Below are 115,343 nucleotides of genomic sequence, written 5' to 3'. Positions count from 1 at the left end.
AAAACGCGAGCCGGCCGCCGCACGGCCTGGCGACGCCGATCCTGCCCGGCACGGGGATGAACCGCGGGCCGCCGCTCCGGCATGGCCGCTCAAGGCCACACCCGCGACCTTCCGAACATCCCCCGGACGGGTGGCAGTCGCTCTCGCTCTCCCCGCTTTTCCCCGCAACATCTCCACCGATCCGGCCCGGGCGTGGAAGACCTGGCATTGCGCGTTCCACCGCGTGCCCGACCTGCCAGAGACCCTGCTCACCGGCCGCGCACGCGACTATCCTCGTGGCGTGGGCACCGACAAGCGCGACGCGGTGTCCGCGAGAACGCCTGTGCTACAAATGAAGCTGCGGCTTTTTGTGGCCGCCGTTCGGTCGGTTGTTGGGGAAACAGCAGCCTCACTAGGTAGTTCTCATATCGTCACGCACCGACCGCAGCACATCGCCTGGCATCACAGGGAGCCGGGTGTTCGCCGTCACCCGCCGGGAACGTTGTCCGCTCACAGCGGGTGAGCGCGCTGGCGGACCTTGACTGCCCCGTTCTGCGCCGCGTTGCACGGCTCGACAAGGAGCGGTCATGACCGATGCCATAGCCGACCCCGCGGTCCGGCCCGTCCCGTCGCAAAGGGGCGGCCGTACCCTGTCGGAGCTGGAACGGCTGGCCCTGCTCGCGGACACCACAGCCCAGCTCATCTCCAACAACGACGTGGACGAGGCGCTGCACCGTGTGGTCGCCCTGGTGCTGCCGCGTCTCGCGGACTGGGCCGTCATCGACCTGATCACGGAAAGTGATGATGTGTCGCGGTATCTGGTGGTCCATTCCGATACCGAAGGCCTCACAGTGCGTGAAGACCTGCAGGGACCGATGCCTCCGGTCTCCGACGCTTCGCCCATGCCCCTGTCCAGAGCCCTGCGCGGAGTCGCCTCCAATCTCGCCGGCCCGCAGACCTACGAAGTCGAACCGGACAGCGGTATCGCCGTCGAGCAGCGCAAGCTGTTCCGCGTGACGGGGATCAAGACCGCGGTGATCGCCCCGATCCGAGGGCCGTGGGAGGTACTGGGCGCGATCACGCTCGGCCGCTCCGAGGACGGTGTGGCCTTCACCACGCACGACCTGGCCCTGCTGGAGGACATCGCCCGGCGCATCGGCCTGGCGCTGGAGAACGCCCGCCACTACCAGCGCCAGCGCCAGGTCGCCGAGACCATGCAGCGTTATCTGCTGCCCCAGCTGCCGTGTCTGCCGGGTGTCGGCATGACCGCCCGCTACCTCTCCGCCCCGGACGCCTCCTACGTCGGTGGCGACTGGTACGACGCGTTCCACCTTCCCGGCGGTGACACCGCACTCGTCATCGGTGACGTGGTCGGTCACGACCTCGAAGCGGCGGCCGGCATGGCGCAGCTGCGCAACATGATCCGCGCGTTCACCTGGTCGCAGGACCGGCCGACGCACGGCATCGTCGAGCATCTCAACGAAGCCATGATGGAGATCACCGACGTCCGCATGGCGACCGTGATCCTGGCCCGGCTGGCGGTCGACGCGGCCGGCGCCTGGCAGCTGCGGTGGACCAGCGCCGGCCACCCGCCGCCGCTGCTCGTCGGTCGTGACGGCCTGACGCGCTACCTCACCGAGGCCAACGGGCTCCTCCTCGGCATGCCTTCGCCCCGATCACGTGCCGAGGCCCGCGTCACTCTCCCCGCGGCTTCGACACTCGTCTTCTACACGGACGGTCTGATCGAATCCCGCAGACAGCCACTGGACGAGGGGATGGAGAACCTGCGCCGGCACGCCGCCTCTCTGGCCCACCGCGACCTGGACTCCTTCGCCGACCAGCTGCTCCACCGCGCCCGGCCCCACGACAACGACGACGACGTCGCCCTGCTGGCCATCCGCCTCCCGGATGCCACCGGCGGCCGAGCCTCCTGAAGCCGGCACCAAGGGCGGTTCACGCGTGGTCGGCGCCCGTGGTCGCGGTGGGAAACGAGGTCGCCGCGCACGCGGTTGAGGTGATGTCACCGACGTACTTGGTATTCGCCTGGTCCGCGTGAAGCCGCGGCCGGTCAGGTCCGGGAACCGCGCCGCGCCGGGTCGGAGACGGCGGGAACACCGCCCTGCCTGTCACGAACCGGGCACTCCAGACGCAACGGGGGAGTGGTGGTCCCCAGCCGCCGCACGGCGTACGGGTGAGCCGCGACCATCAGGACCCGTTCGGCTGCCGGTGCCAAGTCGGCACTTCCCGGCCCGCCGAGGCGGGTCCGCTCAGCCGCGCTCCGCGGCCCTGGCCGCGTCCTCCTCGGTCTGGGCCTGCCCGGTGGCGAGAGTGCCGCCCGCGCTCTCCAAGTGGGCCCGCACGAACCACTGGAACTGTTCCAGGTCGCGCAACTGCTCGATGAGCAGGTCCTCGGTGGCGGTGTCGATGTCGCCCGCTTCCTTGATCGCGGCGCGGACGGCTTCGATCACTCCGGTGTAGACGAGGTCGAGCGCGCCCAGATGGGCGATCGCGTCGGCGCGGCCGATGGAGTAGTCGTCCCAGGTGCGCTCGTCGACCAGGGCGCCTGGTGTCCCCGGCGCGACGCCGCCGAGCGCGGCGATGCGTTCCGCCACGTCGTCGGCCATGTCCCGGACCCGGTCCACCTGCGGGTCGATCATCTCGTGCACGGCGATGAAGTGCGGCCCGACCACGTTCCAGTGCACGTGCTTGAGCGTCAGGTGCAGATCGTTGAGGGCGTGCAGGCGGAGCCGGAGCAGTCCGATCAGCCTGCCTGCCGCCTCGCGCTCGATGCCGGGCACCGTGTACTTCGGGGTCAGATCCTGCGCCATGGTTCACCTCGGTTCTCGGCGGAATATGGGGGCTTGCCCCACCACGGCTTCCCTGGTTCGCCCAGTTCAGACATGGGAGAGGAAGGCGCCGATCCGGTTCCGCGGCCACTGCGGCCGCCCGGGCCCGCGTCCCCGCGCATCGCGTGTTCCACGGGTCACGGCAGGAGGCGAGGCGACAGGCACCGTCGCTCGCGGGCCCCGGGGCGGTGCGTCCGCCGGCGTCGGTGGTGGTTTCGCGGGCAGAGGGGTAGTGGCGCGTGGTCAGAAGCTGTTCGAGTACGCATTCGGCGACGGTGCGGCCCGGTGGAGGGCCGGCATGGGGGGGGATACCGCATGGACGATTCGGATCAGGCGGCCGGACACGGGCCGCGGCCGCCGGCGAGAGACGGCGACGTGTTCACCGCCGACCACGAGGTGGGCCCGGACCTGCTCGAGGTGGACTGGGCGGCCACCCCGCTCGGCCCGCCTCGGGACTGGCCGCAGAGCCTGCAGACGGCCGTCAGCATTCTGCTGTCCTCCCGGTTCCCCATGTGGATGGCCTGGGGCGAGCAGCTGACCTTCTTCTGCAACGCCGCGTACCGGCGTGACACGCTCGGCCGCAAGTACCCATGGGCCCTGGGACGGCCCGCGAACGAGGTGTGGGCCGAGATCTGGGACGACATCGGCCCGCGCATCGAAGCGGTGCTCACCACCGGCGAGGCCACCTGGGACGAGGGCCTCCTGCTGTTCCTGGAGCGTTCCGGGTACAGCGAGGAGACGTACCACACCTTCTCCTACAGCCCGTTGCGCGACGACGCCGGCGCCGTCGTGGGCATGCTGTGCGTGGTCAGCGAGGACACCGACCGGGTGATCGGCGAGCGGCGCATGGCCACGTTGCGCGATCTGGGCTCGGACCCGAGCGTGATCCGCACCGAGGAGGAGGTGCTGGCCTTCGCAGACCGGCAACTGGACCGCAACCGGAAGGATCTGCCCTTCACCCTCACGTATCTCTTCGACGGATCCACCGCACGGCTGGCCGGCTCGACCGGCATCCCCGTCGCCCATCCGGCCGCGCCGGCCGTCCTCCGGATCGAGGACCCCGACAGCGCGTGGCCCGTCGCGGCGCCGGCCGCAGGGGAGACGGCCCTGGTGCCCCTCGCGAGCGACGCCCTCGCTGATCTGCCTGCCGGTGACTGGCCCGAACCACCCGTCGAGGCACTCGTGGTCCCCCTGCTGCAGCAGGGCAGCGTGCCCTACGGCTTCCTGGTGGCCGCCCTGAACCGGTACCGCGTACTGGACGAGGGCTACCGCGGGTTCGTCGAGCTGACCGCCGGGCACATCGCCTCCGGCATCGGCAGCGCCCGAAGCTACGAGGCGCAGCAGCGGCGGGCCGAGGAACTGGCCGAACTGGACCGGGCCAAGACCGTCTTCTTCTCCAACATCAGCCACGAGTTCCGGACCCCGCTGACCCTGATCATGGGACCCATCGAGGAACTGCGGACCCGGCTCGCCGGCGCCGAGGAGCACGTACGGCGGGAACTCGACCTCGTCCACCGCAACGGACTGCGCCTGGGGAAGCTGGTCAACACGCTGCTGGACTTCTCCCGGATCGAGGCCGGCCGCATGCAGGCCCGCTACGAACCGGTGGACCTGGCCGTGGTCACCGCGGAGTTGGCCAGCGTCTTCCGCTCGGCGATGGAGAGGGCCGGGCTCGCCTTCGACGTGGACTGCCCGCCCCTGGCGGAGCCGGTGTACGTCGATCGCGGCATGTGGGAGAAGGTGGTGCTCAATCTGCTGAGCAACGCGCTGAAGTTCACCTTCACCGGTTCGGTCCGTGTCGGCGTGCACCGGGACGGCACGGACGCCGTGGTCACCGTCACCGACACCGGTATCGGAGTCCCGGAGCCGGAGACGCCCCGGCTGTTCGAACGTTTCCACCGCATCGAGAACGCCCGCTCCCGCTCGAACGAGGGCAGCGGCATCGGGCTGGCCCTGGTGCGGGAGCTCGTCGGTCTGCACGGCGGGACCATCACGGCCGCCAGCCGAGAGGGGGAAGGCACCACCTTCACCGTCCGGTTGCCGTTCGGGAACGCCCATCTGCCCCCGGAGGCAGTGGTGTCCGAAGCGGCCGGCTCGTCGGCCCCGGTCACCGCCGACCCCTACGTCCAGGAGGCGCTGCGCTGGCTGCCGGAAAACGGCACCGGCACCGCGGACGGCAGCTCGGGAGTGCGGTCCGAGGCGGACGCCGTCGCGACCGGCTCCGGACCCGCGGCGGGCGCCCGGGTGCTGGTGGCGGACGACAACGCCGACATGCGCGAGTACCTCGCCCGCGTGCTCGGCCAGGCGGGTTACGAGGTCACCACCGTCACCGACGGGGTGGAAGCACTGCGCGCCGTCCGCCGGGACCTGCACGACCTTGTGGTCAGTGACGTGATGATGCCCCGGCTGGACGGGCTTGAGCTGGTGGCGAGGCTGCGCGGCGACACCCGTACCGCCTCGGTGCCGGTGCTGCTGTTGTCGGCCCGGGCAGGACAGGAGGCGTCGATCGAGGGGTTGCGGGCGGGCGCCGACGACTACCTGGTCAAGCCCTTCGCCGTCGCGGAACTTCTGGCCAGGGTGCGCGCGATCATTGAACTGGCCCGGCTGCGCGGCCATCACGTCCGGTGGCGGACAGCGCTCGTCGACTCCCTCCAGGAGGCGTTCTTCGTCTGCGACGAGTCCGGCGCCGTCGTGGAGATCAACACCGCCTTCACCGACATCCTCGGCTACGGCCCCGAGGAGTTGCCGTACACGTCGCCGCAGCCGTGGTGGCCGGACGCCGCCACCGGCCCCGAGGCGCACCGTCAGGTCGGTGACGCCTTCGCCGGTCTGCTGCGACGGGACCAGGGCTCCCATACCGTTCCCGTCACCCATCGCGACGGGCACCGCCTGTGGGTGGCCGTCACCTTCAACAAGGCCCAGGACCCCGACACCGGGCGCCGGGTCACCGTCGGCACCTTCCGTGACGTCACCGCGGAGCACTACGCGGTCCGGCGCGAGACGGCACTGGCCGCGCTGGGCACGACGCTCTCCCAGGCCGCCAGTCTGCCCGAGGCGCTGTCGGGTGCCCTCGTCGAACTCAGGACCCTGTGGCGCGCGCGGAGCGTGGTGGCCGCCCTGTTCGAACGCGGCGACGTACCGGCGGTCACGGCCGCGGAGGAGGACCTGAGGTGGGCGGACCTGCCCGCCGAGCGCCGGGACGCACTCGTGGCGTTGCGCCGCCAGACACCGTTGACGCCGGTCGCCGGGGACAGCGGTGCCGGGATCCTGTTGGAGCACCCCGACGGTCCCCTGGCCCTGTGGATCGATCTGGGCGAACACCGGCCCTTCACCCCCGAGGACCGGTTCCTGCTCTCGCTGCTGGCCGGACACCTCACCCAGGGACTGGTACGGGCGCACCAGATCGACCAGCAGCGCCGGACGGCGATCGCACTGCAACGCGCCATCCTGGGACCGGCCCGGCTCCCCGCCGGTTTCGCCGTGCGCTACGAGCCCGCGACCCGCCCGCTGGAGGTGGGGGGCGACTGGTACGACACCGTGGCGCTGGCTGACGGGCGGATCGGCATCGTCGTCGGCGACTGCGTCGGGCGGGGCCTGGAGGCGGCCAGCGTCATGGGGCAGTTGCGCAGCGCGTGCCGCGCGCTGATGCTGCAGGACCCCAGCCCGTCCCGGACGCTGATGGCCCTCGACCAGTTCGCCGCGAGTGTTCCAGGGGCCCTGTGCACCACCGTCTTCTGCGGTGTCCTCGATCCGGGCACGGGCGAGCTGACGTACTCCAGCGCCGGCCACCCGCCGGGCATCCTCGCACACCCGGACGGCGCCACCCGCCTGCTGGACGAAGGGCGTTCCCTGCCCCTGGCCGTGCGGCCGGGCAGAAGGCGTCCGGAGGCGGCGTGCACCCTGCCCGCGCGGGCCACGCTGCTGCTGTACACGGACGGACTCGTGGAACGCCGCGGTCGCCCGCTCAGCGCCGGGATCGACCAGGCCGGCGAAGCCGTGCAGAACGGTCGCGCCATGCCCGTCGACGACCTCGCCACCGAGGTGATGTCACGGCTCGCACCGGCCGGCGGTTACGACGACGACGTGGCGCTGCTGCTCTACCGTCATCCGACGCCGCTGGAGATGTCCTTCCCCGCTGAGTCGGCTCAACTGGCACCGGTCCGCAAGGCGTTGCGCAACTGGCTCGCGCGGTGCGATCTTCCTGCGAACACCGTGCAGAACGTCCTGGTCGCCGCGGGGGAGGCGTGCGCCAACGCCGTCGAGCACGGTCATCGGCACAACCCCGGTGAAGCCGTGCGGCTGCGCGCCGAAGCGCGCGCGGACGATTTGTGGCTGACGGTCGCCGACAGCGGCCTGTGGAAGGTCCCCGAACCCGAGGAGAACACCCACCGCGGCCGCGGCGTCGCCCTCATGCGCGCCATGATGCAGCACGTCACCATCACCCCCGGTCCGTCCGGCACCACCGTCGACATGCAGTTGAGGATCGATCGATGACCACTCCGCTCACCGTGACCCCCGGTCGGCGCCCGGACGGCACTCCCTGTCTCACCATCAGCGGCGAGATCGACATGAGCAACGCCGGCTCCCTGGACGACGCCCTCGTCGGCAAGCCGGGTCCCCTCGTCCTCGACCTGACCGCGGTGGAGTACCTCGACAGCGCCGGACTGAGCGTGCTCTTCGCCCACGCCGAGCGGCTGGAACTCGTCGTCACTCCCTTGCTGGAGCCGGTACTCACCGTCTCCGGCCTCGCCGATCTGGCCACGGTGCACCGTCCCGGCCCCGACGACTGAGGAGCGGGAGGGTGCACGGCGAGGTCTCCGACCGCGCCGGCCGCGTGACGACCGGTCCCGCGAGCCCCTGTCGCGTCCCGGAGCCGGACGACCGCCAGGCGGCGACAGATGGGCAGCCCACGGTCACCGCGGCGAAGCACGGCCCGTCGGTGAACCTCGCACATGTGCGCAGGCGTCGGACGCCCGCCGCGCCGTTCTACTTCCTGGGGGGCTTGACGGCGATGTCGAGGTAGAAGGCGTCGATGCTGCGGACGGCCGCCTCGAACTCCTCGAGGTTGACGGGCTTGGTGACGTAGGCGTTGGCGTGGTGATGGTAGGCGCCGGTGACGTCGTCGGGGGCGGCGGACGTGGTCAGGACGACGACCGGGATGGTGCGAAGTTCGGCGTCCTCCTTGACCACGGCCAGGAACTCGCGCCCGTTCATGCGCGGCATGTTCAGGTCGAGCACGATGAGGTCGGGGCGTGCGTTGTCCGGGTTGCGCAGGTAGTCGAGCGCCTCGATGCCGTCGGAGACCTGGGTGAGGTTGCGGGTACCGCGTTCGGTGAGGGCGTCCTGGATGAGCATCGCGTCGGCGATGTCGTCCTCGACCAGCAGGACGTCGTAGGGGCGGGTTGCGGCGGCAGCCATGATTCAGGTGCTCCGGTGTGGGGGGTGATGGATCGGGTTGGTTGTGCCGTTGGTGAGCAGACCGGGCCAGCGGCGCCTTGCTCCCTGCCGGCTCATGCTGACCGCCTGGCCGATCTCGGGGTATCCGGCTCCGCTCGCGGCGGCGGCATGCGCGGCCTGGTCCTCCAGGTGCCGGACTGCCTGCTTGACGTCGGTGAGGACCCGCAGGCGCAGCAGGGCGTGTCTGCGGGACTCGTCGGCCCTGTCGGTGAGTTCCGTCGGCGGGAGGGCGGTCTCCAGTGCAAGGCGCCGGGTGACCTCGTCCACCAGCCGGGCCACGAGCGCGGCCGTATCCTCGCCCGGGCGGCGGGGAGCGGGAGACGGATCAGGCATGGCGTCACTCTACTGCCCGGCACACCGCCGGACAACATACGTTGTCGACGCGCGGGTACAGTGTGCTTGCCGCCCACTGTTGCACGGCGGCAAGAAACGCCGTTCGAGGGAGAGAAGCCACAACGATGACAAGCAAGCCGTCGGATTCCCCGGGCGCGTTCGCCGGTTGGACGACCCGTCGCTGGCTGCGCGCGGGGGTGACCGGCGCGTTCGTCGTCCTGGCGGTGCTGGGGTCCCTGGGCGGCTGGGCCATGTGGCGCACGTCGCAGATCACGGCTTCGCTGGTCGACCGGCGCACCCCGGCACTGGTCGCCGCCATCCGTCTCGAATCGGCTCTGGTCAACCAGGAGACCGGCATCCGCGGCTACGGCGTGTCAGGCCAACGGGACTTCCTTCAGCCCTACACCCAGGGCGTGACCGACGAACAGACGGCACTCAAGCTCCTGCGGCCCCTGCTCAGCGGCGACAGTCAGGCGCTCGCGGACCTGGCCGAGGTCGAGGGGCACGCCGACGCCTGGCAGCAGCACATAGGCGGGCCCGTCGCGGCGGCTCCCCCCGCGGAGGCAGCGAAGATCGCCGAGGCGCGGGCCGACGAGGGCAAGGCGGACTTCGACGCACTGCGGCGGGCGTTGGAGCGCCAGCAGGCTCGGCTGCAGCAGGAGCGGGTGGCGGCGACGCGCGAGCTGCGGGACGCGGTGAACCTGCGGAACTGGATGTTCTCCGTCATCAGCCTGGTCATCCTCCTGGTCGCGGTGCTCGTCTTCGAGGCCCTGCGCCGGGGTGTCACCGGCCCGCTCGGGCAGCTGGGCTCGGCCGCGCGCGAGGTCGCGCAGGGCCGTTTCGACCGCTCCCTCGTCGGCACCGGCCCCGCCGACCTGCGCCGACTGGCTGCCGACCTGGACTCCATGCGCCTGCGGCTGGTGGAGGAGCTGCGCTTCAGCGAAGGGGCGCGCAGGCTGCTGGACGAGCAGGCCGAGGACCTGAAGCGGTCGAACACCGAGCTGGAGCAGTTCGCCTACGTCGCCTCCCACGACCTGCAGGAGCCCCTGCGCAAGGTGTCCAGCTTCACCCAGCTGCTGCAACGCCGCTACGGCGGACAACTGGACGAGAAGGCCGACCAGTACATCGCCTTCGCCGTCGACGGTGCCAACCGCATGCAGACCCTCATCAACGACCTGCTGGCCTTCTCCCGGGTCGGCCGCGTCCACAACGAGCACCAGACCGTGGACCTGGAGGACGTGTTCGCCAGGGCGCTGGACGACCTCAGTGTGAGCGTCGAGGAGGCCGGTGTGGCCGTCTCCCACGACGCCCTGCCCACCGTCGTCGGCGACCGGACCCAGCTGGGCATGCTGTGGCAGAACCTGCTGTCCAACGCGGTCAAGTTCCGCAGCCCCGACCGGCCGCCGCGGATCCACGTCGGCGCCGTGTGCGACGAGGGGGTGTGGGAGTTCACGGTCACCGACAACGGCATCGGCATCGCGCCGGAGTTCCGGGAGAAGGTCTTCGTCCTCTTCCAGCGGCTGCACACCAAGGACACCTACCCGGGTACCGGAATCGGCCTCGCGATGTGCAAGAAGATCGTGGAGTTCCACGGCGGCACGATCAGGATCGACCCGGACTACCGGCTCGGTACCCGCGTCGTCCTCACCCTCCCCGCTCTCGCGGCCGCGACGGCTGCCCCGGACAGAGAGACACAGCCGTGACCGCTCCAGCCGCAGGCCAGGACGAGCAGTACGCCCTGCTTCTGGTGGAGGACGACGACGGGGACGCCCTCCTGGTCGAGGAACTCCTGCACGACACCGACCTGCCGCACTCCCTGACACGGTGCCGCACGGCCGCCGACGCGCGCCGGGCGCTGGAATCGGGCCCCGTCGACTGCGTCCTGCTCGATCTCCACCTGCCGGACGCCGCGGGGGTGGAGACGGTGCACGCGATCCAGTCGGACACTCACGCCGCCATCATCGTGCTGACCGGACTGGACGAGGCCCGCGCGGGCGTCGACGCCCTCGCCGCCGGCGCCCAGGACTACCTGGTCAAGGGCAACGTCGAAGCGGAACTGATGCAGCGGGCCGTCCGTTACGCCGTCCAGCGCAAGCAGGCCGAACGGGCCAACGCCGCCCTGCAGATCGGCCGCCTGCGCGCGGAGGAGAACGCGCGCCTGGAACGCGGGCTGCTGCCCGAACCGCTGCTGTCCACCACCGCCGTCACCGCCTCCAGCCGCTACTACCCCGGTCGGGCCCAGGCGTTGCTGGGCGGCGACTTCCTCGATGTCGTCCAGACCGACGACGGCCAGGTTCACGCCATCGTCGGCGACGTCAGCGGCCACGGTCCCGACGCCGCCGCCCTCGGTGTCTGCCTCCGCATCGCCTGGCGCGCACTCATCCTCGGCGGCCACCGCGACCAGGACCTGCTCCGCCTGCTGGAACAGATACACATCGCCGAGCGCGTGGGCAGCGACCTGTTCACCACCTGCGCCCTGATCACCCTGGACCCGGCGGCCGCCACGCTCACCCTGCACCTGGCCGGGCATCACGAACCCCTCGTCACCACCCCTGACGGCACCCGGCAGGTCAGGGCCGCCCACGGCATCGCACTCGGCATCGCACCCGGACTCGGCCACTGGCCCGGTACCACACTGGACCTGCCCGCCGAAGGCGCGCTCATCGCCTACACCGACGGTCTCATCGAGGGTTTCGCCGACGCCACCGGCACCAGGCTCGGCGTGGACGGCCTGCTGCGCATCATCGACACCCTGCGCGCGCCGGATCCCGGTACCCACCTCGACGAACTCATCGCCCGCACCCGGGCGCTCAACGCGGACCGCCACACCGACGACCTCGCCGTGCTCCGCTTGGACTGGAAGACAGGGGTGTCCGGCCGTACCGCCAGTGTCGGGCGCACCCGGTCGTCGTCATGACCCGGCTGGTCGGCTCGGTCCCCGGCCGCGCGGAGCCGACGGCAGCCGCGACGGACGCGATCCCCGGGGGTTGAGAAGAGTACGGTCACGGACGCCGAAGTGATGCGAACGGGCGCGGGACCCGACCCGATCCGGCGTTGCCGGCCGCGCGAGCTCTCAGGAACCCTGCTTGTCGCTGGTGGCTGTGCCGGGAGTGATGGTGATGGCGGTGTGCAGTCCCAGTCGGGTCAGCAGGGAGTACAGGTGCTCGTTGACCTCCGACAGCGTCAGTGAGCCGCCCACGGCATCCAGGCGCTGGTACCAGACGACGATCGCGCTGATGCCGGTGGAGTCCAGGTAGAGGGTGCCGGAGCAGTCCAGCGTCAGGTGCCGGCAGCCTTCGTCGATCATGCGGTCGCCCACCGCCCGCAGGCCGGGCGTGCTGTGGAGATCCACGTCCTCCGGCAGCTGTGCGACGACTCGGTCACCGGCCCGCTCGGTAACATGCAGCACCGCCGTCACCTCCGGTTTGCTCGGTGGAATGTCGGCCGCCGAACCTGTCGGCGGCGTTTCGTGGTCCGTCCACCAGGCTAGCGGTCCCCGCGCCGGGCGAACTGCGCTGCCGCCTGGACTGCTTGCAACCGCGGGCGCATTGCGGGACTGTTGCCTCAAGACATCTGTTTCCCAGGACAGGAAGGTGGTGAGGTGCGCGCCGTGCGTGCCTCCGTTTGTGACTGCTTCCCCCGGTATCTCCGCCCGTCCGCCCGATGCCGGCCGCCTGGTCGGTGCGACGTGGACTGAGGCCCCCTATCCCGTTCTGATCGTCGACAGGCACGGCGGCATCGTCGAGATCAATGCGTCCGCCCGGGCCCTTCTGCCCGCAGCGGCGAGCGGCGACCCGTTGCGCGAGCACGTCCCGGCCTGGCTCGCCGGTGCTCACCAGCGTGTTGCCTGCGGGCCGCGCGACAGCTCGGCCGGCCCGCTGAGCGGACCGATCAACGGGCGCCACTACGAAGCGCATCCCACCGCTGCCGACGCCGGACAGGTGGTGTGGTGGCTGGTCGACGACACCGACCGCCGCCTCGCCGAGACCGCGCTGAGCGAAGCGCGGACGCGGACGGAGATCCTCTCGGACGTCTCCAGCACACTGCTGTCCACCCTGAACGTGTCCCGCTGCATGGAGGTGGCCGCGTCCCTGGCCGCGGAACACCTCGCCGACGCCGCCGTCCTCGTCGCTCCGTCGCAGGGGCGGCGGTATCCGTTGACCTACGCCAACCGGGGCGGCCCCGTCAGCCAGGTCGCGCGGCAGGTCGATGTGGCCGGTGTGCCGGGGCTGGCGGAGGCGCTCCAGGGCTTCCCGCCCGTGCCGGCCCGCTGGATCGACCCCGCCGACCTGCCCGACTGGGTGCTCCCGGACGGCTTCGCCGGACCGGTCGGGTCCGTGATCGTCGCTCCGCTCCCCGGCCACGGCGTGCCCGCCGGAGCCCTGGTGCTGCTGCGCTCCAGCGTCGAGCAGTGCTTCACCGACGGGGAGGAGGTCTTCGCGCGCCTCTTCGCCGCCCGTGCCGGCGCGGCCCTGTCCGCCGCCCGCCTCTACGCTGAACAGGCCACCGTGACCGCCACCCTGATGCGTGAACTGCTGCCGCCTCGGCTGAGCAGGGTGCACGGGGTGGACTACGCCGGCGGCTACCGTGCCGCGAAGGACCACGAGCGGGTCGGCGGGGACTTCTACGACGTCCACCCGGGCCCCGACCCCTCCCAGGACACCTTTGTCGTCCTGGGCGACGTCGCGGGCAAGGGGCTGGACGCGGCGGTGCTCACCGGCAAGATCCGGAACACGCTGCACGCGCTGCTGCCGCTCAGCGACGACCATCAGCGGGTGCTCAATCTGCTCAACGGGGCCCTGCTCACCTCCCACCACACCCGCTTCGCCACCCTGGTGCTCGCCTCCGTCCGCCGCCGCGGCACCCGAGCCCTGGTCCGGCTGACCAGCGCCGGACATCTGCCCCCGCTGATCGTTCGCGCCGACGGCACGGTGGAGGAGGCGGCCACGCACGGCACCCTGGTCGGTGCCCTGCCGACGGTCACGGCCGACACGGTGGAGACGACGCTGGCGCCGGGAGAGACATGCCTGCTCTACACCGACGGCATCACCGAAGCGCGCGGCGGCCCGCTGGGCGACGAGTTCTTCGGCGAGCACCGCTTGCGGCGGGCGCTGTCCGAGTGCGCGGGTCTGCCGGCGGAAGCGGTTGTGGAACGGGTGCAGATGCTGGCCTCCCAGTGGGTCGGCGGAGGCCGTCACGACGACATGGCCGCTGTCGCCGTCAGCGTCCCCAGAACAGGTCCGTTGACCGTCCTCAACGGAACGGGCGGGCGAGGCGGCGGGAGGAACACGTGAGCCCCTCGGACGCGACGGCAGAGCTGTCCGACCGGCTGTGGCAGGCTGTCGTCGACGGCGACGAACACCGCGCCGCCGGCCTCGTCCACCAGGCGGCGGCCGACGGCGTGGACGAGGAGAGGCTGCTGCTGGACGTGATCGCGCCCGTCCAGGAGAAGGTCGGTCTCGAGTGGGCCGCCGATCGCATCACCGTGGCTCAGGAGCACGCCGCCACCGCCATCAACGAGCGGATCGTCGCCTCGCTCGCACACCGTCGCCCGACGCGCGAACCCCGCAAGGGCCGGGTGACAGTCAGCTGCATCGACGGTGAATGGCATGCCTTCCCCGCCCGGCTCGTCACCGAGGTCCTGGTCCTGCGCGGCTGGCAGGTCGACTACCTCGGCGCCCAGACCCCCACGCCGCATCTGGTGGCGCACCTGCACCACACCGACCCCGGCGCCGTCCTGCTGTCCGGCTCCGTCCCCACCCACCTGCCGGCCGCTCACGCTGCCATCACCGCCTGTCAGGCCATAGGCGTCCCCGTCCTCGCCGGCGGCCGCGCCTTCGGCCGCGACGGCCGTCACGCCCGGGCGCTGGGCGCCGACCAGTGGGCGGCCGACGCCCGCGGGGCGGCCGCCGTGCTCCAAGCGGGCATCGAGCGGCCCGGGCCGGCCACGATCCGTCAAGTGGCGGACGATCTGCCGCACTTGGCCGACCAGGAATACACGATGGTCGTCCTGTCCCGCCCGCGGCTCGTCAAGCAGACCCTGGCCGACCTCGAAAGCCGCTTCCCGGCCATGCGCGCATACACCGACGCGCAGCGCGAGCGCACGGCCGAGGACGTCGCTCACATCATCGACTTCCTGGCCACCGCCCTCTACGTCGACGACCCCGACGTCTTCACCGAGTTTCTCGGTTGGACGGCCGACGTCCTCGAAGCCAGGCACGTGCCTGCCCACTCCGTGGTGGCCGGCCTCGACGCCCTTGCCGAGCAGCTGCGCGAGTTCCCCCGCACCGTCGGCTTGCTCCACTCGGGCAGAGTCGCCCTGCGCGGCGGTCCCATCCACCCTGTCCCCGACCCCGACATCCACGCATGACCGATATGTCTTCACCTGAATTCAGCGTCACCGTCTTCCGCGAGTCCACCACCCTGACCGTGTGGGTGGGCGGCGAGCTCGACTACGACACGAGCGACGGCCTGGTCGACATGGTGGTCCGGCACCTCACGGCCGAGTCCGTCCGGCTCAGCGACGTACGCCTGGACTTCCGTGATCTGACCTGGATCGACTCCACGGGCCTGTCCGCCCTGCTGATGATCCACCGCCGGACCGCCGCCGTCGGCGCGACTCTGCACCTGGACCGTCGGCCGGACTTCCTGGACCGCATGCTCCACCTCACCAACGTGCTGAACCACCTCACCGCGCCGACCAGCCGCGCGGACCCGCACGAGCATCAGGAGGGCGACGGTTACACCGGCGCGGGCGCCACCTGACCGGCACGCTCATGGCCGGCGAGCGTCATCGCCGTCCTCGTGTCCGACGCTGAGGTCGGTCCGGGCGCGATCAGTCCTCTGATCGGTGCAGGCTCAGGTGGGCGACGACCTGTTTGCCGGTTCCCGGGTCGACGGTGTACAGCCGGTCGCAGAGCCGTGTGATCAGGCGGAGGCCGTGTCCGCCGACGCGCCCGGGGTCGGGCGACTGCAGACGCGGCGGGTCAGGGGAGCTGTCGCGCACCGCTATCCGCAGTTCGGCTCCGTCGGGCGCGACCTCCAGAAGGAGAGCGCCGGGGCCGGGTGCGTGACGGACGGCGTTGGTGACCAGCTCGCTGACGACGAGCTGGGCGTCCTGGCTCGACCGCTGGTCGGGGCGGTGCCCTGCCTGGGCCAGCAGCGCGCGTACGGCGTGCCGGGCATCTGCGATCAGGCCTTCGGTGCCGCCCCAGACTGCGCTGTACCGCCACTGCGCCGGGGGGACCGGGCGGTCCGACGACTCCTTGCTGAGCGGGGTGACCATAACCGTGATCCCGTGGTTGTGCCTTGCCTGTTCATTGCTTCCTGTGGTTGGCGCGTCAGGTCGCCTACCCGCTGGCGTCTCCTTCATGAACGCGGGCCTCAGCCGGTGAGGGAGGAGCCCGTGTCAGCGATCGTGAAGTAGCTGATCGCCCCGCTGAGGGTCAGCAGCCGGCTGACCGTCGCGGGAAGGGGGCCGAGGAGAACGAGTTGCCGGCCGCCGGACTCGTGTCGGCGCCTGGCGTCCAGAAGAGCGTTGAGGAGCATGCTGTCGGCGAAGGTGACCTGGGTCAGGTCGATCGCGGTGGTGGGCAGTGCGGCTCGGTCGGCCGCATCCCAGGCCGTCGCGAACTCCTCCGTGTCATCGTGGTCCGTCTCACCGCGCACCGTGATCACGAAGACCTGCTCATGGCGGGTGAGGTGCACCTTCTGCTCGGGGGCTGCATGCATGGACGACATCCTCACACCGTCGGGCGAGAGCTCACCAGCCACGTCGGCGGCAGGCCGGCAGTAAGTCTTGTCACACCTCAGGGGCGGTCGGCGTGCGGGTGACGGGTCCGGCGGCGTTCGGCTCCCAAGTCGGCGAAGTAGGCGACCAGGTCCGGGTTGTCGACCGCGGAGGGTTGGAGGACCTGCTCGGCGGGCGCGCCCTGGAGCAGGCGCTTGACCGGGACCTCGAGTTTCTTGCCGGTTCTGGTGTGCGGGACGGCGGGTACGGCGAGGATCTCGTCGGGTACGTGGCGGGGCGAGGCGCCGGTGCGGACGGCGTCGCGGATCTTCTCGCGCAGGGTGTCGTCCAGCCTGACACCGGGCGCGACGAACAGTGGCATCCAGTAGCCGCCGTCGGGTTCCTCCGCGCCGATGACGAGGGCTTCGGTGATCTCGGGGAGGCGTTCGACGATGTCGTGGATGTCGGCGCTGCCCAGGCGTACGCCGTTGCGGTTGAGGGTGGCGTCGGAGCGGCCGTGCACGATCACCGAGCCGTGGGAGGTGAGGGTGACCCAGTCGCCGTGCCGCCACACGCCCGGGTAGGCGGTGAAGTAGGCGTCGCGGTAGCGGCTGCCGTCGGGGTCGTTCCAGAAGCGCAGCGGCATGGAGGGCATCGGGCGGGTGACGACCAGTTCGCCGACCTGATCGACGACCGGTCGTCCCGCGCCGTCGTACGCCGCCAGTGCCACGCCGAGGTTGGGCGCGGACAGCTCGCCTGCCCAGACGGGGGTGGTGGGGGCGCTGCCGGCGAAGGCGGAGACCACGTCGGTCCCGCCGCTGGTGGAAGCGAGCTGGACGCCCTCGCCGACGTGGTCGCGGACCCACGGGTAGGCGGAGGCGGGCAGGGTGGAGCCGGTGCAGCCGATGGCGCGGACGGCCGAGAGGTCGTGCACGACGGGTTCGATGCCCAGCTTGGCCATGGCCAGCAGGTACTGGGGACTGGTGCCGAAGACGGTGACCTGGTGCCGGGCCGCCAGCTCCCACAGGACGTCCGGGCGTGCGGCCGGCGCGGGGCTGCCGTCGTAGGTGCAGGTGGTGGCGCCGGTCAACAGGGTGGAGACGACCAGGTTCCACATCATCCAGTGCGTGGTGGTGTACCACAGCAGGCGGTCGCCGGGGCCGAGGTCCGAGTGCAGGCCGAGGGTCTTGAGGTGTTCGAGCAGGACGCCGCCGTGGCCGTGGACGATCCCTTTGGGCAGTCCGGTGGTGCCGGAGGAGAACACGATCCACAGCGGGTGGTCGAACGGCACCGGCGTGATCCCGAGGTGCTCGGTGCGGCCGGCCGCGTCCTCCCAGGCAACCGTCGGTCCCGCGGCCCGGGGCGCGGACCACGCAAGGCCCAGGTGGTTCACGAGAACCGTGGCCTTCAGGGTCGGGAGGGCGTCGGCCAGTTCGAGAGCGGCTGTACGGCGGTCGTGGCGGGTGCCGTTGAAGAGGTACCCGTCCGCCGTGATGAGCACCGCGGGTTCGAGCTGGGCGAAGCGGTCGGCGGCGGCCTTGGGTGCGTAGTCCTGGCCGCACACCGACCACACGGCGCCCAGACCGGCCGTGGCGAGGAAGGCGATGACGGCGTGGGGGGTGTTGGGCAGATAGCCGACCACCCTGTCGCCCGGTCCGACGCCCAGGTCGCGCAGGGTGGCCGCGACCGAGGCGACCTGGGCGCGCAGCTGCCGGCCCGTGATCTCGTAGCCGGCTCCGGTCTCGTCCAGTGCGGTGATCGCGGGGGCGTCCGGGTGCAGGTTGCGCAGTGCGTGGTGGGCGTAGTTGAGGGTGGCGCCGGAGAACCAGCGGGCGCCGGGCATGGTCTCCTCGGTGAGCACCCGCTCGTACGGAGTGGTGGCGTCGATGTCGAAGTACTCCCAGACCGCGGCCCAGAACCCTTCCAGGTCGGTGACGGACCAGTGGTGCAGGGCCTGGTAGTCGGTGGGGTCCTGGATCGTTTCGGCGCCCTGGTGCCGGGCGGCCCAGCGGGCGAAGTCCGCGATGCGGCTGCCGGCGGCCACTTGCGGGTCGGGCGGAAGGAAGGGCGCCGGGACGGGGGTGGAGTGCGGGGTGGTCATGGTGTGGTGTTCCTCGTCAGGGTGCGGGCGGGGCTTCGGCGGGGCGGCGGGCCGTGTGCAGCAAGGGAGCCCAGGCGGTGGCGTCGGTGAAGTCGCCGGTGCCGGTGGGGACGGTGTCCATCACGACGCGGTCGGGGCGCAGCAGGGCGGCGTCGGCCCGGCCGCGTGCCAGCCAGGCGGCCAGGGTGCCGTCGTCGTCCAGGTCGTCGACATGGATCACGGATGCGCCCAGGGCCGCGGCCACGCCCGTCATGTGTGCCGTGGGCGGCACGCCGGTCAGCAGCGCGAAGGAGTGCCCGAGGATGTCGTCGAGGCGCTCTCGCGTGCCGCCGTACCGCACCCAGGGCTGCGGACAGAAGGTACCGGCCAGCGAACGGCCGGACAGCCGTGGACGGCGTCGTACCAGCGGGTTCGCGGTCAGTGCGGGGCTGAGGTCGCGGCTCACCGCCGCGGTCACGCCGGGGATGCGGCAGGCCGCGCCCACCACGGCCCGGCGGATGGCCGCACCGCGGTCCTGTCCGCCGGTCATGGCCCAGCCGACGGCGACCGCCAAACGGATCACACGGCGGGCGTGTGGCTTGCGCTCTCGCTGGTAGGTGTCCAGCAGCCGGTCGTCCGCACCGTGTCGAAGGACGCGGGCGAGTTTCCAGGTGAGGTTGTGGGCGTCGCGCAGGCCCGCGCACAGGCCCTGCCCGATGAAGGGCGGGGTGAGGTGTGCGGCGTCGCCCAGCAGGAAGACGCGTCCTCGGTGCCACCGGTCGGCGAGGCGGGCCCGGAAGGTGTACCGCGCCTGCCGGATCACCTCGAAGTCGCCGCCCCCGCGGGCAGCGGAGGGCAGGTCGACCCAGGGGGCGACCAGCTCGCGCACCTGCTCCAGCGCTTCCGGGCCGTCCAGGGACGCGTCCTCGGCCAGCCGGAACTCCCAGCGGTAGCGGTCTTCGCCGACTCGCATGAAGGTGGCCGGGCGGGTGGGGCAGCAGATCTGCTCGGCGCCTTCCCAGGTGCGCACCGGGAGGCTGGTGCGCGCGTCGATGACCCGCCAGCTCTCCTCGAAGTGCAGGTCCTCCCATACGGCGCCGATGGCGTCGCGGGTGAGGCTGCCCGCGCCGTCGCAGCCGAGGACCGCGTCGGCCCACAGATGTTCCTCCTCGTCGCTGCCCTCGCGGCGGAAGGTCACCCGCACCGGACCCGCGACAGTGGGCGAGGCGTCGCCGCCCTGGGTGACGGACACCACCTCCACCCCGCCCCACAGCTCGCACTCGGGGCGGCGGGCCAGGGCTTCGCGCAGCAGCCGTTCAAGTTCCGGTTGGTCGAACATGCTGGTCTGCGGGAAGCCGTGGTGGCCGTCCAGGGACCGCGGGAACTCGGCGATCACACGCCGCCGGGCGTCCAGCAGCCGCAACCCGGGCGCCGGCCGGGCGAGGGCGGCGAACTCCTCGTGGACCCCGACGCTCTGCAGGATCCGGCGAACCTCGTCGTCCACGACCACGGCACGCGGCAAGGGGTAGACGTCCCGGTGGCGTTCGAGGAGCAGGCTGCGCACCCCGTACCGGGCGAGCAGGAGCGCGGCCGTGACTCCCACGGGTCCCGCGCCGATGATGACCACCGGCCTCGGCGATGCGGCGCTCACGTCGCGTCCGCCACGGTCGTCCGCTGCTCGCCCAGGTCGATCCGCCCGCCGGGGGTGGCGATCGTGGCGGTGACGAGGTCACCGTCGCGCAGGTAACGGGGGTTCTTGGCCTGGCCCTTGAAGAACGCCTTCCACTTCAGTGCGGGCGGCAGCAGGGCGGCGATCTTCTCGACGGGCTTGGGCGGGGCCTTCAGGGCGGTGCCGCCGGGGGTTCCGGTGAGCAGCAGGTCGCCCGGGTCGAGGGTCTGGAAGCGGGCGAGCAGGGTGAGTGCCTGCGCCGGTCGGACGATCATGTCGGCGAGGGTGCGGTCCTGGCGCGGCACCCCGTTGACCGACAGCCGCAGCCGCAGGTTCGGCAGGTGGGCGAAGTCCTCCGGCTCCAGCAGGGCCAGGTAGGGGCCGGTCGGGGTGAAGGTCGGGTAGGACTTGCTCTCGTAGAACTGGGTCTTGGTCAGCTGGACGTCGCGGGCGCTGACGTCGTTGGTCAGGACGAGGCCGGCGACGTAGCGGGAGAGGTCCTGCTCTTCGACGACGGTGCCCACGGGCAGCGGCGCGCCCATGACGAGGCCGAGTTCCACCTCGTAGTCGAGGAAGTTCACGTGCGCGGGGCGGACGATCGGCTCGTGCGGACCGCTGACCGAGCCGGACGCCTTGCGGAAGAAGGTGGGCGGGATGTCGCCGGTGAAGCCCGAATCCTTCGCGTGGCTGCGGTAGTTGACCATCTGGGCCACCACCCGGCAGGGGGTGGTGACCGGGGGCAGTGCCACCAGGTCGGCGACGGGCGTGCCGCTGTCGTCGCCGGTGGCGGCGTCGCGGACCGCGTCGCGGTCGGCGATCAGTTCGGCGGTGGTGACCGCCTTGGTCTCGATGCGGACGGCGCGCTCGCCCCGGACGGCCCACCAGCCGTCGGGGGTGTGCAGAACGTTGGTGCTCATGAGCTCATCGCTTTCATCAGGCCCAGCAGGCGTGCGGGGTCGAGTTCGTTGTCGCCGCGCAGGGCCGTCATGACCTCGCGGAGCTTGGCGGGGGAGGGGCTCGCGCCCAGGAAGTCGCGGGTGACCGGCGGCCCCCACTGCGCGAGGCCGCTCGCCGACATCGGCGCCCAGCCGGGTTCGAGGTCGCGGCAGAACAGGTCGCCGTCGGCGAAGTGCTCCAGCATGAAGCGGTCGGGGTCGCGCCAGTAGTCGAAGAGCTGGCTGCCCTGGATGTGCCGGCCGATGCCCCAGCTGCGCCGGTAGCCGCGCTCGGCCAGGTACTCGCCGCCGGCGGCGATCGCGTCCAGGTCGGTGACCTGGTAGGCGGAGTGGACGTACCCGGTGCCGGGCCCCAGATGCAGGGCGAGGGTGTGGTGGTCCACGGGCCTGCTGCCCTGGTCGCAGCGGATGAACGCCATGGTCGGCCCGCGCCCGCGCTGCCCGTCCAGGAACAGGAAGTCGGACACGATCATCCCGAGGGTGTCCAGGTACCAGTCCAGGGCCCGCGTGAACACCCGTGTCTCCAGCACCACGTGCCCGAGCCGCTGAATACGCGACGGCTCGCGGGGCGGCCGCTGGGTGGCGTTCGTACGGCGGCCCTCGGTGCCGGTGTTGAGGATCAGCGGCTGCTGCCCCGGCAGGGCGGGCAGCTGTTCGGTGCCGTGCACGACCCGGACCGGGAAGCCGGAGGGATCGAGCAGGGTGACCGCCTGTCCGCCGCCGGGTGCGTCGGCGTCCCGGACGTCGCAGCCCGTCGCGCGGGCGAGCCGGTCGAGATCGGCGCGTTCCGCCGCGCGGAACGCCGGCCCGAGGAAGCGGGACGCCGGCCCGCGGCGGATGACCATGCAGGGGGAACCGGCGAACGTGCCGCGCAGCCACAGTTCCCGCTCGGTGCGGGCGGCGACGGCGAATCCGAAGTCGCGAGCGAACACCTCGGCCCGGTCGAGGTCCGGCTTCTCGAACTCCAGCCAGGCCAGGTCCGCCACCTTGACGACGGGGTTCCGCGCGCGTCCGGGGTGCTCACCGCGCAGGCCGCCCAGCTCGCTGTGGAGATCTCGGTGGGGCGTCTGGAGATCGGCCCTGTCAACAGGGGTGTGGGACATGGTGTCCTCCAAGCAACATTGCCGTAATGAGGAAATCATCAACTTTGCGGACTCTCATCGTCAATAGAGTCAGGCCAAAGAAGTGATGGAATCATCAGTCATGCGGCAGTCATCGGTACGGTGGTTAGACTCGTCGTATGCCGACGTCAGCCCCGCCCAGGAACCGCTTCGAACGGCGCCGCGCCGAGACCCGTCAGGCGCTGATCCGCGCGGCCCGGCAGATCCTCGCGGAGACCGGGGACACCAGCGCCAGCATCCAGGCCATCGCCGAGCGCGCGGACGTCGGCTTCGGCTCGTTCTACAACCACTTCGAGTCCAAGACGGAGCTGTTCGACGCCGCGGTGGCAGACGCGCTGGACGAGTTCGGCCAGGCGATCGACGAGCTCGCGCAAGGCATCGACGACCCCGCCGAGCTCGTCGCCGCGGGTTTCCGGCTCGCCGCCCGGATGGCCGACTCCCACCCCGAGCTCATGCGGATCCTGCGCGATCGCGGCCTGGCCCACATCCACTCCGAGCGTGGCCTGTCCCCGCGAGCGCTCCGTGATCTGGAACGCGGCATCGCCTCGGGCCGCTTCACCGGTACCGACCCGACCACGGCGCTGTCCGCGCTGGGCGGGACCCTGCTGTCCCTGGTGGCGCTGCGGCTGGCCCGCCCCGACCTGGACGGTGACGAGGCCGCCTCCGACCTGGCCGCGATGGTCCTGCGCATGCTGGGCCTCCCCCCGGACGAGGCGCACGAGGTCACCCGGCGCCCGCTGCCCGACATCGTCTGAGCGCGGACCCGGTCCACGGCCCCGGCAGCGCTCCGGTCACGGAATCACCGCAGCACGGCAGCCACGTGCTCGTGCAACTCCATGGCCGAGGACGCCGTGTTGCGGCGTGGTCAGGAGCTGTGGCGCGACAGGAAGCCGGTGAGGTAGCTCATCGTCTTCGCGATGGACCAGGGCTTCGAGGCGCTGTCGGGTGCGGAGGCGCTCGGCGAGGTGCTCGGCGCGGCGCTCGGTGACGTGCCGATGAGGCCCGCGACGCTGAGGTCTCCGTGGCCGGCTCCGGTGAGCACCTCGCGTTCGGCGTCCACGCCCTTCTTCCTGAGGGCTCTGAAGAGGTTCAGGGTCTGGCTGCGGGGGGCCAGGGCTCGGCCGTGCCGTGCATCAGGAGGAAGGGCGGCGTCGCGGAGGTGATGTGGGTGGCAGGGTCGGTCGCGGCGGGCAGCCGGTTGGTGTGCTGCGCGACGGACCTCGTGGTTCCGGGGCCGTAGACCCACTGCGCGATGGAGTTGCCCGCAGCGTAGTTGAAGTCCTTGGAGGCCTGAACGTGGTCGGCGGCCGGCCGGGAGAGGTCGGCGGGGCCGAACTCGCCCACGACTCCCTGCCCGCGGTCATCTCGTGTCCATGCATCGTGCCTTCTCCCGCAGCAACTCGCCGAGGTCGAGGTGGGCGAGCGCCTTCTCCAACGGCCGGCAGTCGGTGGCCGGGTCGTCGAGGCGGCGCGGAAGTGCTGTTCGGCATCGTCGGTGTCGGTCGGCAGGGCGGTGGCCCGGCCCGCATCAGCGGGCGGCACGGGCCCTGCGCCGGGACGCCCTCGCGCGGGCCGTGCTGCGGGATCCGCCCGTCCTGCCGTTGGGCGAGCCGACCGCGGGACTCGACCGGGCCACCGCCCGCCGCGTCCTGGGCGCCGTCCGCAGGGCCGTTCCCGCCACCGCTTTCGTGATCGCACTGCCCGACCGCGACCACGACCTCCTACTCTTTCCGGTTGACGGCCGGAACGAACTGTCGGCCCGAGTGACGATGGAGCGCGTATGACCGACGAGGCGATGGGTGACGAGGTCTACCAGCCGGACGGTTCGGAGGTGCAGGACGACGCCGGTCTGCTGGACGCCTCGGACACCCTGGACTACCGGGCCGGCGAGGAGGCCCTGGACGAGGGCTACTCGCCGCCGGAGCGGCCCTGGGCCGTGGAGCACACGGGCGTGACCGCGGCGGAGGGACTGCGCGGGGAGACCCTGGACGAGCGCCTCGCCGAGGAGGTGCCGGACGTGGGCGTCCCGGACGGCGACGACCTCGGCGACGCCTGGGACACCGACGGCGAACTCCTCGACGACGAGGTGGGCGACGACCGCGCCGGACGGCTCCTCGCACCCGACGAGGGCGCGCACGAGGTCACCGACTCCGACCTGTTCGCCTCCGACCGGGGTCTGGACGGCGCCGGGGCGTCGGCGGAGGAGGCCGCGATGCACGTGATCCCCGACTCCGAGGACTTCTGAGACGACCTGCACGTGGGCGCGGGGACGGGGTTCCGTCCCCGCGCCCACGTCGTTTCCGGGACGTGCCGCGACGTGTCGACCGCGGCGCCGTCGTGACCGGTCGCGCAGTTCCCCACGCCCCTTCGGGGCGCTGACCGCTCAGCGACGCAACAGGTACTCGTGCTGCCCGGACAGGACCAGTTCGCCCCGCTGGTCGTGCACGGTGGCGGCGGTGATGACGACCCCGTGCCGTCGCCGGCGGGTTCGAGGGCGGTGACGGTCAGCGCGGGACGGAGGGCGTCGCACGGGGGCGCGGCGGCCGTGCCGCCGGGCCCACGCGGCAGGGTCCGGCTGGGTGCGCGGAACACCTCGCCGACCTCCGGGGCGTCGAAGATCCGGGTGGGGACGACGAGGAACCGCTCGGCGTCGAACGCGGCCGCCCCGGAAGGTGCCTGGGAGAGCTCAGGGGACGTCCTCGATCGGGTCGGGTCAGTGGGACGACGGAGGCGGCAGGAACTCCGCGAAGCCGCACGGCCTCGACCGTAGGCACCCACCGCCCGGCCGGATGCCTCGTGGCGCGCGGCGTCGCGCCGCACAGCGCCAGGGTGAGCGGCGGCCGGCCGGCCCGCGGTGGGGCCGAGGGGCCGGGTCAGGTGATGTGGCGCAGCAGCGCCGCGACGGCCGCCGGGGGCTCTCCCGGCGGCCGTACCACCATCACCTTCCAGCTCGGCGCGTGCCGGGCGAACCGGTAGGTCGTCAGGTCCGGGAAGCGGTGGGCGATGGTCGGCGGCATGATGCAGACGCCGAGGTCGGCCCGGACCAGTTCGGAGGCGGCCACGATGTCGTTGACCTCGAAGGTCGTGGCGCGTTCGACGCCGGCCGCCCGGAACGCGCGGTCGGCCGCGTCCCGGATCGCCCAGCCGGGGGTGAACTCCACCTGCGGCAGCTCGGCGATGTCGGCCAGGTGGACCGTGCCCTCGGCCGTGAGGCTCCGGCGCGGCGAGGCCACCAGGACCATCTCCTCGCGGGCCAGCAGCCTGGTCACCAGACCGCGCTGCTGCTGGCGGTCCAGCGCCACCACCGCCAGGTCCACCGTGCCCTCGCGCAGCGCCTGCCGGATGTCGGTGACCGCCTCCTGCCGCAACTGCACCAGCACGCGCGGGTGTTCCTCCCGCAGCGCGGCCAGCGCGTGGTGCAGGTTCGCCCACACGCCCTGCATCGTGCCGACCGTCACCCGGCCGCGCAGCTCGCCCTTCGCCGCGTCGACCGCCTCGCGGGCCAGCTCGGCGGCGCGCAGGGCCTGCCGGGCCGCCGGGACGAACGCCTCGCCGGCCGGGGTGAGCCCGACCCGGTGCGTGGTCCGGGTGAACAGCGGGGTGCCGAGTTCACGTTCCAGGGCGCGGACCGTGCCGGAGACGGCGGACTGGACCACGTTCAGCCGCCGCGCGGCCGCTGTGAACCCGCCCGCGTCCGCCACGGCGACCACGACTTCCATCTGCCGCAGGTCCATGATCCGCTCCCGGTGGCACGGCGCCCGCCTCGGTACGGCGGCGATCTCCGCCGCATCCTAGGCAGGCGTCCGCCGCTCCCGGGCTCTCTCCGGCGCGGACCAGGGGAGGGCGTGCCGTGGAAGCGGCCCTCGGCGCTCTACGCCGGGCGCTTCGCGCCGGTCCGGCGCTCGGTGAGCCAGTACAGCAGGCCCAGCACCGGCAGGACGGCCCCGAACACGCTGACCGCGCTCCAGCCGCCGGACCGGTAGGCGATCGAGCCGAGCTGGGAGCCGAGGGCGCCGCCGATGAAGAAGATCGCGATGAAGGCACTGTTCAGGCGTGCCCGGGCGAGGGGATCGAGTTGGTAGACGGTGTGCTGGCCGAGGATCAGGCTGGTCTGCACGGCCATGTCGAGGGCGACGGCCGCGAGCCCGATCAGGACGACGCTGTGCTGGCCGAACCCGGCGATCGCGAAGGCCACCGTGGCGAGGCCGAACGCGGCACCGGTCATCCGCCGGGTCAGCCCGCGGTCGGCCCAGCGCCCGGCGAACGGGGCGACGGCCGCACCGGCCGCGCCGACCAGCGCGAACACCCCGACCCCGACGGCCGAGTAGCGGAAGCCGGGCCCGGTCAGGAGGTAGGAGACGGTGGTCCAGAAGGCGCTGAAGGCACCGAACATCGCGGCCTGGTAGAGGCCCCGGCGCACCAGCGCCGGGTGCGTGCGCACCATCGCCGCCGTGGAGCGCAGCACGCGGTGGTACGCCACGCAGGTGGTCGGCGCCTGCTTGGGCAGGGCCAGCCGCAGGGCCACGCCCAGCAGGGCCATCAGGACGGCCGAGCCGAGATAGACGACGCGCCAGCCGGCCACACTGGAGACCAGGCTGCTGAGCGTCCGCGACAGCAGGATGCCGGTGAGCAGGCCGCTCATCACCCGGCCCACCACCCGGCCCCGGGCGTGGTCGGGCGCCAGGCTCGCGGCGAACGGGACGAGGATCTGGGCCACCACGGAGGTGGCCCCGCTGACCAGCGAGGCGACGAGCAGCATCGGGAACCCGGTCGCGAGACCGGCCGCCACCAGGGCGAGCGTGGTGACCGTCAGGAGCGCGGTGATCAGGCTCCGCTTCTCCAGCCGGTCGCCGAGCGGCACCAGGAAGATCATGCCGATCACGTAGCCGACCTGGGTGAGCGTGATCAGCAGACCCGCGGTGGCCTCGCTGATGTGGAAGACCCCGCGCAGCTCGGACAGCAGGGGCTGGGCGTAGTACAGGTTCGCGACCGTCATGCCGGAGGCGACGGCGAACAGCGCGATCAGCCAGCCGGGCACCCCGTGGGCGGCGTCGGCGGCCTCCCGGTGCGGAGAGCGTATTTCGGACGACGACATCTGGGACACGGGACCTTTCCTCGCAGGAGGTGTGCTCTCGGTATGCGTAAGCGCTCCGGCACCCGTCATGCTTCCCCCTTCACGGCGATGGTTCGGGATGTCTGTCATCTTGGTCGGAGATGGCCTGCCCGTGTCCACAGGGCTCTGCCGCCGTCCAGCTTCGCCACGAGGAGGTCGCGGCGTTCGCGGCCGGCGCCGCGGCCCGGCCCACCGGCCGCCTCACCGCCTGCGCCGGCTCCGGCGGCCCCGGCGACCTGGCGATGGCCCGGCGCGCGGACGCGCAGGTCACCGAGGTGAAGGCGGGCCACCTGTCCCTCGTCACCCGCCCCGACGCGGTCACCCGCCCCATCGAGGAGGCGGCAGGATCGGCCGGCCGACCCCTGGGGCAAACGGCGCACCCCGCACGGGTGACGCCGAGCGGGCCGCGCACCGGTGCCCACCGGGCGCGGTCCGTCCGCGTGTAGGTACATGTCATGCGGACAGCGGCGAAGAACGTACGAGCTCGAATGCGATCCCCCTGGACCTGGACGGCCCTCGCCGCGGTGACGGGCGTGTGCGGTGCGCTGCCGTTCCTCCTCGCCGGCGGCGACGACCCCCGCCCGCTCTCCGCGGACGAGGCCCGGCGCATGGCCCTCACCCCGCTCCGCGCGTACCGGGACAGCCCGGCCGAGGTGACGGTACGGGCTCCGCTGCCCGGGGGTACGGCCGTGGTCCGCGCGGTGGTCGACGAGCACCGGCACCGTGCGGTGGGCTGGTTCGACACCGGGGACGCGGCGGAGCGGCGGCTGCTGGCGTGGGACGGCGCCGGGCTGGAGGTCGCCCACCCCAAGGCGGACGGCAGCGCGGGCCCGCCGGCGCGACCGGCGTCGACGGCGGAGGCGGTACGGGATGCCGCGCGGCTACGGCCGACGGCGTGGATCCGCCGCCGCTACGGGCCGGCCTCGCTGGACACGGCCCTGCGGCTGACGCTGTCGCTGGCCGCCGCCCGCCCGGACGACGCGCACCGGATCGCCCGCTCGGGCCGTCGCCACCTGGGCACCGACCGGATCGACGGCCGCCGCTACGACGTCTTCTCCGCCGGCGACGCCCCGCTGAGGTACTGGATCGACAGGGCGGGACGACTCCGCAGGGTCAGGGAGGACCTGGACGACGACCGCACGATCGTGGTCGACGTGACGCGGGCGCGGGTACGGACGGCGGTGCCGGAGGGCCCGTGGGCGAAGAGCTGAGCTGGGGCCGGGGGACGGGGACGCTCACCGGCGCTCGCAGGGTGCCACCGCGCCCACCCGTGCCGCCCCGGCGGGACGACTGCCCGCGGCCGATGCTTTCAGGGGCGCGGGAACCGCGCGCTCAGCCCCCACCGGGCCGCACCCGGACGACTCGGTGAACCGGCGCGCACCACCTGTGAGTTGAGCGCACCCGCTGTGCATCGCCGTACCACTCCCCGACAGGTCGTCGCCGGCTGCGAGGATGATGCGCCATGACGGCAGGACGGTGCGCACGCACGACGCGGTCCGCGGTGTTCGCGGCCGTCTGCGTGCTGCTCGCCGCCCTGGGCCACGTCCTGATGTCCGGCAGCCGGGTACCCGCCTGGGCGCTGGCCGCCGCCCTGGCGCTCACCGGCACCCTCGGCTGGGCCCTGTCGGGTCGCGAACGCGGGCTGCCGCTGGTCGTGTCCGCCGCAGTCGGCACCCAGACGGCCCAGCACCAGCTCGTCGGGCTGCCGTACGCGGAGGCCGCCGAGGTCGGCGGCTGCCCCGTCGGCACGGTCCGCTCCCGGGTGGCCAGGACCCGCGAGGCGCTCCGGGATCAGCTGGCCTGAGGCCCCTCGGCCGGTTCGCCGAACGCCTGCAGGATGCGCTCGGCGGCCAGCGTCGCCGTCAACGTGCCCTCTCTGACCTGCTGTTCGAGGCCGGGGGCGGCCGCCCGGACCGCCGGGTGGGCGGTCAGCCGGCCGAGCAGGTCGTCCCGGACCATCGACCAGGTCCAGCCGACCTGCTGCTCACGCCGCTTCCCGGCGAGCCGCCCGGTGGAGTCCAGCAGCGCCCGGTGTTGTTCCAGCCGTTCCCAGACCAGTTCCAGGCCGGTCGACTCCCGCGCGCTGCAGCTGAGCACCGGGGGAGTCCAGAAGGCGTCCTTGCCGTGCATGAGGCGCAGCGCGCCCGCCAGTTCCCGGGCCGCGGACCGGGCGTCGCGCTCGTGCGGGCCGTCCGCCTTGTTGACGGCGATCACGTCGGCCAGCTCCAGGACGCCCTTCTTGATGCCCTGGAGCTGGTCACCGGTACGGGCCAGGCTGAGCAGCAGGAAGGAGTCGACCATGTCGGCGACCGCGGTCTCCGACTGGCCGACGCCGACGGTCTCGACCAGGATCACGTCGTACCCGGCGGCCTCCATGATCACCATCGACTCGCGGGTCGCCTTCGCGACCCCGCCGAGGGTGCCCGCGCTGGGGGAGGGGCGGACGAAGGCGTTCGGGTCGACGGCGAGGCGTTCCATGCGCGTCTTGTCGCCGAGAATCGAGCCGCCGGTGCGCGTGGACGAAGGGTCCACGGCCAGGACCGCGACCCGGTGGCCCAGCCCCGTCAGCAGGGTGCCGAACGCGTCGATGAACGTCGACTTGCCCACGCCCGGCACCCCGCTGACGCCGATCCGCCGGGCCCGGCCGCTGTGCGGGAGCAGCTCGGTGAGCACCTCCTGTGCCGGCGCCCGGTGCTGTGGCCGGGTGGACTCGACGAGCGTGATGGCGCGGGCGATCACCGCGCGCCGCCCGTCGAGCACACCCTTCACATAGGCGTCGACATCGATCACAGGTCGTGCCCGAGTTCCGCCGACAGCCGCTTCACCAGGTCGTAGGCCGCGTCGGGGATCACCGTCCCGGGCGGGAACACGGCCGTGGCACCCATCTCCAGGAGGGTCGGCACGTCCTGCGGCGGGATGACACCGCCGACCACGATCATGATGTCCGCCCGGCCCTCCTCGGCGAGCTGCTCGCGCAGGGCCGGCACGAGGGTGAGGTGGCCGGCCGCCAGCGAGGAGACGCCGACCACGTGGACGTCCGCCTCCACCGCCTGGCGGGCGACCTCCTCCGGGGTCTGGAACAGCGGGCCGACGTCGACGTCGAAGCCGAGGTCGGCGAAGGCGGTCGCGATCACCTTCTGGCCGCGGTCGTGACCGTCCTGGCCCATCTTGGCGACCAGGATGCGCGGGCGGCGCCCCTCGGCCTCGTCGAACGCGTCGACCAGGGCCCGGGTGCGGTCCACGTTCGGGGACTCGCCTGCTTCGTTGCGGTACACACCGGAGATCGTACGGATCTGGCTCGCGTGCCGGCCGTACACCTTCTCCAGGGCGTCCGAGATCTCGCCGACGGTCGCCTTGGAGCGGGCCGCGTGCACCGCCAGTTCCAGCAGGTTGCCGTCGCCGTCCGCGGCCCGGGTCAGCGCGTCGAGCGCGTCCTGGCAGGCCGTCTCGTCCCGCTCCGCGCGCAGCCGCCGCAGCTTCTCGATCTGCTGGGCGCGCACCGAGGAGTTGTCGACCTTGAGGACCTCGATCTGCTCGTCGCTGTCCACCCGGTACTTGTTGACGCCGATCACCGGCTGCCGCCCGGAGTCGATCCGCGCCTGGGTGCGGGCCGCCGCCTCCTCGATACGCAGCTTGGGAATGCCGGCGTCGATCGCCTTGGCCATGCCGCCCGCCGCCTCGACCTCCTGGATGTGCGCCCAGGCCTTGCGGGCGAGGTCGTACGTCAGCCGTTCCACGTAGGCGCTGCCGCCCCACGGGTCGATGACCCGGGTGGTGCCCGACTCCTGCTGGATGAGCAGCTGGGTGTTGCGGGCGATCCGTGCCGAGAAGTCGGTGGGGAGCGCGAGCGCCTCGTCGAGGGCGTTGGTGTGCAGGGACTGGGTGTGGCCCTGGGTCGCCGCCATCGCCTCGACACAGGTGCGGGTGACGTTGTTGAAGACGTCCTGCGCCGTCAGCGACCAGCCCGAGGTCTGCGAATGGGTGCGCAGGGAAAGGGACTTGGTGTTCTGCGGCTCGAACTGCGCGACCAGCTTCGCCCACAGGAGCCGGGCCGCCCGCAGCTTGGCGATCTCCATGAAGAAGTTCATGCCGATCGCCCAGAAGAAGGACAGCCGGGGCGCGAACGCGTCGACGTCCAGGCCGGCTTCGCGGCCCGCGCGGATGTACTCGACGCCGTCCGCGAGCGTGTACGCCAGCTCCAGGTCGGCCGTGGCACCGGCCTCCTGGATGTGGTACCCGGAGATGGAGATCGAGTTGTAGCGCGGCATCCGCTGCGAGGTGTACGCGAAGATGTCGGAGATGATCCGCATCGACGGCTTCGGCGGATAGATGTAGGTGTTGCGGACCATGAACTCCTTGAGGATGTCGTTCTGGATGGTCCCGGCCAGCTTCTCGGGCGGTACGCCCTGTTCCTCCGCCGCCACGATGTAGAGGGCGAGCACGGGGAGCACCGCGCCGTTCATCGTCATCGACACGGTCATCTTGTCCAGCGGGATGCCGTCGAACAGCTGGCGCATGTCGTAGATCGAGTCGATGGCCACGCCCGCCATGCCGACGTCACCGGTCACCCGCGGGTGGTCGCTGTCGTAGCCCCGGTGCGTGGGCAGGTCGAAGGCGACCGACAGGCCCTTCTGGCCGGCCGCCAGGTTGCGCCGGTAGAACGCGTTGGACTCCTCGGCGGTGGAGAAGCCCGCGTACTGGCGGATGGTCCAGGGCTGGTTGACGTACATCGTCGGGTACGGGCCGCGCAGGTACGGCGCGATGCCCGGGTAGGTCCCGAGGAAGTCGAGGCCCTCCAGGTCACGGCCGGTGTAGAGCGGCTTGACCCCGATGCCCTCGGGGGTCTCCCACAGCGGCAGGTCACCGCCGGCCGCCAGCCATTCGCCGGGGCTGCCGTCGGTGACGGGGGTCCCCAGTTCGATGCCGGAGAAGTCGGGGATTCCCATCAGGACACTCCCATGCGGTCGAGGGTCTCGGACAGCACGGCCACGGCGTCGCAGCCCGCGAAGACGCAGGAGTCGACACCGGCGAACTCGCCGCGGCCCGCGAGGACCACGTGCCGGGCACCGGCCGCCTTCAGCGACGCGGCGGCCTGCGCGGCCTGTTCGGCGTAGAGGGCGTCGCTGGAGCAGAGCACCGCCTCGGTGGCGCCGCTCTCCTCGAAGCTGCCCTCGGTGACGGGTTCGATGCCGCCGGCCTGGAAGAGGTTGGCGGCGAAGCCGGCGCGCGCGGTGTACGCGGCGGCCGGACCGAGCGTGGCCAGGTAGATCCGGGGGCGGCTGCCGGTCGCCGCGAGATGGGCGTCCGAGCGGGCGCGCAGTTCCTCGTACGCCTCGTCGCGGCGGACCCGGGGGAGGCCGCCCGACGGCGGCTCGGGTGCCGGTTCGCGCACGACCGGCTTCTCGGCGAGGAACGGGAACTCGCTGACGCCGGTGACGGGTTCACGGCGCTTGGCGAGCTTCTTGGAGCGCTCGGCCCAGGTGGTCGCGAGGTCGGTGCGCAGGCGGCCGGAGCGCAGCACGGCCGCCTGGCCGCCGTCCCGCTCGATGGTCCGGAAGAACTCCCAGGCCGCGTGGGCGAGTTCGTCGGTGAGCTTCTCGACGTACCAGGAGCCGCCCGCCGGGTCGACGACCCGGGCCAGGTGGGACTCCTCGATGAGGATCGTCGAGGTGTTGCGGGCGATCCGGCGGGCGAACGCGTCGGGCAGGCCGATCGCGTGGTCGAACGGCAGCACGGTGACGGAGTCGGCGCCGCCCACCCCCGCGGCCAGCGTCGCGACCGTCGTACGGAGCATGTTCACCCACGGGTCGCGGCGGCTCATCATCACCGGCGAGGTGACCGCGTGCTGCACCTGCGCGCCCGCGCCGGCCGCCCCGCTGACCTCGGCGACCCGCGCCCACAGCCGGCGGGCCGCGCGCAGCTTGGCGATGGTCAGGAACTGGTCGGCGGTCGCCGCGTACCGGAACTCCAGCTGCCCGAGGGCCTGTTCGATGCCGAGGCCGGCCTCGGTCAGCTCGCGCAGGCAGGCCACGCCGGTGGCCAGCGAGGCGCCCAGTTCCTGCGCGGCCGAGCCGCCCGCCTCGTGGTACGGCAGCGCGTCCACGGTCAGCGCGCGCAGGCCCGGGAACTCCGCGGCGCAGCGCTTCGCCAGTTCGGCGGCGGGCGCGAAGGGCAGCGCGGTGCCGGTGCGCGCCTCGTACCCCAGCGGGTCGGCGCCCAGGTTGCCGCGGACCGCCTTGGGGTCGACGCCCTTCTCGTCGTACAGCCGGAACAGCTCGGCCGCCGCCGCCTCGGTGTCCTGGCCGGCGTCCAGGACCACCGGGGCGAGGTCCAGGTAGACGCCGTCGAGGGCGCGGGCGAGGCCGGACACGGGGATGCCGCCCCGGCCCGCGACCAGCCAGAGCGAGGTGACGCCGTTCTCCAGGTCGGCCAGGAGGGCGCCGTCGGGAGCCGCCGTGTGCCGCTGCCGTACATCCCAGCCGTCCGCGACGCCGCCCTGAGGACGGCCGCCGCGCACGTACGGCGCGAAGCCGGGCAGACCGGGGTCGGGTGCGGAGTCGCGCGCGGTGTACAGGGGACGGGTGCGCAGCCCGTCCTCCAGCGTCGTGGACAGGGCGTCCTCGGCTGCCTCGCCCGAGACTTCCCTGCCGGACTTGCGCAGCACACCCTCGACCAGGCGTTGCCACTGCTCTTGCGTCGCGTCAGGGAACTCGGCGGCCAGTGAGAGCCCGTCGTCAGGCAGGACCGTCATGCTCGGATGCTAGGGCAGAGCGCCAAAAGTGCACGGGTGGCAGGGCTGTGACCTTGCCCTCTCCGTGGTTGTGACCTGCGCCTCCCGGGGGTGAAGTGGCCGGATTTCCACGGTCAGGGCGTGTCGCCGGCGAGCTCCGGGATCAGCGCGCACAGCGCCTTGCGCTGCTCCGGACCGATGACGTGCCCGACCGCCTGGCCGACCGTCTCGGCGAGGGCGGCGGAGGCGTCCCGGATCTGGCGGCGGGCCTTGTCGGTGAGGGCGACCTCGATGCCCCGCTTGTCCCCGCAGGCGGCCTTGCGGGTGACCAGACCGGCGTGCTGGAGGCAGGCGATCTGGTAGGTGAGGCGGGTCTTCGGGCGGCCCAGGAGCTCGGCGATCCGGGTCATCCGCAGCCCCTCGCCCGGTACCTCGGCCAGCAGGCACAGGATCAGGAACTCGTCGTGCGAGACGTCCAGGGTCTCCTTCACGACCGAGCGCAGCCGCTGCTCCACGGCACCGGTCGCGGCCAGCAGCAGCATCCAGGCGCGCAGTTCGGCCGGGAGCAGCCCGCCGCCCGCGGGGGACGGGCATTCGGGCAGCTCTGCGGGGTGTTCCTGGGCGGCGGCCATGGCGTCGAGTCTACCTGTTGTCCAAATTTGGATATTGGGCTAGCGTGCAGCCGTCCCTGTAGTCATCCAAATTTGAACCATCAATGAATCGGAGTACGGCCATGACCGTCACCGTGGAAACCGGCCTCTGGCAGCTCGACCCGACCGCCTCCACCGTCGCCGTCCGGCACAAGACCTTCTGGGGCCTGGTCGCCGTCAAGGGCACCTTCGCGGGCGTCACCGGCCGGGGCGAGGTCACCGCCGACGGCACCGCCACCGGAACCGTGACGATCGGCGCGGCCTCCCTGGACACCGGGAACAAGAAGCGCGACGAGCACCTGCGCTCGGCCGACTTCTTCGACGCCGGCAACCACCCGGAGATCACCTTCGCGGTGCGCAGCGCCCGGCACACCGGTGACGAGGTCCAGGTCGACGGGCAGCTGACCGTCCGGGGCGTCAGCAGGCCGCAGAAGGCCACCGCGAAGCTGGTCTCGGCGGACGCCGACGGGCTCACGCTGGAGGCCGAGTTCCAGGTGGTGCGCGAGGAGTTCGGCATCACCTTCAACCAGATGCGCATGATGGGCGGCCCGACGACGGTGACCGCCACCCTGCGCTTCACCCGCACGGCGGCCTGAAGCGCAGGGTGAGGGGCGCTGGGGGCACCGCCGGCCGAAGGCGCTTCCGGCGGAGCGCCCCGGCATCCGGCAGAGCGCTCAGCGGGCCGTCCTGCGGAGCTTGACGTCCTTGCTGGACAGCGTCTGCGGGTCCGCGGTGAAGGCGCGCAGCCGGATCCGCGTGCTCGGCTTGGCGGGGATGCCGAACCGGCCGTTCGACGGCTTGATCTCGACACTCGCCGTGCCGTGCCCGGGGATCGTCGCCGGACCCCGCACCAGCAGCCAGTACTTGCTCATGCCCTGGCCGGTGGTGAGCGTGTAGTGCGGGGTGAGCGGGACGCTCCCCGTGTTGACCACCTTGAGCGTCATCGCCCTGACCACCTCGGCCTGGTGCCCGGTGCGCCGCAGAGCGGTGATCTCCATCCGCAGCGGCGGCCGCCCGGACGCCGCGAGCGCCGCGCTCACCAGAGCCGGGGTCAGCAGCAGGACGACCGTCGCGATCAGGGCGGGGCGGCGGCGGGGCCCGGACAGCAGGGCCGGGCGCGGCTGCCAGGCGTGCTCGAACTCCGAGAGCGGGACGGTCACGGCCGCCGCCAGCCACAGCGGGGTCATCATCAGGTAGTAGCCGTCCTGGGAGCGGGTCGCCAGGAAGAACGCGAGCCAGGGCAGCACGGTCGCCGCCGGGCCCAGACGCCGCACGAAGAACACGAACAGGGCCAGCAGGGCCGCCGCCAGGAGCATGCTCGCGTGCGAGTACCAGTCGATGCGGTCGCTGCCGTCCGTGTAGTAGAGCGTGATGTCCACCAGGCCCTGGCCGTGCACCACGGCACCCTGGGTGAGCGGCAGCGCGATCCCGCCCAGCCAGCGGCCGGGCTCGGAGGCGATGAAGTACGCGCTGATCAGCAGCCACACCGTGACGGCCACGCCGGTGACCCGCAGCACCACCAGGGCGGCGGCCCGGCCGCCCAGTTCCCCGCGCCGCACGGCGTAGACGCCGGCCAGCAGGAACGGTGTGACGAACCACGGCAGCTGCTGGGCCGCGCACGCGGCCCCCAGGCACGCGGCCCGCGCGATCCCGGCCGCGCCCAGCCGGCCGCCCTGCCCGATCCGTGGCCAGCGCACCACCACCGGGATCAGCAGCGCCAGGGCGATGACCGCCGGGTAGCCGACCCGGGAGTACGTGGAGAGGAAACCGAAGCCCAGGCAGGACAGTGTCGCCGCCGACCGCCACGGGACCGGGAGCATCCGCCACAGCGCGACCGTGCCGGCGATCAGGGCGCCCGCGCACACCGCCGTCGCGGGGGCGCCCTGGTGACCGAGCCACAGGAACGGGACGGTCAGCAGCAGGGCCAGCGGGGGATAGCCGTAGGTGTAGTCGTAACTCCCGCCTATGGTCGGCGTCAGGGCGACCCCCTTGCCGCCGAACAGCCACGGCCAGGGCTGCCCGTACACCGGGTGGCCGGCGACGAGTTCCCTGGCGGCCTGGGTGGTGAGGACGCCCTCGTCGCCGCCGTTGTGGTTCAGCACCCAGGCGCACAGCGCCAGCGTCACCGCCGTGACCAGGACCACCAGGTCGAGGCGGGCCAGCGACCGGGTGCTGCGGACGGTCAGTGTCAGCACCCCGGTCACCAGGATCGAGACGTAGCAGAGGGAGATCAGGGCCCCCAGGACCTGGTGGTGCGTCACCGCCTGCGTCCACGCCGACCGGGTGCCGATGAACAGGCCGATGTCGGCGAGGAGGGTCAGGACGCGGTGCCAGGGGGCGGGGGATCCGGCATCGCCCGGAGCGGCGGACACCACCGACTGTGTCCGCCGGTCGGGTGTCACCTGTTGCGTTTCTGCCAAGTGCACGGAGCGGACGGTAATCGCGAGCGGTGAACGGGGCACGTCAGGAGGAGAAGAGTCCGGTGTGAGGGCGGTAAGAGGCCCCTAATGCGCGGCAATCGCCTGAATAGTAACAAGATCTTTCTTTCCGGCCGGGGTGCCTGGAAACGCGCGCGCTTCGTGTCGCTGTTGGGCCGAACGGGTGACTTGGCGTAAGAATTGGCTGGTGCAGGCATCGAGTGCGAGTCAGGTCAGGGGGAGCCGGTGAGCCGTTACGACGTCACCGATGAACAGTGGGAAGGGCTCGCCCAGGTAGTGCCGCTGCGGGGGCGCGACGCCTGGCCGTCGGCGGTGGACCACCGGGCGCTGCCGGACGCGGAGACCGAGACGCGCCGTCGTTTCGTCGTGCTGCGGGTCAACGTCTTCGCCGACGCCCGTGACGTCGCCGAGACGCTGATGGCCGGGATACCGGTCCTGCTCGACCTCACCGGCGCCGAGACGGAGGTCGCCAAGCGCGTCCTCGACTTCAGCACGGGCGTGGTCTTCGGCCTGGCCAGCGGAATGCACCGGGTCGACCGCAACGTCTTCCTCCTCACCCCACCCGGCACGGAGGTCGGCGGGCTGATGGAGGGGGCCGGGGTCTCCGGGGGCTGAGCGCCGGTCCGGCAGGCGACCGGGCCGGTTCGCGGGACCGCGGGGCATCCCCCGATCGAAGGAAGGGCCGACGGGCGGAACGGTTCGCCGGGCAGCCGGAGGCCTACGGTCCGCATATGGCCGTGCCCTCCGCCTCGCCCGCGTCCCGTCCTTCTCCCTCCGCCCGTCCCGCAGCGGGCCATACGCCGTCGCCGTCGCTCCCGCTGCCGTCCGAGGGCGGGGGGCCGTCGACGGCGCCGAACGCGTCCGCGGAGGCCGATGGTCCGGCCCCCGGGCGGCCCCGCCCGGCACGCTCCGGCGCGGCCGCCGGCCTCTCGCATACGCTCCCGCGCGTCCGCTCGGCCCGCACGGACACTCCCCCGGCCGCCGCACCCGCCCCTCTCCCCGCCCCCGCCGCCACCCCTCGTCGTGACCCGCGCCCCCGCGTCACCGAACTCCGGCTGTCCACCTTCGCCCGGCACCGTGGGGCGACCTTTCCCGTCGGGCAGGTCACCCTGTTCGCCGGGCCCAGCGGGAGCGGGAAGAGCACGGCGCTCGCCGCCTACGAAGCGCTCGCCCGGCTCGGGGGCGGCGCCGCGCTCGCGGAGGTCTTCCCGGACCCGGGCGCGCTGGTGCCGGAGGGGGCCCGGCCGGACGCGCAGCGGCGCCGGGGCTTCCGCATCGGCTGTACGGCCGAGGGTGCCGAGGGGCCGGTGCGGCTGGACCTCGCCGTCCAGGCCGAGCCCGAACTGCGCGTCGTCGGCGAACGGCTGACCGCGGGCGGCCTGGTGCTCCTGGAGACCGCGCTGCGCGACCCGAGCCGCCCGGCCGTGCAGGCCGCCTGGCACACCGCGGGCTCCGCACCGGTGACCCGGGCCCCGCTCCCCGACGACCGCCTCGGCACCGCCCTGCTGCCCCTGCGCGTCGCCGGCAAGACGGACGGACAGCGGCGGGTCCTCGCCGCCGCCGAGCAGATGGTCGTCGCCCTGCGGTCGGTGTTCCCCTGCGACCCGCGGCCCGATGGCATGCGCGCCCCCGTCCGCACCGGCTCCGGCCGACTGCTGCGCGGCTGCGACAACCTCGCCGACGTCCTGTGGCGCACCCGCGCCGAATGCGGCCGCCGGCACGGCCTGCTCGTCGACGCGGTGCGAACCGGCTGCGCCGGCCCCGTCGTCGACCTGCTCGCCGAACCGCTCGGCGACGGCACGGTACGGGCGCTCCTCGACCGCGGCGACGGCCGGCGCACGGAACTGGACCGGCTCGGCGACGGCGAACTGCGCTACCTCGCCCTCGCCCTGGTCCTCTTCACCGGGCCCGGCGTTCTGGCGGTCGACGCACCGGGCGAGGTTCCCGACGCCATGCGCGGCCTCACCGTCCTCGCCGACGGCTTCGACCGCGGCCTGGACCCGGGCCAGCGCGCCGAACTCCTGCGTACGGCCGTCCTGATGGGCGAGCGCGGCCACATCCGGCTGGTCGGCGCGGTGAGCGACGCGTCCTGGGCCGAGGCGGCGGCTATCACGGTGGTACACCTGGAAACGTGACCGAAGAACCCCTGGACGTGGCGGGACTCCAGCGCCGGCTGGCCGAGTTCGCCGCCGCCCGCGACTGGCGGCAGTACCACACCCCCAAGAACCTGGCCTCCGCCCTCAGCGTGGAGGCGTCCGAACTGGTCGAGATCTTCCAGTGGCTGACCCCGGAGGAGTCGTCCCGGGTGATGGCCGACCCCGGCACCGCCCACCGGGTCCTGGACGAGGTCGCCGACGTCCTCGCCTATCTCCTGCAGCTCTGCGACGTCCTGGACGTCGACCCGCTGGCCGCGCTGGCCGCGAAGATCGACCGCAACGAGCACCGCTTCCCGCCCGCCTGACGGACCGTCGGGCACCCGAGGCGAGGAGTCCGGCACTCCGGTTTAACACTCAGTAGCCGTGTTCCGCCCGAATCCGAATTGTTGTCCACAGATTTCCGCCTTCCTCTGGCCCCGCGACTCGGGAACCCTCACTCTGGGTAGTGAACTACTGAGTGCGGCAAGGCAGTTCGGACCGACGGGGACGGGGCGACGGATGGACGCGATGCGGCTCATCGGGGCGAGCAGACAGGCGCTGGCGCACGGTGCGGGCGGTCCGGAGATGATGACCGAGGTGTGGCAGGCCCAGGCCCTGGCCCAGGCGATCGGCAGCCGGCTGGCCGTCTCCGGGCCGCCCGAGCTGCGCGGCGAGGCGCTCGGCCTGACCGAGCTGGCGGGCCGCGGCTGCGGCGTGCTGGGCACCCCCGACCTGGACCCCGGCACCCTGCGCGCCGCCCAGCTGACCGAACTGGACGACGCCCGCCAGACCCTGCTGAGCCTCGGCGGCCTCCTCGCCGAGGCCGGCATCGCCCTGGTCGGCATGGCCAGCGTCGCGGCCGACGAGGCGACGTACTGGCAGTGCATGGAAGCCATCGACGCGGCCGACGAGTCCCGGGACCGGGTCCTGGAGATGCTCCGCAAACTGGCGGCCCGGGAGGAGGTCCGTGACGGCTGAGCGTTCCGCTCGAAGAGCCGCGAGGCGTCGTCGTTCGTCCGCGACGCCGCCATGGCTGGTCGCGCTGTTCCTCACCCGGCTTTCGGCCGGGGGGTACCCCCGGCGCCCCTGAAGGCGCCGGGGTGACCGCCCTTTTCAGGGGCGCGGGGACCTGCGCGATCAACCCCCACCGGCCGGTGGACGAACGACGTACCGGCCCCGTCCACCTCGCCCGGCAGCCCTAGGACCTGGGACGCGCCTCCCGGCCGAGATCGGCCTTTTCCCGCGGGGGCCGCTGCAGGTCCGCGTCCAGTGCGGAGAGGTTCGCGTTCAATGCCGCCATGAGCTCCTCCATCTGCTGGAGCAGTCCCTTCGGCTGACCGGACGAGGGGCCACCCTGCTGTGGAACGGACTCTTCGGACAAGACGGCCTCCTCGGCCCCCCGGCCCGCCGTCGGCGGCGGGCCACGAACGACGCGCGGCGACGGCGACCGTCCGGCGCGGGTGCCGGACGGCCCGGCTCCCCCCACCCAACGATCACCGCGGAGGCCGGTCACCGCTCCGCGGGCCCGCCGTTGACGACATTCACCCGGGGTCGGCGGCCCCCGACGGGCGGTGCCGATGCGGTCGACGGGGCGGGGGCCGTGCAGGATAGGTGTATGGACCTTCGTATCTTCACCGAGCCCCAGCAGGGCGCGAGCTACGACACCCTCCTCACCGTCGCCAAGGCCACCGAAGACCTCGGTTTCGACGCCTTCTTCCGCTCCGACCACTATCTGAAGATGGGCGACGTGGACGGCCTGCCCGGCCCCACCGACGCCTGGATCACCCTCGCCGGACTCGCCCGCGAGACGAAGCGCATCCGCCTCGGCACCCTGATGACCGCGGCGACCTTCCGGTTGCCCGGGGTGCTCGCCATCCAGGTCGCCCAGGTCGACCAGATGTCCGGCGGCCGGGTCGAACTGGGGCTCGGCGCGGGCTGGTTCGAGGAGGAGCACAAGGCGTACGGCATCCCCTTCCCGAAGGAGAAGTTCGGCCGTCTGGAGGAGCAGCTGGCGATCGTCACCGGGCTCTGGGAGACCAAGCTCGGCGACACCTTCGACTTCCACGGCACCTACTACGACCTCACCGGCTCGCCCGCGCTGCCCAAGCCCGCCCAGGCGCGGATCCCGGTGCTGATCGGCGGCCACGGCGCCACCCGAACCCCGAAGCTGACGGCGCGGTACGCCGACGAGTTCAACATGCCGTTCGCCTCGGTCGAGGACAGCGAGCGGCAGTTCGGCCGGGTGCGGGCCGCCGTCGAGGCGGCCGGGCGCGGGGCGGACGAGCTGACGTACTCCAACGCCCTCGTCGCCTGTGTCGGCAAGGACGACCAGGAGGTGGCCCGCCGTGCCGCCGCGATCGGCCGCGAGGTCGCCGAACTGAAGGAGAACGGCCTGGCCGGCACCCCCGCCGAGGTCGTCGAGAAGATCGGCCGCTACGCCGAGATCGGCGCCGGCCGCTTTTACCTCCAGATCCTCGACCTCTCCGACCTGGACCACCTGGAGCTGATCTCCGCCCAGGTCCAGTCGCAGCTGTCGTAGCCGCCCGGGTTCGCGCATCCGGCCCGCTGTGACAGGGCTGTGGCCGGAGCTGTGGCTTCCGTCACAGTCGTCCGGTGTCCGCCCCTGATGAAGTGGCCGGATGCGCAGACCCCGCCCCCTTCTCCTCGTCCCCGCCGCCGCCCTGCTCCTGGCCACTGCCTGCGGCACGGAGCACCCGGACACCGGCGGTGGGGCCGGCGCGGCCGTCCCGGCGCCCCGCGTCACCGTCACCGACCCCCCGGTGGACGGCGTCCGGATCACCTCGGTCACCATCCCCTCCGCCTCCCCGGCCCCGTCCGCCTCCCTGGGCCGGGTGCACGCGGACCGGCTGCCCGGCGACTCCGGCATCTCCGCCGCCTACCAGGTCAGCAACGACGGCGACGAGGCCATGACCTACACCGTTCGCTTCGACTTCACGACGGACACCGGCGCGGTCATGGGCAACAAGAAGGTGACCGTGCCCGGGGTCCGGCCGGGCCACAGCACCGCCGGCACCGTCGAGCTGGGCGTGCTCGCTCCCGGCGCCTCCCCGGTGACCAGGGTGAAGGTGGCCGAGGTCACCAAGGTCCCCGCCGACCAGGCCCCGTCCGAGACGGGCGCCTGCCCGGCCTCCGGTGTGCGGCTGTGGGCCGACGACGGCGACGCCGCGATGGGCCTGCGGGTCGTCGGGCTCCACCTGGAGAACTGCGGCACGCGGGACTACACGCTCGACGGCTACCCGGAGCTGAGCCTGCTGGACGAGGACCGCGAGCCCGTCGACGGCATCCGGGTCCTGCACGGCGGTGACGCCATCGCCATGGGAACCGGCTTCGACGACCCGCCGAGCCCGCTCACCCTGAAGCCCGGCGAAGCCGCCCTCTCCGGCCTGATCTGGCGCAACACGACCCTGGCGGGCACGGCTGTGAACGTGCCCTACGTCCGGGTCCTGGCGAAGCCGGGCGCCGCGCCCGTGACGGTCACGCCGGGTCTGGATCTCGGGACCACGGGCAAGCTGGGCGTCGGCGCCTGGCAGCGGGCCGGCCGCTGAGCGGGGCCGGTGCGGCCGGTCCGGCGGCGCCTGTTCGCCCAGCGCAACGGCGACGACCAGGTCCGCGTCTACCTGATCCAGCGGGTCCCGGCCGGCTGGATCGCCGCGAGCGGCCTGACGCCGAAGGACACCGACGCCGTCCGCGGCCGGCTCCTGGAGAGCTACGCCCACTGGGCACCCCGCATGAAGCAACTGATCACCGACAACGACGGCCCCTACGTCGACCGCCCGGTCTTCGCCCTGCCCGTGCCGCACACCTGGCAGCACGACCCGAGCGTGACCCTGCCCGGCGACGCCGCCCACCTCATGCCGCCGCTGGGCGTCGGCGTCAACCTCGCCATGCTCGACGCGAGCGACCTCGCGCTGGCCCTGGCGAACGCGGCGACCGTCGACGACGCCCTCCACGACTACGAGCACGACTACGAGAAGACCATGCTTCCCCGCTCGGCCGAGCACGCCCGGGCGCTCGAAGGCGGTGCCGAACACCTGCCGGCCGGCGGGCTCCCCGACCCCGGTGACGACGAGCCCCGGCACTGACCACCCGCCACTAACCCCCCCCGTCACGACGGGCTCCCGCGGAAATTCCGCGCGGCCGCCCCGTGCCCCTGGGTACGTTGGAGCCGCGGACAAGCGCACGACCAGCGCGTTCGCGTCCCTTTCTGCTCCTTTCCGAGGCGACCCACCGTGTTCCTGACGATCACCACCACCGGCACCCCCGAACGTCCCGCGACCGACCTCGGGTTCCTGCTGCACAAGCACCCCGACAACGCGCAGTCCTTCACCACCTCGCACGGCGTCGCGCACGTCTTCTACCCCGAGGCGGATGCGGAGCGCTGCACGGCCGCGCTGCTGCTGGAGGTGGACGCGGTGGCCCTGGTGCGGCGCGGCAAGGGCAACGGACGCGGCGGCGCACCCGACGCGGCGCTCGCGCAGTACGTCAACGACCGCCCCTACGCGGCCTCCTCGCTGCTCGCCGTGGCGATCGGCAACGTGTTCTCCAGCGCGGTGCGCGGCGTCTGCAAGGCCCGCCCCGAAGCTCCGGCGCGGACACGGCCGTTGCGGATCGAGGTGCCCGCACTGCCCGCCCGTGGCGGCCCCGACCTGGTACGGAAGCTCTTCGAGCCGCTCGGCTGGACGGTGACCGCCGAACCGGTCGCCCTGGACGCCGAGTTCCCGGAGTGGGGCGCCTCGCGCTACGTCCGCCTGGTCCTGGAGTCCGAGGCGCTGACCCTCTCCGAGGCGCTGCGCCACCTGTACGTGCTGCTCCCTGTCCTCGACGACACCAAGCACTACTGGGTCTCCGCCGAGGAGGTCGACAAGCTGCTGCGCGCGGGTGACGGCTGGCTGCCCGGCCACCCCGAGCAGAAGCTCATCACCAGCCGCTACCTCTCCCGCCGCTGGTCGCTGACCCGGCAGGCGATGGAACGGCTGGAGCTGGTCCGGCTCGCCGAGGCCGACGACAGCGAGGTCGAGGAGATCGACAACGCGGTCGAGGAGGAGACGGAGACCGAGGAGAAGCCGACCCCGCTCGCCGTGCGGCGTCGGGAGGCGATCCTCGACGCGCTCCGGCGTTCCGGCGCCGCCCGCGTCCTCGACCTCGGCTGCGGCCAGGGCCAGTTGGTGCAGGAGCTGCTGAAGGACCCGTCCTTCACCGAGATCGTCGGCGTCGACGTGTCGATGCGGGCGCTCACCATCGCCTCCCGGCGGCTCAAGCTGGACCGCATGGGGGAGCGGCAGGCCGCCCGCGTCACCCTCTTCCAGGGCTCGCTCGCCTACACCGACAAGCGGCTCAAGGGATACGACGCGGCCGTGCTCAGCGAGGTGATCGAGCACCTCGACCTGCCGCGGCTGCCCGCCCTGGAGTACGCCGTGTTCGGCGCCGCCCGCCCGCGCACGGTCCTCGTCACCACCCCGAACGTCGAGTACAACGTCCGCTGGGAGACCCTCCCCGCCGGCCACACCCGGCACGGCGACCACCGCTTCGAGTGGACCCGCGAGGAGTTCCGCGCGTGGGCCCACCGGGTCGCCGGACGACACGGCTACGACGTCGAGTTCCTCCCCGTGGGCCCGGACGACCCGGAGGTCGGCCCGCCCACCCAGATGGCCACGTTCACGTTCTCTGCGAAGGAGGCGAAGGCGGCATGACCGAGACACAGCGCACCGGGCGGGTCCTGCCCGTCACCGACCTCTCCCTGGTCGTCCTCGTCGGCGCCTCCGGGTCCGGCAAGTCCACCTTCGCCCGGCGCCACTTCCGGCCCACCGAGGTCATCTCCTCCGACTTCTGCCGGGGCCTGGTCTCCGACGACGAGAACGACCAGGGCGCGACCAAGGACGCCTTCGACGTCCTGCACTACATCGCGGGCAAGCGGCTCGCCGCCGGCCGCCGCACGGTCGTCGACGCGACCAGCGTGCAGCAGGAGTCCCGGCGCCGGCTGGTCGACCTGGCCAAGCAGTACGACGTGCTGCCCGTCGCCGTGGTCCTCGACGTGCCCGAGGAGGTGTGCGCCGCACGCAACGCGGCCCGCACCGACCGGGCCGACATGCCCCGCCGGGTCATCCAGCGCCACATCCGCGAACTCCGCCGCTCCGTCAGGCACCTGGAGCGCGAGGGCTTCCGCAAGGTGCACCTCCTGCGCGGTGTCGAGGAGATCGAATCGGCGACCGTCGTCACCGAGAAGCGGTTCAACGACCTCACCCACCTCACCGGCCCCTTCGACATCGTCGGCGACGTCCACGGCTGCGCGAGCGAACTGGAGTCCCTGCTCGCCAAGCTGGGCTACCAGGACGGCGTCCACCCCGAGGGCCGTACCGCGGTCTTCGTCGGCGACCTCGTCGACCGCGGCCCGGACAGCCCCGGCGTGCTGCGCCGCGTGATGTCCATGGTCGGGTCGGGCAACGCGCTGTGCGTGCCGGGCAACCACGAGAACAAGTACGGCCGATATCTCAAGGGCCGCAAGGTCCAGCACACCCACGGACTCGCCGAGACCATCGAGCAGATGGACGGCGAGAGCGAGGAGTTCAAGGCACAGGTACGGGAGTTCATCGACGGACTGGTCAGCCACTACGTCCTCGACGGCGGCAAGCTGGTCGTCTGCCACGCCGGGCTGCCCGAGAAGTACCACGGCCGCACCTCCGGCCGGGTCCGCTCGCACGCGCTGTACGGCGACACCACCGGCGAGACCGACGAGTTCGGCCTGCCGGTGCGCTACCCGTGGGCCGAGGACTACCGGGGCCGCGCGGCCGTCGTCTACGGCCACACCCCGGTCCCGGAGGCCCGCTGGCTGCACAACACCATCTGCCTGGACACCGGCGCCGTCTTCGGCGGCAAGCTGACCGCGCTGCGCTGGCCGGAGCGGGAACTGGTCGACGTGCCGGCCGAGCGGGTCTGGTACGAGCCGGCCCGCCCGCTGCGGACCGAGGCGCCCGGCGGCCAGGACGGACGCCCGCTGGACCTGGCGGACGTCCACGGCCGACGGGTCGTCGAGACCCGGTACCAGGGCCGGGTCGCGGTCCGCGAGGAGAACGCGGCGGCCGCCCTGGAGGTGATGAGCCGCTTCGCGGTCGACCCGCGCCTGCTGCCGTACCTGCCGCCGACCATGGCCCCGACGGCCACCAGCCAGGTGGAGGGCTACCTGGAGCACCCGGCGGAGGCCTTCGCCCAGTACGCGGCGGACGGGGTCGCCCGGGTGGTGTGCGAGGAGAAGCACATGGGCTCGCGGGCGGTGGCGCTGGTGTGCCGGGACGCGGAGGTCGCGCACAAGCGCTTCGGTGTCCCGCCCGGCCCGACCGGCTCTCTCTACACCCGCACCGGACGCCCGTTCTTCGACGACGAGTCGGTGACCGAGGAGATCCTCGGCCGGATCCGCGCCTCGGTCGACGCGGCCGGTCTCTGGGACGAACTCGCCACCGATTGGCTCCTGCTCGACGCCGAACTGCTGCCCTGGTCGCTCAAGGCCTCCGGCCTGCTGCGCGCCCAGTACGCGGCCGTCGGTGCCGCCTCCGGCGCGGTCTTCCCGGGCGCGCTGGCCGCCCTGGAGCGGGCGGCGGGGCGCGGGGTCGACATCGGCGAACTGCGCGACCGGCAGCGCGAGCGGGCCGCCGACGCCGCCGCGTTCACCGACGCCTACCGCCGCTACTGCTGGACCACCGACGGCCTGGACGGAGTGCGCCTCGCCCCCTTCCAGATCCTCGCGGTGCAGGGCCGCAGCCTCGCCGCGCTCCCGCACGAGGAGCAACTCGCTCTGCTGGACCGGCTGGTGGAGCACGACCCGACCGGCCTGCTGCAGACCACCCGCCGCCTGCACGTCGACACCGGCGACCCGGAGTCGGTACGGGCGGGCGTCGACTGGTGGCTGGAGATGACCGGCCGGGGCGGCGAGGGCATGGTCGTCAAGCCGGCCGGTGCGGTGGTACGCGACCCGCAGGGCCGCCTCGTCCAGCCCGGCATCAAGTGCCGCGGGCGGGAGTACCTGCGGATCATCTACGGCCCCGAGTACACGCGCCCCGACAACCTCACCCGCCTGCGCGGCCGCTTCCTCAACCACAAGCGGTCCCTGGCGATCCGCGAGTACGCCCTCGGCCTGGAGGCCCTGGACCGCCTCGCGGACGGCGAGCCGCTGTGGCGCGTGCACGAGGCGGTCTTCGGGGTCCTGGCCCTGGAGTCGGAGCCGGTCGACCCGCGGCTGTGAGCGACGGGCCCCGGCCGGTCAGCCGACCAGCCGGAGCCGCCGCGCGCACGCCCCCACCCGGACCGTCTGCCCCCAGGTCAGCTCCAGGGCGTCGGTCTCGATGCCGTCGCCGAAGGCGATCAGCCGGTCCGACTCGACCGTGAGGGTCAGGGCCGCCGAGGCCGCCAGCTCGCCGGCGACCAGGGACGTCCCGGTCGCCGGCGACGGCCAGGCCTCCCGGACGAACCAGAGGAGGCGGTCCTCCGTGGGGGCGGGCAACGGCAGCCGGGCGCCACGCTCCTGCCACACCGAGCGCAGCCAGCCGGTGGCCCCCGTGCCGGTGCCCACCAGCACCCCGGATGAGGCCTGGGCCTCGACGACACCCCCGTCGCCCTCCAGGCCCAGGCGGTATCGGGCGGTCTGATGACCGGCGGTACCGAGGTAGATCTCGTTGAGCGCCACGAGCCGCTGCGTGTCGTCGGCGACCGCCTCGACCATCGTCAGCTCGTCGGCACCCGTGGCCGTGGCGGCGACCGAGGCCAGCAGTACGGCCGCCTGCTCCGGCCGGTGCCGGACCAGCACGCCCGGGTTGCGGCCGGGGTCGGTGTCGATGCCGATCACCGGCTGCCCGTCCAGGTACTTGGCCACGTTCGCCACCAGCCCGTCCTGGCCGACCACCACGACCACGTCCTCGGGTGCGAACAGGAAGCGGTCCAGGTCGGCCCGCTCGACCCGGGCCTGGCGCCAGGCCAGCGGCACCGCCGAGGTCACCTCGGCGAGCGCCCGCCGGGTTCGCCGGTGGCGGTCGGCGACCTCGGCCATGTCCCGGCCCCGGGAGGCCAGGAAGAAGGCCGCCTGGCCGTGCGTGCCGTGCCGGGCCACCAGCTCCTCGTACTCCGTGGTCCGGTGGACGAGCACGGCCCGCGGCGCGAGGCTCATTCCCGCTCCCCGCCCAGCCTGGCGAGCAGCCCGGTCAATACGTCCGGCGACACCGTGACACTGTCGATGCGCGGCAGGTTCTCGGCGAGCCGGGCGCCGGTGAGGGCGTGCAGCGTGGCCACGTCCGCCTCGCCGTGCACCCGCAGCCAGGCCGCCTGTGCCGCGGCCCGTGCCTCGCCGACCTCCCGGGCCCCCGCGGCCTCGGCCCGCGCCAGCGTGACCGCCCGCGCCGCCTCCGCCTCGCCCAGCTTCACCGACCGGGACGCCTCCGCCTCCGCGAGCCGTACCGTGCGCGCCGCCTCCGCGTCCGCCAGCTTCACGGACCTGGCCGCCTCGGCCTCCGCCAGCTTCACCGTCCGGGACGCCTCCGCCTCCGCGAGGACCGCGTCGGCCGCCGCGTTCTCCTCCGCCTCGCGCCGCGCGTTGGTGCCCCGTTGGTCGACGAGCTGTTCCTCGCGGCGGGCCAGTTCGATCTGGCTCGCCAGTTCGTTCTCGGCGATCGCCCGCTCCCGCTCGACGGCCACCGCGCGCCGCTCGTACGTCGCCCGGTCGGCCTCCTGCTGGATCTGCTCGCGGGCCGGGGTGCGCAGCGCCCGCTCCACCTCGGGCTCGGGCCGCAGCGCCATCACGCGGACGGCCACCACCTCGATGCCGGTGGCGGGCAGCCGCGGTTCCGCCGCCAGGCCGGCCGCGATCCGCTCCCGGACCACGGTCACCCCGTCGACCAGCGCCTCCGCCAGCGGGGTGCGGGCCAGCGCGTCCAGCGCGTGCTGCTGGGCCGTCTCCGTGAGGAGGGTGCCGAGCTGTTCGAGCGGGGTACCGCGCCAGACCCCGGTGTCCGGGTCGATGGAGAAGTCGAGCCGGGCGGCCGCGACGGCCGGGTCGCCGACGCGGTAGGTGACGGTCGCCTGGACCGCCACGTCCTGGAAGTCGGCGGTACGGGCGTGGAAGGTCATCGCCAGTTCACGGTCGTCGACCGGGACCTCGGAGATCGCCGCGGTCAGCGCGCGGAACCAGAAGCTGAGCCCCGGCCCGTCGTGCAGCAGGCTCTCGCCCTTGTGGTGTCTGACGTGCGCCGTCGGCGCGCCGCGCAGATGGCGCCAGCCCAGGCGCCGGGTGATGTCGGCCATCGGTTCCGCCCCCTCGCTTTAAGAGTCATGTTGACCATAATCTCGAGCCTGCTTGTCGTCAAGGGGACGAGAAACAAGAAACGGTCGAGCAGGGGGTGAACGCGGTCGTCGATGGTCAGGATGGAGGCATGGGATTCCACGTCGACTCCGAGGCCGGGCGGCTGCGCCGCGTCATATTGCACCGGCCGGATCTGGAGCTCAAAAGGCTCACCCCGAGCAACAAGGACGCCCTTCTCTTCGACGACGTCCTCTGGGTGCGCCGGGCGCGGGCCGAGCACGACGGCTTCGCCGACGTGCTGCGCGACCGCGGGGTCGCCGTGCACCTCTTCGGCGACCTGCTCGAAGAGGCGCTGGCGATCGAGGCCGCCCGCACCCTCGTCCTGGACCGGGTCTTCGACGAGAAGGAGTACGGCCCGCTCGCCACCGACCACCTGCGCGCCGCCTTCGAGAAACTGCCGGCCGGCGAACTGGCCGAGGCGCTGGTCGGCGGCATGACCAAGCGGGAGTTCCTGGCCGCCCACGAGGAGCCCACCTCGGTCCGCTTCCATGCCATGGACCTCGACGACTTTCTCCTCGAACCGCTCCCCAACCACCTCTTCACCCGCGACACCTCCGCCTGGGTCTACGACGGCGTCTCCATCAACGCCATGCGCTGGCCCGCCCGGCAGCGCGAGACCGTGCACTTCGAGGCGATCTACCGGCACCACCCGCTGTTCCGCGGCGAAACGTTCCACGTCTGGTCGGAGGGGCAGGCCGCCTACCCCTCCACCATCGAGGGGGGCGACGTCCTGGTGATCGGGAACGGCGCGGTCCTGATCGGCATGAGCGAGCGCACCACCCCGCAGGCCGTCGAGATGCTCGCGCACAAGCTGTTCGCGGCCGGCTCAGCGCGGACCATCGTCGCCCTGGACATGCCGAAGCGGCGCGCCTTCATGCACCTCGACACCGTGATGACGATGGTCGACGGCGACACCTTCACCCAGTACGCAGGGCTCGGCATGCTCCGCTCGTACACCATCGAACCGGGCGCCGGCGAGAAGGAGCTCAAGGTCACCGACCACCCGCCGGAGCACATGCACCGGGCGATCGCCGCCGCCCTCGGCCTCAGCGAGATCCGGGTCCTGAGCGCCACCCAGGACGTGCACGCCGCCGAACGCGAACAGTGGGACGACGGCTGCAACGTCCTCGCCGTCGAACCCGGCGTCGTCGTCGCCTACGAACGCAACTCCACCACCAACACACATCTGCGCAAGCAGGGCATCGAGGTGATCGAGATCCCCGGGAGCGAACTGGGGCGGGGGAGGGGCGGGCCGCGGTGCATGAGCTGCCCGGTGGAGCGGGATGCCGTGTGAGGAGCGCCGCGCAAGCCGCGTGAGCCGCTGTCTGTCGTGGTGCGACCCGGTGACCCTGGAGGGGGACCGCCTGCCGGGCGATGCGGTGCCCACCGACCGCGCCACGCGGTACGCGGGTGCGCCGACGGCGCGGCGGCCTGATCCGGCGCAGGTCGACCCTGCCGCTGACCGGCGCGGCGGGTGGTGTCGGTCGAGTCGTGCGGAGGGCTCGATGACCTTGCGGGCCCGACGGTCCTGTATAGAAATGTGGAACATCGTATAGACTTCCAAAGTCCCGAAGCCGACCCACCGCTGGAGCGCCCCCATGGCGACTGTCCCGACCGCCCTCGCCGGCCGCCACTTCCTCAAGGAGCTGGACTTCACCCAGGAGGAGTTCCGCGGGCTGGTCGAGTTGGCCGCCGAGCTGAAGGCGGCCAAGAGGGCCGGGACCGAGACGCAGTACCTGCGCGGGAAGAACATCGCGCTGGTCTTCGCGAAGACCTCCACCCGTACCCGCTGCGCCTTCGAGGTCGCCGCCGCCGACCAGGGCGCCGCCACCACCTACCTCGACCCGGCCGGATCGCAGCTCGGGCACAAGGAGTCGGTGAAGGACACCGCCCGGGTCCTCGGCCGGATGTACGACGCCATCGAGTACCGCGGGCACGGCCAGGGCGTCGTCGAGGAGCTCGCCGCGTTCGCGGGGGTGCCGGTCTACAACGGCCTCACCGACGAGTGGCACCCCACCCAGATGCTCGCCGACGTGCTCACCATGACCGAGCACAGCGACAAGCCGCTCACCGACATCGCCTTCGCCTACCTCGGCGACGCCCGCTACAACATGGGCAACTCCTACCTCGTCACGGGCGCCCTGCTCGGCATGGACGTCCGGATCGTCGCGCCCCGCCTGCTGTGGCCGGACGACACCATCGTCGAGCTCGCCCAGCAGCTCGCCGGCGCGTCCGGCGCCCGGATCACGCTCACCGAGAACGTGAAGGACGGGGTGCGCGACGCCGACTTCGTCGCCACCGACGTCTGGGTGTCGATGGGCGAGCCCAAGGAGGTCTGGGACGAGCGCATCGCGCTGCTCGGGCCGTACGCCGTCACCATGGACGTGCTGCGCGCCACCGGCAACCCCGACGTCAAGTTCCTGCACTGCCTGCCGGCCTTCCACGACCTCGGCACGGTCGTCGGCCGGGAGATCCACGAGCGGCACGGCCTGACCGAACTGGAAGTCACCGACGAGGTGTTCGAGTCCGAGCACTCGGTGGTCTTCGACGAGGCCGAGAACCGGATGCACACCATCAAGGCCGTGCTGGTGGCCACACTCGCCTGACCAGCGCTGTTCATTGCCCCTATGCTGTGCGGCGGCCCGGCACCACCCCACGCCGGAGCCGCCGCCGCGGCCGACCCCGGATCGCACCCGCACCACCAGAAACGAGCACCACCCGCATGCCCCGCATCAAGTCCCCCCACCTCCTGGTGGCCGAATCCGGCGCCGACCGGGAGGGTCACGGCCTCCGCCGCACCATGGGCCTGTTCCAGCTGATCTGCTTCGGCATCGGCGCGATCGTCGGCACCGGCATCTTCGTCGGCCTCTCCGACTCGGTCGCCCAGGCCGGCCCGGCCGTCGTCGTCTCCTTCGTGCTCGCCGCGGTCACCTGCGTCTTCACCGCCCTCTCCTTCGCCGAGCTGGGCGGCGCGATCCCGGTCTCCGGATCGTCGTACTCCTTCGCCTACGCCGGGCTCGGCGAGTCCACCGCCTTCCTGGTCGGCTGGTGCCTGCTCCTGGAGTACGGCGTCTCGATCTCCGCCGTCGCGGTCGGCTGGAGCCAGTACGTCAACGAGCTGCTGCACAGCCTCACCGGCCTCCAGCTGCCGCACGCCCTGTCCGCGGGCCCCGGCGACGGCGGGATCGTGAACCTGCCCGCCGTGATCGTCATCGCGATGGCCGCCGTCCTGCTGGTGCGCGGGGTCCGGGAGAGCGCCCGGGCCACCGCCGCGATGGCCGCGGTGAAGCTGGTCATCCTGCTCGCGTTCTGCGCGATCGGCTTCAGCGCCTTCAAGGACGGCAACCTCGTCCCGTTCTCCCCGGCGGGCCTCGGCGGCATCGGCGCGGGCACCACCGCCGCGTTCTTCTCCTACATCGGCTTCGACGCGATCACCACGGCCGGCGAGGAGGCGAAGAACCCGCGCCGGGACATCCCGGTCGCCATCCTCGTCTGCATGGGCGTGGTCACCCTGCTGTACTGCGCGGTCGCGCTGGCCGCCATCGGCGCCATCGGCGGCGGCCAGGTCGCGGGCCGCCCCGCCGCCCTCTCCTACGTCGTCAACCAGGTCACCGGGTCCGCGATCGGCGGCGGGGTGATCGCCTTCGGCGCGGTCGTCGCCATCGCCTCCGTCGTCCTCGCGGTGATGTACGGCCAGACCCGCATCCTGATGTCCATGTCCCGGGACGGCCTGATCCCGCGCGTCTTCGAGAAGGTCTCCCCGAGGACCGCCACCCCGGTCGCCGGCACCCTGATCGTCGCGGCCGTCTTCGCGCTGCCCGCGGCCTTCGCCTCGCTGGACGCGGTGATGAACCTGTGCACCATCGGCACCCTCGCGATCATGGCCGTGGTGAACATCGCGGTGATCGCCCTGCGCCGCCGCGAACCGGCCCTCGCCCGCACCTTCCGGGTGCCGCTCTACCCGGTCGCCCCGCTGCTGGGCGTCGCCTTCTGCCTCTACCTGATGTACGAGACCGGGTGGACGACCTGGCTCCAGTTCGCCGTCTTCCTGGTCGTGGGCCTGCTGGTCTACCTCGGCTACGGCCGCCGGAACTCCACGCTGGCCACCGCCGGGCCGGTCACGCCGGACGCCACTGACGCGGTACTACAGGAAGCCTGAACCACACCGCCTTGCCGGACTCGGTGGGGCGGTGCCCGCAGGACGAGCTGAGGGCGCGGATCAGCAGCAGGCCGCGCCCGCCCTCCTGCATGGGGTCAGGCTCCTCGATCACCGGACGGGTGAGGTGCCCGGGCGGCGCCGGGTCCGGGTCGTGCACCTCGACCTTGCAGCCCCCCGGCACCAGCTCGACGACCAGCTCTATGGGCCCCCTGCCGGCGGTGTGCTCCACGGCGTTGGCGACCAGTTCCGCGGTGAGCAGTTCGGCGGTGTCGGGGTCGGCCGCGTGGTCCGCCTCCTCCATCGCCGAGCGCACCAGGGCACGGGCGACCGGCACGGCCGCGACGGTGTGCGGCAGCGCGATACGCCAGGAGGCGGCGGAAGGTGGTTCGTACACGGCGATTCCGTTCATGGCGCAGGCGATCACTGCATGTCCTGCTTTCAACTGTAGGAATGGTACGGGCCCCGTCCCGGACGCTGTCGGCGCCCCCCTGACGGGCCTTCGTCCCGGTAACGGGTGGCTTACCCCGCCCGTGGGCCCGTCTCGCACATCGGGCTCCGCTGTTACCGCGTTATTGACGTGCCGTGACCTTGTGACGCCGTGCACACGAAAGAGCCCCCGGAAGCCGGGGGCTCCTCCGCGACTGGGGGATCAGCCGAAGTCGACCCTTCCCGCGGTCGGCGTGGCGCCGTCCGCCGGGCCGATCAGGACGAACGCGCCGGCACGGCGGCAGACCGCGTGGGCGTCCGGCGGGAGCGGCTCGGCGTTGCGGCCCCCCCCGTTCACAGAGGCCGTTCGGCGGTGTCACCGGGAGGCGTTCGCAGGCCCGCGAACACGCCCCCGGGCTCCCGGAGCCGTTCGTGCAGGGCACGGAAGACGGCCGCCGAGCGGGTGCCCGGCCAGTCGGCCGGCAGCAGGTTCGTCGGCAGCCCGGGGTCGGTGTACGGCAGGTGGCGCCAGGTGTCGAGGGCACGGAGATAGTCGCGGTAGGCGTCCTCGGGCGGGGTGTCGGCGCGGTGCTCCCAGCCGCGCAGCACCGGCTCGTGCGCGTCGAGGAACTGCTCGTGGGCCTTGGCGATCGCCGTCAGGTCCCACCAGCGGGCGACGGCCTCGGTGGTGGGCTGGAAGCCGAGGTGGTCACCGCGGAAGAAGTCCACGTAGGGGTCGAGGCCGAGCCGGCGCAGGGTGTGCCTGGTCTCCTCGAAGAGCCGGGCCGGGGCGATCCACACGCCCGGCGCGGCGGTGCCGAAGCCGAGTCCGGCCAGCCGGGAGCGGAGCACGTGCCGCTTCTGCCGTTCCGACTCGGGCACCGAGAACACCGCGAGCACCCAGCCCTCGTCCTGCGGCGGTGCGGCGGCGTACACCCGGCGGTCGCCGTCGTCGAGCAACTGCCGTGCCTCCGCGGAGAGCTCGTACCCGGCGGCGCCCTGCGCGGTCCGGGCCGGTGCCAGCAGCCCGCGCCGTTTCAGCCGGGACACCGACGAACGTACGGAGGGGGCGTCCACGCCCACGGCGGCCAGCAGGCGGATCAGCTCGGCGACGGGCACCGGGCCGGGCAGGAAGCGGCCGTACGCGCCGTAGAGCGTGACGATGAGGGACCTCGGGGCGTGTTGCTCGGGCACGTTGATCATTTTAGGTCCCCGGCATCGCTGCTGGTCACCTTCGGTGCACGGCTGAATGAGAGTCAGGGTTCCGGGGGCCCGTCCCGGACGCCCCGCGCAGGCCGGCGGGGGCCGGGTCAGGCGGCGACGGCGAGGCGGCCGGCCGGGCCGCGGTGCGGCGGGACCACGCTGCCGTCGGCGTGCAGCTCGCCGGTGTCGTCGAAGACGATCGCGCCGTCGCACAGCAGGGTCCAGCCCTGCTCGGGGTGGGCGGCGACGATGTGCACCGGGCCGCGGTCGGCCGTCGCGCTCGGGGACTGGTGGGAACACATGGCGCACCTCCACGGGTCTGCCTCCGGCACGGTCGCCGACCGGCATGACCAGACCATGCTCCCGCCGTGAACGCCGGGGAACCGTCTGCCGCGACCTGTGACAACACGCGGACAACTCCCGGACGCTCCCACGACGGCCGCCGCGGCTCCGGGACACGCTCCGGGGTCTTCCCCGGTGCGGCAGGACGCGCCACCGAAGGGGTGACGGTCACGCTCCCCGGCCGGGCCGCCCGGTATCCAGGGCATGCCCCCTCATGATCCGGGAAGGAAACCATGCCCCTACGCCCCGCCCTCGCCGCAGCCCTCGGCTCCGCCGCCCTCGTGTGCGCCGCCGTCGCCCCCGCCACCGCCGCTCCGGCCGCCGCTCCCGCCGAGTCCGTCACCGTCGACTCCACCGGCCGGCTCGCCGCCGACGGCACCGTCACCCTGTCCGGGACCTACACCTGCACCGATGCCACCGGCCCCGTGTTCATCAGCGCGTCGCTCAGCCAGGACTCCCCGAACTTCCGGCACGGCATCGGCGGCACCCAGGCCGTCTGCGACGGCGCCGAGCACCACTGGGAGAACACCGGCGAGGTCGCCTCGGAGAAGCTGAAGCCCGGCGCGGCCAACGTCGAGGCCACGATCCTGGAACTGCGCAACACGGGCGGCCTGCCGCTGCCGTTCTTCCACGCCTCCGGCCGGCAGGACATCACCCTCACCAAGGCCTGAACCGCCTCTCCGGGCCGTCCGGCGCCGCAGGGGTGCCGGACCGCCCGACGCCCGACGCCCGACCGCCGACCGCCGGACGCCCGACGCCCGACCGCCGACCGCCGGACGCCCGACCGCCGACCGCCCGAAGCCCGACCGCCGGACGCCCGACGCCCGACCGTCGGACCGCATCCGTCAGCGGCTCAGCAGCTTCCGCAGCGCCGCGCCCACCTCGTCCGGCGCCTCCTCCGCCATGAAGTGCCCGCAGTCCACCGTGCGGTGTTCCAGATCCGGCGCCCAGGCCCGCCACAGCGCGGCCGCGTCGTAGCCGAGGGCGGCGCCCCAGTCCTGCTGCAGGACGGTGACCGGCATGCGCAGCACGTTCCCGGCGGCCCGGTCGGCCCGGTCGTGCTCGGTGTCGACGCCCGCCGAGGCCCGGTAGTCGGCCACGATCGAGGGCACCGCCGCCCGGCAGGCCGCCAGATAGGCGGCGCGGACGTCGGCCGGGATCGCCCCGGGGTCGCGCGTCCACAGGTCGAGGAAGTGGCCGAAGAACAGGTCCGGGGCCGCGCCGATCAAATCCTCCGGCAGACCGGGCGGTTGCGCCATCAGGTACAGGTGGAAGGCGACCGCGGCCGTGGCGCCGCGCAGCACCTCCCACATGTCCAGGGTCGGCAGCACGTCCAGCAGGGCCAGGTGCGTGACCGCGTCCGGATGGTCGAGGCCGGCCCGGAAGGCGACCAGCGCGCCCCGGTCGTGCCCGGCCAGCGCGAACCGCTCGTGGCCGAGAGCCCGCGCGAGCGCCACGATGTCGGCGGCCATGGTCCGCTTCGCGTACGACGTCCCGTCCGCGTCGGCCGGCTTGTCGCTGGCGCCGTAGCCGCGCAGGTCGGGACAGATCACGGTGTGCTCCGCCGCCAGGCCGGCGGCCACGTGCCGCCACATCAGGTGGGTCTGGGGGAAGCCGTGCAGCAGGACGACCGGGCTGCCGGTGCCGCCGACGGCCGTGTGCAGGGCGACGCCGTCGGCGACCGGGACGCGGTGCCGCTGAAATCCGGGAATGTTCATGCGCCGAGGCTCCCGTGCCCGGATCAGCAGCCGATCAGCAGCACGTACGGTGGGCGGGTGAGGATCGACCAGGTCGCCTTCGGGGTGCTCGGACCCGTGACGGCCGAGCGCGCCGGCCTCCCGCTCGCCCTGAAGGGCCCCCGGCACCGCGCCGTGCTGGCCCGGCTGCTCGTCGCCCGCAGGCGCGTGGTGCCCGTCGCCCGGCTGGTCGCCGACCTCTGGGAGGAGCCGCCGCCCGCCGCCGTCGGCGCGATCCGCACCTTCGTGGGCGACCTGCGGCGGGCTCTCGAACCCGACCGGCCGCCCCGCACCCCGGCCCGGCTGCTGGTCACCGACGGCCCCGGCTACGCCCTGCGCGCGGAGGCGGTCGACGCGTGGCTCTTCGAGGAGGCCGTGGCGGCCGCCGCGCAGGAGGAGCCCGCACGGGCCGCGCACCGGCTGCGGGAGGCGCTGGACCTGTGGCGGGGGCCCGCCTACGCCGACTTCGCGGACGAGCAGTGGTGCGGGGGCGAGCGGGCGCGGCTGACCGAACTGCGGCTGCGGGCCGTGGAGCAGCGGGCCGGGGCGCTGCTGGCGGCGGGCCGGGCGGCCGAGGCGGTGCCCGACCTGGACGCCCACCTCACCGGGCACCCCTGGCGTGAGGAGGCCTGGCGGCTGCTGGCGCTCGCCCTCTACCGGACCGGTCGCCAGGGCGACGCCCTCGCGGTGCTGCGCCGGGCCCGCGCGACCCTCGCCGGCCGGCTGGGCCTCGACCCGGGCCGGGCGCTGCGCCGCCTGGAGGCCGGCATCCTCGCCCAGGACCCCGGCCTGGACGCGGAACCGGAGAGCGCCGCGGCCCAGGTCTGGTCCCGGGCGGCCGACGCGTACGACCGCAACGTCGCCGCCGGTGCCCGGGCCCGGCTCGAATCGGCCGTCGGACTGCTGCGCACCCTCGCGGTGACCGGCTCCGGCGGGCCGGCCGCCGCCCGCGAACACCGGCTCGCCGCGATCACCGCGGCCGAGGAGACCGGCGACCCGGAACTCACCGCCCGGGTCATCGGCGCCTACGACGTCCCCGCGATCTGGCCCCGCTCCGACGACGAGCCGGGTGCCGCCCGCATCGTCCGGGCCGCGGAACGGGCGCTCGTCCGCCTCCCCGCCACCCCGGCCCAGGACGCGGCCCGCTGCCGGCTGCTCGCCACCGTCGCCCTGGAGACCCGCGGCACCAGGTCCGGCCGGGCCGTGGCGGCCGCCGCCGAGGCCGAGCACCTCGCCCGCCGGCTGGACGACCCGGCGCTGCTCGCCTTCGCACTCAACGGCGTCTTCATGCAGTCCTGCGCCCGGACCGGCCTCGCCCCGCGCCGCGACACCGTCGGCACCGAACTGGTCGCCCTCGCCGCCCGCCACGGCCTGGCCACCTACGAGGTACTCGGCCACCTGATCCGGACGCAGGCCCGCGCCGCTCTCGCCGACTTCGCCACGGCCGACGCACACGCGACGGCGGCCGACCGGCTGGCGGACCGTCATGAACTGCCCCTGGTGGAGGTGTTCACGGAGGGGTACCGCGCGCTGCGCCTGGCGGCGACGGGCGGGACCACGCACGGCGGCGGAGGAACCGGTGCCGCCGAGGCCGCCTACCGCGAGGTCGGCCGGCTCCTCGACGGCTCCGGCATGCCCGGGGTGCGCGACGGCCTGCTGCCTCTCGCGCTGCTCTGCCTCCGCCTGGCGGGGCGGCCGCACGGCATCCGCGAGGCCGTCGACCCGGGCGCCGACTGGGGGCCGTACCTCCGCTGGATCCGCCCCGCGCTCGCCCTCGCCGCCGACGACGAAAGGGCAGCCCGCGACGCGCTTCGCGAGCTGCCCGAACCTCCTGCCGACCTCGTGCAGGAGGCCCTGTGGTGCGTCATGGCGGCCGTCGCCCTGGAACTCGGTGACTCTCCCACCCTGCACCGCTGCCTGACCGCGCTCCGCCCGGCCGCCGGCCAACTCGCCGGCGCGGGCAGCGGCTTGCTGACGGCAGGACCGGTCGACGACTGGCTGACGGCGATGGCGGAGTCCCTCGGCTGAGCAGCACCCCAAAGGAGCTCGGGGAACTGCGCGACCAGCTACAACGGCGCCGCACCCCGGCCCCCGGCGGAGCGCTACGGCCGACTCGTTACCCGCAGGCGTACGAGCTGCTGCGCTCGCGGCGGATCCCGTTCGTGGGGGCGAACGGGCAGGTCGAGGGCGGTGGTGAGGCTCCGGTGTTCTCCACGGACGACCTGCTCGGCGGCCGAGCCGGCGGTGGATCATCCGTTCCGGCCGGGGCACTGGCGGATCGGGATCGCGTCCGGGCCGGTCGGCAATCGGCCGGCCGACCGGCGGGTCAGGGGCTTCGGGGAGTCGCCGGCCCGGCGGGGATCGAGGATGCGGGGCAGTGGGTGTGCGGCAGGCCTTGCACGGCCGAGGGCGGTCAGTCCGCCGCCGTCGCGTCGCCGGCGCGTGGTGCCACGGCGATCGTGGCGGCCAGTGACTGCATGGCGCCGACGGCGATCCGCGGGGCGCGCCGGTAGCGCTGCGAGGTGCCCGGTGACGTGTCGGTCGTCGGCCACGACAGCTCGATGATCACGGATTTCGTGGATCCGCCGCGCACCACGGCCCGCCGACCGCCTCGCCGCCGAGGCCGCCCGCCGTGTGCTCGCCCTCCTCGCCCACCGCGACGTGCCCGTCGGCGAACTCCTCTTCGACCCCGAACTCGTCGTCCGCGCCACCACCGCACCGCCGAGAGCACGGTGAACCCCGGCGCCACCCGCGAGAGCCCAGGGTCACCCGGACGGCGCAGTCGCCCGGTGCATCCGCACGGGCCGGCGGCACCGTAGAGGTGTAGAGGCGGCAAGGGCGCACGGACGACGACTGAGGCGGTTCGCGTGGCGGACGAGACGGCCGGGACGACGAAGAACGTGAACGGAACCGCTGCCCCGGCTCCGCGGACCTGTCTGGTGACCGGGGCCAGCGGCTACATCGGCGGACGGCTGGTGCCGGAGCTGCTGGACGCCGGGTACCGGGTGCGCTGCCTGGCGCGCACGCCCCGGAAGCTGCGCGACCAGCCGTGGGCCGGGCAGGTGGAGGTCGTACAGGGCGATGTCACCGACGCGGACTCGGTGGCGGCGGCGCTGGCGGGCGTCGACGTCGCCTACTACCTGGTGCACGCGCTCGGCGCCGGCCGCGACTTCGAGCGCACCGACCGGGAGGCGGCCACTGTCTTCGGCGAGCAGGCCCGCCGGGCCGGTGTCGGCCGCCTGATCTACCTGGGCGGCCTGACCCCGGCCGGCGTGCCCGAGCAGGACCTGTCGCCGCACCTGCGCTCGCGCGCCGAAGTGGGCCACATCCTCCTCGGCTCGGGTGTGCCGACGGCCGTGCTGCGGGCCGCCGTCATCATCGGGTCCGGCTCGGCCAGCTTCGAGATGCTCCGCTACCTGACCGAACGGCTGCCGGTGATGGTCACCCCGCGCTGGGTGCACACCCGCATCCAGCCCATCGCCGTACGGGACGTGCTGCGCATCCTGGTGGGGTGCGCCGGCCTGCCGCCAGACGTCAGCCGCACCTTCGACATCGGCGGCCCCGAGGTGCTCACCTACCTGGAGATGATGCACCGGTACGCCGCCGTCGCCGGGCTGCCCCGGCGGCTCATCGTGCCCGTGCCGGTGCTCACACCCGGCCTGTCCAGTCAGTGGGTCGGCCTGGTGACCCCCGTACCGGCCGCCATCGCCCGCCCGCTGACGGAGTCGCTGCGATACGAGGTGGTGTGCCGGGAGGAGGACATCGGGCGGTACGTGCCGAGCCCCCCGGGCCACCCGGTCGGTTTCGACCGGGCCGTCGCCCTCGCCCTGCAGCGTGTGCGGGACGCCCAGGTCGTCACCCGCTGGTCCTCGGCCGCCGTGCCCGGCGCTCCCAGCGACCCGCTGCCCACCGACCCCGAGTGGGCGGGCGGCAGCCTCTACACGGACGTGCGCGAACGCCACGCCGAGGTGGCCCCCGGTGCGCTCTGGGAGGTGGTCGAGGGCATCGGCGGCCAGAACGGCTGGTACTCCTTCCCGCTGGCCTGGGCGGTACGCGGCTGGCTCGACCGCCTCGCCGGCGGGGTGGGCCTGCGCCGCGGACGACGTGACGCGCGCCGGCTGCGGGTCGGTGACTCGCTGGACTTCTGGCGGGTGGAGGAGATCGAACGCGGGCGGCTGCTGCGGCTGCGTGCCGAGATGCGGCTGCCCGGGCTGGCCTGGCTGGAGATGTGCGTCGACGACGAGGGCGCCGGCGCGCGCTACCGGCAGCGGGCCCTGTTCCACCCGCACGGACTGCTCGGCCAGCTCTACTGGTGGAGCGTCTCGCCCTTCCACGCGGTCGTCTTCGGCGGCATGGCCCGCAACATCGTCCGGGCCGCCGAACGCGGGCAGCAGCAGGGCGCCGGCCGTCGCCCTCCCCACGCGGAGGGCTGAGACCGACGCGCGCCGCGGCCGTCGCAACGGCCGCACCGAGTCCGGCCGGCCGCCCGGACCCCTGCGCCGCACGGACGAGGCGGGGGGATACCAAAGTCGGGGGGCGGGTGCGCGGACCTCATACGGGGAGGTGCTGGCCGCGGTGGCGGACGGCCTGAGCGACGCCCAGATCGGCTGGCGGCTGGGCCCGCGCTTGCCGACCGTGAAGGCGCATGTCTCGCAGATCATGGAGAAGCTGCGCTGCGGGAGCCGCGTCACAGGCCGGGCTGCTCGCCATGCACGCAGGGCCGGGCGGAGCGGCGGGTCCCACGGGCGGGACGTGCCCCGATGTCCGGTCTCCTGTCCCGGCCGGTTACCCAGCCCGTTCCCCATCCGGTTGCAGCGCCCCGCTCAAGGTTCTTTACTGATGGGTACGAATCCACCCAGAACGTGCGGCCCGTGCGGTGTGACGGCGGAGGATTCCACCGGCGGTCGGGATGCTGCGGCTCCCTGGCGACGCGCCGGTTCGTCGGCGTGCCCCTGGGCGAGTCGCCGCGAGGGAGACGTGGACATCATGGGACAGCTGGACGGCAAGATCAGCCCGGTGACCGGCGGCTCGACCGGGATCGGTCTGGCGGTAGCCCGCCGGTTCGCCGAGGAGGGCGCCACCGCGTACGTCACGGGCCGGCGCAAGGCCGAACTTGACGCGGCTGTGCAGACCCTCGGGGGGCGGGCCATCGGCATACAGAGCGATGTCTCGCAACCGGCCGCGCTGGAGGTCGTCGTCGCCGACGCCGGCGGCGCCGAGCCGGCGCGGCTGGGGGAGATCACCGAGGAGCAGTTGAGCCCGGGACCGACAGACCCCCCGGCATCCGCGGCCTGGACAGCCCGGTGAAGGGCGAACCACAGCCGGCGGACCGGCTCGCCGACGACATTCCCCTCGGCAGGACAGGACGCCCCGGGGAGGTCGCCGCCACGGCCGTGTTCCTCGCCTCCGACCGGAGTTCCTTCACGACGGGAGCCGAACTCTGCGTCGACGGCGGTCTTGTCCAGGTCTTGTCCAGGTCTGAACCCAGGAAAGCCGGGCGAGGAGCCGCCGCCCACGACGGTGTGCGTCCCACGAGGAGGAGATCCCCATGACGCAGCAGACGCGGACGGTGCGCTACGGCACCACCCGGTTCACCCTCGAATCAGGTGAGGACCCGAGAGCGCTGCGGGCCCGCTACGAGCAGGCCGTCCCGCCCGTCCCGACGGACCGGGTGGACGAACTCGTCCGGCGCCGGGCTCCCTGGTCCGACATGCTCGAACTGATCAGCGCCAGTGCGCCCTTCGATTTCCTGGTCTACTTCCGGGGCCAGGCCGACCAGCTCTTCCCGCTCGCCGGCGACGACGCGATGTGCACCAGCTATCTGATGGGCAATCACACGATCGCCGAGCGGATGTACCGGTACGAGCCCTCGATCCTGCTCTACGCCCCGCTGCACACGGTCATCTGGGCCGAGCCGGACGGGCCCGCCCGCTTCTCCGTCGACCGGCCGAGCGACCAGTTCGGCAGCTTCGGACGCGACGAGATCACGCAGGTGGGCCGCGAACTGGACCGCAAGCTCGCCACCCTCCTCGACCACCTCGGCCTGCCGGTCCCGGCGGAACTCACCGACTGACGGAGGGAGCAGCGCAGTGAACCGACCGATGCCCAGCCTGCTCGAGGACGTCCTCGAAGCGCACGGTGGCCTCGACCGCTGGAACCGGTTCACGAAGGTGACGGCGACGGTCGTCAGCGGCGGGGAACTGTTCGTGATCAAAGGCACTCCGCAGGACCCCGCGCCGAGGCAGCAGACGGTATGGCTGCACGAGGAGCGCGCCTCGCTCTTCCCGTTCGGCGCCGCGGACCGCAGGTCCGAGTTCACGCCGGACCACCTGAGGATCGTGACGACCGACGGGAAGACGGTGGCCGAGCGCGACAACCCGCGCGAGTCGTTCGCCGGCCACGTCCTCGAAACTCCGTGGGACGCGCTGGACCGTGCCTACTTCAACGGGTACGCGATGTGGACGTACTTCACCACCCCGTTCCTGTTCACCCTGCCGGGGTTCGAGGTGACGGAGATCGCGCCGTGGCACGAGGGCGACCAGGTCTGGCACGGACTCGACGTGACCTTTCCGCCGACCAACCCGAGCCACAGCGAGCACCAGCAGTTCTACTTCGGCCCCGACAACCTGCTGCGCAGGCACGACTACCACGTCGACGTCGCCGGCGGGTTCGCCGCCGCGCAGTACGTCTACGACATCGTCGAGGCCGACGGGATCCGACTGCCCTCGGTGCGAAGGGCGTTCCGCCGTGACAGCTCCGGCCGCGCCTGGCCGGGCCTCCTGATGGTCGCCATCGACGTGAGGGACGTCCACTTCGTCCAGGCACCGGCGCATCCGCCCGCCGCGACGAGCGGCTGACGGTCGCTTACCCGGAGAAAAGCTCCGGCGTGTTGCCGGTGACACGGCGTGGTCGGGTGCCGCGGGACCGGGGGCCGACCCGGTCGCCTCTCGGGTTCAGCCGGATCTGCCCGCGCCCGAGGTCTCCGGGCGCGGGCAGGTGGGGGGGGCCGTCAACTCCTACGTGTGGAAGCCCAGTGTCGTAGCCCACCTCAGGCCCAAAGTCCCGGAGAAGGCCCACAGGCGCCGCCGCACCCCTCCCTGCACCGCTGAACGGCAGGTCGGGCAGGATGCGGCGGCACCCGTGCGTCAGATGTCGCGGAAGGTCTCGATCTGCGCCCCGATCGAGTTGAGGCGTTCGGCGAGGTCCTCGTAACCGCGGTTGATGACGTAGACGTTGCGCAGCACCGACGTGCCCTCGGCCGCCATCATGGCCAGCAGGACGACGACCGCGGGGCGCAGGGCCGGCGGGCACATCATCTCGGCGGCTCGCCAGCGGGTCGGGCCCTCCACCAGGACCCGGTGCGGGTCGAGGAGTTGGAGGCGGCCGCCGAGGCGGTTGAGGTCGGTCAGGTAGATCGCGCGGTTGTCGTAGACCCAGTCGTGGATGAGGGTCTTGCCCTGCGCGACCGCCGCGATGGCGGCGAAGAACGGCACGTTGTCGATGTTCAGGCCGGGGAAGGGCATGGGGTGGATCTTGTCGATCGGCGCCTCCAGCTTGGAGGGGCGGACCGTGAGGTCGATCAGGCGGGTACGGCCGTTGTCCGCGCTGTACTCGGGGCTGCGGTCGTGGTCGAGGCCCATCTCCTCCAGGACGGCGAGCTCGATCTCCAGGAACTCGATGGGGACGCGCCGGACCGTCAGCTCCGACTCGGTGACCACGGCCGCGGCCAGCAGGCTCATCGCCTCGACCGGGTCCTCGGAGGGCGAGTAGTCCACGTCCACGTCGATGTTCGGGACGCCGTGCACGGTGAGTGTCGTGGTGCCGATGCCCTCGACCTTGACACCCAGCGCCTCCAGGAAGAAACAGAGGTCCTGGACCATGTAGTTGGAGGACGCGTTGCGGATGACGGTGACGCCGTCGTGCCGGGCGGCGGCCAGCAGCGCGTTCTCGGTCACCGTGTCGCCGCGCTCGGTCAGGACGATCGGGCGGCCGGGGCGGACCGCGCGGTCGACCTGGGCGTGGTACTGCCCCTCGGTCGCGGCGATCTCCAGGCCGAAACGGCGCAGCGCGATCATGTGTGGCTCGATGGTCCGCGTGCCCAGGTCGCAGCCGCCGGCGTAGGGCAGCTTGAACTGGTCCATGCGGTGCAGCAGCGGGCCGAAGAACATGATGATCGAGCGGGTGCGCACGGCGGCCTCGGCGTCGATCGACGCCATGTCGAGGTCGGCCGGGGGCACCAGCTCCAGGTCCACGCCGTCGTTGATCCAGCGGGTGCGCACGCCGATGGAGTTGAGCACCTCCAGCAGGCGGTACACCTCCTCGATCCGGGCGACCCGGCGCAGCACCGTGCGCCCCTTGTTGAGCAGCGAGGCGCACAGCAGGGCCACGCACGCGTTCTTGCTGGTCTTCACGTCGATGGCGCCGGACAGCCGGCGACCGCCCACCACCCGCAGATGCATCGGGCCCGCGTAGCCCAGTGAGACGATCTCACTGTCCAGGGCCTCACCGATTCGAGCGATCATCTCAAGGCTGATGTTTTGGTTGCCGCGCTCGATGCGGTTGACAGCGCTCTGACTGGTGCCGAGCGCCTCCGCGAGCTGTGTCTGTGTCCAGCCGCGGTGTTGCCGGGCGTCACGGATGAGCTTGCCGATGCGTACGAGGTAGTCGTCTGCCATGAGGCCGAGGTTATCTCAGATATGAGATGGCGCCCGCTGGGGGGTCCGTTCGGGTGATGCCCTGTCAACGGGCCCGGGCGTTCGGTCCGTCGACCGTTGTTCAGACTCGCGCAAGGGGGGAGTGGGAACGCGTGAAGGCCGCTCCCAACGTTTGGCCGGGAATTCCGCCGGCCATTGTCCGAAGGTCCTTCCTTCGTGCACTTGACCGGTTCCCGGTGCTCCCCGCCGACACGTCCCGCCAGGCTCGAGTCGGAGATGCGAGAAATGCTCATGCAGCCACTGAGACCGCCCTGTTCGCCGGAATTCTACAAGCCCGATTGATCACTCCGCTGGGCTCCCTCGAAGTCGATCGTGGAATGACCGACGTGACGCCCGAGGGTGAGAACTCCAAGCCTTTCCTCGCGATCATCCACAACGTAATCTGATACGCAGTCCGTTGTCTCCGAAGCTGCCGCGGGCGGCCTCTCCCGAAAGCCGACGGCGGCAGCCGCCAGGAATTCCCGCAGTCTCCCCTCACGCAGTGGGGATCGCCCATATCCCGAATGATTCGGGTGGCGGAAGGCGTGGCGGGCGACGGCGGTCCGTGCGGCCGTGCCCTGACGGTTCCCGACGGTTGGCCGGAGCCCGGCGGGGCCGCCGGAGGGGGGCCGTACGGCGACAGACGCCCGCGGTCCTCTGGAGCCGGCTGAGTGACATTCCGACCCGCACCCGCCCGGCCGCACTGGTGCCCGATGCGTGACGGGCTGTTGGCCAATCCGGGCGCTGTATGCGCAGTTCAGGAAGTGAGTGTCCGGACTGACGAGCCCGGTCTCACGGACTGGCTGACGGCACACGGGGTGCCGGCGCCGACGTCCGAGGGTGGACTGGGCGGCCGTACGCCGACGCCGCCGCGAGCGGTCGCGGTACCGCTGGACTACGTCCGGCCGCCGTCTCGGCGGGCCCTGCGCGACGTCTTCTCCGCGTCCAGTGTGCCGTGGATTCCACCGGCCTCCTTCTCCGTCGATCCGCAGGTCGCCCGATACGATCTCGAAGGATTCTCCGAGATCGGTACAACGGGCTGCATCGCCGCGAAACGGCGGATCATCTCCCAACTTCTCCTGAACCGCGAAGAAGTGCGGATGGCGGGTTCCGGGACGGATCTTGACATTCGCCTTCCGGAAAGGCTCCGGCTCTCCAGCCGTACTCGACCCGAACTTGTCCCGGACGAACACGCCACCATCGGAAACTGCTTCGAGGTGGCCGTGTCGCCTACGGATCTCGCCGGTCGTGAGGACAGCGAGCTCACTGTTTCCGAAAAGTTGCGGATCGATTCCGTAATCGTCGCCCATCACCGTGAATTGACCGGCGCCCGCGCCGACCGGTTCAGAGCCGCCGCCGAAACAGCGGAGGAGGCGCGGAAATCCTGTCCGCCGCAAGTGAGGATCCAGGACAACCGGTTCGTCGACGGGTTCGGCCCGTTCGCCGACGGCGTCCACGCGGTCGGCGCCCCGGGGCACCGGGGCGCGGTCGCCGAGGCTGCCACCGGCACCTGCGTGCTCTCCGCCGGCCGGCTGGACCGGAGCCTGAACTGCCTGCTCAACGAGGGTGCCGCGGGCGTCCGTCCGGGCGTGGGAGACGGCCTGACCGGCATCCCCTCCGAACTCATCTCGCGGAAGGCCCCGCTTGACACGCTCTGACGCGGTTTCCGACACGCCGACGATCCGCCTTCCGGGTTCCCCCTCTGCACCCGGAGCCGGACGGCGGCGCCCAGGTGATCGACGACACCACCTTCACCGCCGCCCGCGCCAACCGGGCGGCCCGCGTCCTCCTGTAGGCGCTGCGTGAGCTACGCAGCGAACAAGGACGGGTGGCCACCCTCGCCGGCTGCTGCCCGGCCGAGGCCACCGTCCCGGGCGCCCGCCTCCTGACCGACCTCATCGCCTACAACAGGCTCGAGAGTTCCTGAGCCGGGACCCCGTGGCCGTCACCGGCGCCGGGCCGTGCTGGTGCGCCGCCACCCGAACGGGCCCGGCAGATCCCACGACGTCGTACGCCGTCCCGTACTGCTGTGGGTGTGCCGCGGCCCGTGCCGGCCGCCGGTGGTGATGGACCAGGAGTGCCGGTTGATGTTCAGGCGCACACCCGGCAGGATCCGGAAACTCTTGCGGAACGTGAGGGGCACGGTTTCTCCTTCCACCTCGCTGTGAGGCTTGCCGATGGCTTTGCGGCTACCCCGACGCGGCGCTCTCAGCCCGGCCCTGCGGCCCCTTTCCCCGCGCCGTGGCCCCGCGCGGCCGCCGTCGGCCGCCCGTGGTCGGCGGATGCTGGACGGGGGGCCGGGCAGGTAGAGGTGGAAGAAGACCTCCTCCAGGAGTTCGCGGCGGCTGTGCACGTCCGCCTCGCCGGCCCCGGTGTCCTCCCCGGTCCCTGCGCCGTCGCCCGCGGGCCCGGGCCCGCGCAGGCCTCCGACGCGACGAGATGGACCGTCCCCGGCTCGCCGGGGCACACCGCACAGCGGGTCCGGGCATGACCAACGCGCGACGGTGTACTAGAGTTATCTCGACATCGAGATATCTGCCCAGGCGCACCGCAACCGCCACCTTGGTAAGGCATGCCTAACTTAGTCTGACCTTACTGGATCGGCCAAGTCGGCGTGGCGGCACGATGACGGTGGTACGCGCACATCAATGAAGGAGACTGTCGTGTCGGCGAACAGCTTCGACGCCCGCAGCACGCTGCAGGTGGGCGACGAGTCGTACGAGATCTTCCGGCTGGACAAGGTGGAAGGCTCGGCTCGCCTTCCGTACAGCCTGAAGGTGCTGCTGGAGAACCTGCTCCGCACGGAGGACGGCGCGAACATCACCGCCGACCACATCCGCGCCCTCGGCGGCTGGGACTCGCAGGCCCAGCCCAGCCAGGAGATCCAGTTCACGCCGGCTCGCGTGATCATGCAGGACTTCACCGGTGTGCCGTGTGTCGTGGACCTCGCGACCATGCGTGAGGCCGTGAAGGAGCTGGGCGGCGACCCGGCGAAGATCAACCCCCTCGCCCCGGCCGAGCTGGTCATCGACCACTCCGTCATCGCCGACAAGTTCGGCACCAACGACGCCTTCAAGCAGAACGTCGAGCTGGAGTACGGCCGCAACAAGGAGCGCTACCAGTTCCTGCGCTGGGGCCAGACCGCCTTCGACGAGTTCAAGGTCGTCCCCCCGGGCACCGGCATCGTCCACCAGGTGAACATCGAGCACCTGGCCCGCACGGTCATGGTCCGTAACGGCCAGGCCTACCCCGACACCCTGGTCGGCACCGACTCGCACACCACCATGGTCAACGGCCTCGGCGTCCTCGGCTGGGGCGTCGGCGGCATCGAGGCCGAGGCCGCCATGCTCGGCCAGCCGGTCTCCATGCTCATCCCGCGCGTCGTCGGCTTCAGGCTGACCGGTGAGCTCAAGCCCGGCACCACCGCCACCGACCTCGTCCTCACCATCACCGAGATGCTCCGCAAGCACGGTGTGGTCGGCAAGTTCGTCGAGTTCTACGGCGAGGGCGTGGCCGCCACCTCGCTCGCCAACCGCGCCACCATCGGCAACATGTCGCCGGAGTTCGGCTCCACCGCCGCGATCTTCCCGATCGACGACGAGACCCTGAACTACCTGCGCCTGACCGGCCGTTCCGGCCAGCAGGTCGCCCTCGTCGAGGCGTACGCCAAGGAGCAGGGTCTCTGGCTGGACCCGAAGGCCGAGCCCGACTTCTCCGAGAAGCTGGAGCTGGACCTGTCGACGGTCGTCCCGTCGATCGCCGGCCCGAAGCGCCCGCAGGACCGTATCGTCCTCGCCAACGCCGCCGAGCAGTTCAAGACGGACGTCCGCAACTACGTGGACACCGCCGACGAGGCGGGCAAGGAGTCCTTCCCGGCCTCCGACGCCCCGGCGTCCACCAACGGCGTCCCGACCAACCCGGTCACCGTGACCGCCCCCGACGGCACCACGTACGAGATCGACCACGGCGCGGTCACCGTCGCGGCCATCACCTCCTGCACCAACACCTCGAACCCGTACGTCATGGTCGCCGCCGCCCTGGTGGCCAAGAAGGCGGTCGAGAAGGGCCTGACCCGCAAGCCCTGGGTCAAGACCACCCTCGCCCCGGGCTCCAAGGTCGTCACCGACTACTTCGAGAAGGCGGGCCTGACCCCGTACCTCGACAAGGTCGGCTTCAACCTGGTCGGTTACGGCTGCACCACCTGCATCGGCAACTCCGGCCCGCTGCCGGAGGAGGTCTCCAAGGCCGTCAACGACCACGACCTCGCGGTCACCTCGGTCCTCTCCGGCAACCGCAACTTCGAGGGCCGGATCAACCCCGACGTCAAGATGAACTACCTGGCCTCCCCGCCGCTGGTCGTCGCGTACGCCCTCGCCGGCTCCATGAAGGTGGACATCACCAAGGACGCCCTCGGCACCGACCAGGACGGCAAGCCGGTCTACCTGTCGGACATCTGGCCGACCGAGGCCGAGGTCAACGACGTCGTCGCCAACGCGATCGGCGAGGACATGTTCAACAAGTCCTACGCCGACGTCTTCGCCGGCGACGCCCAGTGGCAGTCGCTGCCGATCCCGACCGGCAACACCTTCGAGTGGGACCCGGAGTCCACCTACGTCCGCAAGCCCCCGTACTTCGAGGGCATGCAGCACGAGCCGGCCCCGGTCACCGACATCGCCGGCGCCCGCGTCCTCGCCAAGCTCGGCGACTCGGTCACCACCGACCACATCTCGCCCGCCGGTGCCATCAAGGCCGACACCCCGGCCGGCAAGTACCTCACCGAGCACGGTGTGGAGCGTCGTGACTTCAACTCCTACGGCTCCCGCCGAGGCAACCACGAGGTCATGATCCGCGGCACGTTCGCCAACATCCGCCTGCGCAACCAGATCGCGCCGGGCACCGAGGGCGGCTACACCCGCGACTTCACCCAGGCCGACGCGCCGGTGTCGTTCATCTACGACGCCTCGCGCAACTACATCGAGCAGGGCATCCCGCTGGTCGTCCTGGCCGGCAAGGAGTACGGCTCCGGCTCGTCCCGCGACTGGGCCGCCAAGGGCACCGCGCTGCTCGGCGTCAAGGCCGTCATCGCCGAGTCGTACGAGCGCATCCACCGCTCGAACCTGATCGGCATGGGCGTCCTCCCGCTCCAGTTCCCGGAGGGCGCCAACGCCGAGTCCCTCGGCCTGACCGGCGAGGAGACCTTCTCCTTCACCGGCGTCGAGGAGCTCAACAACGGCACCACCCCGCGCACGGTCAAGGTCACCACCGACACGGGCGTCGAGTTCGACGCGGTCGTCCGGATCGACACTCCCGGTGAGGCCGACTACTACCGCAACGGCGGCATCATGCAGTACGTGCTGCGCCAGCTTGTCGGTTCTTGAGCTGATCAGCTCGGACACCAGAGGATCTGGTCGCTGACTCGCTGCTACCGGCGGCCGCACTAGAGTCCCGCACAAGCGCCCCGTCAGGCTTCGGCCTGGCGGGGCGCTTGCTGTTTCGTGCTGATCGAGCAGTGGCAGGTACGTGTCCCGCCCACGCTGATCCGCCCCTGCTCGCGCTCGATCGCCTCGAGGAGCGCCTGGAAGTTCCCCCTGCCGAAGTCCAGGGAGCCATGGCGCTCGAAGAACACCGTGGGCCGGTCACCCGCCGGCTTGGTGACGATCTGCAGCAGGTGACCGTCCACGTCGCCGTCGGCGAGGATGCCGAGCGGAGCGCCTTCCTCGACGGGCACGCGGACATGGCCGATCCTGGCGCGCAGTCGCGGGATCGGTGTAGTAGCTCTCGGGCGTGGCGAGGAACTCGACGCTCCTGGCCCACAGCACGTCGACGGTTCTGTGATGTCGTTGGTGGTGAGGGCGAGGTACTGGGCGCCTGGGAAGGGCCGGCGGCGTCGGGGACGACGCGTGTGACAGACCATCCCAAAACCTATCCGCACCCGAGATGATGCATCCAGCGGTGGCGTCTCCCGCACCGGCCCGACTGCGGGGCGGCGGCTGATGGCGGCGCGGCGACCCTGAATGTCGTGCAGCGGTTGGTTGCCTTCGTCGCCACAACAGGCCATACCCGATCAGCATCACTTTCCGGCCAGCTCTCGAAGCCTCTGGGCGCGCCGGGCTCTGCCGAACAGTCGTTCTTCTCTACGAGAGAAACCAGTGGCAGTGCGTTCCGCGCTGATGAGGCGCAGCACCAGGAGGGCCAACATTCGAGTCTGCAACCGAGAAAACACCCGAGGGGGTACGCTCTCCCGGGTGGCGAAAATCTGGCGCGAATTCAGAATTCTCTTCTCTTTGCGGATGTCTGGGGCTTGCCGAACGGCAGGCAGTGCGATTTCATCCACTGCTTTCAATCCTACCGCGGCAATGCTGGCGGAGAGATTCGGATACTCCTTCTCCAGTCTCCGTCTCTCAACCCAATCCCCCTCAAGGACGTACTGCAGATACAGCATGGCCACCGTGTGCACGTGGGGTGACTCCGGGACGATCCTCACGGAACGTTATGGTACACACTTCGTGGCGCTTACCTGTGTATCTTTGGAGAACTTAATTGGTTGCGCCCTCCGGTATCGCATACGAATGAAGGTCCATCCGCCTGCAGGCTCGTCGGAAAGCCATATGACCGGGAGAGCGGAATAGCGTAAATAGTCGTATCAGGCTCCCGGGAGGCGCTCCCTGAAAGGAGAGAGCTCTTCCCGCCTATGTGGGCGGCCATTGAGCCGTCGCTTCTGCCCGGGCGAGCCTGACCCCAGTCGCGATCGCTCCGTCGAGTCCACGCCCTGGGAAGACGACGGGCTCAGCCGACTTCTGCCTCTCCTGAGGGGTATCTCGCCGGTTGTCGCAGACTTGACTCACAGGGCGGTGCAGCCGTTGCCGAACCATGCGGCGGTGGCCGCTTCGACCAGTTCCGCCCTCGCGGCATGGAACAGAACTACGGTGTGGGTCGCGTTCGACTTGAGGGGGCCGGCGTAGGGGATCCACCAGGAGAACCTCCACAGCCCCCCTCGTTCAGGATCTTGATCACTTCACAGACGGCGGCCGTCGAGCCGGCTTGGTGCCGCCAGGGGGCGGCTGGAATTCGGCGACGCCCGCAGAAGGGTCCACTGCGGGCACGCCCCGCCCCCTGGCGACGTTCGGCGCGCCTACGTCGGTGAAGTAGGCGCTGTAAAGGGGACTTTGAGTAAGGTTGAAGGGCCGTGAGACTCGCTGCGGAAGCGGCCAGGAGGAGTGCGATGCCGGGAGCAAGCAACCCGCATGTCACCCGCATTGAGAATATGCGGCTGACCACGGCGAAGACGCTCGAGGTCCGGGCCACTTGCTCGTGTGCCGCTACCTGTTGGTGATAAGGTCCGTGGCGCCTTGCCGCAACGGCTTCGACTCCCCATGACCGGACAGCGTCACGAGCGCCGTGTCCGACGTCGGGACCAGGGAGGCGAGCACAAGGCTGACGGGTCCCGAGAGTCTGCGGCGTCGTCGTGGAGAACCACCATGGCGGACGCCAGTGTGAAGCCGAGGAAGAGCGAGCCCCTGTCGCCGAGAAAGATTCGCGCCGGATAGCCGTCGTGGAAGCGAAGGCCGAGGCAGGCTCCAGCCGGCGCGGCCATCACCGCCGCCAGGCCGCCGGAACCGCCGGCTGCGGTGGCGAGGGCCGCCTCCAGCGCTCCACTGAAGACGGTCGGGTGACTTCCCGTCAGCACAACTGCTCCTACCGCGGCCGTCGATGTCTCGACCCCCAACCGGGCCCCCATGGCGACCGCCACACCACTGAGGTAGGGCGTTGAAACGGTTGTGTACCTGCGGGTCCACGAGATGGAAGCCGATGAAGCCGGCTCCACCGGTGACCAGATACTTCGAACAGTGATTCATGTCTGGTGTCACTCCGGTTCAGGCGTTTTAAGGGGACGGCGCCTCAGGCAAGGACTTGATCGTCTTCGAGACAACGTTCATCTATGCCAGTTGTAGATCAAGCTGAAACCCTGTCGGTCGACCTCTCCTCATTCGAGCGCGTCACGCCGGCGGTTACGGAATTAGGGTGATGCTGGCAGGAAACCCACACCAAGGTTGCCGACCGACGCCACTTTGGTGCATAACTAGGCCCTGGCATATGCCGGAGGGCTCCTCGGGAGAGAAGTGGGTGTGGTGAAGGTGCGGCAGAACATCGATGCCGAAGTCAGGCCCAGGCTGATTGTCGTAGGTATGGGATACGTGGGCCTTCCCCTGGCCGTTCGTGGGGTTGAAGCGGGTTATTCCGTCGTCGGCCTGGACGCGGATAAGCTGCGGATCAAGCGTCTTAATGCCTGCGACTCCTACATTGAAGGCATCGACAACGCACGCCTCACGGCGGCGATGCAAAGTGGCTGCCTCCATGCCACCACCGATTCCTGTCGGGCCGACGCTTTCGACGTGTGTGTCATCACGGTGCCCGCCCCCCTGCGCGACGGGGTGCCGGATCTGAGCTTCGTGGAGTGTGCCGGGCGGAGCATCGCCCCTCACATCACCCGGGGCGCCACGGTCGTTTTGGAGTCCACGACGTATCCGGGGACGACCGAGAGTCTGCTGCGCCCGCTACTGGAAGCGGGCAGCGGACTGAAGGCAGGCGATGACTTCCATCTCGGCTACAGCCCCGGTCGCATCGACCGAGGGAACCCGGACTGGCACCTGGAGAACACGCCCAAGGTGATCTCCGGTATCGACGCCGAGTCGCTGCGAAGCATCGAGCGCTTCTACGGCCTTATCGTGGAGCGAACCGTCCGCGTGAGCTCCTGCCGAACAGCTGAGCTGACCAAGCTGCTTGAGAACGCCTTCCGGCATGTCAACATCGCGTTGGTCAACGAGATGGCCCTGGTTTCTCGGCAGTTGGGGGCCGACATCTGGGAGGCCATCGAGGCTGCCAGCACGAAACCGTTCGGGTTCATGCCCTTCAGGCCCGGGCTGGGTGTGGGTGGGCATTGCCTTCCTGTGGACCCGTCTTACCTGTCGTGGCAAGTGAAGAGTCTGCTGAAACAGGACCTCCGATTCATCACGCTGGCCAACGAGATCAACGATCAAATGCCTGCCCGTGTAGTGGAACGGATCATCCGTGGGCTGAATGATCGCGGCAAACCGGTCAACGGCTCGCGCATCCTGCAACTCGGCCTGGCCTACAAGAAGAACGCCGGCGACATCCGCGATTCTCCGGCCCTCGTCCTTGCCCATTCACTCCTGGATCTCGGCGCCCGGCTGTTCGTGGCCGAGTCGCACACTGATCCGTACCTCGTTCCGCCGGAGATCACCCAGGTCGAACTCACCGAGGAGGAGATCCGGGCGGCTGACGTGGTCGTGGTGGCCACCGATCACGACGACTTCGACTACACGCTCGTCGCGGAAGCAGGGGCATACGTCTTCGATGCCCGCAACCGTTGCCGCGACGAGCGTGTCGAGGTCCTCTGACCGCATCGGGTGCGGCTCCGATCGATGTAGCCGACCCCGGTCCGCTCCGTCGGAACCCGTGCGAGGTCTCGGCAACCTCGGTACACCGGCGAACCGGTGGGGCAGGGCGGCAATCGGTGTTCTCCACACGGCCGGAGTGACGCGTTCAAGAACCCGATCAACTGCGAGTGCGCGTCAGGCCGACCTCGTCGAGGGGCTGGCCGCATAGATCGTGTGTGCCGACCCCGGGGCGGAAGAACCGGGGTCGGCACACGGGTGTTATCGCACCGGAGTCCCCGGAAGCTCAGTGAAGCCTGAGCCGCAGCTGACCACCAGGTTCGACGCGCTGAACGGAGTCGCGGTGATGTCGCAAACAGCCTCGTAGATCGCCCCCTTGTCGGTTTCCACGTTGAGGAAGAGCTTGTTGGGGCGGGCTGCACCGCTGTCGGTGGCGGACACGTCGGCGTCGATCACGCACTTCGGGGCGTTGGGGACGACATCGATGTCCGTCCATACCCCCGGGGAGCGGCTGTCGTTGAGGAAGGCCTCCCCTTTACCGTTCGTCACCAGGCGGAACTCGGTGTTCGCGAAGGTTCCGTAGGCCACGATGTCCGTGCCGAAGCCACGCTCGTCCTCGCGGCAACGGGTACCGGCCTCACCCCTCTTGTGGCCGCTCTGGTCCGCCAACTTCCCGGACGCGAGTCCGGGAGTGGAGTGCTTGGCTCCTGCTGCCGCGTGGATGGCGTTCTGGGCGACCGCAGGCGAGGCGAGGAGTGCCCCAACGGCGACCGAAGCGGCCAGCGCGGACAGGCCTCTCAAACCGTGCTTCATTCGCGTGTCTCCATTCTCTGAGGGTGTGCGACGCCGACCTGGCAGTTCGCCTAGGGGAGCTCTGCCAAGCGGAGGCTGCACACTTGGACATAGCCGATCATTACCAGGACAGTCATGCGATAATTCGCATATCGGAATTATCACCTGTTGGGAGCATGGGCCTGTCTGGGCGGATCGCGCGACTGCCCCCGCCACACCGGGTGGGAGCCACCCCTTCGGTGGCAGTGCCGAAGCGTCCGCTGCGTGCGGGCGGGCGGAGGCGTTCGGTGTTGAGGATCTTCGCAATCGCCGTGGCGTGTGAGCTGTACCGAGGTGTGGAGTCTCTGATGCCGGGCTCGGAGCCGTTCGCCCGGCACATGTCGATGACTCCGCGGACTTCGACGAACTGCGAGCCCGCACACTGCAGGACGATCTCGACCGGGGGCCATGGCGGCCCAGTCGGCCACCCAGCACATGCCAGGCGCGGGGCCGCGGTGACAGCAGTCGGGAAAGGGCCCCCGCTCGTGTCGCCGAAGAACCGGCCGGTACGCCACGCGTGCCATAAAAGGGGCATCTGCGGGCAGTTCGCCTATGGTGATGTCGTGCGCGGAATTCTGCTCGCCGGAGGTACCGGCTCGAGACTGTGGCCGTTGACCCGTTCGGTGTCCAAACAACTCCTGCCGGTCTTCGACAAACCGATGGTCTACTACCCGCTCTCCACACTGCTGATGGCCGGCATTCGGGAGATCCTGATCGTCACCACCCCGCAAGATCAGGATCAGTTCCGCCGCTTGCTCGGCGACGGCGGCCAGCTCGGCCTGCGGCTGGAATACGTGACACAGGAGTGTCCGAAGGGAATCGCCCATGCCCTCGTCCTCGGGGCCGACTTCATCGGCGGTGAGCCGGTCGCCCTGATCCTGGGTGACAACATCTTCCACGGCACCGGTCTGGGCACACAACTGTCCTGCTACGGCGACCTGAAGGGCGGAAGAGTGTTCGCCTACCAGGTCGCCGACCCCTCGGCCTACGGTGTCGTGGAGTTCGACGAGGAGGGACGGGTGCTGTCCGTCGAGGAGAAACCGGTCCGGCCGAAGTCGCGGTACGCCGTGCCCGGCCTGTACTTCTACGACAATCGGGGCGTGGAGTTCGCGCACGGCCTCAGACCCAGCGCCAGGGGCGAGTTGGAGATCACCGACCTCAACCGTGTCTATCTGGAGTCCGGGGAACTGCGCGTCACCCGGCTCGACCGGGGCACCGCCTGGCTGGACACGGGGACCTTCTCCTCCATGGTCGAGGCGTCGGAGTTCGTCCGGGTGATCGAGCAGCGCCAGGGCTTTAAGGTCGGCTGTGTAGAGGAGGCGGCCTGGCGGGCCGGACTGATCGACGACGACCAGCTCCGGGAGCTGGCCCAGCCGCTGCTCGCGAGCGGATACGGCGACTACCTGCTGGGTCTGCTGGAGGATTCCCGGTCTCTCGTGGCACCCCCACGGGGCGGCGGAGACACCGGACCCCGCGGTGAGGAAATGCTGCGCGCCGGTCTGCGAGCTTCTGTGTGACGGCGTCTCTCTCCTGGCCGACGTCGCGCGGCTGATGTCCCGAGGACACACAGGGTGAGCGCAGCGGGAAGGGCTGCGTGGCAGGACGCTGTTTCGTGTGGCCGCCGGGAGTTGAAGGGGTATGGGCCGGCACGCCCGCGGTGTTCACCGTCCGCGGCATTCGCCGCGATATTCACTACGCGTTGTTCCGCTGAGGCGGGCCAAGGATGTGACATGCGTCGGCGACGCCGTCCTGGACGTCGTGGTCGACATCCGTATTGGGCTTCAGGAAATGAGCGCGGTCCGGCTGAACGGCACCACGTACCTCTACGGGTGCCTCTCGGAATGTCCGGCCGTGCCTTCATGGCCTGGAGGCCAATTCCGCGGTCGCCTCTCAGCGCTCGGAAGTGTACGTGCTGCAGTGGCAGTTCGGGATGGGGTCCACTCGTCCTGCCGCCGGCCGTTGCCCGACCCGAGGATCTCGTGTCGTTTCTCCTCCGGCGTGGGCTCCGCGGCGCCCACGCCGGAGGAGACCTAACGCCGGGGCGTGCCGACTTTGTTCGCGATCAGCAGCGTGTGTCGCAGAAGTCCGGGGGTCAACGAGGCGCGTCGAGCCGGAAATTTTGACGCCTTGCACTAATTCGACTCGTTGCCGCCACCCGGGTGATATTCGGCTATGTCGGGGTCTCGTTCCTGATTACTTCGCCGCCCGAAGTGAACAATGGCGCTGTCGATGGCCGCCGTTTGGTGAGCGCCGCTCGGTGCGTGCGTATACGGCGTGGCCATTTCCCAAGTTTCGCGAGGAAGGTTCTCAGTGAGCCGTAGAACAATGCGAATTTCGCGCGTGAAATCCGCAACTCTGGTTTCGGTGGGCGCGCTTGCCGTCGTGCTCAATATTGCTCCGAGCGCCGCGGCCATCGCCGATGCTGTCCATCGGTCCGGCACGAGCAGTAGTGCGGGGCTGCCCGGCCCGAACGGCGCTCTCAGCGCCGACCACGCCAAGGGGCAGCTGAAGTCGGGCAAGAGCTCCCTGGATCACGACCGTGGGCCGCAAGGGCCGCGTGGTGACAGGGGCCCGCAGGGCCCACAGGGGCCGCAGGGTGTCCAGGGCAACACCGGGGCCACTGGCCCTCAGGGCTCGCAGGGTGTGACGGGCGCGCAGGGTGTCCAGGGCAACACCGGGGCCACTGGTCCGCAGGGCTCGCAGGGGAACACGGGTGTCCAGGGCTCACAGGGTTTCCAGGGCAACACCGGGTCCACTGGTCCGCAGGGTGTCCAGGGCAACACCGGGGCCACTGGTCCGCAGGGCTCGCAGGGGAACACGGGTGTCCAGGGCTCACAGGGGAACATGGGTGTCCAGGGCTCACAGGGTTTCCAGGGCAACACCGGGGCTACTGGTCCGCAGGGCTCGCAGGGGAACACGGGTGTCCAGGGCTCACAGGGCTTCCAGGGCAACACCGGGGCCACTGGTCCGCAGGGTGTCCAGGGCAACACCGGGGCTACTGGTCCGCAGGGCTCGCAGGGGAACACGGGTGTCCAGGGCTCACAGGGCTTCCAGGGCAACACCGGGGCCACTGGTCCACAGGGTGACACAGGAGCCACCGGTGCGACGGGTGCGACTGGTCCCATGGGCCCGCAGGGTGCCACGGGGACGACCGGTCTGACCGGGGCCACTGGCCCTCAGGGCTCGCAGGGTGCCACGGGAGCGACGGGTCTGACCGGGGCCACTGGTCCTCAGGGCTCGCAGGGCTCGCAGGGTGACCCGGGTGTTCAGGGGTCGCAGGGCTTCCAGGGTTTCCAGGGTTTCCAGGGTGAGACTGGGGCCACTGGCGCGCAGGGCTCGCAGGGTGACCCGGGTGTTCAGGGGGCGCAGGGCTTCCAGGGCTTCCAGGGTTTCCAGGGCAACACCGGGGCCACTGGTCCGCAGGGCTCGCAGGGTGACCCGGGTGTCCAGGGCTTCCAGGGTTTCCAGGGTTTCCAGGGTGAGACTGGGGCCACTGGCGCGCAGGGCTCGCAGGGTGACCCGGGTGTTCAGGGGCCCCAGGGCTTCCAGGGCTTCCAGGGCGTGACCGGGGCCACTGGTCCGCAGGGCTCGCAGGGCTCGCAGGGTGACCCGGGTGTCCAGGGCTCACAGGGTTTCCAGGGTTTCCAGGGTGAGACTGGGGCTACTGGCGCGCAGGGCTCGCAGGGTGACCCGGGTGTTCAGGGGCCGCAGGGCTTCCAGGGCACCACGGGTGCAACGGGCGCCACGGGTGCGACTGGTCCCATGGGCCCGCAGGGTGCCACGGGGTCGACCGGCCTGACCGGCGCCACCGGCCCGCAGGGTTCTCAGGGTGCCACCGGCACCACGGGTGCCACCGGTCCGACGGGCTCGCAGGGTGCCACCGGCGCCACCGGTTCGCAGGGCCCTCAGGGCACGCAAGGCGCCCAGGGAGCGGTCAGCACCACCGTCGTGACGGGAGCCCAGGGAGCACAGTCGACCGCCACCTGCCCCGTCGGCCAGTCGGCTCTCGGCGGTGGATATCAGGACCCCACGGCCGGCGCCGCCGCGAGCCAGAGTGCCCCGATCGGCGGCTCCCCCGCCACGGGGTGGCAGGCCACCAGCAACGACGGCTCGACGCTCACGGCGTACGTGATCTGCAGTCCGTGACCACCGCAAGGTGAGCGGCGGTACACGCAGTACGACCGCCCACCCCGGTTCGGACGAGCTTCGGTGCCCCAAGGCTTCGGCCTCGGGGCGCCGGCGCGTTCCGCCCCCGCTTCCGGCGCCGCCCCGCACTCGACGCCGAGTCCTACGACACCGACCTCAGCCGGTCCGGCCTGCCAGGAACGCGGCGCACGCTGGACGGTAAGAAAGACAGAGAGCCATGCGCATTCTTGTGACCGGCGGCGCCGGATTCATCGGTTCGGAGTACGTCCGCCGACGGCTGAAGTCCCAGCCGAGGACACGGATCACCGTCCTCGACAAACTCACGTACTCAGGGACCGAGGCCAGCCTGGCTCCCGTGGCGAAGCACCCGGGTTTCACATTCGTCCGGGGCGACATCTGTGACCCGGACGTGGTCGACCAGGTGATGGCGGCCCAGGACGCGGTGGTCCATTTCGCCGCCGAGTCGCACGTGGACCGGTCCATCGACGGTTCCGGCCCGTTCGTCCGTACGAACGTGATGGGCACCCAGGTGCTCCTGGACGCGGCCCACCGCCACCGCGTCGGCCGCTTCGTCCACGTCTCCACCGACGAGGTCTACGGCTCGATCGGCGAAGGCTCCTGGCCCGAGACGTGGCCGCTCGCGCCGAACTCCCCGTACTCCGCATCGAAGGCCGGCTCCGACATGCTGGCGCTCGCCTACCACCGGACCCACGGCCTGGACGTCGTCGTCACCCGGTGCACCAACAACTACGGGCCCTACCAGTTCCCCGAGAAGGTCATCCCGCTCTTCATCACCAACCTGCTCGACGGGAAGCCGGTCCCCCTGTACGGCGACGGCCGCAACATCCGCGACTGGCTGCACGTGTCCGACCACTGCCGGGGCATCGACCTGGTCCTGCGGGGCGGCAGGGCCGGGGACGTCTATCACATCGGCGGCGGGACCGAGCTGAGCAACCACAAGCTCACCGGTCTGTTGCTGGACGCGGTCGGCGCGGGCTGGGACCGGGTCCAGCAGGTGGCCGACCGCAAGGGCCACGATCTGCGCTACTCACTGGACGACGGCAAGATCCGCGAAGAGCTCGGGTACGAGCCGCAAGTGGACTTCGCCGCGGGCCTGGCCGCCACGGTCTCCTGGTACCGCGAAAACCGCTCCTGGTGGGCGCCGCTCAAGGAGAGCGGGGGGCTGCGGTGAGCACCAGATGGCTGGTGACCGGCGCTCGCGGGCTCCTCGGGCAGGACATGATGGCCGAACTCGCCACCCGCCCGGACACCGTGGTGACTGGTCTGGGTCGTGCCGAACTGGACATCACCGACCCGATGGCCGTCCGCGCGGTCGTCAGGGGCCACCATGTGGTCGTCAACTGTGCCGCCTGGACGGATGTCGACGGCGCCGAGCGGTCCGAGGCGGCGGCCACGGCCGTGAACGGCACCGGTGTCCGCCACCTGGCGCTGGCCTGCGCGGACAGCGGTGCGCTCCTGCTGCACGTCTCCACCGACTACGTGTTCCCGGGCGACACCCGTGAGCCCTGCTCCGAGGGCGCGCCGACAGGTCCTGTCAACGCCTACGGGCGCAGCAAGCTGGCGGGGGAGCGGGCAGTCGCCGAACTGCTGCCGCGTACCGGTTATGTCGTGCGTACCGCTTGGCTCTACGGCGCGCACGGCCGCAACTTCGTGGCCACCATGCTCGAACTCGCCGCCCGGCACGAGACGCTGGACGTGGTGGCCGACCAGCACGGCCAGCCCACCTGGTCCCGCGCGCTCGCCCGGCGACTGGCCGTGCTCGGCCGTGCGGCCCTGGGCGGGCGGGCGCCGGCGGGCGTCTACCACGGCACGGCGGACGGCCGCACCACGTGGTACGGCCTGGCGCGGGAGATCTTCCGCCTCGCCGGCCTCGACCCGGAGCGGATCCGCCCTGTCGGCTCGGAGGAGTTCCCGCGCCGGGCCCCCCGCCCGGCGTTCGGGGTCTTGGGCCACGGCAACTGGGCCCGATGCGGACTCGCCGTCCTCCCGCGCTGGGAGGACCAGCTGACCGCGGCCCTCGCCGAGCACCCCTTCGCTGCGCTGGCCGAAGCGGCGCGCGCTCACCGCCCACGGGCGTCGGCGTGATTGGCGAACGACTGCCCCCGGACGGAAAGAAAGGCGCCCTGCGGACCTGACGGTCCGCAGGGCGCCTTTGCGTGTGTACCGGCGCTAGACCAGCAGCGGTCCTCCGCACCGCTCGGCGCCGTCCTTCATCGCGATGAGGTTGGCGACGACATAGGAGATGTTGTTCCGGGAGTGCCACTCGGTGGGGAAGTAGGTGACCAGACGTGACGACTGGAACCTGGCCTTGATCTCGGGCACGAAGGCGCGGTACTGGTTGTCCGTGTAGTACCAGAACGAGTTCTCGTTGTAGTAGGCGACGTGGGTCGGGTCCTGGTACGCGCCGCGGCCGTCGGAGCTGGGCGTCATGGTGAGGAGCATGCCGCCGGGTGCCAGCAGCCGGTACAGCTCGTTGATCAGCGGCACTTTCGCCGGCACGTGTTCGAGGAAGTCCACCGCCCGCAGCAGACCGACCGAGTTGTCGGGGAGGTCGAGCTTTCCGGGCAGGGTCGCGACGATGTCAACGCCCTTACCGGGGTACTGGTCCACGCCGAGGTAGCCGGGCGGCTTCCGGTGCGCCGCGCCGAGGTCCAGTGCGAGCAGTTCGCGGCGGTGCGTCCAGGCCAGCGCGTTGGCCTCGATGTACTTGTCGTACAGGGCGACCGTCTCACGCTGGATGTGCGCGTTGATCTCCGGGTCGCGCTGGGTGTTCGCGGGATGCATCCGCTGCAGGTACAGACAGCGGGTGATGCGGTGGAAGTCGCCCAGGTGGAACAGCCGGCACATCAGGTCCTGGTCGTCCAGCACCGTACGCGTGGCATCGTACCCGCCGGCCTTCTCGTAGCTCTGCTTACGGAATGCCCGAACGTGGTTCGGCGCGTACCAGATGTAGGAGACGTTGTGCGGCGTCGGGTCCATGGCGAGCGCCTGGAGCAGCTTGCGCCCGTCGACCCGGACATCCTCGTACTTCCAGCCGTGTGCCTCGTTGAAGCGGGACTCGTCCCGCTTGCCGTCCTCGGTGATCTGCGCGGTGTTGCTGTATACGAGGACGGCCTCGGGATGCGCGTCGAATGCTTTGGCCAGTTCCGCCAGGCAGGCCTTTGCCAGGAGATCGTCGTGGTCGAGTTCGACGAGGATCTCACCGCGCGCCAGTTCGCAGGCCCTGCGCTTCGCCGCTCCGACGCCGCGGATGCCGTCCGCGATCTCGATCCGGACCCGTTCGTCGTCCCGCTCGGGCCGCCACCGGGCGCCGTTGTTGAGCACGACGATCCACTCCCAGTCCGGACAGGTCTGCGCTTGAAGGGCCTTGAGGCACTCGTCGAGGAAGCGGGGCTGGTGGCTGGGGGTGAAGACGGAGAACCTGGGCGTTGCGGTCGATGTCATCCGTTGGCACCTGCCTGACTCGATGTCGGAGTGGGCGTTACGTCGTCCTGGAACTGTTCCGGGACCTGGGAGTACAGCGAGGGGTCGGCCGCGACGGCACTGCGGAACTCGTCCTCGGCCTCGTCGTCGTGCTTCTTCTGCGTCAGGATCCAGCCCAGCTGGAGGTGGGCCGTGGCGGCCCGGGGGCTGGCGGCGATGGCGCGCTTCAGGAGTCTGACGGCCTGGTCGGTATCGCTCGCCTTCAGCAGGACCGCCTCGTTGTAGAGGGCCGAGGCGTACTTCGGGTCGATCTTCAGCGCCTTGTCGTAGGCGCCACGAGCCTCGGCCGTCCTGCCGTCCCGTTGTGCGAGGACCCCCAGGTTGTACCAGGCCAGCTTGTTGTCAGGTTCGAGCTCCAGCACCCGCTGATAGGTTCTGGTCGCACCTTGGAAGTCCTGGTACTTCTCCTGCAGCAGGGCCGCCTGGAAAAGCGTATTGGCGTCCTGAGTCCGATTGGTCAGCAAATCGGACTCGGATTCAGGTGCTGCTCCGGAATGGGACTGAACCGCCCAAGTGATCACCCCGGCCGCAATCGCCGCCGCACCGAAAATCCCCGCCCACAATCGCCTGCGTTTCATTTTTTTCACATCTCGTGGAAATAGTGAAGGATCAAGGATGTGGCTGATCCCAGGCAGGTGGTCGGCACCGAAAGGACCGCGGCGGTGCCGACGGTGCCGGAGTCCGAACCACCGTCATTTCCGCCGACGTTACGAGCTTTTCGCGAGGGTGCAGCAGTTCGGCAGGCATTGTGGTGTGCAGTCCACCCGAATGCAGGCATCAAAGCCCGGCCGGGCGAAGGGGGTGAGCGGAGAATCCGGGCGGGCTTCGAGGACGGGCGCCAACGCCTGTCCGGAGGTGCTGAGTTGCCTCGCACACTACGCATCGGCGCCGCAGTGCCTGTGAGTTGCGATGTATATAACAATCGTTCCATAGAGCTCGTGACACGAATCATGTCGCTGACCCGGACTGGTCTCAGCCCGAGTTCTGGCTCCGGCTGTGAGAACCGGTCTGTCCGGCATTGTCAGAGGCGTCAGGCACACTGCGCCGTATGAACTTGGTGACCGCGCACGACTACGCCTGGATCCGCACCTTGCAACCTCGCTCTGGCCGAGAGACTCACCGGCATACGCGTCACCGAATCCCTCCTCCGGGACGCCACGTACGAACTGGGACTCGTCCCCGAACAGCCCGCCGAGGAGTGGGCCGGCCTGGTCATCGACATCACCGGTGCCCACGGAGAGCGTCTGTACAAGAAATGGGCTTACGAGGAGATCACGGCGGCCTCCGACCGCGCACGGGCCGATCGTGATCACCTACGGCGAGCCTCTCGTCAACGATCGTTCGGAGCATGAGACGGGTGCGTAGCGAATGGGCGCGTGGAGGGTGCCCGCGGGCACCCGTCGCCCTCTCCGATGGACCTTGCCACCATGAGAGCAGGGCCGTTCCGTGGTGAGCGGACTTGCGCACATGGGCGTTGTGCACCCTGCGGAAAACCAGACCGTCGACGGGGAGCCGCTGTAGAAAGCGCTTCACGACCGCCGCTTGCCCCGGACCGGCACCCCATCGAGGCTGAGCGGCCGGACGCGGACCTGGACGGGTACTTCAACGAAGAGGCCGCTGCACAGGAGGCGTTGACCGGGCCGACATGAGCAAGCTCTGGGGGGTTCCTCCGCACAGACTGCCCGGTGGGGAGAGTTTCGCCACCTCGCCGCCCGCCGCCGCGGTGGGGATGGCGCGGCGGCCTCATGGATCATCCTCGGATGCCGAATGCGACTACCACTTCATCCCTAGTTCGTCGAGGTCGGCGCGTCGCTGGGCGCTCAGCGTCGTGGCGCGGCGGCGCATGTTGCTGATGAACGCGCCCAGTTTCACGGGGTCGCCCTCGACGTCCTCGATGTGCTTGCGGGGCACGGTCAGGTGCCCCTGGCGGGCGCGGAACTGCCGGGCGGCAGCGATGTTCCGTGCCCACGCGGCGCTCTGGGAGCGACCCGCGGAGCGTTTCTTCTCGCTCGTCGGCTCCAGGCCGAGTGCGCTGCTCAGCAGCCATTGCTGGGCGGGGAGGAGCTTGTCCCAACCGTGCCGCTGCGCGGCTGCCCAGGCTCCCAGGTCCTCTCCCTGGACGATGACTTGGCCGGCGGACGCCGACAGCGTCCCGCCGGCCTTCACGTGGGCATGGGCGAGGCGGAAGCAGCGTTGCCAGCCGATGTCCCAGGAGGGGCACCATCCTGGATCGATCGCATCCAAGGCCAGCAGCCGGTCCTGTGGCAGTTCCCCGGCGTAAGGGACGGTCTCACCTGCTGCGCGTCGTTCGGCGTTCTCCCGTGCCTTGCGGGCGGCGGCGCGCTGGTTCTTGACCCATGTCCCGATCGGGTAGCCCTTCCACACTGCGGAGGTCGGCGGGAGCAGCATCCCGCCGGCCGCGGCCGCGTATGCGCGGGCCACGGTCAGGCCCTCTTCCCACGCGGTGTCGTGCACCGACCACACCATGCCCAGCGCCTGGAGTTCGGCCACCCGCTCCGGCTGCAGCGTTCCGGCGGCATAGTAGCGGCGCTGATCCGCGATCCATACCCCCAAGGGATGGTTGCCGATACCCTGCCAGTATTTGGGCGTGACGAAGGTGTAGGGCACGCGCAGTTCGGGGCTGCCGGTCTCGCGCCGCCACCGCGTGGCGGCTTCGATGCCGCGCCGCCAGTAGGTGCCCTCGGAGTCGATGACCCGCAACCTGACGAACTGCGCGATGGCTGCCGGATCGCGTTCCTCCATGAACCGCAGCACTCCAGCCGCTCGCTCGCTCACCCGCGCGGAGTCCTCCTCGTTCCGCCTCTCGCCCGCGTCGTCGTCGGGCAACTGCCCACCGTCACCGTCCGGTTCAACTTGCAAGCGAGTGTCGCGGATGTTGGGGTTGGCGAGGGCCTCGATCGTGTCCGTGTCGTGGGCACGCAGAGCTCCGAGGACCTTTGCAAGTGTGCCGTAGGCGTCCGAGGTGAGCAATTGATTCGCGTCCTCGCCCGGCTCCAGGAACACCGGCACGATGAGCGTCGCGAGTTTTCCAGAACCTGGCTGCATGCGTAGTGCTCGCCCGACCATCTGTACGATATCGATCATGCTGCCGCGCGCGTCGGCGAAGAGCACCGCGTCGCATTCGGCGGTATCGACGCCCTCCCCGAGAACGCGGACGGAGCTCAACACCCGCAAAGCGGCGGGCATGTCACGGTCTGCAAAGCCTGTTCCTCCGAGGGAATCCGAGGCGAATTCATCCAACACCTGGCGGCGGTGGCCGGCCGGATGCTCGCCGTACAACCAGTCCGCCCACACCCGTTCGGCGGGTGGGAAGGTGTCCGGGGCGTCGTCGGCGAGCCGGGCCGCGATCGCCGGCACGCCGGCCGCCATTGCCTCCGCCTCCCCGATCCGACTGTGGAACGAGAGCACGCGTCGGAAACGCTCCTCGACGGCCGCGCGCATCAGCCCGGTCTGCACGGCCGCCAGTCGCGCGCCGCGTACGGCGGCGGAGCCGGTGTCCTCGCTCGTCAGCGCGGCGTGCAGTTCGGGATCGCGGATGTCCAGGCACAGCACCTGATAGGGCGCCACCAGCCCCAGCCGGATCGCCTCGGACAGCTTCAGTTTGTAGGCCACCGGCCCGAACACGGGGGAGTCCTCGTCCATGCTGGCCATCAGCCGGTACGCCTTGCCCTCGGCCTCCCAGATGCGCGCCGTCGCGGTCATGTACAACCTGCGTACCGACGGGATCTGCTTCTGATCGTGCACAGCCGCCCACGGCTTCCCGGCGTCACCACTTGTCCGGTGCGCCTCGTCCACGATCATCAGGTCCCACATCGGCAGACCGCACTCGTGCGCCCGCTGCAGGAGGCGGAGCCCCACGGCCGCGTACGTGGCGAACACCGTGACCGACTCCAGATCCCGCGTCCAGGCCACGAGTTCTTCCGGATTGGTCGTGCAGGGAACGCCGTCGCTGTCTTCAGGCCGCAGGGAGCAAACCCCCACCATCGTGCCCTGGCGCCCACCCCGGCGCCAGGCACGGGCCATCTGGGTCAGCAGGTCGAGCGTGGGTACCAGGACCAGGACTCGGCGAGCCGAAAGCCGGTTCGCGGACTCCACGCCGATCAGCGTCTTACCGGAGCCGGTAGCGGCGATCACCTGCGTTCGCAGGCCCTCCGGCGGGATCCGTCCGCCGGGAGCAACGGAAAGGTTCCGAAGAATCGCATCGCTCGCCTCGACTTGGTGCGGACGCAAATCGATCCGTGACATGGTATCCTCCAGCCCGCCGTTTGCAACGGGATTTCGCCCCCGGCGGTCCTGAGCTTTCAGCCGACCATCCCGTCTTTATTGGGCAGGCTTTGCTGCGTGGGTGGGCACCCGGCTAAAGTCTCAGAATCGTTCCAGCACTTCAAACTTGACACACAGTTTTTTGATCTCGTGATCGGCTCGTTACCGAGTGCAAACGAGTGATGCCATGGGGGACCGGCGACTTGCGTGCCAGCGGCTTGTCCTGCCCCGAGGACCCTGGCAGCTACCTCCCGCACGACTGCCGCAGAAGAGCGCGACGTACTGCCGCTTCGCCGTCCGGTGGGGCGACGGGACTCACCGGGTCATCCATGAACCCGTGTGGCCGCCGGGTCCCCGCCGCCACGACCGGCCGCGATCCGGCCAAGCCGGTGCGGGCCGCGAGCGCGGTGCCTGGCCGTGGACGTCCTCGGCCTGGTCGTCGCGGTCGTCGTCCTGGCCGCGAACCTCCACGACAACACCGCGGGCGTCGTCCTGCTGGTCGGGGCTGACGACGCCGTCGGTCTTCAGGTGGTCGAGGCCCCAGCCGGCGAACTGTCCGGCCCAGGAGTCGATGAACGCCTGCGCGCCGGGCTTGGTGTAGCCGATGCAGACCATGCCGCCGCAGTTGTAGTTGTTCTCCGTCGTCGTGGTGGCGATGTCGCGGGCGTGGTACGGGGTTCCCTGGATCCCGGTGTTCTCGTCGACCCTGACAGCGCGACGGTCGGCGCGGAGAGGCCGATGACTCAGAGACCGTCAGGAACCCACCCCATGGCCGCGTCAAGTGAACATGACCGTGGTTGTCCCGCCGCCCCGTGCAAGCGCGCCCGCTCTCGAAGCGGGTCAGCCGTGCCGCGCCGTTTACACCCGCCCCTGTCCGCGCTAGCTTCACAGAGGAGTGGGGTGGGAGCGCTCCCATGTCTGCCCGGCGGACCGGAACCCGTCGGGTGGTGGGCCCGCTTCCGCCCCACGTCTGCTTCCGCGTGGGTCCGTGCGCGGCCGGCCCTTCGCCCCGCACGGGCGTGCACGGTCCGCTCTGGGCGGACCCGGTGCCGGTACGCACCGGGTCCGCGAGCCGGCCAGGCGAGGGGGTGGGTGGGCCTGTCCGGGGGGAGTTGCTCGTGCTGCCTCGTGCGCGTCTGCTGAGCGGCTTGTGTCGGTCCTGTGACGGGCGACAACGTTGTCTCATGGTCTGTACATGACTCTACCGCCTCAACCGACAACGATGTCAACCCACTTCGGGTCACCCGACCGGGTGAACCCGTGCCGTGCCGTGCGCGGCAGTCGCGGTCTTCCGTGGTACCGGTGGCGCACGTTACTGTCCCTGCGGCTTGTGTGACCTGTGGTGCGCGACCCGTCCGGAGGAGGAAGGGCCGCGTCATGCGTTTCCGACCCATGTCCCTGCTGCTGGCCGCGGTACTCGCGGTCGGCGGTGCCACCCCCGCCCTCGCGGCGACCGCCGCCGCACCACCCGAACTGGTCAAGGACCCCACGGCATACGTCGATCCACTGATCGGCAGCAGGAACGGCGGCAACACCTTCCCCGGCGCCGTGGTGCCGTTCGGCATGCTCTCCTGGAGCTCGGAGAACACCAGGGGCGACGCGACGAGAGCGGCCGCGCCGGGCGGCTACCAGTACGACGCCACCCGCATCCGCGGCTTCAGCCTGACCCACATGTCCGGCACCGGCTGCGCGGGCGGCAGCGGCGACATCCCGTTCTTCCCGTACGCCGGCGAGGTCACCTCCTCTCCGGCGAGCGACACGCGGGACGCCGTCTACGCCTCGGACTTCAGCCACGCCGACGAGACCGCCGAGCCCGGCCACTACCGGGTGGGCCTCGCCTCCGGCGTGACCGCCGACCTCACCGCGACCGCCCGCACCGGTTCGGCCCGCTTCACCTACCCGGCCGGCAAACCCGCCTCCCTGCTGATCCGCACCGCCAACTCCGAGGTGGGGTCGGCCGATTCGGCGGTGACGATCGACCCGGCCACCCGCACCGTCTCCGGCTCGGTCACCTCCGGCGACTTCTGCGGCTACCTCGACCCCGAGGGCCAACGCTCCTACTACACCCTCTACTTCACCGCCCACTTCGACCGCGCCTTCACCGCCACCGGCACCTGGCAGGACGGCACGCTCAGCCCGGGCTCGACGACCGCGTCCGGCGGCACCGGCGGCTTCGCGACGAACGGCGGGCGGCCCGTCGCCGGCAAGGGGGCGGGCGGATACGTCCGGTTCGCGCCCGGTTCCGGCCCGGTGAACGTCAAGGTCGGCATCTCGTACGTCAGCCGGGCCGCCGCCGAGGCGAACCTGCGGGCCGAGAACCCGTCGCGGCGCTCCTTCGGCGCCGTCCGCGACGCGGCCCGCCGCGCCTGGCGCGACCGCCTCGGGGCCGTCCGCGTCGGCGGCGGCACGGACGCCGACCGCACCACCTTCTACACGGCCCTGTACCACTCGCTCTTCCACCCCAACGTCATCAGCGACGCCGACGGCCGCTACCGGGGCAGCGACGGCAAGGTGCACCGGGTCGCCCGCGGCCACCGGGCGCAGTACGGCACCTTCTCCGGCTGGGACGTCTACCGCGACCAGGTCCAGCTGCTGACCCTGCTGGACCCGCGGACGGGCTCGGACGTCGCCCAGTCGCTCTACGAACTCGCCCGGCAGAACGGCGGGGTCTGGGACCGCTGGCTGCACGGCGCGAGCGGCACCCACGTCATGAACGGCGACCCGGCACCGACCGCCCTCGCCGCCATCAGGGCCTTCGGCGGCACCGGCTTCGACCTGAAGGGCGCGCTGGCCTCGCTGGTGGAGGCGGCGACGGTCCCGACGCGCCAGGACCTGTCCCCGGCCGGCAAGCCCGTGCTGTCGGTCGGCCAACGGCCCTCCCTCGACAAGTACCTGGCCCACCACTACATGCCGTCCGTGTCGAACGCCTGGGGCGGCGCCGCCGAGACCCTGGAGATGTCCACGGCCGACTTCTCCCTCTCGCAACTCGCCGAGGCGGCGGGGGAGAAGGAGACGGCGACCGCCTTCGCCGGCCGTTCCCAGTGGTGGCAGAACAACTTCGACGTGGCCGCCGACGCCACCGGCGGCTACATCGCCAACCGCAAGGCGGACGGCAGCTGGGTCACCGGCTTCACCCCGGGCACCGGCAACGGGTTCGTGGAGGGCACCGCCGCCCAGTACACCTGGATGGTCCAGCACAACCCGGCCGGGCTCTTCGCCGCGATGGGCGGCACCGGCAAGGCACTCGCCCGCCTCGACACCTTCTTCCACAACGGCGACGGCAGCTGGGCCTTCACCGGCAGCGGCGGCGACAAGTCCGAACTGGACAACGAGCCCTCGCTCAACGTGCCCTACCTGTACGACTACGCCGGAGCGCCCTACAAGACACAGGAGACCGTCCGCGCGGCGATGACACAGCTCTGGTCGACGCAGCCCGGCGGTATCCCCGGCAACGACGACCTCGGCGCGATGTCCTCCTGGTACGTCTTCTCGGCGCTCGGCATGTACCCGCAGGTCCCCTCCCGTGCCGAACTCGTCCTCGCATCACCCCTGTTCGAGCGCGTGGAGATCGACCGCCCGGACGGCGACGACATCTCGATCCACGCCACGGGGGCGGCCGGCGACGCCCCGTACGTCCAGTCCCTGAAGGTCAACGGCCGCACCAGCGACCGCCCTTGGCTCGACAGCTCCTTCGTCCGCGACGGCGGCCGGCTCGACTACACCCTTGCCACGACGCCGAACCGCAGCTGGGGCACGAGCAACCCGCCGCCGTCCTTCCGCCAGGGCGAGCAGCCGTACCAGATCGGGGTCGGTCCGACGACCGCGACGATCGCCCCCGGCGACAGCACGACGCTCACCGTCCGCGCCCTGTCCCTGTCCGGCGGCACCGGCCCCGACGTGCGCTTCCGCGTCGAGACACCGGACGGCGTGTCGGCGACCCCCGCGGAGGGAACGGTCACCGGCGGTGCCCGGCAGATCGCGCTCGCCACCACCCCGGGCACTGCGCAGGGCTACTACGACGCGAAGGTCACCGTCACCTCTACCGGCTCCTCCTACGCCCAGCCGGTCGCCCTCACCGTCGCCGCACCCGGCACCCTCCTCGCCGCCTACTCCAACACCGGCATCTCGGACGACTCCGGCGACCACGACGAGGCCGACTTCGACGGCGGCGGCTGGAGCTACTCCCGGCAGGCCCTCGCGGCGGCCGGCCTCACGCCGGGCACCGAGGCAACCGTGGACGGCCTCGCCTACACCTGGCCGAACGCACCCGCGGGCCGCCCCGACAACGCCACCGCCACCGCCCAGACCATCGAACTCCCCACCCCCGCCGCCACGCTGTCCTTCCTCGGCAGCGCCACCAACGGCAACCAGTCCGCCCCGGCGACCGTGACCTACACCGACGGCACCACCGGCACCCTCGACCTCTCCTTCACCGACTGGACCATCGGCGGCGGAGGCGGCACCGTCCAGTACGGCAACACGATCGTGGCGCGAACCGCCTACCGCAACGTCTCCGGCGCCGACAAGGACCCGGTGGCCACCTACGTCTTCGCGACCAGGCCCTTCACGGCCCCGGCCGGCAAGACCGTCAGGAGCGTCCGGCTGCCCGAGAACAGCGACCTGCACGTGTTCGCCCTCGCGGTGGGCTGAGCACCGTCCACCCAGCCCCGGCCGGTTCCTGACTGGCCGGGGCACCACCCGCTTGCGGCCATCGCCCCATGGGGAAGCGCGCGAACCTTCCGGAGGACTTCCGGGCGGAGGCCCGGACCGCCTACGCGTTCCTGGTGCGGAGCGAGGGCTTCTCGGAGCCGGAGACCGTCGACGACAGGCTGTTCCGGTGTACCGGACTGCGGTTCCGGCGCGCCGACATGGTGGTGGAGTTCCAGTATTTCGGCGGTAGGGAGCCCGAGGTGTCGACGCTCCTCACCCCGGTCGGCGCGGACGGCACCCGGGGACGCGGGGCCCGGCTCGACGGCCTGTACACGGCCGTCGGCTGCGGGCCGGCGCAGGACGTCCCGGTCTCGGCTCCCACCCGGCGGGCCATGCTCAAACGGGTCCACGAGCATGCCGAGGCGTTGCGGCGGCTTCTGCCCCTGCTGGAGGGCGGGTTCCCGGAGCCGTGAGCGGACACGCGCAAGAGGGGGCGGGCCCGAACGGGGCCGCCCCCTCTCCGTGGGGCTGTCGCCGGCTCAGGCCAGCAACTCCACCTCCGCCAACGTGGATTCACCGGTCAGAACGAGCCGGTAGTGGGTGTACGCGCCGGGCTTCTGGATGGTGAACGCCCGTGTCTGCAGGTTCCAGTCGAAGGATTCCCCGGAACGCTGGTCCACGGTCTTCCAGTTGCTGCCGTCGGCCGAGGCCTGGAGGGTCCAGCCGGTCGGGGCCTTGGTGTGGTCCGACGGTGAGGTGAGGGTGTACTGGACGCCCTTGGCCGACCCGGTCACCGGGAGGTCCACCGAGGTCACCGTCTCCTCGGTCGCCGAGGTGTTGTCGAACAGGGAGCCGTCGGCCTTCAGGACGTCCGCGCGCGGGGTCGGGATCTTGTCGTCCTTGGTGACGGAGACCGGGGCGGCGTTCTTGCCGGTGCCCCAGTTCGACGGCTTCGGGCCCATCGTGAAGTCGATGACGCCCCCCTTGGCGAGGAGGGAGTGGGGGAGCGAGGTCGACGTCCAGGTCTGGCCGTTGACGCGGACACCCTGGACGTACACGTTCCGCGCGCTGTTCTGCGGGGCCTTGACCACCAGGTCGTGACCGTTCTCCAGGTGGACCGTCGCCTTTCTGAACAGCGGGGAGCCGATCGTGTAGTCGCCGCTGCCCATCACCAGCGGGTAGAAGCCGAGGGCCGAGAAGAGGTACCAGGCCGACTGCTCGCCGTTGTCCTCGTCGCCGTGGTAGCCCTGGCCGATCTCGCTGCCCAGGTAGAGCCGGGAGAGCGCCTGACGGACGTAGGCCTGCGCCTTCCAGGGCTGCCCGGCCGCGTCGTACATGTAGATGACGTGGTGGGCGACCTGGTTGGAGTGGCCGTACATGCCCATCCGGACGTCCCGGGCCTCGGTCATCTCGTGGATGACCCCGCCGTAGGAGCCGACGAAGTCGGGAGACGCCGTCTCGGGCGTCGCGAAGAACTCGTCGAGCTTGTCGGCGAGGCCGGACCGGCCGCCGTACAGGTTGGCGAGACCCCGGCTGTCCTGCGGGGCGGTGAAGGCGTAGCCCCAGCCGTTGGTCTCGGTGTAGTCGTACCCCCACACCCGCGGGTCGTACGACGCCGAGTCCACCCGCCAGTCGCCCTGGGCGTCCCTGCCCTGGAAGAAGCCGGCCTTGGAGTCGAAGAGGTTCACGTAGTCCCGGGCGCGGTTGAGGAAGTAGTCCGACTCCTCCTGGTAGCGCTTCTCGCCGGTCTTCTTGTACAGCGCCTTGCCCATCTCGGCGATGCCGTAGTCGTTGACGTACCCCTCCATCGCCCAGGACAGGCCCTCGCGGGTGTCGTCGCTGGTGTAGCCGAGGAAGGGGGAGGTCGACATGCCCTTGCGGCCGACGCCGGAGGTGGGCGGTACGACGGTCGCGTTCTTCAAGGCCGCCTCGTACGCCGCCTTCGCGTCGAACGTCACGCCCTTGACGTAGGCGTCCGCGAACGCCACGTCCGAGGAGGTGCCGGTCATGAGGTCGGCGTAGCCGGGGGAGGACCAGCGGGAGGTCCAGCCGCCGTCCTTGTACTGCTGCACGAACCCGTCGACCATCTCACCGGCCTGACCGGGCGTCAGGAGGGAGTACGCCGGCCAGGTCGTGCGGTACGTGTCCCAGAAGCCGTTGTTGACGTACACCTTGCCGTCCACGATCTTCGCGCCGGTGTGCGTCGGGGTGTCCTGGCTGGTCATGGGAGAGAAGGGGGAGGCGTACTGGTACGTGGAACCGACGTGCTCGAAGCCGGAGTTCGGGTACAGGTACAGCCGGTACATGCTGGAGTAGAGGGTGGTCAGCTGGTCGGCCGAGGCGCCCTCCACCTCCACCTTGCCGAGCAGCTGGTCCCAGACCTTCCGGGCCTTCGCCTTCACCGCGTCGAAGGAGGTGCCGTCCGGGATCTCCTGGCGCAGGTTGTCCTTGGCCTGGTCGACGCCGATCAGGGAGGTGGCCAGCCGGAGGGTGACGGTGTGGTCGGCGCCCGCGTCGAAGCGCAGATAGCCCTTGACCCCGCTGGAGTCGCCGCCCGTCACGGGCTTGTCGAAGACGCCGTAGACGAAGAGCCGGGTCGCGCCCGTCGACAGCCCGGACTTCACGTCCGAGTAGCCGGTGACGATCCCGTGCTCCTTGTCGAGGGTCAGGCCCGCCTGCTCGGTCACGTTGTCGAAGATCACGCTCGCGTCGTCGCCCGGGTACGTGAAGCGCAGCGCGGCCGCGTGGTCGGTCGGCGTTATCTCGGCCTTCAGCCCGTTCTCGAACCTGACGCCGTAGTAGTAGGGCCGCGCGGTCTCGTTCTCGTGCCGGAAGGCGAGTTCGCGGGCCTCCCGCCCGGTGTCCGGGGTGCCGGTGGCGGCGGACGGCATCATCTGGAAGGTCTGCCGGTCGCCCATCCAGGGGCTCGGCTCATGGCTCGCGCTGAACGCCTGGATCGTCGGCAGGTTGTCGTCGTTGTTCGCGTGCGCGTACTCGTACAGCCAGCTCTCCGAGGACGCGTTGGTCACCGGCGTCCAGAAGTTGAAGCCGTGCGGCAGGGCCGTCGCCGGGAAGTTGTTGCCGCGCGAGAAGCTGCCGCTGGAGTTGGTGCCGCGGGTGGTCAGCGCGTAGTCGGACAGGTGCGCCTTCGGCTTCTCGGGGGCCACCGGCTTCAGCGACACGTCGTCGATCCAGCCGCGGAACTTCGCCGGCCCGGCGGGGGAGTCGTAGCCCACCAGGATCCGGTCCACCGTCTTGCCTGCCGCGACCGAACCGATCACCGACGAGATGTTGTTCCACTGGTTGACGTACAGCGCCTTCGACGCACCCTGCCCGCGCGGCGAGAGCGCGAACCCGTGCTGGTCGACGGCCCCGAGGTCGCTCAGGTAGGTGCCGTCCGTGAAGGCCAGGTCCACCGCCACGTTGGTGGCGTCGTAGTCGAGGTCGCCGTCGGCCATCGAGGGGAAGATCCGGTACGCCAGCTGCGTGTCCCGGCCGACCTTCACGTTCACGTCGAAGACCTTGTTGTACGAGTACGCCCGGCCGGCCGACGTGTGCCGTCCCGCGTAGCGCAGCGCGTACGTTCCGGTGAACCCGGCCCGTGCCTTGGCCGTCGGCGAGCCGGTCGGGCCCTTGTCGACCAGGGAGAGCATGTCCTGGGGCACGGGACCGCCGCTGCCGCCCGTGGAGAACTGGACGTCGGCGATCTGGAGGATGTCGGGGGCGCCGTTGTTCTTCGTGACGTCGAGCCGGAAGTGCCGGTACTCGGCCGGTGCGGAGAGGTCGTACGACTTGGTCTGGAACCGTTCCGTGAAGGCCTCACCGGTCCGGGTGTCGACGGTCTTCCAGTCCTTGCCGTCCGTCGAGCCCTGGAGGGTCCAGTCCGCGGGGTCGCGCTCGGCGTAGTCGTTCGCCGAGGTGAGGGCGTAGGTCACCAGCTTGACGGGCTTGTCGAAGTCGAACTCGGCCCAGCCGGTGGGCTGGAAGGTGAGCCACTTGGTGCCGGACTCGCCGTCGACGAGGTTCTCCTTGACCTCGCCCGCGCCGGTGTTCTCGCCGCTCGCCCGCACGTCGGTCACGTGGTCGGTGACGTTGCCGGGGATGCCGGTGCTGTAGCCGCCGTCCACTCCGGAGGCGCGCGGGGCGCCGCTCGGGTCGGTGTCCACGGTGTCGGACCAGTCCGGTGACGGATCGCCAGACTCGAACGAGGATGCGAACTGCGGAGCGGCGGCCGGTGCCTTCGCCGGCAGCGCCACCGCCGCTCCCTGGGAGCCCAGGGTCATGACTACGGCGGCCGCGATCACGACCGCCGTACCAGATCCGTGCCCTGTTCTTCGCTGCGTTCTCCGCTGCATCACAACGGTTACCCTCCCTGCCACATGAGACAACGTTGTCAGCTGCGTGGCGCAGGAACCAGTAGGTGGTCAAGTGACCCGTGATGTCAAGGGTGTTGGGTGCGGCATTCAGGGGTGTATGTCGCCTCTTTTTCCGGCAAGGCGTACAGAGATCGCTCATATTTCCGACAGGTCTCAACTAGGAAAAGACCCACGGCCAACCTTGCATTCGATCTTGCCGAGCTGGCGGGAAGTGGACTATACCTGTCGGCGTTTCCCGCATGACTTCCTGCACGACCCAGCACTACCCGACCGCGGTGCCGGGGAGGATCCGGTTCACCGCCTGAGTCCTGGAGAAGGCGAGGACTTGAGCATGGGATCCACTTCCGCAGCGAACCCCGGTTCCGATTCCGCAGCGACCCCCGGTTCCGAGGGGGTCGGCCGTCGCGATCTGATCAAGCGTTCGGCCGCACTCGGCATGATTTCGGTGCCTACCGTCGGATTCCTCTCCGCCTGCGCCAGCAGCGGCGGTGGCGGTCAGTCCAAGGACAAGGCCGGCAAGAAGACGGCCAAGAACCCGCTGGGCGTCAACGACACCGCACAGATGGAATTCGTCCTCTTCGACGGCGGTTTCGGCAAGGAGTACGCCGAGGACGCGGTGAAGATCTACGAGAAGGACTTCCCGAAGGCCAAGGTCAAGTTCGCCGCCACCCAGAAGATCCAGTCCACCCTCCAGCCGCGGTTCAACCAGGGCACCCCGCCGGACCTCATCGACAACTCCGGCGCCGAGCAGATGGACATGGGCGTGCTCGTCGGCAAGAAGCAACTGGCCGACCTCACCCCGCTGCTGGACGCCCCGTCGTACGACGACCCGAACAAGAAGGTCCGCGACACGCTGCGCCCCGGCATCGTCGAGATGGGCCAGTTCGACGGCGACCCGGTCTGGATCATGTACTACGCCTACACGGTCTACGGCGTCTGGTACTCGCAGAAGGCCCTGGACTCGCTCGACGCGGAGTACCCGCAGACCTGGGACCAGATGATCGCCGTCTGCGAGAAGGCCAAGAAGAAGGGCATGGCCGGCTGGACCTACGCCGGCAAGTACCCGTACTACATCCCCTTCTCGCTCTACCCGATGATCGGCAAGGTCGGCGGCGTCGAGGTCCTGAACGCGATCGACAACCTGGAGCCCAACGCCTGGAAACACCCGGCCGTCAAGGCGTGTTTCGAGGCCTACTACGAGCTCTACAAGAAGGGTTACATCCTCAAGGGCACCCCCGGCCTCGACCACATCCAGTCGCAGACCGCCTGGGCGCAGGGCAAGGCCCTGTTCATCCCGAACGGCTCCTGGGTGGAGAACGAGTCGGCGAACGTCATCCCCGCCGACTTCAACCTCGCCGTCTCCGCGCCCACCGGTATCGACAAGAACGACAAGATGCCGTTCGGCACCATCTGGGCCTCCGGCGGCGAGCCCTTCATCGTCCCGGCCAAGGCGGCCAACGCCCCGGGCGGCATGGAGCAGCTGCGCATCATGCTCAGCGAGGCGTCCTCGAAGAACTTCACGACGAAGGTGAAGTCGCTGACCGCGTACAACGGCGGCACCGACGGCATCAGCCTCACCCCGGGCCTCACCTCCGGCGTGGCGGCGCTGAAGCTGGCCGGGTCGAACGTGGTCAACCCGCGGCTCCAGGACTGGTACGTGCAGCTCCAGAAGGAGAAGATCGGGGTCGCCGGCCTCGGCGAGATGATGGCCGGCCGGCTCACTCCGGCGGAGGCGGTCAAGAAGATCCAGGGCTTCGCCGACGAGGCCGCCAAGGACACCTCGATCAAGCACTACAAGCACCAGTAACCAGCAACCGTCTCGGCACCGGAGTGGCGATGCAGCACGGCAAGTACCGGTTCATCGTGGGGTTTCTCGCGTTGCCCCTCGGACTGTACGCGCTCTTCGTGGTGTGGCCGTTCATCCAGTCCATCTACTACTCGTTCACGGACTGGACCGGCCTGAGCCCCGAATTCAAGATGGTGGGCCTGGACAATTACCGGAGGATGCTGCACGACGACGTCTTCTGGAAGTCCTTGCAGCACAGCTTGATGTTCGCGGTCGTGCTGCCGCTGGTGACGATCAGCCTGGCGCTGTTCTTCGCCTTCATGATCAATGTGGGCGGCCGGAGAAGGAGGGGCGGCCCGGTCATCTCCGGGGTCCGGGGCTCCTCCTTCTACAAGATCGTCTACTTCTTCCCGCAGGTGCTGTCGATCGCGATCGTCTCGCTGCTGTTCGCCTTCGCCTACAACCCCGACAGCGGCGCGATCAATTCACTGCTCCGCGGAATTGGTCTGGACAATATCCAGCCCCTCTGGCTGGGCGACCCGAGCCTCGCCCTGTGGTGCGTGATGGCCGTACTGGTCTGGTCCACGGTCGGCTTCTTCGTGGTCCTCTTCTCGGCCGGAATGGCCTCCATCCCGATGGACCTCTACGAGGCCGCCCTGCTCGACGGCGCCGGCCGGGCCACCACCTTCTTCCGCATCACGCTGCCGCTGCTGTGGGACACCGTGCAGTCCGGCTGGGTCTACATGGGCATCCTCGCGCTCGGCGCCGAGTCGTTCGCAGTCGTACAGATCATGACGACAGGACCGGGCGGGCCCGACTACTCGACGACCGTGATGGTCCTGTACGTGTACCAGAAGGCGTTCCGGGACGGTCAGGCCGCCTACGCCACCACCATCGGCGTCGCCCTGCTGGTCGTCACGCTCGCCTTCGCGGCGGTCGTGATGCGGCTGGGCCGTCGCGAGCGGCTGGAGTACTGAAGCGATGACGACGACCGAGACCGACGTCACTGTCACCGAGGCCGAGCCCCCCGCGCCGAAGCCGGCCCGGGCGAAGCGCGAGGGCGGGGTCCTCAACGCCTTCTCCCACGGCATCCTGGTCATCTGGGCGGTCATGGTGGTCACGCCGCTGCTGTGGGCGGTGATGACCTCGTTCAAGGACGACCGGTCGATCTTCACCTCGCCCTGGGCGCTCCCGGACCGGCTGCACTTCGAGAACTGGGCGCGGGCCTGGACCGACGCCAACATGAGCGACTACTTCCTGAACACCGTCCTGGTGGTCGGCGGCTCGCTCATCGGCACCCTCGTCCTCGGCTCGATGGCCGCCTACGTCCTGGCCCGCTTCGACTTCCCGGGCAACCGCTTCATCTACTACCTCTTCATCGGCGGCATGAGCTTCCCGATCATGCTCGCGCTGGTCCCGCTGTTCTACGTCGTCAACAACCTGGGCCTGCTGAACACGATCCAGGGGCTGATCCTGGTCTACATCGCGTACTCGCTGCCGTTCACGGTCTTCTTCCTCACGGCGTTCTTCCGCACGCTGCCCACCTCCGTGGCCGAGGCGGCCTTCGTCGACGGCGCCTCGCACACCCGGACGTTCTTCCAGATCATGCTGCCGATGGCCAAGCCCGGCCTGATCAGCGTCGGGATCTTCAACTTCCTCGGCCAGTGGAACCAGTACATGCTCCCGACGGTCCTCAACACGGACCCCGACAAGCACGTCCTCACCCAGGGCCTGGTCCAGCTGGCCGTCAGCCAGGGCTACAAGGGCGACTGGTCCGGCCTCTTCGCCGGCCTCGTGATGGCGATGCTCCCGGTCCTCGCGGCGTACATCGTCTTCCAGCGCCAGGTGGTGGCGGGTCTGACGGCGGGCGCCCTGAAGTAACCCGAACGTTCGCAACCCGAAAGTGGGCGCCCCTGTACAGGGCGCCCGCAGCCGCGTCCCGAAGGGGCGTGGGGAACCGCGCGACCAGCCAAGACAGCGCCGCATGCGACCCTCCGCGCGCGCCCTTCGACCTGCTGACCAGTGGCCTGGACATGTCCGTCGCGTGTCCCTCAGGCAACCTCCGAACCGCCAACGATTTCTGTCAAGGACTTGACGGCGGTAACCCGTTCAGCAGAGCTTGGAGTTCATAACTTGTAAGTGACCCGGTCTCAGTGAGGTGATCTGGGTCACGTTGGCGGCACCGTGGCCGCCTCCGATGGCGGGAGTGGATGGGTCGATGGAGACTCCGGGGTCGCAGTCGTCGCTGCACCGAGCCAACCTGGAACGTGTCGTACGGGCCGTACGTCTGGCCGGATCGCTCACGCAGGCGGAGATCGCGCGCACGACCGGCCTGTCGGCCGCAACGGTCTCCAACATCGTGCGCGAGCTCAAGGACGGCGGAACCGTCGAGGTCACACCCACGTCGGCAGGCGGCCGCAGGGCCCGCAGCGTGAGCCTGAGCGGTGACGCCGGCATCGTCATAGGCGTCGACTTCGGCCACACCCACCTGCGCGTCGCGATCGGCAACCTCGCCCACCAGGTGCTGGCCGAGGAGTCCGAGCCGCTCGACGTGGACGCGTCGTCCAGCCAGGGCTTCGACAGGGCGGAGGAGCTGGTCAACCGCCTGATCGAGGCGACCGGCGTGGACCGCTCGAAGATCGCCGGCGTCGGTGTCGGCGTCCCCGGCCCGATCGACGTCGAGTCCGGCACCCTCGGCTCCAGCGCCATCCTGCCCGGCTGGATCGGCGCGAGACCCGCCGAGGAGCTCCGGCTCCGCCTCGGCGTCCCCGTGCACGTCGACAACGACGCCAACCTCGGCGCCCTCGGCGAGCTGGTCTGGGGCAGCGGCAAGGGCGTCCGCGACCTCGCGTACATCAAGGTCGCGAGCGGTGTCGGCGCCGGTCTTGTGATCAACGGGAAGATCTACCGGGGCCCCGGCGGCACGGCCGGCGAAATAGGACATATTACACTCGACGAGTCCGGCCCGGTCTGCCGCTGCGGCAACCGCGGCTGCCTGGAGACCTTCGCGGCGGCCCGTTACGTGCTGCCGCTGCTCCAGCCCGGTCACGGCCCCGACCTGACCATGGAGGGCGTCGTACGGCTGGCCCGGGACGGCGACCCGGGCTGCCGTCGCGTGATCGGCGACGTCGGCCGTCACATCGGCAGTGGGGTGGCCAATCTCTGCAACCTGCTGAACCCGAGCCGGGTGGTCCTCGGCGGCGATCTCGCCGAGGCCGGTGAGCTGGTCCTCGGGCCCATCAGGGAGTCCGTGGGGCGCTACGCGATCCCCAGTGCGGCCCGCCAGCTCTCAGTGCTCCCAGGGGCCCTCGGCGGCCGCGCCGAGGTGCTCGGGGCGCTCGCTCTCGCGCTCAGCGAGATGGGCGATTCGACCCTTTTGGACGGCTCTGTGCCTGCCGTTGCACCTGTCTTCACTTAGAGAACGCATGGCGCCGTTGCCATCTCGTTAAGTATTTACTTCTTGACGTCGAACTTGCGGCCGAGTTGACTTCGAGCCACCTCGGCCGCAGCGTTGCGGCCCTGTCAGGGAGGCACCCCCAAATGAACGCAACGATGCGTAGAGTCGTGATCGGCACCGCCGCGGTTTCCATGGCGCTGTCCGTCGCCGCCTGTGGCAAGGCCGGCGACAGCAAGAAGAGCGACTCGAGCAGCAGCAGCTCCTCCGGTGGCAAGACCATCGGTCTGCTGCTCCCCGACAGCGTGACCGCGCGCTACGAGAAGTTCGACCACCCGTACTTCGAGGCGCAGGTCAAGTCGCTGTGTGCCGACTGCACGGTCGACTACGCGAACGCCGCCGGTGACGCCGCCAAGCAGGCCCAGCAGGTCAGCACCATGGTGACCAAGGGCGTCAAGGTCATCGTGATCTCGGCCCAGGACTCTGCGGCCATCAAGTCCTCCATCGACGCGGCCGTCGCCAAGGGTGTCAAGGTCGTCGCGTACGACCGCCTCGCCCAGGGCAAGGTCTCGGCCTACGTCTCCTTCGACAACGTCAAGGTCGGCGAGCTCCAGGGCCAGGCCCTGCTCGACTCCCTCGGCTCCAAGGCGACCCCCAAGTCGAAGATCGTCATGATCAACGGTGACGACGCCGACCCGAACGCCGGCCAGTTCAAGCAGGGTGCCCACAAGGCCCTCAACGGCAAGGTGGACATCGCCTACGAGCAGTCCGGCCTGTGGAAGGACACCGTCGCCGCGCAGAAGATGAAGGCGGCCATCACCCAGCTCGGTGCCAAGAACATCGCGGGCGTCTACTCCGCCAACGACGGCATGGCCGGTGGTATCGCCACCACCCTCAAGGGCGCCGGCATCAGCGGCATCCCGCTGACCGGTCAGGACGCGGAGCTCGCGGGCATCCAGCGCATCGTCGCCGGCACCCAGTCCTCCACCGTCTACAAGGCGTTCAAGCCGGAGGCCGACGCCGCCGCCACCATCGCCGTGGACCTGCTGCAGGGCAAGAGCATCTCCTCGCTCGCCACCAGCACGCAGACCAGCGGCTCCGGCGACAAGGTGCCCTCGCAGCTGCTGACCCCGGTGTCGGTCACCAAGGCCAACATCAAGGACACGGTGGTCAAGGACGGTCTCTACACCGTCTCCGACATCTGCACCAGCGAGTTCGCCAAGGCCTGCAAGGCCGCCAACCTCCAGTAGTCCCGCTCCGGAGCCGCAAGGCTCCGGCCGCCAGCGCCCGGGTGGTCGCAGTACGACACCCGGGCCCCGGCCGCCCGACGCGCCGGCCCTTTCCGCAAGGGCCCCGGCCGTCCGGCGGTCTCGCGAAACCCCTCCGACGCCCGCTCCGGCCTTCATACCCCGCTGCCGGAGCGGGCGTCGGACGGACCCGTTGCCAAGCGCAGCGGATTCGCGCATGTTCATCTTGTAAACCGCGTGCGCTCCCCGACGACAGTCCGGGGTACCGCACGACCCTCCGCGCCTGATCAACAAGCGCGGCATCCCCGCCGGTCAGGCGGCGAAGGAGATGGTTCACGTGTCCGCTACGCCCGTGCTGGCGTTGCGCGGAGTCTCCAAGCGATTCGGTGCGGTCCAGGCACTCACCGACGTCGATCTGGAGGTCCACGCCGGAGAAGTGGTCGCCCTGGTGGGCGACAACGGCGCAGGAAAGTCGACCCTGGTCAAGACGATCGCGGGTGTGCACCCCATCGATGAGGGCGTCATCGAGTGGGAGGGCAACTCCGTCAGCATCAACAAGCCGCACGACGCCCAGGGACTGGGTGTCGCGACGGTCTACCAGGACCTCGCGCTCTGCGACAACCTCGACGTGGTGGGGAACCTCTTCCTCGGCCGTGAGCTGCTGCACCGCGGCGTCATCGACGAGGTCACGATGGAGAAGCAGGCCCGCGAGCTGCTGAGCACGCTCTCCATCCGCATCCCGAGCGTGCGCATCCCGATCGCCAGCCTCTCCGGCGGTCAGCGTCAGGTCGTGGCCATCGCCCGCGCCCTGATCGGCGACCCCAAGGTCGTCATCCTCGACGAGCCCACCGCCGCCCTCGGCGTCGAGCAGACCGCGCAGGTCCTCGACCTGGTCGAGCGGCTGCGCGAGCGCAACCTCGCCGTCATCCTCATCAGCCACAACATGGCCGACGTCAAGGCGGTCGCGGACACCGTGGCCGTGCTGCGGCTGGGCAAGAACAACGGTTTCTTCCCCGTGAAGAGCACCAGCCAGGAAGAGATCATCGCCGCGATCACGGGCGCCACGGACAACGCCGTGACCCGTCGTTCCGAGCGACGCACCACGGAGGCGGCAAAGTGAGCGAGACGTCGAACAAGACCGTGAAGGGCGACGAGTCGCCCGAGCTCGGCAAGACCGAGGCCGCGGCCCCGACCACGGTCGCCCCCGCCGACGACCCGACGGCCGCGCCGGTCACGGTCGTCGACCCGCGGCTGCTGGTCCGTGAAGAGGGTCTCAAGGGCTACCTCACGGAGTTCACCCGCCGGGTGAAGGGCGGCGAGCTGGGCTCGCTGCCGGTGGTCATCGGCCTGATCATCATCTGGACCATCTTCCAGGTGAAGAACAGCCTGTTCCTCAGCGCGGACAACCTCTCCAACATCAGCTACTTCCTCTCGGCCACCGGCATGCTCGCCATCGGCCTGGTGTTCGTGCTGCTGCTCGGCGAGATCGACCTGTCGGTCGGCTCGGTGAGCGGTCTGGCCTCCACGGTGTTCGCCGTCTTCGTGGTCAACCACGGAATGAACCAGTGGCTGGCCCTGATCCTCACGATCATCACGGGCATCGGCATCGGTGCGCTGCACGGCTGGTTCTTCGCCAAGATCGGCGTACCCGCGTTCGTGGTCACCCTGGCCGGCTTCCTCGGCTGGAACGGCCTGATGCTGTGGCTGCTGGGCTCCAGCGGCACGATCAACATCCCGGCCGACAGCGGCCCGGTGAACCTCCTCGGCCAGAGCTCCTTCTTCATGGATCAGGCCATCATCGGCGCCTACCTGCTGGCCGGCCTCGGTGTCGTGCTCTCGGCCGTGGGCCAGTTCAACGAGCAGCGCAGGCGCCGTGCGGCGGGTGTGCCGTTCCGGCCCACCAGCGAGATCCTCATCCGCGTCATCCTGCTCGCCGTCGCGTCCTTCGCGGCTGCGGCCGTGCTGAACAACGCGGCCGGTGTCTCCAACGCGCTGGTGATCTTCCTCGCGTCGCTGGTCATCGTCGACTTCGTGCTGCGTCGCACCACGTACGGCCGCAAGGTCTTCGCGGTCGGCGGTGGCATCGAGGCGGCCCGCCGTGCGGGTATCAGCGTGCCGATGGTCCGGATCACCGTGTTCGCGATCTCCGGCGGCTTCGCGGCGATCGGCGGCATGTTCTTCGCCGGCCAGACCGCGAGCGCGACGCTCAACGCCGGTGGCGGCAACACGCTGATGCTCGCCATCGCGGCGGCCGTCATCGGTGGTACGTCGCTGTTCGGTGGCCGAGGTACCGTCTGGTCCGCCCTCCTGGGCATGCTGGTCATCCAGTCCATCCAGACCGGCCTCGACCTGCTGAACATGAACACGTCGATCCAGTACATGATCACCGGTGGTGTTCTGCTGGGTGCGGTCGTCATCGACTCCGTCTCCCGCAAGAGCCAGAAGGCGGCGGGACGCGGCTGACGCCGAGCGCCGTCGGGGGTGCGGCGGGACTGCGGGTGCCGGTCCGTTGTGGCTGGTCGCGCAGTTCCTCCCCCGGCCTTCGGCCGGGGGACCCCCAGCGCCCCTTTCAGAGGCGTGACTGTGCCCGGTGCCTGACAAGGCGCCGGGCACAGTCGTGTCATAGGTGGCGCTCATGATGGGTACAGCCGATCGCGTGACCCATGACCCAAGGGCCGGAGTCGTTCCGCTCGGGCGGAAGATTAGACTCGACGAGCCCGGCAACAGCTCGATCAGCTCTACTGCAAGGAGGCACGGGTGCCGCTGCTGACCCGTATCAGGGGACCGCGCGATCTGGACCGGCTCAGCCCCGAGGAGCTGGTCCAGCTGGCAGAGGAGATCCGGAGCTTCCTCGTGGAAGCGGTCTCCAAGACCGGCGGACACCTCGGTCCCAACCTGGGCGTGGTCGAGCTCACCATCGCCCTGCACCGCGTCTTCGACTCCCCGAAGGACAAGGTGCTCTGGGACACCGGCCACCAGTCCTACGTGCACAAGCTGCTGACCGGCCGCCAGGACTTCTCGAAGCTGAAGCAGAAGGGCGGCCTCTCCGGCTACCCCTCGCAGGCCGAGTCCGAGCACGACGTCATCGAGAACAGCCACGCCTCCACGGTGCTCGGCTGGGCCGACGGCATCGCGAAGGCCAACCAGCTGCTCGAACGCGACAGCCACGTCGTCGCCGTGATCGGCGACGGTGCCCTGACCGGCGGCATGGCCTGGGAGGCGCTGAACAACATCGCCGACGCCAAGGACCGCCCGCTCGTCATCGTCGTCAACGACAACGAGCGCTCCTACGCCCCGACCATCGGCGGCCTCGCCAATCACCTGGCGACCCTGCGCACCACGGACGGGTACGAGCGGTTCCTGGCCCGCGGCAAGGACCTGCTGGAGCGCACCCCGGTCGTCGGCAGGCCGCTCTACGACACCCTGCACGGCGCCAAGAAGGGCCTCAAGGACTTCATCGCCCCGCAGGGCATGTTCGAGGACCTCGGCCTCAAGTACGTAGGCCCGATCGACGGCCACGACATGGAGGCCCTGGAGTCGGCCCTCGCCCGGGCCAAACGGTTCGGCGGCCCGGTCATCGTGCACTGCCTCACCGAGAAGGGCCGCGGCTACCAGCCCGCCCTCCAGGACGAGGCCGACCGCTTCCACGGCATCGGCCCGATCCACCCCGACACCGGCCTGCCGGTCAAGGCCTCAGGCGCCGACTGGACCTCGGTCTTCGGTGACGAGATGGTCGAGCTCGGCAAGGAGCGCGCGGACATCGTCGCCATCACCGCGGCCATGCTCCAGCCGGTCGGGCTGAAGAAGTTCGCGGACACCTTCCCGGACCGCATCTACGACGTCGGCATCGCCGAGCAGCACGGCGCCGTCTCCGCGGCGGGCCTCGCCACGGCCGGCCTGCACCCCGTCTTCGCCGTGTACGCCACCTTCCTCAACCGCGCCTTCGACCAGGTGCTGATGGACGTGGCCCTGCACAGGTGCGGGGTGACCTTCGTCCTGGACCGGGCGGGTGTCACCGGCACCGACGGCGCCTCCCACAACGGCATGTGGGACATGTCGATCCTCCAGGTCGTCCCCGGCCTCAGGCTCGCCGCCCCGCGCGACGCCGACCAGGTCCGCGCCCAGCTCCGCGAGGCCGTCCAGGTCGACGACGCCCCGACGGTCGTCCGCTTCTCCAAGGGCGCGGTCGGCCCCGCCGTCGCCGCCGTCGGCAGGATCGGCGGCATGGACGTGCTGCGCGAGCCCGGCACCGACACCCCCGACGTGCTCCTCGTGTCGGTGGGCGCCCTCGCGCCCATGTGCCTGGAGATCGCCGGGCTCCTCGACAAGCAGGGCATCTCGACCACCGTGGTCGACCCGCGCTGGGTCAAGCCGGTCGACGCGGCCATGGCCCCGCTGGCCGAGCGCCACCGGGTCGTCGTCACGGTCGAGGACAACAGCCGCGTCGGCGGCGTCGGCTCCACCATCGCCCAGGCCCTGCGCGACGCGGGCGTCGACGTCCCCCTCCGCGACTTCGGCATCCCGCCCCGCTTCCTCGACCACGCGTCAAGGGCCGAGGTGATGACGGAGATCGGCCTGACCGCCCCGGACATCGCCCGCCAGGTCACGGGACTGGTGGCAAAACTGGACGGTCAGCCGGCGGATGTCAGCTCGGTGGAACCGGCAAGGGACTGATCCGAGCCGCCCCGGCCGGAGCACCCCTTCAGGGGTGCTGGGGGTTCCCCCGGCCGAACGCCGGGGGAGGAACTGCGCGACCAGCCCCCACCGGCCCGCAGCCCGCCACGAAACCCGAACCGCCCCGATGGGTCGGTCTCCCTCACCTCTCCGGTGGCGAGACCGACCCATCTGCGTGAACCTGCCCTTGCCGGGGCATACGCACCCCCGGCCCTCTCGATCATGTCGAGGACGACAAACGTGGGAGGTAGGCACGTGAGCAGTACCCTCTTCAGGACCAAGAACGTCGAACAGTCCCTCAAGGACACCGAGGAACCGGAGCACGCGCTCAGAAAGTCGCTCTCGGCCCTGGACCTCACGGTCTTCGGCGTGGGTGTCATCATCGGCACCGGCATCTTCGTCCTGACCGGCACAGCCGCCAAGAACACCGCAGGGCCCGCCGTGGCCCTCTCCTTCGTCGTGGCCGGCGTCGTCTGCGGCCTCGCCGCACTCTGCTACGCCGAGTTCGCCTCCACCGTCCCGGTGGCCGGCTCCGCGTACACCTTCTCGTACGCCTCCCTCGGCGAGTTCCCCGCGTGGATCATCGGCTGGGACCTGGTCCTTGAACTGGCGCTGGGCACGGCGGTGGTCGCCGTCGGCTGGTCGGGGTACATCCACTCGCTGCTCGACAACGCCGGCTGGCACCTGCCCGAGTACCTCAGCGGCCGCGACGGCGCCCACGGCTTCGGCTTCGACATCCTCGCCGCCGCCCTGGTCCTCGTGCTCACCGCCATCCTCGTCGTCGGCATGAAGCTCTCCGCCCGGGTCACCTCGGTCGTCGTCGCCATCAAGGTGGCCATCGTCCTGGTCGTCATCATCGCGGGCGCCTTCTTCATCCACAGCGGCAACTACAGCCCCTTCATCCCGCCGAAGGAGGCCGTGCCGGCCAGTGGCAACCTCAAGGCCCCGCTGATCCAGCTCATGTTCGGCTGGGCGCCCTCCAACTTCGGCGTGATGGGCATCTTCACCGCCGCCTCCGTCGTCTTCTTCGCCTTCATCGGCTTCGACGTCGTCGCCACCGCCGCCGAGGAGACCCGCAACCCCCAGCGCGACGTACCGCGCGGCATCATCGGCTCCCTCGTCATCTGCACGACCCTCTACGTCGCCGTGGCCGTCGTGGTGACCGGCATGCAGAAGTACAGCGAGCTGTCCGTGGACGCCCCGCTCGCCGACGCCTTCAAGGCCACCGGGCACCCCTGGTTCGCCGGCCTGATCAGCTTCGGCGCCGCCGTCGGCCTGACCACCGTCTGCATGATCCTGCTGCTCGGCCAGTCCCGGGTGTTCTTCGCGATGAGCCGGGACGGCCTGCTGCCCCGCTTCTTCTCGCACACCCACCCGAGGTTCCGCACCCCGTACCGGCCGACCATCCTGCTCGGCGTCGTCATCGCGATCGTCGCCGGCTTCACCAGTCTCAGCGAACTCGCCGAACTCGTGAACATCGGCACGCTCTTCGCCTTCATCGTCGTCGCGATCAGTGTGATCATCCTGCGCAACACCCGGCCCGACCTGGAGCGGTCCTTCCGTACCCCCTGGGTGCCGGTGCTGCCGGTCGTGTCCGTGTTGGCCTCGCTGTGGCTGATGCTCAACCTGCCCGCCGAGACCTGGCTGCGGTTCGCCGTCTGGATGGTCATCGGCTTCCTCGTCTACTTCCTCTACGGCCGCACGCACAGCCGCCTCGCCCAGGCCGAACGGTCCCCCGCCGACGCTCCGTGACCGGCAGTCCCGTCACCCCGGCCCCGTATGTCCCGTCCTGATGGGACTGCGGGGCCGATAGCGTGCTCTCCATGCTTCTCGCGCCCCACGCCCCGCCACGGTCCGTAGTCGCAGGGAAGGGCTACTGGACGCGGCTGCTGCCCCTGCTCGCCGTGCTGGCCTGCGCGACCCGGGTGCCGTCCTTCCTGCGGCCGCTCTGGAACCCGGACGAGGGCTATCTCGCCGTCCAGGCACGCATGCTGGCGGGCGGCGGGCAGCTCTACGAGACGGTCGTGGACCGCAAGCCCCCGCTGCTGCCGTGGCTGTACGAGGGGACGTTCGCGGTCTTCGGGTCCGGATCGCTCACCCCGGTCCGGGTCCTCGCCGTACTGGCCCAGCTGGTCACCGCGGCCCTGCTCGCGTCCGTCGCCCGGCGGCGCTGGGACGACCGCGCGGGCCGCACCGCCGGGGCGCTGTACCTGCTGGTCTCGGTCGGGCTCAATCCCGAGGACGCGCAGGCGGCCACCTTCGAGGTGTTCATGCTGCCCTGCACGGCCGCCGCGATGTGGTGCGCCGACCGGCGCCGCTGGGCGGCGGCCGGTGCCGCCGTCGCCTGCGCCTTCCTCACCAAGCAGACCGGCGGTGCCGTCCTGCTGCCGGTGCTCTACCTCCTCAACCGGTACGGCGGCCCGCGCACCGGCCTGCTCCGGCTGGCAGCCGGCGCGGCCCTGCCCGTGCTGGCCGCGGCCCTGGCCACCGACCCGGCCGGCTTCGCCTTCTGGACGGTCACCGGGTCCGGTGCCTACGCCTCCTTCACCGGCTCCGAACTCCATGTGCTGGCACGGGCGCTGACCAACACCGCGATCCTCGGCGCGGCCTCGGCCGGCCTGCTGCCGCCCATCGCCCGGGCCCTGCGCATCGCCCGCACCGGCGCCGCCGACCTGTGGCTGTGGCTGGCCGCGTCGGCCGCCGCCGTCACCCTCGGCTTCCACTTCTTCGGCCACTACTTCCTGCAACTCACCCCGCCCCTGGCGCTGTTGGCCACGGCCGCGTTGCAGGTCCTGCCGCGGGAACGGACCTCGGCCGCCCTCCTCGCCTCGGCCTGCGCCTGCGCCCTCTTCCTGACTTGGGGTGCCCTGGCCCCCGCCCCGAACTCGCACACGCGCAGCGGCTGGCGCTCACCCTCGACCGCCGTACCGCGCCCGGCGACCGGGTCCTGGTCTGGGGCATACACCCGGAGACGTACTGGCTCGCCGACCGCACCCCCGCCACCCGCTACCTCACCGCCGGCCTCCTCACCAACTTCAGCGGCGGCCGGGACGGCCCGCAGGTCGGCGAGAAGTACGCGGTCGCGGGCACCTGGCCCGTCTTCCGCGCGGAACTCGCCGACCGGGCACCGGCCCTGGTGATCGACGACTCCCGCGGCAAGCCCTACGGCCCCGACCGCGTCCCGAGCCTGCGCAGGCTGCTCGCGGCCGGCTACGAACAGGCGGGCGAGGTGGACGGGGCGGTGCTGTACGTGAGGGCGCCGAGTGCCCCGTAAGGGGCGCGGGGCTGTCTTCACCCGCGGCGCCGCCGCGTGGGCGCGACCAGCCCCCACCGGCGCGCCGTGAACGAACCGGCCGACCAGCGGAGCGCTCAGTTCAGCAGCGCGCTGGGCCCGATCACCTCGGCGCCCAACTCGGTCACCCGGTCCCGCAGTTCACGGTCGGCGGTAACGACGAGCCGGGGCCGTCCCGGGTCCTCGGCGGCCAGCTCCACGATCCGGTCGTCGCCACTGCCGGGTGCCGACTCCACCCGTACGCCGGGCACCGACGCCACCCCGCGGGCCGCGCCCTCGACGACGAGCACCAGCTCCACCGGAGTCGGCCGGCCGGGCAGCCCCCGCTCGGCGAGCCGGTCGCGGAGCCGTTCGGCGGCCCCCTTTCGGTCCCGCCACCAGCCGTCCGGCCGCGACCCGACGACGTTGGCCCCGTCGACGATCACCAGCAGGGGAGCTCTGTCTTCCATATCCCAAGCCTCGCACGCCCGGGGCCGCCCCACTGCTCCGAACGGCCCCGCTTAGAGTGAGGCGGTGAACGGCGACTGGCTCCTCCGCGGCCGTGACGGCCGGCTCAGTGTCTATCTGCCGTCCGGCGACGCCGTGCTGTGCCGGGCGGAACGCGGACCCGGCGCGCCCTGGGGCACGCCCCGGAAGGTGGGCGGCGAGCAGCGGCTGCGTCCCGGCTTCGCGGTGGGACAGGGCGTCGACGGGTACGCCCATCTGGTCGCCTGGCGGCCCACCGTCAAGGGAGAGTCGGGGCTCGTCCACTCCACCCACTTCCGGCCGCATCTGGCCGCCCTGGACTGGCAGCCGATCGGCCACCCGAACAGGAAGGGGGAGGTGACCGGAGCCCCGGCCGTCGCCGTGGACGCGGCGGGCCGCGCCCATGTCTTCGTCCGCAACCAGGGGCGCGGGCTGAGCATGGTCGCCCAGAAGGAGAAGGGCGGCTGGGAGCCCTGGCGGGACCTGAAGGGGCGGCTGGTCGAGGACGGGCTCGCCGCCGTGACCGGCGAGTCGGGGCGCGTCGAGGTGTATGCGGCCGTGCCCGGCGGGATCGTGTGCTGGCGTCAGGAGGAGGCCGGCAGGCCGCCCGTGCAGCTGGAGGCGCTGGAGGCCCCGGTCCGGCCGGGCACCCTCAGCGCCCTCGCCACCTCGGCCGAGAGCACGACGCTCTACTACACCGACGAGTCCGGCGACCTGTGCGCCTGGCGTCCGGGCGGCAAGCCGTACGCCCTGCTGCCCTCCGCCGGGCCCGGCGCGGTCGCCGCGGTCCGCTGCGAACTCGACGGGTACGACTGCACCCTCCTCGCTCAGCGCTCGGCGAGCGGCCGGGTGGCCTTCGCCGCGTATCCGACCCAGGACGAGCGGGCCGGCGCCTGGTGGACCGAGTCGGGACCGCAGCTCCCGGCCGACGCCCGGGTGGCCCTGACCACGGACGCACAGGGCCGGGTGACCGCGGCGAGCCTGTCCCCGTCCACCGGCCGGCTCCTCGTCACCCGCCGCAAGGACGAACCGGGGCTGGCCCTCGAGGCCTGGCGCGAGCTCTGACCGCCGTACCGCACGCGAGAAGGGGCCCTCCGCGCGGTGCGGAGGGCCCCTTCACCCTGCTGTGGCCGTTACGCCGGGACCGAAGCCACGCCCGGGGCCAGGAACTTCTTGCCGTTCACGCGCTCCGAGACGCCCTCGCGGTCCAAGTACGGCGTGATGCCGCCCAGGTGGAAGGGCCAGCCGGCGCCCGTGATCAGGCAGAGGTCGATGTCCTGCGCCTCGGCGACGACACCCTCGTCGAGCATGAGCCCGATCTCCTGGGCGACGGCGTCCAGGACACGGTCACGGACCTGCTCCTCGGTGAGGACGGAGTCACCCTGCTTGAGCAGCGCGGCGACCTCGGGGTCCAGCTCCGGCTTCCCGCTGTCGTAGACGTAGAAGCCGCGCTTGCCCGCCTTGACGACGGCCGCGAGGTTCGGGGAGACCGTGAAACGGTCCGGGAAGGCCCGGTGGAGGGTCTCCGAGACGTGCAGGCCGATGGCGGGACCGACCAGCTCCAGGAGGACCAGCGGCGACATCGGCAGGCCCAGCGGCTCGACCGCCTTCTCCGCGACCTCCACCGGGGTGCCCTCGTCGATGACGTTCTGGATCTCGCCCATGAAGCGGGTCAGGATGCGGTTGACGACGAACGCCGGGGCGTCCTTCACCAGCACCGCGGTCTTCTTCAGCTTCTTGGCGACGGCGAAGGCCGTGGCCAGCGAGGCGTCGTCGGTCTGCTCGCCGCGCACGATCTCCAGGAGCGGCAGGATCGCGACCGGGTTGAAGAAGTGGAAGCCCACGACCCGCTCGGGGTTCTTGAGCTTCGACGCCATCTCCGTCACCGACAGCGAGGAGGTGTTGGTGGCGAGGATCGCGTGGGCCGGGGCGACCGCCTCGACCTCCGCGAACACCTGCTGCTTGACGCCGATCTCCTCGAACACGGCCTCGATGATGAAGTCCGCGTCCGCGAAGCCCTCGGCCTTGTCCAGCACACCGGTGACCAGGGCCTTCAGGCGGTTGGCCTTGTCCTGGTTGATCCGGCCCTTGCCGAGCAGCTTGTCGATCTCGGCGTGGACGTAGCCCACGCCCTTGTCGACGCGCTCCTGGTCGATGTCGGTCAGCACGACCGGCACCTCCAGACGGCGCAGGAAGAGCAGGGCCAGCTGCGAGGCCATCAGACCGGCGCCGACGACGCCGACCTTGGTGACCGGACGGGCCAGGTTCTTGTCGGGCGCGCCCGCCGGGCGCTTGCCGCGCTTCTGCACCAGGTTGAACGCGTAGATGCCGGCGCGCAGTTCGCCGCCCATGATCAGGTCGGCGAGCGCCTTGTCCTCGGCGTCGTAGCCCTGCTGGAGGTCGCCGTTCTTGGCGGCGGCGATGATGTCCAGCGCGCGGTAGGCGGCCGGGGCGGCGCCGTGCACCTTGGAGTCGGCGATGAAGCGGCCGCGGGCGACGGCCTGGTCCCAGGCCTCGCCACGGTCGATCACCGGGCGCTCGACCTCGATGTCGCCCTTCAGTACCTGGGCGGTCCAGATCAGCGACTGCTCCAGGAAGTCGGCGCCCTCGAAGAGGGCGTCGGCGATGCCCAGGCCGAAGACCTGCTCGCCCTTGAGCTGCTTGTTCTGGTTGAGGCTGTTCTCGATGATGACCGAGACGGCCTTGTCGGCACCGATCAGGTTCGGCAGCAGCGCGCAGCCGCCCCAGCCCGGGACCAGACCGAGGAAGACCTCGGGGAGGGAGAACGCCGGGATGGCCTTCGAGACGGTCCGGTACGTGCAGTGCAGACCGACCTCGACGCCACCGCCCATGGCGGCACCGTTGTAGTACGCGAAGGTCGGCACGGCGAGGCCCGCGAGGCGCTTGAAGACCTCGTGGCCACCCTTGCCGATGGCCAGCGCGTCCTCGTGGTTCTTCAGCAGCTCGACGCCCTTGAGGTCGGCGCCGACCGCGAAGATGAACGGCTTGCCGGTGATGCCGACACCGACGATCGTGCCCTCGGCGGCCTCCTTCTCCACCTGGTCGATCGCGGTGTTGAGGTTCGCCAGCGAGGCCGGGCCGAAGGTGGTCGGCTTGGTGTGG

General features: G+C 71.0%; 88 protein-coding genes and 6 pseudogenes (1 of these 94 cut by a window edge). 54 read left to right on the top strand and 40 right to left on the bottom strand.

The features are described from left to right. Nucleotides 1-566: 566 nt before the first annotated feature. On the top strand, nt 567-1,913 hold the full coding sequence (locus tag BLW82_RS10925; protein WP_093498602.1) for a PP2C family protein-serine/threonine phosphatase: 1,347 nt from the start codon (nt 567-569) through the stop codon (nt 1,911-1,913). 333 nt (nt 1,914-2,246) lie between these two features. On the opposite strand, the gene dps is transcribed toward BLW82_RS10925, so the two are convergent. Further along, on the bottom strand, nt 2,247-2,807 hold the full coding sequence (gene dps / locus BLW82_RS10920) for a DNA starvation/stationary phase protection protein Dps (protein ID WP_093498601.1): 561 nt from the start codon (nt 2,805-2,807) through the stop codon (nt 2,247-2,249). Between the two features lie 333 nt (nt 2,808-3,140). Between dps and BLW82_RS10915 the strand changes: the two genes are divergently transcribed. Both BLW82_RS10915 and BLW82_RS10910 read left to right on the top strand, forming a co-directional pair. Next, nucleotides 3,141-7,319, top strand: coding sequence for a SpoIIE family protein phosphatase (locus BLW82_RS10915; RefSeq protein ID WP_093498600.1), 4,179 nt, complete (start codon nt 3,141-3,143; stop codon nt 7,317-7,319). Beyond that, the gene (locus BLW82_RS10910) at nt 7,316-7,615 is read left to right on the top strand and encodes an STAS domain-containing protein (protein WP_093498599.1); all 300 of its coding nucleotides are present in this window, start codon (nt 7,316-7,318) and stop codon (nt 7,613-7,615) included. Before BLW82_RS10915 ends, BLW82_RS10910 begins: the two co-directional genes overlap by 4 nt. A 196-nt stretch (nt 7,616-7,811) precedes the next feature. On the opposite strand, the gene BLW82_RS10905 is transcribed toward BLW82_RS10910, so the two are convergent. Both BLW82_RS10905 and BLW82_RS10900 read right to left on the bottom strand, forming a co-directional pair. Further along, nucleotides 7,812-8,243, bottom strand: coding sequence for a response regulator (locus BLW82_RS10905; protein WP_093498598.1), 432 nt, complete (start codon nt 8,241-8,243; stop codon nt 7,812-7,814). Nucleotides 8,244-8,246: 3 nt separating this feature from the next. After that, a complete protein-coding gene (locus tag BLW82_RS10900) occupies nt 8,247-8,615 on the bottom strand; it encodes a hypothetical protein (protein WP_256215750.1) in 369 nt (122 codons plus the stop codon). Nucleotides 8,616-8,740: 125 nt separating this feature from the next. Here BLW82_RS10900 and BLW82_RS10895 point away from each other — a divergent pair, with 125 nt between their 5' ends. Beyond that, nucleotides 8,741-10,318 carry a sensor histidine kinase gene (locus BLW82_RS10895; protein WP_093498596.1) on the top strand — a complete coding sequence of 526 codons (1,578 nt, stop codon included), beginning with the start codon at nt 8,741-8,743 and terminating at the stop codon, nt 10,316-10,318. Continuing rightward, nucleotides 10,315-11,532 (top strand): PP2C family protein-serine/threonine phosphatase, encoded by a 1,218-nt coding sequence (locus BLW82_RS10890; RefSeq protein WP_093498595.1) that lies wholly within the window; start codon nt 10,315-10,317, stop codon nt 11,530-11,532. The genes BLW82_RS10895 and BLW82_RS10890 overlap by 4 nt, the downstream gene beginning before the upstream one ends. Before the next feature lie 156 nt (nt 11,533-11,688). Here BLW82_RS10890 and BLW82_RS44365 read toward each other — a convergent pair whose 3' ends face one another. Next, entirely contained in the window at nt 11,689-12,024 is a 336-nt protein-coding gene (locus tag BLW82_RS44365) for an STAS domain-containing protein (RefSeq protein WP_177232914.1), read from the bottom strand. 217 nt (nt 12,025-12,241) lie between these two features. On the opposite strand from BLW82_RS44365, the gene BLW82_RS44360 reads away from it, so the two are divergent. The 3 genes from BLW82_RS44360 to BLW82_RS10875 are packed head-to-tail and all read left to right on the top strand — an operon-like array spanning nt 12,242 to nt 15,380. Further along, the gene (locus BLW82_RS44360) at nt 12,242-13,909 is read left to right on the top strand and encodes a PP2C family protein-serine/threonine phosphatase (RefSeq protein ID WP_371131487.1); all 1,668 of its coding nucleotides are present in this window, start codon (nt 12,242-12,244) and stop codon (nt 13,907-13,909) included. After that, nucleotides 13,906-14,985: a cobalamin B12-binding domain-containing protein gene (locus BLW82_RS10880; RefSeq protein ID WP_177232912.1), complete on the top strand. Its 1,080-nt coding sequence runs from the start codon at nt 13,906-13,908 to the stop codon at nt 14,983-14,985. The genes BLW82_RS44360 and BLW82_RS10880 overlap by 4 nt, the downstream gene beginning before the upstream one ends. Then, the gene (locus tag BLW82_RS10875) at nt 14,982-15,380 is read left to right on the top strand and encodes an STAS domain-containing protein (protein ID WP_218162367.1); all 399 of its coding nucleotides are present in this window, start codon (nt 14,982-14,984) and stop codon (nt 15,378-15,380) included. The genes BLW82_RS10880 and BLW82_RS10875 overlap by 4 nt, the downstream gene beginning before the upstream one ends. Before the next feature lie 70 nt (nt 15,381-15,450). Here BLW82_RS10875 and BLW82_RS10870 read toward each other — a convergent pair whose 3' ends face one another. The 6 genes from BLW82_RS10870 to BLW82_RS10845 all read right to left on the bottom strand — a co-directional run bounded on the left by BLW82_RS10870 (nt 15,451) and on the right by BLW82_RS10845 (nt 22,152). After that, a complete protein-coding gene (locus BLW82_RS10870) occupies nt 15,451-15,900 on the bottom strand; it encodes an ATP-binding protein (RefSeq protein WP_093498591.1) in 450 nt (149 codons plus the stop codon). A 98-nt stretch (nt 15,901-15,998) separates the two neighbouring features. Then, nucleotides 15,999-16,346, bottom strand: coding sequence for an STAS domain-containing protein (locus tag BLW82_RS10865; RefSeq protein ID WP_256215749.1), 348 nt, complete (start codon nt 16,344-16,346; stop codon nt 15,999-16,001). 77 nt (nt 16,347-16,423) lie between these two features. Then, complete coding sequence (locus BLW82_RS10860) at nt 16,424-18,445, bottom strand: acetoacetate--CoA ligase (protein WP_093498590.1); 2,022 nt, start codon at nt 18,443-18,445, stop codon at nt 16,424-16,426. Nucleotides 18,446-18,461: 16 nt separating this feature from the next. Further along, nucleotides 18,462-20,075 carry a bifunctional 3-(3-hydroxy-phenyl)propionate/3-hydroxycinnamic acid hydroxylase MhpA gene (locus BLW82_RS10855; RefSeq protein ID WP_093498589.1) on the bottom strand — a complete coding sequence of 538 codons (1,614 nt, stop codon included), beginning with the start codon at nt 20,073-20,075 and terminating at the stop codon, nt 18,462-18,464. Further along, a complete protein-coding gene (locus BLW82_RS10850; RefSeq protein WP_093498588.1) occupies nt 20,072-21,010 on the bottom strand; it encodes a fumarylacetoacetate hydrolase family protein in 939 nt (312 codons plus the stop codon). The genes BLW82_RS10855 and BLW82_RS10850 overlap by 4 nt, the downstream gene beginning before the upstream one ends. Continuing rightward, nucleotides 21,007-22,152: a VOC family protein gene (locus BLW82_RS10845; RefSeq protein WP_093498587.1), complete on the bottom strand. Its 1,146-nt coding sequence runs from the start codon at nt 22,150-22,152 to the stop codon at nt 21,007-21,009. The genes BLW82_RS10850 and BLW82_RS10845 overlap by 4 nt, the downstream gene beginning before the upstream one ends. Before the next feature lie 137 nt (nt 22,153-22,289). On the opposite strand from BLW82_RS10845, the gene BLW82_RS10840 reads away from it, so the two are divergent. After that, nucleotides 22,290-22,925 carry a TetR/AcrR family transcriptional regulator gene (locus BLW82_RS10840; protein ID WP_093498586.1) on the top strand — a complete coding sequence of 212 codons (636 nt, stop codon included), beginning with the start codon at nt 22,290-22,292 and terminating at the stop codon, nt 22,923-22,925. Nucleotides 22,926-23,035: 110 nt separating this feature from the next. Here BLW82_RS10840 and BLW82_RS10835 read toward each other — a convergent pair whose 3' ends face one another. After that, complete coding sequence (locus tag BLW82_RS10835; protein WP_093498585.1) at nt 23,036-23,230, bottom strand: hypothetical protein; 195 nt, start codon at nt 23,228-23,230, stop codon at nt 23,036-23,038. A 29-nt stretch (nt 23,231-23,259) separates the two neighbouring features. Next, nucleotides 23,260-23,514 carry a hypothetical protein gene (locus BLW82_RS10830; protein WP_093498584.1) on the bottom strand — a complete coding sequence of 85 codons (255 nt, stop codon included), beginning with the start codon at nt 23,512-23,514 and terminating at the stop codon, nt 23,260-23,262. A 436-nt stretch (nt 23,515-23,950) separates the two neighbouring features. Here BLW82_RS10830 and BLW82_RS10820 point away from each other — a divergent pair, with 436 nt between their 5' ends. Next, nucleotides 23,951-24,415: a DUF5709 domain-containing protein gene (locus BLW82_RS10820; protein ID WP_093498582.1), complete on the top strand. Its 465-nt coding sequence runs from the start codon at nt 23,951-23,953 to the stop codon at nt 24,413-24,415. A 628-nt stretch (nt 24,416-25,043) separates the two neighbouring features. Here BLW82_RS10820 and BLW82_RS10810 read toward each other — a convergent pair. Both BLW82_RS10810 and BLW82_RS10805 read right to left on the bottom strand, forming a co-directional pair. Next, complete coding sequence (locus tag BLW82_RS10810; protein WP_093498581.1) at nt 25,044-25,904, bottom strand: LysR family transcriptional regulator; 861 nt, start codon at nt 25,902-25,904, stop codon at nt 25,044-25,046. Between the two features lie 137 nt (nt 25,905-26,041). After that, on the bottom strand, nt 26,042-27,265 hold the full coding sequence (locus tag BLW82_RS10805) for an MFS transporter (RefSeq protein WP_256216198.1): 1,224 nt from the start codon (nt 27,263-27,265) through the stop codon (nt 26,042-26,044). A 152-nt stretch (nt 27,266-27,417) separates the two neighbouring features. Here BLW82_RS10805 and BLW82_RS45345 point away from each other — a divergent pair. The 3 genes and pseudogenes from BLW82_RS45345 to BLW82_RS10790 all read left to right on the top strand — a co-directional run. Beyond that, a pseudogene (locus tag BLW82_RS45345) lies at nt 27,418-27,522 on the top strand (thiamine pyrophosphate-binding protein); the annotation flags it as partial. A 249-nt stretch (nt 27,523-27,771) separates the two neighbouring features. Next, complete coding sequence (locus BLW82_RS10795) at nt 27,772-28,494, top strand: hypothetical protein (protein WP_093498578.1); 723 nt, start codon at nt 27,772-27,774, stop codon at nt 28,492-28,494. A 251-nt stretch (nt 28,495-28,745) separates the two neighbouring features. Then, a complete protein-coding gene (locus tag BLW82_RS10790; RefSeq protein WP_093498577.1) occupies nt 28,746-29,087 on the top strand; it encodes a sigma factor-like helix-turn-helix DNA-binding protein in 342 nt (113 codons plus the stop codon). Here the strand turns inward: BLW82_RS10790 and meaB are convergent. The 4 genes from meaB to BLW82_RS10770 all read right to left on the bottom strand — a co-directional run bounded on the left by meaB (nt 29,075) and on the right by BLW82_RS10770 (nt 34,645). Beyond that, nucleotides 29,075-30,073 carry a methylmalonyl Co-A mutase-associated GTPase MeaB gene (gene meaB, locus BLW82_RS10785; protein ID WP_093498576.1) on the bottom strand — a complete coding sequence of 333 codons (999 nt, stop codon included), beginning with the start codon at nt 30,071-30,073 and terminating at the stop codon, nt 29,075-29,077. The genes BLW82_RS10790 and meaB overlap by 13 nt on opposite strands. Further along, nucleotides 30,070-32,229, bottom strand: coding sequence for a methylmalonyl-CoA mutase (gene scpA / locus BLW82_RS10780; protein ID WP_093498575.1), 2,160 nt, complete (start codon nt 32,227-32,229; stop codon nt 30,070-30,072). The genes meaB and scpA overlap by 4 nt, the downstream gene beginning before the upstream one ends. Continuing rightward, nucleotides 32,229-34,034: a methylmalonyl-CoA mutase subunit beta gene (locus BLW82_RS10775; protein WP_093498574.1), complete on the bottom strand. Its 1,806-nt coding sequence runs from the start codon at nt 34,032-34,034 to the stop codon at nt 32,229-32,231. The genes scpA and BLW82_RS10775 overlap by 1 nt, the downstream gene beginning before the upstream one ends. Before the next feature lie 113 nt (nt 34,035-34,147). Next, nucleotides 34,148-34,645, bottom strand: a complete 498-nt coding sequence (locus BLW82_RS10770) for a MarR family winged helix-turn-helix transcriptional regulator (RefSeq protein ID WP_093498573.1) — start codon at nt 34,643-34,645, stop codon at nt 34,148-34,150. 101 nt (nt 34,646-34,746) lie between these two features. Between BLW82_RS10770 and BLW82_RS10765 the strand changes: the two genes are divergently transcribed. Next, nucleotides 34,747-35,259 carry a YceI family protein gene (locus BLW82_RS10765; RefSeq protein WP_093498572.1) on the top strand — a complete coding sequence of 171 codons (513 nt, stop codon included), beginning with the start codon at nt 34,747-34,749 and terminating at the stop codon, nt 35,257-35,259. Nucleotides 35,260-35,337: 78 nt separating this feature from the next. Here BLW82_RS10765 and BLW82_RS10760 read toward each other — a convergent pair whose 3' ends face one another. Next, nucleotides 35,338-37,038, bottom strand: a complete 1,701-nt coding sequence (locus BLW82_RS10760) for a hypothetical protein (RefSeq protein ID WP_371131486.1) — start codon at nt 37,036-37,038, stop codon at nt 35,338-35,340. A gap of 288 nt (nt 37,039-37,326) precedes the next feature. Between BLW82_RS10760 and BLW82_RS10755 the strand changes: the two genes are divergently transcribed. The 4 genes from BLW82_RS10755 (at nt 37,327) to BLW82_RS10740 (ending at nt 40,214) form a co-directional block, all read left to right on the top strand. Then, entirely contained in the window at nt 37,327-37,716 is a 390-nt protein-coding gene (locus BLW82_RS10755; protein ID WP_093498570.1) for a cell division protein SepF, read from the top strand. 116 nt (nt 37,717-37,832) lie between these two features. Then, entirely contained in the window at nt 37,833-39,236 is a 1,404-nt protein-coding gene (locus tag BLW82_RS10750) for an AAA family ATPase (protein ID WP_093498569.1), read from the top strand. Continuing rightward, entirely contained in the window at nt 39,233-39,562 is a 330-nt protein-coding gene (locus BLW82_RS10745) for a nucleotide pyrophosphohydrolase (protein WP_093498568.1), read from the top strand. Before BLW82_RS10750 ends, BLW82_RS10745 begins: the two co-directional genes overlap by 4 nt. A gap of 193 nt (nt 39,563-39,755) precedes the next feature. After that, nucleotides 39,756-40,214: a DUF6099 family protein gene (locus BLW82_RS10740; RefSeq protein WP_093498567.1), complete on the top strand. Its 459-nt coding sequence runs from the start codon at nt 39,756-39,758 to the stop codon at nt 40,212-40,214. 220 nt (nt 40,215-40,434) lie between these two features. Here BLW82_RS10740 and BLW82_RS10735 read toward each other — a convergent pair whose 3' ends face one another. Then, a complete protein-coding gene (locus BLW82_RS10735; protein ID WP_093498566.1) occupies nt 40,435-40,617 on the bottom strand; it encodes a hypothetical protein in 183 nt (60 codons plus the stop codon). A 234-nt stretch (nt 40,618-40,851) separates the two neighbouring features. Between BLW82_RS10735 and BLW82_RS10730 the strand changes: the two genes are divergently transcribed. The 5 genes and pseudogenes from BLW82_RS10730 (at nt 40,852) to BLW82_RS10710 (ending at nt 47,490) form a co-directional block, all read left to right on the top strand. Next, the gene (locus BLW82_RS10730; RefSeq protein ID WP_093498565.1) at nt 40,852-41,775 is read left to right on the top strand and encodes an LLM class F420-dependent oxidoreductase; all 924 of its coding nucleotides are present in this window, start codon (nt 40,852-40,854) and stop codon (nt 41,773-41,775) included. A 100-nt stretch (nt 41,776-41,875) separates the two neighbouring features. After that, nucleotides 41,876-42,802: a DUF4232 domain-containing protein gene (locus BLW82_RS10725; protein WP_093498564.1), complete on the top strand. Its 927-nt coding sequence runs from the start codon at nt 41,876-41,878 to the stop codon at nt 42,800-42,802. 24 nt (nt 42,803-42,826) lie between these two features. Further along, a pseudogene (locus BLW82_RS10720) lies at nt 42,827-43,339 on the top strand (FAD-dependent monooxygenase); the annotation flags it as partial. A 147-nt stretch (nt 43,340-43,486) separates the two neighbouring features. Beyond that, entirely contained in the window at nt 43,487-44,947 is a 1,461-nt protein-coding gene (locus tag BLW82_RS10715) for a 3' terminal RNA ribose 2'-O-methyltransferase Hen1 (RefSeq protein ID WP_093498563.1), read from the top strand. After that, nucleotides 44,944-47,490 (top strand): polynucleotide kinase-phosphatase, encoded by a 2,547-nt coding sequence (locus BLW82_RS10710; protein WP_093498562.1) that lies wholly within the window; start codon nt 44,944-44,946, stop codon nt 47,488-47,490. Before BLW82_RS10715 ends, BLW82_RS10710 begins: the two co-directional genes overlap by 4 nt. Nucleotides 47,491-47,508: 18 nt before the next feature. Here BLW82_RS10710 and BLW82_RS10705 read toward each other — a convergent pair whose 3' ends face one another. Both BLW82_RS10705 and BLW82_RS10700 read right to left on the bottom strand, forming a co-directional pair. Next, a complete protein-coding gene (locus BLW82_RS10705; RefSeq protein ID WP_093498561.1) occupies nt 47,509-48,408 on the bottom strand; it encodes an NAD(+)/NADH kinase in 900 nt (299 codons plus the stop codon). Continuing rightward, on the bottom strand, nt 48,405-49,538 hold the full coding sequence (locus BLW82_RS10700; protein WP_093498560.1) for an SPFH domain-containing protein: 1,134 nt from the start codon (nt 49,536-49,538) through the stop codon (nt 48,405-48,407). Before BLW82_RS10700 ends, BLW82_RS10705 begins: the two co-directional genes overlap by 4 nt. Nucleotides 49,539-49,666: 128 nt before the next feature. Between BLW82_RS10700 and BLW82_RS10695 the strand changes: the two genes are divergently transcribed. From BLW82_RS10695 to BLW82_RS10685, 3 genes are all read left to right on the top strand, one after another. Next, nucleotides 49,667-50,890 carry an arginine deiminase gene (locus BLW82_RS10695; RefSeq protein WP_093498559.1) on the top strand — a complete coding sequence of 408 codons (1,224 nt, stop codon included), beginning with the start codon at nt 49,667-49,669 and terminating at the stop codon, nt 50,888-50,890. 304 nt (nt 50,891-51,194) lie between these two features. Then, entirely contained in the window at nt 51,195-52,202 is a 1,008-nt protein-coding gene (gene argF / locus BLW82_RS10690) for an ornithine carbamoyltransferase (RefSeq protein WP_093498558.1), read from the top strand. Nucleotides 52,203-52,318: 116 nt separating this feature from the next. Further along, complete coding sequence (locus tag BLW82_RS10685; protein ID WP_093498557.1) at nt 52,319-53,755, top strand: amino acid permease; 1,437 nt, start codon at nt 52,319-52,321, stop codon at nt 53,753-53,755. Here the strand turns inward: BLW82_RS10685 and BLW82_RS10680 are convergent. The 3 genes from BLW82_RS10680 to BLW82_RS10670 form a co-directional block, all read right to left on the bottom strand. After that, nucleotides 53,715-54,164 (bottom strand): ATP-binding protein, encoded by a 450-nt coding sequence (locus BLW82_RS10680; RefSeq protein ID WP_093507989.1) that lies wholly within the window; start codon nt 54,162-54,164, stop codon nt 53,715-53,717. The two genes, BLW82_RS10685 and BLW82_RS10680, sit on opposite strands and share 41 nt — an antisense overlap. Nucleotides 54,165-54,535: 371 nt before the next feature. Beyond that, nucleotides 54,536-55,384, bottom strand: coding sequence for a PaaX family transcriptional regulator (locus BLW82_RS10675; RefSeq protein ID WP_093498556.1), 849 nt, complete (start codon nt 55,382-55,384; stop codon nt 54,536-54,538). Nucleotides 55,385-55,491: 107 nt separating this feature from the next. Then, complete coding sequence (locus BLW82_RS10670) at nt 55,492-55,686, bottom strand: DUF5999 family protein (protein WP_093498555.1); 195 nt, start codon at nt 55,684-55,686, stop codon at nt 55,492-55,494. Between the two features lie 273 nt (nt 55,687-55,959). Here BLW82_RS10670 and BLW82_RS10665 point away from each other — a divergent pair, with 273 nt between their 5' ends. Beyond that, complete coding sequence (locus tag BLW82_RS10665) at nt 55,960-56,397, top strand: DUF6299 family protein (protein WP_093498554.1); 438 nt, start codon at nt 55,960-55,962, stop codon at nt 56,395-56,397. Between the two features lie 174 nt (nt 56,398-56,571). On the opposite strand, the gene BLW82_RS10655 is transcribed toward BLW82_RS10665, so the two are convergent. Continuing rightward, on the bottom strand, nt 56,572-57,444 hold the full coding sequence (locus tag BLW82_RS10655; protein ID WP_093498553.1) for an alpha/beta fold hydrolase: 873 nt from the start codon (nt 57,442-57,444) through the stop codon (nt 56,572-56,574). Between the two features lie 63 nt (nt 57,445-57,507). Between BLW82_RS10655 and BLW82_RS10650 the strand changes: the two genes are divergently transcribed. Then, nucleotides 57,508-59,490, top strand: coding sequence for an AfsR/SARP family transcriptional regulator (locus BLW82_RS10650; protein ID WP_093507987.1), 1,983 nt, complete (start codon nt 57,508-57,510; stop codon nt 59,488-59,490). A gap of 385 nt (nt 59,491-59,875) precedes the next feature. Here the strand turns inward: BLW82_RS10650 and BLW82_RS45340 are convergent, their stop codons facing one another. Next, nucleotides 59,876-60,031 (bottom strand): hypothetical protein, encoded by a 156-nt coding sequence (locus tag BLW82_RS45340; RefSeq protein WP_256215748.1) that lies wholly within the window; start codon nt 60,029-60,031, stop codon nt 59,876-59,878. 331 nt (nt 60,032-60,362) lie between these two features. Between BLW82_RS45340 and BLW82_RS10640 the strand changes: the two genes are divergently transcribed. From BLW82_RS10640 to BLW82_RS10620, 5 genes and pseudogenes are all read left to right on the top strand, one after another. Then, on the top strand, nt 60,363-61,895 hold the full coding sequence (locus BLW82_RS10640) for an SDR family oxidoreductase (RefSeq protein WP_093507986.1): 1,533 nt from the start codon (nt 60,363-60,365) through the stop codon (nt 61,893-61,895). A 130-nt stretch (nt 61,896-62,025) separates the two neighbouring features. Continuing rightward, nucleotides 62,026-62,139: pseudogene (locus BLW82_RS46260) on the top strand (LuxR C-terminal-related transcriptional regulator); the annotation flags it as partial. A 309-nt stretch (nt 62,140-62,448) separates the two neighbouring features. Next, nucleotides 62,449-63,014, top strand: a pseudogene (locus BLW82_RS10630) (SDR family NAD(P)-dependent oxidoreductase). After that, nucleotides 63,011-63,535, top strand: a complete 525-nt coding sequence (locus BLW82_RS10625; protein ID WP_093498552.1) for a DUF302 domain-containing protein — start codon at nt 63,011-63,013, stop codon at nt 63,533-63,535. The pseudogene BLW82_RS10630 and the gene BLW82_RS10625 overlap by 4 nt, the downstream one beginning before the upstream one ends. A 28-nt stretch (nt 63,536-63,563) precedes the next feature. Continuing rightward, nucleotides 63,564-64,319: a hypothetical protein gene (locus BLW82_RS10620; protein ID WP_093498551.1), complete on the top strand. Its 756-nt coding sequence runs from the start codon at nt 63,564-63,566 to the stop codon at nt 64,317-64,319. Nucleotides 64,320-64,607: 288 nt separating this feature from the next. On the opposite strand, the gene BLW82_RS10615 is transcribed toward BLW82_RS10620, so the two are convergent. Then, nucleotides 64,608-66,137, bottom strand: coding sequence for a helix-turn-helix domain-containing protein (locus tag BLW82_RS10615; protein ID WP_093498550.1), 1,530 nt, complete (start codon nt 66,135-66,137; stop codon nt 64,608-64,610). A gap of 731 nt (nt 66,138-66,868) precedes the next feature. On the opposite strand from BLW82_RS10615, the gene BLW82_RS10610 reads away from it, so the two are divergent. After that, the gene (locus BLW82_RS10610) at nt 66,869-67,813 is read left to right on the top strand and encodes a CgnE/CgnB domain-containing protein (RefSeq protein WP_093498549.1); all 945 of its coding nucleotides are present in this window, start codon (nt 66,869-66,871) and stop codon (nt 67,811-67,813) included. A gap of 287 nt (nt 67,814-68,100) precedes the next feature. On the opposite strand, the gene BLW82_RS10605 is transcribed toward BLW82_RS10610, so the two are convergent. Next, nucleotides 68,101-68,298, bottom strand: a complete 198-nt coding sequence (locus BLW82_RS10605; RefSeq protein WP_093498548.1) for a DUF4236 domain-containing protein — start codon at nt 68,296-68,298, stop codon at nt 68,101-68,103. A 520-nt stretch (nt 68,299-68,818) separates the two neighbouring features. On the opposite strand from BLW82_RS10605, the gene acnA reads away from it, so the two are divergent. Then, nucleotides 68,819-71,533: an aconitate hydratase AcnA gene (gene acnA / locus BLW82_RS10600; RefSeq protein ID WP_093498547.1), complete on the top strand. Its 2,715-nt coding sequence runs from the start codon at nt 68,819-68,821 to the stop codon at nt 71,531-71,533. A gap of 161 nt (nt 71,534-71,694) precedes the next feature. On the opposite strand, the pseudogene BLW82_RS10595 reads toward acnA, so the two are convergent. The 3 genes and pseudogenes from BLW82_RS10595 to BLW82_RS46255 all read right to left on the bottom strand — a co-directional run. Beyond that, nucleotides 71,695-72,027, bottom strand: a pseudogene (locus BLW82_RS10595) (4-hydroxyphenylpyruvate dioxygenase); the annotation flags it as partial. Between the two features lie 198 nt (nt 72,028-72,225). Continuing rightward, nucleotides 72,226-72,639 carry a hypothetical protein gene (locus BLW82_RS43875; RefSeq protein WP_143063658.1) on the bottom strand — a complete coding sequence of 138 codons (414 nt, stop codon included), beginning with the start codon at nt 72,637-72,639 and terminating at the stop codon, nt 72,226-72,228. Between the two features lie 903 nt (nt 72,640-73,542). Next, a complete protein-coding gene (locus tag BLW82_RS46255) occupies nt 73,543-73,893 on the bottom strand; it encodes a hypothetical protein (protein ID WP_093507985.1) in 351 nt (116 codons plus the stop codon). 382 nt (nt 73,894-74,275) lie between these two features. On the opposite strand from BLW82_RS46255, the gene BLW82_RS10585 reads away from it, so the two are divergent. Beyond that, the gene (locus tag BLW82_RS10585; protein WP_256215747.1) at nt 74,276-75,574 is read left to right on the top strand and encodes a nucleotide sugar dehydrogenase; all 1,299 of its coding nucleotides are present in this window, start codon (nt 74,276-74,278) and stop codon (nt 75,572-75,574) included. Between the two features lie 258 nt (nt 75,575-75,832). Here BLW82_RS10585 and BLW82_RS10580 read toward each other — a convergent pair whose 3' ends face one another. Then, complete coding sequence (locus tag BLW82_RS10580) at nt 75,833-76,384, bottom strand: hypothetical protein (protein WP_093498546.1); 552 nt, start codon at nt 76,382-76,384, stop codon at nt 75,833-75,835. A 581-nt stretch (nt 76,385-76,965) separates the two neighbouring features. Here BLW82_RS10580 and rfbA point away from each other — a divergent pair. From rfbA to rfbD, 4 genes are all read left to right on the top strand, one after another. Continuing rightward, entirely contained in the window at nt 76,966-77,919 is a 954-nt protein-coding gene (gene rfbA, locus BLW82_RS10575; RefSeq protein WP_093498545.1) for a glucose-1-phosphate thymidylyltransferase RfbA, read from the top strand. Nucleotides 77,920-80,164: 2,245 nt separating this feature from the next. Next, the gene (locus BLW82_RS46050) at nt 80,165-80,548 is read left to right on the top strand and encodes a collagen-like domain-containing protein (RefSeq protein ID WP_218162365.1); all 384 of its coding nucleotides are present in this window, start codon (nt 80,165-80,167) and stop codon (nt 80,546-80,548) included. Nucleotides 80,549-80,765: 217 nt separating this feature from the next. Then, nucleotides 80,766-81,740, top strand: coding sequence for a dTDP-glucose 4,6-dehydratase (gene rfbB, locus BLW82_RS10565; protein ID WP_093498543.1), 975 nt, complete (start codon nt 80,766-80,768; stop codon nt 81,738-81,740). Beyond that, on the top strand, nt 81,737-82,654 hold the full coding sequence (gene rfbD, locus BLW82_RS10560) for a dTDP-4-dehydrorhamnose reductase (protein WP_218162364.1): 918 nt from the start codon (nt 81,737-81,739) through the stop codon (nt 82,652-82,654). Before rfbB ends, rfbD begins: the two co-directional genes overlap by 4 nt. Before the next feature lie 84 nt (nt 82,655-82,738). Here the strand turns inward: rfbD and BLW82_RS10555 are convergent, their stop codons facing one another. Continuing rightward, on the bottom strand, nt 82,739-84,013 hold the full coding sequence (locus tag BLW82_RS10555) for a glycosyltransferase (protein WP_093498542.1): 1,275 nt from the start codon (nt 84,011-84,013) through the stop codon (nt 82,739-82,741). After that, entirely contained in the window at nt 84,010-84,630 is a 621-nt protein-coding gene (locus BLW82_RS10550) for a tetratricopeptide repeat protein (protein ID WP_093498541.1), read from the bottom strand. Before BLW82_RS10550 ends, BLW82_RS10555 begins: the two co-directional genes overlap by 4 nt. 525 nt (nt 84,631-85,155) lie before the next feature. Here BLW82_RS10550 and BLW82_RS46045 point away from each other — a divergent pair. Beyond that, nucleotides 85,156-85,404 (top strand): DUF6461 domain-containing protein, encoded by a 249-nt coding sequence (locus BLW82_RS46045; RefSeq protein ID WP_371131483.1) that lies wholly within the window; start codon nt 85,156-85,158, stop codon nt 85,402-85,404. Between the two features lie 421 nt (nt 85,405-85,825). Here the strand turns inward: BLW82_RS46045 and BLW82_RS10540 are convergent, their stop codons facing one another. Continuing rightward, on the bottom strand, nt 85,826-88,318 hold the full coding sequence (locus tag BLW82_RS10540; RefSeq protein WP_093498540.1) for a DEAD/DEAH box helicase: 2,493 nt from the start codon (nt 88,316-88,318) through the stop codon (nt 85,826-85,828). Between the two features lie 333 nt (nt 88,319-88,651). Further along, a complete protein-coding gene (locus BLW82_RS45330; protein ID WP_256215746.1) occupies nt 88,652-88,951 on the bottom strand; it encodes a hypothetical protein in 300 nt (99 codons plus the stop codon). Between the two features lie 762 nt (nt 88,952-89,713). On the opposite strand from BLW82_RS45330, the gene BLW82_RS10525 reads away from it, so the two are divergent. Continuing rightward, on the top strand, nt 89,714-92,986 hold the full coding sequence (locus BLW82_RS10525; RefSeq protein WP_093498539.1) for a GH92 family glycosyl hydrolase: 3,273 nt from the start codon (nt 89,714-89,716) through the stop codon (nt 92,984-92,986). Between the two features lie 68 nt (nt 92,987-93,054). Beyond that, nucleotides 93,055-93,459 (top strand): hypothetical protein, encoded by a 405-nt coding sequence (locus tag BLW82_RS10520; RefSeq protein WP_093498538.1) that lies wholly within the window; start codon nt 93,055-93,057, stop codon nt 93,457-93,459. Nucleotides 93,460-93,525: 66 nt separating this feature from the next. On the opposite strand, the gene BLW82_RS10515 is transcribed toward BLW82_RS10520, so the two are convergent. Continuing rightward, nucleotides 93,526-97,269: a GH92 family glycosyl hydrolase gene (locus tag BLW82_RS10515; protein ID WP_093507982.1), complete on the bottom strand. Its 3,744-nt coding sequence runs from the start codon at nt 97,267-97,269 to the stop codon at nt 93,526-93,528. Between the two features lie 424 nt (nt 97,270-97,693). Here BLW82_RS10515 and ngcE point away from each other — a divergent pair, with 424 nt between their 5' ends. From ngcE to BLW82_RS10465, 10 genes and pseudogenes are all read left to right on the top strand, one after another. Continuing rightward, entirely contained in the window at nt 97,694-99,169 is a 1,476-nt protein-coding gene (ngcE, locus tag BLW82_RS10510; RefSeq protein ID WP_093498537.1) for an N-acetylglucosamine/diacetylchitobiose ABC transporter substrate-binding protein, read from the top strand. A gap of 29 nt (nt 99,170-99,198) precedes the next feature. After that, a complete protein-coding gene (locus BLW82_RS10505; protein WP_093498536.1) occupies nt 99,199-100,125 on the top strand; it encodes a carbohydrate ABC transporter permease in 927 nt (308 codons plus the stop codon). A 4-nt stretch (nt 100,126-100,129) separates the two neighbouring features. Continuing rightward, on the top strand, nt 100,130-101,029 hold the full coding sequence (locus tag BLW82_RS10500) for a carbohydrate ABC transporter permease (protein ID WP_093498535.1): 900 nt from the start codon (nt 100,130-100,132) through the stop codon (nt 101,027-101,029). A 337-nt stretch (nt 101,030-101,366) separates the two neighbouring features. Continuing rightward, nucleotides 101,367-102,566, top strand: a complete 1,200-nt coding sequence (locus BLW82_RS10495; RefSeq protein ID WP_093498534.1) for an ROK family transcriptional regulator — start codon at nt 101,367-101,369, stop codon at nt 102,564-102,566. A gap of 134 nt (nt 102,567-102,700) precedes the next feature. Then, nucleotides 102,701-103,792: a sugar ABC transporter substrate-binding protein gene (locus BLW82_RS10490; protein WP_093498533.1), complete on the top strand. Its 1,092-nt coding sequence runs from the start codon at nt 102,701-102,703 to the stop codon at nt 103,790-103,792. Between the two features lie 325 nt (nt 103,793-104,117). Beyond that, nucleotides 104,118-104,909 carry an ATP-binding cassette domain-containing protein gene (locus tag BLW82_RS10485; protein WP_093498532.1) on the top strand — a complete coding sequence of 264 codons (792 nt, stop codon included), beginning with the start codon at nt 104,118-104,120 and terminating at the stop codon, nt 104,907-104,909. Next, nucleotides 104,906-106,252 carry a sugar ABC transporter permease gene (locus tag BLW82_RS10480; protein ID WP_177232908.1) on the top strand — a complete coding sequence of 449 codons (1,347 nt, stop codon included), beginning with the start codon at nt 104,906-104,908 and terminating at the stop codon, nt 106,250-106,252. Before BLW82_RS10485 ends, BLW82_RS10480 begins: the two co-directional genes overlap by 4 nt. A 294-nt stretch (nt 106,253-106,546) precedes the next feature. After that, the gene (gene dxs, locus BLW82_RS10475) at nt 106,547-108,463 is read left to right on the top strand and encodes a 1-deoxy-D-xylulose-5-phosphate synthase (protein WP_093498531.1); all 1,917 of its coding nucleotides are present in this window, start codon (nt 106,547-106,549) and stop codon (nt 108,461-108,463) included. A 255-nt stretch (nt 108,464-108,718) separates the two neighbouring features. Continuing rightward, nucleotides 108,719-110,215, top strand: coding sequence for an amino acid permease (locus BLW82_RS10470; RefSeq protein WP_093498530.1), 1,497 nt, complete (start codon nt 108,719-108,721; stop codon nt 110,213-110,215). Between the two features lie 71 nt (nt 110,216-110,286). Beyond that, nucleotides 110,287-111,737 (top strand): annotated as a pseudogene (locus tag BLW82_RS10465) (ArnT family glycosyltransferase). 95 nt (nt 111,738-111,832) lie between these two features. Here BLW82_RS10465 and BLW82_RS10460 read toward each other — a convergent pair. Continuing rightward, a complete protein-coding gene (locus tag BLW82_RS10460; RefSeq protein ID WP_093498529.1) occupies nt 111,833-112,204 on the bottom strand; it encodes a PIN domain-containing protein in 372 nt (123 codons plus the stop codon). Nucleotides 112,205-112,268: 64 nt separating this feature from the next. Between BLW82_RS10460 and BLW82_RS10455 the strand changes: the two genes are divergently transcribed. Next, entirely contained in the window at nt 112,269-113,285 is a 1,017-nt protein-coding gene (locus tag BLW82_RS10455; RefSeq protein ID WP_093498528.1) for a DUF8189 domain-containing protein, read from the top strand. 68 nt (nt 113,286-113,353) lie between these two features. Here the strand turns inward: BLW82_RS10455 and BLW82_RS10450 are convergent, their stop codons facing one another. After that, nucleotides 113,354-115,343: the 3' portion of a 3-hydroxyacyl-CoA dehydrogenase NAD-binding domain-containing protein gene (locus BLW82_RS10450; RefSeq protein ID WP_093498527.1), read on the bottom strand. The gene runs 140 nt beyond the window's last position; 1,990 of the gene's 2,130 nt are visible here — the last part of the coding sequence; its start codon lies off the right edge, out of view — the gene reads right to left on this strand; its stop codon occupies nt 113,354-113,356.

Origin of the sequence: Streptomyces sp. Ag109_O5-10, assembly GCF_900105755.1 — a bacterium.
Lineage (GTDB): Bacteria > Actinomycetota > Actinomycetes > Streptomycetales > Streptomycetaceae > Streptomyces.
The sequence above is the reverse complement of the archived record's forward strand: the minus strand, read 5'-3'. Positions and strand labels throughout refer to the sequence as shown.

Excerpts from the sequence above, each read along its gene's own strand:
- BLW82_RS10925 (WP_093498602.1), top strand. The coding sequence starts at position 567 with ATGACCGATGCCATAGCCGACCCCGCGGTCCGGCCCGTCCCGTCGCAA.
- dps (WP_093498601.1), bottom strand. The coding sequence starts at position 2,807 with ATGGCGCAGGATCTGACCCCGAAGTACACGGTGCCCGGCATCGAGCGC.
- BLW82_RS10915 (WP_093498600.1), top strand. The coding sequence starts at position 3,141 with ATGGACGATTCGGATCAGGCGGCCGGACACGGGCCGCGGCCGCCGGCG.
- BLW82_RS10910 (WP_093498599.1), top strand. The coding sequence starts at position 7,316 with ATGACCACTCCGCTCACCGTGACCCCCGGTCGGCGCCCGGACGGCACT.
- BLW82_RS10905 (WP_093498598.1), bottom strand. The coding sequence starts at position 8,243 with ATGGCTGCCGCCGCAACCCGCCCCTACGACGTCCTGCTGGTCGAGGAC.
- BLW82_RS10900 (WP_256215750.1), bottom strand. The coding sequence starts at position 8,615 with ATGCCTGATCCGTCTCCCGCTCCCCGCCGCCCGGGCGAGGATACGGCC.
- BLW82_RS10895 (WP_093498596.1), top strand. The coding sequence starts at position 8,741 with ATGACAAGCAAGCCGTCGGATTCCCCGGGCGCGTTCGCCGGTTGGACG.
- BLW82_RS10875 (WP_218162367.1), top strand. The coding sequence starts at position 14,982 with ATGACCGATATGTCTTCACCTGAATTCAGCGTCACCGTCTTCCGCGAG.
- BLW82_RS10870 (WP_093498591.1), bottom strand. The coding sequence starts at position 15,900 with ATGGTCACCCCGCTCAGCAAGGAGTCGTCGGACCGCCCGGTCCCCCCG.
- BLW82_RS10865 (WP_256215749.1), bottom strand. The coding sequence starts at position 16,346 with ATGCATGCAGCCCCCGAGCAGAAGGTGCACCTCACCCGCCATGAGCAG.
- BLW82_RS10860 (WP_093498590.1), bottom strand. The coding sequence starts at position 18,445 with ATGACCACCCCGCACTCCACCCCCGTCCCGGCGCCCTTCCTTCCGCCC.
- BLW82_RS10850 (WP_093498588.1), bottom strand. The coding sequence starts at position 21,010 with ATGAGCACCAACGTTCTGCACACCCCCGACGGCTGGTGGGCCGTCCGG.
- BLW82_RS10845 (WP_093498587.1), bottom strand. The coding sequence starts at position 22,152 with ATGTCCCACACCCCTGTTGACAGGGCCGATCTCCAGACGCCCCACCGA.
- BLW82_RS10840 (WP_093498586.1), top strand. The coding sequence starts at position 22,290 with ATGCCGACGTCAGCCCCGCCCAGGAACCGCTTCGAACGGCGCCGCGCC.
- BLW82_RS10820 (WP_093498582.1), top strand. The coding sequence starts at position 23,951 with ATGACCGACGAGGCGATGGGTGACGAGGTCTACCAGCCGGACGGTTCG.
- BLW82_RS10810 (WP_093498581.1), bottom strand. The coding sequence starts at position 25,904 with ATGGACCTGCGGCAGATGGAAGTCGTGGTCGCCGTGGCGGACGCGGGC.
- BLW82_RS10805 (WP_256216198.1), bottom strand. The coding sequence starts at position 27,265 with ATGTCGTCGTCCGAAATACGCTCTCCGCACCGGGAGGCCGCCGACGCC.
- BLW82_RS10795 (WP_093498578.1), top strand. The coding sequence starts at position 27,772 with ATGCGATCCCCCTGGACCTGGACGGCCCTCGCCGCGGTGACGGGCGTG.
- BLW82_RS10790 (WP_093498577.1), top strand. The coding sequence starts at position 28,746 with ATGACGGCAGGACGGTGCGCACGCACGACGCGGTCCGCGGTGTTCGCG.
- scpA (WP_093498575.1), bottom strand. The coding sequence starts at position 32,229 with ATGGGAATCCCCGACTTCTCCGGCATCGAACTGGGGACCCCCGTCACC.
- BLW82_RS10775 (WP_093498574.1), bottom strand. The coding sequence starts at position 34,034 with ATGACGGTCCTGCCTGACGACGGGCTCTCACTGGCCGCCGAGTTCCCT.
- BLW82_RS10770 (WP_093498573.1), bottom strand. The coding sequence starts at position 34,645 with ATGGCCGCCGCCCAGGAACACCCCGCAGAGCTGCCCGAATGCCCGTCC.
- BLW82_RS10765 (WP_093498572.1), top strand. The coding sequence starts at position 34,747 with ATGACCGTCACCGTGGAAACCGGCCTCTGGCAGCTCGACCCGACCGCC.
- BLW82_RS10750 (WP_093498569.1), top strand. The coding sequence starts at position 37,833 with ATGGCCGTGCCCTCCGCCTCGCCCGCGTCCCGTCCTTCTCCCTCCGCC.
- BLW82_RS10740 (WP_093498567.1), top strand. The coding sequence starts at position 39,756 with ATGGACGCGATGCGGCTCATCGGGGCGAGCAGACAGGCGCTGGCGCAC.
- BLW82_RS10730 (WP_093498565.1), top strand. The coding sequence starts at position 40,852 with ATGGACCTTCGTATCTTCACCGAGCCCCAGCAGGGCGCGAGCTACGAC.
- BLW82_RS10725 (WP_093498564.1), top strand. The coding sequence starts at position 41,876 with ATGCGCAGACCCCGCCCCCTTCTCCTCGTCCCCGCCGCCGCCCTGCTC.
- BLW82_RS10710 (WP_093498562.1), top strand. The coding sequence starts at position 44,944 with ATGACCGAGACACAGCGCACCGGGCGGGTCCTGCCCGTCACCGACCTC.
- BLW82_RS10705 (WP_093498561.1), bottom strand. The coding sequence starts at position 48,408 with ATGAGCCTCGCGCCGCGGGCCGTGCTCGTCCACCGGACCACGGAGTAC.
- BLW82_RS10700 (WP_093498560.1), bottom strand. The coding sequence starts at position 49,538 with ATGGCCGACATCACCCGGCGCCTGGGCTGGCGCCATCTGCGCGGCGCG.
- BLW82_RS10695 (WP_093498559.1), top strand. The coding sequence starts at position 49,667 with ATGGGATTCCACGTCGACTCCGAGGCCGGGCGGCTGCGCCGCGTCATA.
- argF (WP_093498558.1), top strand. The coding sequence starts at position 51,195 with ATGGCGACTGTCCCGACCGCCCTCGCCGGCCGCCACTTCCTCAAGGAG.
- BLW82_RS10685 (WP_093498557.1), top strand. The coding sequence starts at position 52,319 with ATGCCCCGCATCAAGTCCCCCCACCTCCTGGTGGCCGAATCCGGCGCC.
- BLW82_RS10680 (WP_093507989.1), bottom strand. The coding sequence starts at position 54,164 with ATGAACGGAATCGCCGTGTACGAACCACCTTCCGCCGCCTCCTGGCGT.
- BLW82_RS10675 (WP_093498556.1), bottom strand. The coding sequence starts at position 55,384 with ATGATCAACGTGCCCGAGCAACACGCCCCGAGGTCCCTCATCGTCACG.
- BLW82_RS10670 (WP_093498555.1), bottom strand. The coding sequence starts at position 55,686 with ATGTGTTCCCACCAGTCCCCGAGCGCGACGGCCGACCGCGGCCCGGTG.
- BLW82_RS10665 (WP_093498554.1), top strand. The coding sequence starts at position 55,960 with ATGCCCCTACGCCCCGCCCTCGCCGCAGCCCTCGGCTCCGCCGCCCTC.
- BLW82_RS10655 (WP_093498553.1), bottom strand. The coding sequence starts at position 57,444 with ATGAACATTCCCGGATTTCAGCGGCACCGCGTCCCGGTCGCCGACGGC.
- BLW82_RS10625 (WP_093498552.1), top strand. The coding sequence starts at position 63,011 with ATGACGCAGCAGACGCGGACGGTGCGCTACGGCACCACCCGGTTCACC.
- BLW82_RS10620 (WP_093498551.1), top strand. The coding sequence starts at position 63,564 with ATGCCCAGCCTGCTCGAGGACGTCCTCGAAGCGCACGGTGGCCTCGAC.
- BLW82_RS10615 (WP_093498550.1), bottom strand. The coding sequence starts at position 66,137 with ATGGCAGACGACTACCTCGTACGCATCGGCAAGCTCATCCGTGACGCC.
- BLW82_RS10610 (WP_093498549.1), top strand. The coding sequence starts at position 66,869 with ATGCGTGACGGGCTGTTGGCCAATCCGGGCGCTGTATGCGCAGTTCAG.
- BLW82_RS46255 (WP_093507985.1), bottom strand. The coding sequence starts at position 73,893 with ATGGGGGCCCGGTTGGGGGTCGAGACATCGACGGCCGCGGTAGGAGCA.
- BLW82_RS10580 (WP_093498546.1), bottom strand. The coding sequence starts at position 76,384 with ATGAAGCACGGTTTGAGAGGCCTGTCCGCGCTGGCCGCTTCGGTCGCC.
- BLW82_RS46050 (WP_218162365.1), top strand. The coding sequence starts at position 80,165 with ATGGGCCCGCAGGGTGCCACGGGGTCGACCGGCCTGACCGGCGCCACC.
- rfbB (WP_093498543.1), top strand. The coding sequence starts at position 80,766 with ATGCGCATTCTTGTGACCGGCGGCGCCGGATTCATCGGTTCGGAGTAC.
- BLW82_RS10555 (WP_093498542.1), bottom strand. The coding sequence starts at position 84,013 with ATGACATCGACCGCAACGCCCAGGTTCTCCGTCTTCACCCCCAGCCAC.
- BLW82_RS10550 (WP_093498541.1), bottom strand. The coding sequence starts at position 84,630 with ATGAAACGCAGGCGATTGTGGGCGGGGATTTTCGGTGCGGCGGCGATT.
- BLW82_RS10540 (WP_093498540.1), bottom strand. The coding sequence starts at position 88,318 with ATGTCACGGATCGATTTGCGTCCGCACCAAGTCGAGGCGAGCGATGCG.
- BLW82_RS45330 (WP_256215746.1), bottom strand. The coding sequence starts at position 88,951 with ATGGTCTGCATCGGCTACACCAAGCCCGGCGCGCAGGCGTTCATCGAC.
- BLW82_RS10525 (WP_093498539.1), top strand. The coding sequence starts at position 89,714 with ATGCGTTTCCGACCCATGTCCCTGCTGCTGGCCGCGGTACTCGCGGTC.
- BLW82_RS10520 (WP_093498538.1), top strand. The coding sequence starts at position 93,055 with ATGGGGAAGCGCGCGAACCTTCCGGAGGACTTCCGGGCGGAGGCCCGG.
- BLW82_RS10515 (WP_093507982.1), bottom strand. The coding sequence starts at position 97,269 with ATGACCCTGGGCTCCCAGGGAGCGGCGGTGGCGCTGCCGGCGAAGGCA.
- ngcE (WP_093498537.1), top strand. The coding sequence starts at position 97,694 with ATGGGATCCACTTCCGCAGCGAACCCCGGTTCCGATTCCGCAGCGACC.
- BLW82_RS10505 (WP_093498536.1), top strand. The coding sequence starts at position 99,199 with ATGCAGCACGGCAAGTACCGGTTCATCGTGGGGTTTCTCGCGTTGCCC.
- BLW82_RS10500 (WP_093498535.1), top strand. The coding sequence starts at position 100,130 with ATGACGACGACCGAGACCGACGTCACTGTCACCGAGGCCGAGCCCCCC.
- BLW82_RS10495 (WP_093498534.1), top strand. The coding sequence starts at position 101,367 with ATGGAGACTCCGGGGTCGCAGTCGTCGCTGCACCGAGCCAACCTGGAA.
- BLW82_RS10490 (WP_093498533.1), top strand. The coding sequence starts at position 102,701 with ATGCGTAGAGTCGTGATCGGCACCGCCGCGGTTTCCATGGCGCTGTCC.
- BLW82_RS10485 (WP_093498532.1), top strand. The coding sequence starts at position 104,118 with ATGGTTCACGTGTCCGCTACGCCCGTGCTGGCGTTGCGCGGAGTCTCC.
- BLW82_RS10460 (WP_093498529.1), bottom strand. The coding sequence starts at position 112,204 with ATGGAAGACAGAGCTCCCCTGCTGGTGATCGTCGACGGGGCCAACGTC.